The sequence below is a fragment of the Aquabacterium sp. T101 genome (assembly GCF_057219775.1).
Window position 1 is genome coordinate 54,426 of the sequence record NZ_JBXVVZ010000005.1, and the last position, 112,144, is coordinate 166,569.

101 protein-coding genes and 1 other RNA gene (2 of these 102 only partly in view) are annotated in these 112,144 nt (G+C 72.2%); 64 read left to right on the forward strand and 38 right to left on the reverse strand.

The genetic code is table 11. From position 1 onward, the window contains the following. The 5 genes from AC2EAQ_RS13790 to htpX form a co-directional block, all read left to right on the forward strand. Window positions 1-252, forward strand: partial view of a malonate--CoA ligase gene (locus tag AC2EAQ_RS13790; protein ID WP_484644907.1) — the final stretch only. The gene continues 1,323 nt to the left of window position 1, outside the view; 252 of the gene's 1,575 nt are visible here — the last part of the coding sequence; its start codon lies off the left edge, out of view; the stop codon is at window positions 250-252. Further along, on the forward strand, window positions 245-493 hold the full coding sequence (locus AC2EAQ_RS13795) for a cysteine-rich CWC family protein (RefSeq protein WP_484644908.1): 249 nt from the start codon (window positions 245-247) through the stop codon (window positions 491-493). Before AC2EAQ_RS13790 ends, AC2EAQ_RS13795 begins: the two co-directional genes overlap by 8 nt. After that, window positions 472-1,503, forward strand: a complete 1,032-nt coding sequence (gene pyrC, locus AC2EAQ_RS13800) for a dihydroorotase (protein WP_484644909.1) — start codon at window positions 472-474, stop codon at window positions 1,501-1,503. The genes AC2EAQ_RS13795 and pyrC overlap by 22 nt, the downstream gene beginning before the upstream one ends. Next, entirely contained in the window at window positions 1,500-2,330 is an 831-nt protein-coding gene (locus AC2EAQ_RS13805; RefSeq protein WP_484644910.1) for an NYN domain-containing protein, read from the forward strand. Before pyrC ends, AC2EAQ_RS13805 begins: the two co-directional genes overlap by 4 nt. Window positions 2,331-2,394: 64 nt before the next feature. Beyond that, entirely contained in the window at window positions 2,395-3,267 is an 873-nt protein-coding gene (htpX, locus tag AC2EAQ_RS13810; RefSeq protein WP_484644911.1) for a protease HtpX, read from the forward strand. A gap of 104 nt (window positions 3,268-3,371) precedes the next feature. On the opposite strand, the gene AC2EAQ_RS13815 is transcribed toward htpX, so the two are convergent. Further along, a complete protein-coding gene (locus AC2EAQ_RS13815; protein WP_484644912.1) occupies window positions 3,372-4,859 on the reverse strand; it encodes a sensor histidine kinase in 1,488 nt (495 codons plus the stop codon). 56 nt (window positions 4,860-4,915) lie between these two features. Between AC2EAQ_RS13815 and rnpB the strand changes: the two genes are divergently transcribed. Together rnpB and AC2EAQ_RS13825 are read left to right on the forward strand one after the other, a co-directional pair. Further along, window positions 4,916-5,243, forward strand: an RNA gene (rnpB, locus tag AC2EAQ_RS13820) — RNase P RNA component class A. Window positions 5,244-5,260: 17 nt separating this feature from the next. Next, complete coding sequence (locus AC2EAQ_RS13825; protein ID WP_484644913.1) at window positions 5,261-6,469, forward strand: multidrug effflux MFS transporter; 1,209 nt, start codon at window positions 5,261-5,263, stop codon at window positions 6,467-6,469. Between the two features lie 135 nt (window positions 6,470-6,604). Here AC2EAQ_RS13825 and AC2EAQ_RS13830 read toward each other — a convergent pair whose 3' ends face one another. From AC2EAQ_RS13830 to AC2EAQ_RS13840, 3 genes are all read right to left on the reverse strand, one after another. Next, window positions 6,605-8,545: a glucokinase gene (locus AC2EAQ_RS13830; RefSeq protein WP_484644914.1), complete on the reverse strand. Its 1,941-nt coding sequence runs from the start codon at window positions 8,543-8,545 to the stop codon at window positions 6,605-6,607. Continuing rightward, entirely contained in the window at window positions 8,542-9,483 is a 942-nt protein-coding gene (glk, locus tag AC2EAQ_RS13835) for a glucokinase (RefSeq protein WP_484644915.1), read from the reverse strand. The genes AC2EAQ_RS13830 and glk overlap by 4 nt, the downstream gene beginning before the upstream one ends. Before the next feature lie 173 nt (window positions 9,484-9,656). Continuing rightward, window positions 9,657-10,988: an MATE family efflux transporter gene (locus tag AC2EAQ_RS13840; RefSeq protein WP_484644916.1), complete on the reverse strand. Its 1,332-nt coding sequence runs from the start codon at window positions 10,986-10,988 to the stop codon at window positions 9,657-9,659. 289 nt (window positions 10,989-11,277) lie between these two features. On the opposite strand from AC2EAQ_RS13840, the gene AC2EAQ_RS13845 reads away from it, so the two are divergent. Continuing rightward, window positions 11,278-14,133, forward strand: coding sequence for a TonB-dependent receptor (locus AC2EAQ_RS13845; protein WP_484644917.1), 2,856 nt, complete (start codon window positions 11,278-11,280; stop codon window positions 14,131-14,133). A 70-nt stretch (window positions 14,134-14,203) separates the two neighbouring features. Continuing rightward, the gene (locus AC2EAQ_RS13850; RefSeq protein ID WP_484644918.1) at window positions 14,204-15,712 is read left to right on the forward strand and encodes a tryptophan halogenase family protein; all 1,509 of its coding nucleotides are present in this window, start codon (window positions 14,204-14,206) and stop codon (window positions 15,710-15,712) included. Between the two features lie 29 nt (window positions 15,713-15,741). Here the strand turns inward: AC2EAQ_RS13850 and AC2EAQ_RS13855 are convergent, their stop codons facing one another. The 6 genes from AC2EAQ_RS13855 to AC2EAQ_RS13880 are packed head-to-tail and all read right to left on the reverse strand — an operon-like array spanning window position 15,742 to window position 24,760. After that, window positions 15,742-18,516, reverse strand: a complete 2,775-nt coding sequence (locus tag AC2EAQ_RS13855; RefSeq protein ID WP_484644919.1) for a glycoside hydrolase family 13 protein — start codon at window positions 18,514-18,516, stop codon at window positions 15,742-15,744. Then, a complete protein-coding gene (locus AC2EAQ_RS13860) occupies window positions 18,516-20,039 on the reverse strand; it encodes an alpha-amylase family glycosyl hydrolase (RefSeq protein WP_484644920.1) in 1,524 nt (507 codons plus the stop codon). The genes AC2EAQ_RS13855 and AC2EAQ_RS13860 overlap by 1 nt, the downstream gene beginning before the upstream one ends. Continuing rightward, window positions 20,036-20,926 (reverse strand): maltose ABC transporter permease MalG, encoded by an 891-nt coding sequence (gene malG, locus AC2EAQ_RS13865; RefSeq protein ID WP_484644921.1) that lies wholly within the window; start codon window positions 20,924-20,926, stop codon window positions 20,036-20,038. The genes AC2EAQ_RS13860 and malG overlap by 4 nt, the downstream gene beginning before the upstream one ends. After that, on the reverse strand, window positions 20,926-22,437 hold the full coding sequence (malF, locus tag AC2EAQ_RS13870) for a maltose ABC transporter permease MalF (RefSeq protein WP_484644922.1): 1,512 nt from the start codon (window positions 22,435-22,437) through the stop codon (window positions 20,926-20,928). The genes malG and malF overlap by 1 nt, the downstream gene beginning before the upstream one ends. After that, complete coding sequence (malE, locus tag AC2EAQ_RS13875) at window positions 22,434-23,633, reverse strand: maltose/maltodextrin ABC transporter substrate-binding protein MalE (protein WP_484644923.1); 1,200 nt, start codon at window positions 23,631-23,633, stop codon at window positions 22,434-22,436. The genes malF and malE overlap by 4 nt, the downstream gene beginning before the upstream one ends. After that, the gene (locus AC2EAQ_RS13880) at window positions 23,630-24,760 is read right to left on the reverse strand and encodes an ABC transporter ATP-binding protein (protein WP_484644924.1); all 1,131 of its coding nucleotides are present in this window, start codon (window positions 24,758-24,760) and stop codon (window positions 23,630-23,632) included. Before AC2EAQ_RS13880 ends, malE begins: the two co-directional genes overlap by 4 nt. A 245-nt stretch (window positions 24,761-25,005) precedes the next feature. On the opposite strand from AC2EAQ_RS13880, the gene AC2EAQ_RS13885 reads away from it, so the two are divergent. The 6 genes from AC2EAQ_RS13885 to AC2EAQ_RS13910 all read left to right on the forward strand — a co-directional run bounded on the left by AC2EAQ_RS13885 (window position 25,006) and on the right by AC2EAQ_RS13910 (window position 37,937). Beyond that, complete coding sequence (locus AC2EAQ_RS13885) at window positions 25,006-27,468, forward strand: glycogen/starch/alpha-glucan phosphorylase (RefSeq protein WP_484644925.1); 2,463 nt, start codon at window positions 25,006-25,008, stop codon at window positions 27,466-27,468. A gap of 23 nt (window positions 27,469-27,491) precedes the next feature. Further along, on the forward strand, window positions 27,492-29,672 hold the full coding sequence (glgB, locus tag AC2EAQ_RS13890; protein ID WP_484644926.1) for a 1,4-alpha-glucan branching protein GlgB: 2,181 nt from the start codon (window positions 27,492-27,494) through the stop codon (window positions 29,670-29,672). A gap of 6 nt (window positions 29,673-29,678) precedes the next feature. Then, window positions 29,679-31,808 carry a glycogen debranching protein GlgX gene (glgX, locus tag AC2EAQ_RS13895; protein ID WP_484644927.1) on the forward strand — a complete coding sequence of 710 codons (2,130 nt, stop codon included), beginning with the start codon at window positions 29,679-29,681 and terminating at the stop codon, window positions 31,806-31,808. Then, window positions 31,805-33,325: a 4-alpha-glucanotransferase gene (malQ, locus tag AC2EAQ_RS13900; protein WP_484644928.1), complete on the forward strand. Its 1,521-nt coding sequence runs from the start codon at window positions 31,805-31,807 to the stop codon at window positions 33,323-33,325. Before glgX ends, malQ begins: the two co-directional genes overlap by 4 nt. Window positions 33,326-33,524: 199 nt before the next feature. Next, on the forward strand, window positions 33,525-34,712 hold the full coding sequence (locus AC2EAQ_RS13905) for an efflux RND transporter periplasmic adaptor subunit (protein WP_484644929.1): 1,188 nt from the start codon (window positions 33,525-33,527) through the stop codon (window positions 34,710-34,712). 18 nt (window positions 34,713-34,730) lie between these two features. After that, the gene (locus AC2EAQ_RS13910) at window positions 34,731-37,937 is read left to right on the forward strand and encodes an efflux RND transporter permease subunit (protein WP_484644930.1); all 3,207 of its coding nucleotides are present in this window, start codon (window positions 34,731-34,733) and stop codon (window positions 37,935-37,937) included. A gap of 42 nt (window positions 37,938-37,979) precedes the next feature. Here the strand turns inward: AC2EAQ_RS13910 and AC2EAQ_RS13915 are convergent, their stop codons facing one another. Continuing rightward, entirely contained in the window at window positions 37,980-39,611 is a 1,632-nt protein-coding gene (locus AC2EAQ_RS13915) for an alpha-amylase family glycosyl hydrolase (RefSeq protein ID WP_484644931.1), read from the reverse strand. A gap of 100 nt (window positions 39,612-39,711) precedes the next feature. Between AC2EAQ_RS13915 and AC2EAQ_RS13920 the strand changes: the two genes are divergently transcribed. Together AC2EAQ_RS13920 and AC2EAQ_RS13925 are read left to right on the forward strand one after the other, a co-directional pair. Continuing rightward, entirely contained in the window at window positions 39,712-42,459 is a 2,748-nt protein-coding gene (locus tag AC2EAQ_RS13920; RefSeq protein ID WP_484644932.1) for an alpha-1,6-glucosidase domain-containing protein, read from the forward strand. Window positions 42,460-42,505: 46 nt separating this feature from the next. Continuing rightward, complete coding sequence (locus tag AC2EAQ_RS13925) at window positions 42,506-43,483, forward strand: DMT family transporter (RefSeq protein ID WP_484644933.1); 978 nt, start codon at window positions 42,506-42,508, stop codon at window positions 43,481-43,483. A gap of 21 nt (window positions 43,484-43,504) precedes the next feature. Here AC2EAQ_RS13925 and AC2EAQ_RS13930 read toward each other — a convergent pair whose 3' ends face one another. The 4 genes from AC2EAQ_RS13930 to AC2EAQ_RS13945 form a co-directional block, all read right to left on the reverse strand. Continuing rightward, window positions 43,505-45,571, reverse strand: coding sequence for a S41 family peptidase (locus AC2EAQ_RS13930; RefSeq protein ID WP_484644934.1), 2,067 nt, complete (start codon window positions 45,569-45,571; stop codon window positions 43,505-43,507). Window positions 45,572-45,674: 103 nt separating this feature from the next. Next, window positions 45,675-46,505 (reverse strand): DUF2145 domain-containing protein, encoded by an 831-nt coding sequence (locus AC2EAQ_RS13935; protein ID WP_484644935.1) that lies wholly within the window; start codon window positions 46,503-46,505, stop codon window positions 45,675-45,677. 65 nt (window positions 46,506-46,570) lie between these two features. Further along, window positions 46,571-47,032, reverse strand: coding sequence for a hypothetical protein (locus tag AC2EAQ_RS13940; RefSeq protein WP_484644936.1), 462 nt, complete (start codon window positions 47,030-47,032; stop codon window positions 46,571-46,573). Window positions 47,033-47,127: 95 nt separating this feature from the next. Beyond that, a complete protein-coding gene (locus AC2EAQ_RS13945; protein WP_484644937.1) occupies window positions 47,128-47,706 on the reverse strand; it encodes an NnrU family protein in 579 nt (192 codons plus the stop codon). A gap of 216 nt (window positions 47,707-47,922) precedes the next feature. Here AC2EAQ_RS13945 and AC2EAQ_RS13950 point away from each other — a divergent pair, with 216 nt between their 5' ends. Next, complete coding sequence (locus AC2EAQ_RS13950; protein ID WP_484644938.1) at window positions 47,923-49,287, forward strand: DEAD/DEAH box helicase; 1,365 nt, start codon at window positions 47,923-47,925, stop codon at window positions 49,285-49,287. On the opposite strand, the gene AC2EAQ_RS13955 is transcribed toward AC2EAQ_RS13950, so the two are convergent. Next, window positions 49,259-50,530: a 3-isopropylmalate dehydratase large subunit gene (locus AC2EAQ_RS13955; protein WP_484644939.1), complete on the reverse strand. Its 1,272-nt coding sequence runs from the start codon at window positions 50,528-50,530 to the stop codon at window positions 49,259-49,261. The two genes, AC2EAQ_RS13950 and AC2EAQ_RS13955, sit on opposite strands and share 29 nt — an antisense overlap. Window positions 50,531-50,777: 247 nt before the next feature. Here AC2EAQ_RS13955 and AC2EAQ_RS13960 point away from each other — a divergent pair, with 247 nt between their 5' ends. The 18 genes from AC2EAQ_RS13960 (at window position 50,778) to AC2EAQ_RS14045 (ending at window position 69,644) form a co-directional block, all read left to right on the forward strand. Beyond that, window positions 50,778-51,206 (forward strand): division/cell wall cluster transcriptional repressor MraZ, encoded by a 429-nt coding sequence (locus AC2EAQ_RS13960; protein WP_484645072.1) that lies wholly within the window; start codon window positions 50,778-50,780, stop codon window positions 51,204-51,206. Window positions 51,207-51,213: 7 nt separating this feature from the next. Beyond that, window positions 51,214-52,155 (forward strand): 16S rRNA (cytosine(1402)-N(4))-methyltransferase RsmH, encoded by a 942-nt coding sequence (rsmH, locus tag AC2EAQ_RS13965; protein ID WP_484644940.1) that lies wholly within the window; start codon window positions 51,214-51,216, stop codon window positions 52,153-52,155. 10 nt (window positions 52,156-52,165) lie between these two features. Beyond that, window positions 52,166-52,447 carry a cell division protein FtsL gene (ftsL, locus tag AC2EAQ_RS13970; protein WP_484644941.1) on the forward strand — a complete coding sequence of 94 codons (282 nt, stop codon included), beginning with the start codon at window positions 52,166-52,168 and terminating at the stop codon, window positions 52,445-52,447. Beyond that, window positions 52,444-54,228: a peptidoglycan D,D-transpeptidase FtsI family protein gene (locus AC2EAQ_RS13975; protein ID WP_484644942.1), complete on the forward strand. Its 1,785-nt coding sequence runs from the start codon at window positions 52,444-52,446 to the stop codon at window positions 54,226-54,228. The genes ftsL and AC2EAQ_RS13975 overlap by 4 nt, the downstream gene beginning before the upstream one ends. Window positions 54,229-54,230: 2 nt before the next feature. Next, window positions 54,231-55,748 carry a UDP-N-acetylmuramoyl-L-alanyl-D-glutamate--2,6-diaminopimelate ligase gene (locus AC2EAQ_RS13980; RefSeq protein WP_484644943.1) on the forward strand — a complete coding sequence of 506 codons (1,518 nt, stop codon included), beginning with the start codon at window positions 54,231-54,233 and terminating at the stop codon, window positions 55,746-55,748. Continuing rightward, complete coding sequence (locus tag AC2EAQ_RS13985; protein WP_484644944.1) at window positions 55,745-57,118, forward strand: UDP-N-acetylmuramoyl-tripeptide--D-alanyl-D-alanine ligase; 1,374 nt, start codon at window positions 55,745-55,747, stop codon at window positions 57,116-57,118. Before AC2EAQ_RS13980 ends, AC2EAQ_RS13985 begins: the two co-directional genes overlap by 4 nt. A gap of 5 nt (window positions 57,119-57,123) precedes the next feature. Continuing rightward, window positions 57,124-58,305, forward strand: a complete 1,182-nt coding sequence (mraY, locus tag AC2EAQ_RS13990) for a phospho-N-acetylmuramoyl-pentapeptide-transferase (RefSeq protein ID WP_484644945.1) — start codon at window positions 57,124-57,126, stop codon at window positions 58,303-58,305. 97 nt (window positions 58,306-58,402) lie between these two features. Next, complete coding sequence (murD, locus tag AC2EAQ_RS13995; RefSeq protein WP_484644946.1) at window positions 58,403-59,959, forward strand: UDP-N-acetylmuramoyl-L-alanine--D-glutamate ligase; 1,557 nt, start codon at window positions 58,403-58,405, stop codon at window positions 59,957-59,959. Then, on the forward strand, window positions 59,956-61,206 hold the full coding sequence (ftsW, locus tag AC2EAQ_RS14000) for a putative lipid II flippase FtsW (RefSeq protein WP_484644947.1): 1,251 nt from the start codon (window positions 59,956-59,958) through the stop codon (window positions 61,204-61,206). Before murD ends, ftsW begins: the two co-directional genes overlap by 4 nt. After that, window positions 61,206-62,297, forward strand: a complete 1,092-nt coding sequence (gene murG, locus AC2EAQ_RS14005; protein WP_484644948.1) for an undecaprenyldiphospho-muramoylpentapeptide beta-N-acetylglucosaminyltransferase — start codon at window positions 61,206-61,208, stop codon at window positions 62,295-62,297. Before ftsW ends, murG begins: the two co-directional genes overlap by 1 nt. Further along, on the forward strand, window positions 62,294-63,706 hold the full coding sequence (gene murC / locus AC2EAQ_RS14010) for a UDP-N-acetylmuramate--L-alanine ligase (protein WP_484644949.1): 1,413 nt from the start codon (window positions 62,294-62,296) through the stop codon (window positions 63,704-63,706). Before murG ends, murC begins: the two co-directional genes overlap by 4 nt. After that, window positions 63,703-64,668: a D-alanine--D-alanine ligase gene (locus AC2EAQ_RS14015; RefSeq protein ID WP_484644950.1), complete on the forward strand. Its 966-nt coding sequence runs from the start codon at window positions 63,703-63,705 to the stop codon at window positions 64,666-64,668. Before murC ends, AC2EAQ_RS14015 begins: the two co-directional genes overlap by 4 nt. A 17-nt stretch (window positions 64,669-64,685) precedes the next feature. Continuing rightward, window positions 64,686-65,519: a cell division protein FtsQ/DivIB gene (locus tag AC2EAQ_RS14020; protein WP_484644951.1), complete on the forward strand. Its 834-nt coding sequence runs from the start codon at window positions 64,686-64,688 to the stop codon at window positions 65,517-65,519. A gap of 25 nt (window positions 65,520-65,544) precedes the next feature. Continuing rightward, entirely contained in the window at window positions 65,545-66,786 is a 1,242-nt protein-coding gene (ftsA, locus tag AC2EAQ_RS14025; RefSeq protein ID WP_484644952.1) for a cell division protein FtsA, read from the forward strand. A gap of 70 nt (window positions 66,787-66,856) precedes the next feature. Next, window positions 66,857-68,086: a cell division protein FtsZ gene (ftsZ, locus tag AC2EAQ_RS14030; RefSeq protein WP_484644953.1), complete on the forward strand. Its 1,230-nt coding sequence runs from the start codon at window positions 66,857-66,859 to the stop codon at window positions 68,084-68,086. A 207-nt stretch (window positions 68,087-68,293) separates the two neighbouring features. Then, window positions 68,294-69,229, forward strand: a complete 936-nt coding sequence (gene lpxC / locus AC2EAQ_RS14035) for a UDP-3-O-acyl-N-acetylglucosamine deacetylase (protein WP_484644954.1) — start codon at window positions 68,294-68,296, stop codon at window positions 69,227-69,229. Between the two features lie 6 nt (window positions 69,230-69,235). Continuing rightward, window positions 69,236-69,421, forward strand: a complete 186-nt coding sequence (locus AC2EAQ_RS14040; protein ID WP_484644955.1) for a hypothetical protein — start codon at window positions 69,236-69,238, stop codon at window positions 69,419-69,421. 10 nt (window positions 69,422-69,431) lie between these two features. After that, window positions 69,432-69,644, forward strand: coding sequence for a hypothetical protein (locus tag AC2EAQ_RS14045; RefSeq protein ID WP_484644956.1), 213 nt, complete (start codon window positions 69,432-69,434; stop codon window positions 69,642-69,644). A gap of 31 nt (window positions 69,645-69,675) precedes the next feature. Here AC2EAQ_RS14045 and ruvC read toward each other — a convergent pair whose 3' ends face one another. The 4 genes from ruvC to AC2EAQ_RS14065 all read right to left on the reverse strand — a co-directional run bounded on the left by ruvC (window position 69,676) and on the right by AC2EAQ_RS14065 (window position 72,464). Beyond that, on the reverse strand, window positions 69,676-70,224 hold the full coding sequence (ruvC, locus tag AC2EAQ_RS14050; protein ID WP_484644957.1) for a crossover junction endodeoxyribonuclease RuvC: 549 nt from the start codon (window positions 70,222-70,224) through the stop codon (window positions 69,676-69,678). Between the two features lie 127 nt (window positions 70,225-70,351). Continuing rightward, on the reverse strand, window positions 70,352-71,320 hold the full coding sequence (locus AC2EAQ_RS14055) for a phosphatidate cytidylyltransferase (protein WP_484644958.1): 969 nt from the start codon (window positions 71,318-71,320) through the stop codon (window positions 70,352-70,354). A 1-nt stretch (window position 71,321) separates the two neighbouring features. After that, window positions 71,322-71,942: a lysophospholipid acyltransferase family protein gene (locus AC2EAQ_RS14060; RefSeq protein WP_484644959.1), complete on the reverse strand. Its 621-nt coding sequence runs from the start codon at window positions 71,940-71,942 to the stop codon at window positions 71,322-71,324. Window positions 71,943-72,026: 84 nt separating this feature from the next. Then, window positions 72,027-72,464, reverse strand: coding sequence for a hypothetical protein (locus AC2EAQ_RS14065; RefSeq protein ID WP_484644960.1), 438 nt, complete (start codon window positions 72,462-72,464; stop codon window positions 72,027-72,029). Window positions 72,465-72,625: 161 nt separating this feature from the next. Here AC2EAQ_RS14065 and lplT point away from each other — a divergent pair, with 161 nt between their 5' ends. Beyond that, window positions 72,626-73,906: a lysophospholipid transporter LplT gene (gene lplT, locus AC2EAQ_RS14070; RefSeq protein ID WP_484644961.1), complete on the forward strand. Its 1,281-nt coding sequence runs from the start codon at window positions 72,626-72,628 to the stop codon at window positions 73,904-73,906. Here the strand turns inward: lplT and AC2EAQ_RS14075 are convergent. After that, window positions 73,886-75,142, reverse strand: a complete 1,257-nt coding sequence (locus AC2EAQ_RS14075; RefSeq protein ID WP_484644962.1) for a glycosyltransferase family 4 protein — start codon at window positions 75,140-75,142, stop codon at window positions 73,886-73,888. The genes lplT and AC2EAQ_RS14075 overlap by 21 nt on opposite strands. A gap of 151 nt (window positions 75,143-75,293) precedes the next feature. Here AC2EAQ_RS14075 and AC2EAQ_RS14080 point away from each other — a divergent pair, with 151 nt between their 5' ends. Beyond that, on the forward strand, window positions 75,294-75,902 hold the full coding sequence (locus tag AC2EAQ_RS14080; protein ID WP_484644963.1) for a hypothetical protein: 609 nt from the start codon (window positions 75,294-75,296) through the stop codon (window positions 75,900-75,902). A 10-nt stretch (window positions 75,903-75,912) separates the two neighbouring features. On the opposite strand, the gene AC2EAQ_RS14085 is transcribed toward AC2EAQ_RS14080, so the two are convergent. Next, window positions 75,913-77,568, reverse strand: coding sequence for an aminotransferase class III-fold pyridoxal phosphate-dependent enzyme (locus AC2EAQ_RS14085; protein WP_484644964.1), 1,656 nt, complete (start codon window positions 77,566-77,568; stop codon window positions 75,913-75,915). Window positions 77,569-77,621: 53 nt separating this feature from the next. On the opposite strand from AC2EAQ_RS14085, the gene asd reads away from it, so the two are divergent. Both asd and AC2EAQ_RS14095 read left to right on the forward strand, forming a co-directional pair. Then, window positions 77,622-78,494: an archaetidylserine decarboxylase gene (asd, locus tag AC2EAQ_RS14090; protein WP_484644965.1), complete on the forward strand. Its 873-nt coding sequence runs from the start codon at window positions 77,622-77,624 to the stop codon at window positions 78,492-78,494. Window positions 78,495-78,563: 69 nt separating this feature from the next. Then, window positions 78,564-79,748: a glycosyltransferase family protein gene (locus AC2EAQ_RS14095; protein WP_484644966.1), complete on the forward strand. Its 1,185-nt coding sequence runs from the start codon at window positions 78,564-78,566 to the stop codon at window positions 79,746-79,748. Here AC2EAQ_RS14095 and AC2EAQ_RS14100 read toward each other — a convergent pair. The 4 genes from AC2EAQ_RS14100 to dusB all read right to left on the reverse strand — a co-directional run bounded on the left by AC2EAQ_RS14100 (window position 79,745) and on the right by dusB (window position 83,598). Next, entirely contained in the window at window positions 79,745-80,629 is an 885-nt protein-coding gene (locus AC2EAQ_RS14100) for a UDP-2,3-diacylglucosamine diphosphatase (protein ID WP_484644967.1), read from the reverse strand. The two genes, AC2EAQ_RS14095 and AC2EAQ_RS14100, sit on opposite strands and share 4 nt — an antisense overlap. A gap of 69 nt (window positions 80,630-80,698) precedes the next feature. Next, window positions 80,699-82,282, reverse strand: a complete 1,584-nt coding sequence (purH, locus tag AC2EAQ_RS14105) for a bifunctional phosphoribosylaminoimidazolecarboxamide formyltransferase/IMP cyclohydrolase (protein ID WP_484644968.1) — start codon at window positions 82,280-82,282, stop codon at window positions 80,699-80,701. 36 nt (window positions 82,283-82,318) lie between these two features. Continuing rightward, the gene (locus AC2EAQ_RS14110; RefSeq protein ID WP_484644969.1) at window positions 82,319-82,555 is read right to left on the reverse strand and encodes a helix-turn-helix domain-containing protein; all 237 of its coding nucleotides are present in this window, start codon (window positions 82,553-82,555) and stop codon (window positions 82,319-82,321) included. After that, entirely contained in the window at window positions 82,552-83,598 is a 1,047-nt protein-coding gene (dusB, locus tag AC2EAQ_RS14115; protein ID WP_484644970.1) for a tRNA dihydrouridine synthase DusB, read from the reverse strand. The genes AC2EAQ_RS14110 and dusB overlap by 4 nt, the downstream gene beginning before the upstream one ends. 75 nt (window positions 83,599-83,673) lie before the next feature. Between dusB and AC2EAQ_RS14120 the strand changes: the two genes are divergently transcribed. Next, window positions 83,674-84,162 (forward strand): YqaA family protein, encoded by a 489-nt coding sequence (locus tag AC2EAQ_RS14120; protein ID WP_484644971.1) that lies wholly within the window; start codon window positions 83,674-83,676, stop codon window positions 84,160-84,162. A gap of 43 nt (window positions 84,163-84,205) precedes the next feature. After that, window positions 84,206-85,708 (forward strand): carboxypeptidase M32, encoded by a 1,503-nt coding sequence (locus tag AC2EAQ_RS14125; protein WP_484644972.1) that lies wholly within the window; start codon window positions 84,206-84,208, stop codon window positions 85,706-85,708. A gap of 15 nt (window positions 85,709-85,723) precedes the next feature. Here the strand turns inward: AC2EAQ_RS14125 and AC2EAQ_RS14130 are convergent, their stop codons facing one another. Both AC2EAQ_RS14130 and AC2EAQ_RS14135 read right to left on the reverse strand, forming a co-directional pair. Then, the gene (locus AC2EAQ_RS14130) at window positions 85,724-86,965 is read right to left on the reverse strand and encodes a patatin-like phospholipase family protein (RefSeq protein WP_484644973.1); all 1,242 of its coding nucleotides are present in this window, start codon (window positions 86,963-86,965) and stop codon (window positions 85,724-85,726) included. Beyond that, entirely contained in the window at window positions 86,962-87,480 is a 519-nt protein-coding gene (locus AC2EAQ_RS14135; RefSeq protein WP_484644974.1) for a phasin family protein, read from the reverse strand. Before AC2EAQ_RS14135 ends, AC2EAQ_RS14130 begins: the two co-directional genes overlap by 4 nt. 235 nt (window positions 87,481-87,715) lie before the next feature. On the opposite strand from AC2EAQ_RS14135, the gene AC2EAQ_RS14140 reads away from it, so the two are divergent. After that, complete coding sequence (locus tag AC2EAQ_RS14140; RefSeq protein WP_484644975.1) at window positions 87,716-89,713, forward strand: SDR family oxidoreductase; 1,998 nt, start codon at window positions 87,716-87,718, stop codon at window positions 89,711-89,713. A gap of 49 nt (window positions 89,714-89,762) precedes the next feature. Here the strand turns inward: AC2EAQ_RS14140 and dmeF are convergent, their stop codons facing one another. The 8 genes from dmeF to AC2EAQ_RS14180 form a co-directional block, all read right to left on the reverse strand. Beyond that, window positions 89,763-90,800: a CDF family Co(II)/Ni(II) efflux transporter DmeF gene (dmeF, locus tag AC2EAQ_RS14145; protein WP_484644976.1), complete on the reverse strand. Its 1,038-nt coding sequence runs from the start codon at window positions 90,798-90,800 to the stop codon at window positions 89,763-89,765. Window positions 90,801-90,832: 32 nt separating this feature from the next. Further along, the gene (locus AC2EAQ_RS14150) at window positions 90,833-91,159 is read right to left on the reverse strand and encodes a copper-binding protein (RefSeq protein WP_484644977.1); all 327 of its coding nucleotides are present in this window, start codon (window positions 91,157-91,159) and stop codon (window positions 90,833-90,835) included. 17 nt (window positions 91,160-91,176) lie between these two features. Next, window positions 91,177-91,632, reverse strand: coding sequence for a DUF411 domain-containing protein (locus AC2EAQ_RS14155; protein ID WP_484644978.1), 456 nt, complete (start codon window positions 91,630-91,632; stop codon window positions 91,177-91,179). Continuing rightward, window positions 91,629-92,129: a cupredoxin domain-containing protein gene (locus AC2EAQ_RS14160; RefSeq protein WP_484644979.1), complete on the reverse strand. Its 501-nt coding sequence runs from the start codon at window positions 92,127-92,129 to the stop codon at window positions 91,629-91,631. Before AC2EAQ_RS14160 ends, AC2EAQ_RS14155 begins: the two co-directional genes overlap by 4 nt. After that, on the reverse strand, window positions 92,119-93,531 hold the full coding sequence (locus AC2EAQ_RS14165; protein WP_484644980.1) for a multicopper oxidase family protein: 1,413 nt from the start codon (window positions 93,529-93,531) through the stop codon (window positions 92,119-92,121). Before AC2EAQ_RS14165 ends, AC2EAQ_RS14160 begins: the two co-directional genes overlap by 11 nt. A gap of 12 nt (window positions 93,532-93,543) precedes the next feature. Further along, window positions 93,544-94,950 carry a TolC family protein gene (locus AC2EAQ_RS14170; RefSeq protein WP_484644981.1) on the reverse strand — a complete coding sequence of 469 codons (1,407 nt, stop codon included), beginning with the start codon at window positions 94,948-94,950 and terminating at the stop codon, window positions 93,544-93,546. Window positions 94,951-94,961: 11 nt separating this feature from the next. Next, window positions 94,962-95,384, reverse strand: a complete 423-nt coding sequence (locus tag AC2EAQ_RS14175; protein WP_484644982.1) for a hypothetical protein — start codon at window positions 95,382-95,384, stop codon at window positions 94,962-94,964. Window positions 95,385-95,476: 92 nt separating this feature from the next. Further along, on the reverse strand, window positions 95,477-95,941 hold the full coding sequence (locus AC2EAQ_RS14180; RefSeq protein WP_484644983.1) for a hypothetical protein: 465 nt from the start codon (window positions 95,939-95,941) through the stop codon (window positions 95,477-95,479). Window positions 95,942-96,081: 140 nt separating this feature from the next. On the opposite strand from AC2EAQ_RS14180, the gene argB reads away from it, so the two are divergent. The 13 genes from argB to tatC all read left to right on the forward strand — a co-directional run bounded on the left by argB (window position 96,082) and on the right by tatC (window position 103,600). After that, the gene (argB, locus tag AC2EAQ_RS14185) at window positions 96,082-96,990 is read left to right on the forward strand and encodes an acetylglutamate kinase (protein WP_484644984.1); all 909 of its coding nucleotides are present in this window, start codon (window positions 96,082-96,084) and stop codon (window positions 96,988-96,990) included. A gap of 159 nt (window positions 96,991-97,149) precedes the next feature. After that, window positions 97,150-97,857: a pyrimidine 5'-nucleotidase gene (locus tag AC2EAQ_RS14190; RefSeq protein ID WP_484644985.1), complete on the forward strand. Its 708-nt coding sequence runs from the start codon at window positions 97,150-97,152 to the stop codon at window positions 97,855-97,857. After that, window positions 97,857-98,531 carry a nucleoid occlusion factor SlmA gene (gene slmA, locus AC2EAQ_RS14195; protein WP_484644986.1) on the forward strand — a complete coding sequence of 225 codons (675 nt, stop codon included), beginning with the start codon at window positions 97,857-97,859 and terminating at the stop codon, window positions 98,529-98,531. Before AC2EAQ_RS14190 ends, slmA begins: the two co-directional genes overlap by 1 nt. 17 nt (window positions 98,532-98,548) lie before the next feature. Continuing rightward, window positions 98,549-99,211 (forward strand): ligase-associated DNA damage response endonuclease PdeM, encoded by a 663-nt coding sequence (pdeM, locus tag AC2EAQ_RS14200; protein ID WP_484644987.1) that lies wholly within the window; start codon window positions 98,549-98,551, stop codon window positions 99,209-99,211. Window positions 99,212-99,213: 2 nt separating this feature from the next. Continuing rightward, on the forward strand, window positions 99,214-100,089 hold the full coding sequence (locus AC2EAQ_RS14205; protein WP_484645073.1) for an ATP-binding protein: 876 nt from the start codon (window positions 99,214-99,216) through the stop codon (window positions 100,087-100,089). After that, window positions 100,086-100,505: an NUDIX domain-containing protein gene (locus tag AC2EAQ_RS14210; protein ID WP_484644988.1), complete on the forward strand. Its 420-nt coding sequence runs from the start codon at window positions 100,086-100,088 to the stop codon at window positions 100,503-100,505. Before AC2EAQ_RS14205 ends, AC2EAQ_RS14210 begins: the two co-directional genes overlap by 4 nt. Before the next feature lie 26 nt (window positions 100,506-100,531). Further along, complete coding sequence (hisI, locus tag AC2EAQ_RS14215; protein ID WP_484644989.1) at window positions 100,532-100,927, forward strand: phosphoribosyl-AMP cyclohydrolase; 396 nt, start codon at window positions 100,532-100,534, stop codon at window positions 100,925-100,927. Continuing rightward, complete coding sequence (locus AC2EAQ_RS14220) at window positions 100,924-101,277, forward strand: phosphoribosyl-ATP diphosphatase (RefSeq protein ID WP_484644990.1); 354 nt, start codon at window positions 100,924-100,926, stop codon at window positions 101,275-101,277. Before hisI ends, AC2EAQ_RS14220 begins: the two co-directional genes overlap by 4 nt. Then, a complete protein-coding gene (locus tag AC2EAQ_RS14225; protein WP_484644991.1) occupies window positions 101,277-101,624 on the forward strand; it encodes a DUF4870 family protein in 348 nt (115 codons plus the stop codon). The genes AC2EAQ_RS14220 and AC2EAQ_RS14225 overlap by 1 nt, the downstream gene beginning before the upstream one ends. 10 nt (window positions 101,625-101,634) lie before the next feature. Next, window positions 101,635-101,988, forward strand: coding sequence for a histidine triad nucleotide-binding protein (locus AC2EAQ_RS14230; protein WP_484644992.1), 354 nt, complete (start codon window positions 101,635-101,637; stop codon window positions 101,986-101,988). Between the two features lie 39 nt (window positions 101,989-102,027). Continuing rightward, window positions 102,028-102,267 (forward strand): Sec-independent protein translocase subunit TatA, encoded by a 240-nt coding sequence (gene tatA, locus AC2EAQ_RS14235; protein ID WP_484644993.1) that lies wholly within the window; start codon window positions 102,028-102,030, stop codon window positions 102,265-102,267. 58 nt (window positions 102,268-102,325) lie between these two features. After that, on the forward strand, window positions 102,326-102,805 hold the full coding sequence (gene tatB, locus AC2EAQ_RS14240; protein ID WP_484644994.1) for a Sec-independent protein translocase protein TatB: 480 nt from the start codon (window positions 102,326-102,328) through the stop codon (window positions 102,803-102,805). Beyond that, window positions 102,806-103,600: a twin-arginine translocase subunit TatC gene (tatC, locus tag AC2EAQ_RS14245; RefSeq protein ID WP_484644995.1), complete on the forward strand. Its 795-nt coding sequence runs from the start codon at window positions 102,806-102,808 to the stop codon at window positions 103,598-103,600. It begins immediately after the preceding gene. Window positions 103,601-103,613: 13 nt separating this feature from the next. On the opposite strand, the gene AC2EAQ_RS14250 is transcribed toward tatC, so the two are convergent. Further along, window positions 103,614-105,143, reverse strand: coding sequence for a cryptochrome/photolyase family protein (locus AC2EAQ_RS14250; protein WP_484644996.1), 1,530 nt, complete (start codon window positions 105,141-105,143; stop codon window positions 103,614-103,616). Window positions 105,144-105,233: 90 nt separating this feature from the next. Here AC2EAQ_RS14250 and AC2EAQ_RS14255 point away from each other — a divergent pair, with 90 nt between their 5' ends. The 7 genes from AC2EAQ_RS14255 to AC2EAQ_RS14285 are packed head-to-tail and all read left to right on the forward strand — an operon-like array spanning window position 105,234 to window position 110,945. Next, the gene (locus AC2EAQ_RS14255) at window positions 105,234-105,818 is read left to right on the forward strand and encodes a YqgE/AlgH family protein (protein WP_484644997.1); all 585 of its coding nucleotides are present in this window, start codon (window positions 105,234-105,236) and stop codon (window positions 105,816-105,818) included. Continuing rightward, window positions 105,815-106,234, forward strand: a complete 420-nt coding sequence (gene ruvX, locus AC2EAQ_RS14260) for a Holliday junction resolvase RuvX (protein ID WP_484644998.1) — start codon at window positions 105,815-105,817, stop codon at window positions 106,232-106,234. Before AC2EAQ_RS14255 ends, ruvX begins: the two co-directional genes overlap by 4 nt. Next, window positions 106,231-106,743: a bifunctional pyr operon transcriptional regulator/uracil phosphoribosyltransferase PyrR gene (pyrR, locus tag AC2EAQ_RS14265; RefSeq protein WP_484644999.1), complete on the forward strand. Its 513-nt coding sequence runs from the start codon at window positions 106,231-106,233 to the stop codon at window positions 106,741-106,743. The genes ruvX and pyrR overlap by 4 nt, the downstream gene beginning before the upstream one ends. Then, window positions 106,743-107,705, forward strand: a complete 963-nt coding sequence (locus tag AC2EAQ_RS14270) for an aspartate carbamoyltransferase catalytic subunit (protein WP_484645000.1) — start codon at window positions 106,743-106,745, stop codon at window positions 107,703-107,705. The genes pyrR and AC2EAQ_RS14270 overlap by 1 nt, the downstream gene beginning before the upstream one ends. Next, window positions 107,702-109,012, forward strand: a complete 1,311-nt coding sequence (locus AC2EAQ_RS14275) for a dihydroorotase (protein WP_484645001.1) — start codon at window positions 107,702-107,704, stop codon at window positions 109,010-109,012. Before AC2EAQ_RS14270 ends, AC2EAQ_RS14275 begins: the two co-directional genes overlap by 4 nt. Window positions 109,013-109,028: 16 nt before the next feature. Next, the gene (locus AC2EAQ_RS14280) at window positions 109,029-109,793 is read left to right on the forward strand and encodes a lysophospholipid acyltransferase family protein (protein WP_484645002.1); all 765 of its coding nucleotides are present in this window, start codon (window positions 109,029-109,031) and stop codon (window positions 109,791-109,793) included. Between the two features lie 9 nt (window positions 109,794-109,802). Continuing rightward, the gene (locus AC2EAQ_RS14285; protein WP_484645003.1) at window positions 109,803-110,945 is read left to right on the forward strand and encodes an HD-GYP domain-containing protein; all 1,143 of its coding nucleotides are present in this window, start codon (window positions 109,803-109,805) and stop codon (window positions 110,943-110,945) included. A 19-nt stretch (window positions 110,946-110,964) separates the two neighbouring features. On the opposite strand, the gene gpmA is transcribed toward AC2EAQ_RS14285, so the two are convergent. Then, entirely contained in the window at window positions 110,965-111,708 is a 744-nt protein-coding gene (gene gpmA, locus AC2EAQ_RS14290; protein WP_484645004.1) for a 2,3-diphosphoglycerate-dependent phosphoglycerate mutase, read from the reverse strand. Window positions 111,709-111,781: 73 nt separating this feature from the next. Here gpmA and AC2EAQ_RS14295 point away from each other — a divergent pair, with 73 nt between their 5' ends. Further along, window positions 111,782-112,144, forward strand: the 5' portion of a protein-coding gene (locus AC2EAQ_RS14295; protein ID WP_484645005.1) for a rhodanese-like domain-containing protein. It continues 54 nt past the right edge of the window; only the first 363 of its 417 coding nucleotides appear in the window; it begins with the start codon at window positions 111,782-111,784; its stop codon lies off the right edge, out of view.

Below are 112,144 nucleotides of genomic sequence, written 5' to 3' on the forward strand. Positions count from 1 at the left end.
GGCGTGGCCGAGAGCGCGGTGGTCGGCGTGCCGCACCCCGACTTCGGCGAGGGCGTGATCGCCGTCGTGGTGCCGCGCCCCGGCGCCACGGTGGACGGCGCGGCACTGATCGCGGCGATGAAGGGCCGCATCGCGGCGTTCAAGGTGCCCAAGCGCGTGTACGTCGAGGCCGAGCTGCCGCGCAACCAGATGGGCAAGGTGCAGAAGAACCTGCTGCGCGACCGCCACAAGGACCTCTTCGCCGGTGGCTGAGCCCGGCGCGCCGGCCGACCGCTGCCCCCGCTGCGGTGGTGGCTTCCACTGCGGTGCGGCCGGCGCCGGGCCCTGCGCCTGCACCACGGTGCGGCTGGAGCCCGGCGCGCTGGCCGCGCTGCGCGCCACGTTCAGCGGCTGCCTGTGCCTGGCCTGCCTGACGGAGATCGCCGCCGGCGCCGCCGTGGCGCCGGGCCCGCCGTGGCGGACAATGCCCGCATGTCCGACACGATCACCCTGACCCGGCCCGACGACTGGCACCTGCACCTGCGCGACGGCGCCGCGATGGCGTCGGTGCTGCCGGCCACCGCGGCCCAGTTCGCGCGCGCCATCGTCATGCCCAACCTGCGGCCGCCGGTCACCACCGCGGCCGCCGCCGCGGCCTACCGTGAGCGCATCCTGGCCGCGCTGCCGGCCGGCGCCGACTTCATGCCGCTGATGACGCTGTACCTCACCGACAACCTTGCCCCCGACGAGATCGCGCGCGCCAAGGCCGCCGGCGTGGTGGCACTGAAGCTCTATCCGGCCGGCGCCACCACCAACAGCGACGCCGGCGTGACCGACATCCGCCGCACCTACCCCACGCTGGAGGCGATGCAGCGCGAGGGCCTGCTGCTGCTGGTGCACGGCGAGGTCACCGACCCGGCGGTGGACCTGTTCGACCGCGAGGCGGTGTTCATCGACCGCGTGATGCAGCCGCTGCGGCGCGACTTCCCCGGGCTGAAGGTGGTGTTCGAGCACATCACCACGCGCGAGGCGGCGCAGTACGTGGCCGGGGCCGGCGCGCTCACCGCCGCCACCATCACCGCGCACCACCTGCTGTACAACCGCAACGCCATCTTCACCGGCGGCCTGCGGCCGCACTACTACTGCCTGCCGGTGCTCAAGCGCGAGGTGCACCGCCAGGCGCTGGTGGCCGCGGCCACCAGCGGCAGCGACCGCTTCTTCCTCGGCACCGACAGCGCGCCGCACGCCGCCGCGCTGAAGGAGGCGTCGGTGTGCGGTGCCGGCTGCTACACCGCGCCGGCCGCGCTGGAGCTGTACGCCGAGGCCTTCGAGGCCGCCGGTGCGCTGGACAGGCTCGAGGGCTTCGCCAGCTTCCACGGCCCCGACTTCTACGGCCTGCCGCGCAACACGGGGCGCGTCACGCTGCGCCGCATGCCGTGGCAACTGCCCGAGACCGTGCCCTTCGGCGACACCGTGCTCAAGCCGCTGCGCGGCGGCGACACCCTGAACTGGAAACTGCAATGAACCACGACCGGGTGATGCTGCTGATCGACGCCGACAACGTGTCGCTCGACGTGATGGAACAGGCCGTGCCCTGGGTGGCCAGGCACTACGGCGGCCCGCACGTGCGGCGCGCCTACTGCACCGCCGAATCGGCGGTGAAGCACCAGCAGGCCTTCAAGAAGCTGGGCATCCGCCCGATGGTGAACCTGGCCGCGGGCAAGAACTCGACCGACATCGCGCTGGCGGTGGACGCGATCGACCTGGCCACCGCCGAGCGGCCCGAGGTGGTGGTGATCGCGTCGTCGGACAGCGACTTCGCGCCGCTGGTGGCGCGCCTGCGCGAGAAGGGCTGCCGCGTCGTGGGCATCGGCCAGCAGGGCAAGACCGGCGACGAGACGGTGTCGGTCTACGACGACTACGAAGTGATGGCCCACCGCAAGGGCGAGGCCGCTGCGGCGCCCGCCGGCGGCGGTGCCGCCGCACCGGCAACCCGGTCCCGCGGCGGCGCGCGCAAGGCGGCGGCCCCCCGCAAGGCCGCGGCCAAGACGCCGGCCGGCACCGCCCGCAAGGCCGCGGCCAAGGCGCCCGCGCGGAAGGCGGCCCCGAAGGTGGTGGCCGAGGCCGCGCCGGCCCGTCCGGCCCGGCCGGCGGGCGCCCAGGCCCTGGTCGACGCGCTGCCCGACCTGGCGGGCGGCCAGCCGATGCCCCTGAATGGCGCGGCGGTGCTGCTGCGCGAGGCCGGGCTGCTGTCGCGCCGCGGCTCGTCGACCCGGCTGTTCGGCCAGTTTCCGGACGTCTTCGAGCTGTCGCCGGCCCAGCAGCCCAATTACGTGACCCTACGCGCTTGAAGGTGGGGCCGACGCCCCAAAATCCGCCCAGCCTGCGTCGTGCAGGCGCCGAGGTCGTCCTGCGATGAAACGCATCTTCCTGTTCGTTGTCACCAACCTGGCCGTGATGCTGGTGCTGGGGCTGGTGGTCAACCTGTTCGGTCTGAACCGGTTCCTCACCGCCAACGGGCTGCAGCTCGGGCAGCTGCTCGCCTTCGCCGCGGTGATGGGCTTCGGCGGCGCGTTCATCTCGCTGCTGATGAGCAAGCCGATGGCCAAGTGGAGCACGCGCGCCCAGGTCATCAACGACTCGCCCGACCCGACGCACCAGTGGATCGTGTCCACCGTGCGCCGCTTCGCCGACAAGGCCGGCATCCAGATGCCCGAGGTGGCCATCTACGAGGGCGAGCCCAATGCCTTCGCCACCGGCGCGTTCAAGAACTCGGCGCTGGTGGCGGTGTCCACCGGCCTGCTGCAGGGCATGAACCGCGAGGAGGTCGAGGCCGTGATCGGCCACGAGGTGGCGCACGTGGCCAACGGCGACATGGTCACCATGACGCTGATCCAGGGCGTGATGAACACTTTCGTCGTGTTCCTGTCGCGCGTGATCGGCTATCTGGTGGACAGCGCGCTGCGCCGCGGCGACACGCGCGGCGGCCCCGGCATCGGCTACTACGTCACCACCATCGTGCTCGACATCGTGCTGGGCGTCGTGGCCGCGATGATCGTGGCCTGGTTCTCGCGCCAGCGCGAGTTCCGTGCCGACCGCGGCGCGGCCGACATGATGGGCAGCGCGCGCCCGATGCAGGCCGCGCTGGCGCGCCTGGGCGGCCTGCCGCCCGGCGAGCTGCCCAAGACGGTGCAGGCCCTGGGCATCACCGGCGTGCCGAGCGGGCTGATGAAGCTGTTCTCCAGCCATCCGCCGATCGAGGAACGCATCCGGGCGCTGAATCAGTAACCCCCCCCGTTGCGCCTTCGGCGCTCCCCCCCCAGGGGGGGCACCGCCGGCGGACCGGCGGAGCCGGGTCCGCGGCGGTTGCTGGGTCGGCTGAGGGGGGCCGCCTAGTTTGAGTGCGCGGCGCGCAGCAGGACGGTGAAGGTGGTGCCGCGGCCGGGCTCGCTGTCCACCTCGATGCGGCCGCCCATGCGGTCGACGAGCTGCTGCGACAGGGACAGGCCCAGGCCGGTGCCGGGGATGCTGGTGCTTTCGGCGCCCAGGCGCTCGAAGGGGCGGAAGATGCGTTCGAGCTGCTGCGCGTCCATACCGGGGCCGGTGTCGGCGATGCACAGGGCCACCTGGGTGCCGCGGCGCTCGGTGGTCACCTTCACCTGGCCGCCGGGGCGGTTGTACTTGACCGCGTTGGACAGCAGGTTGGTCATCACCTGACGCAGGCGCAGCCGGTCGGCCATCACCGCGTGCTCGCGGCCGTCGTGCCAGCGCGCCACCAGCTGCACGCCGGCCTCGGCCGCGCGCTGCGCCAGCATGCTCCAGGTGTCCTGCAGCAGCGCGCCGGGGTCCACCGGCTGCAGCGTCAGGCGCAGGCCGCCGCCCTGCGCGCTGGACAGGTCGAGCAGGTCGTCGACCACGCCCACGAGGTGGCGCCCGCTGTCGAGGATGCGCCCCACCCAGGGCCGGAAGTGCGGCGGCAGGTCCGGCGCCTGCTCCAGCAGCTGGGCGAAGCCGAGCACGCCGTTGAGCGGCGTGCGCAGCTCATGGCTCACGTGCGACAGCAGCTCGGTCTTGGCGCGGTTGGCGCTCTCGGCCAGGTCGCGAGCGCGGCGCAGGGCCTCGGCGTCCTTGGCGCTGGTCATGTCGGTGTGCGTGACCACCATGCGCAGCGGCCGACCTTGCGCGTCGCGCTCGAGCACCATGCCGCGCACCTGCACCCACTTCCAGTGGCCGTCCTTGCAGCGGAACCGGTGCTCGCTCACGTAGCGCGGCGTGCGGCCGGCCAGGTGCTCGTCGAGCAGACGCCGGCGCCGCGCATCGTCGTCGGGATGCAGGCGGCTGACGAAGGGCTCCGGCAGCGACGCCAGCTCCTGAGGCGTGAAGCCGTAGAGCTGGGCGAAGCCGTCCGAGAAGGTCTCGGTGCCCTCGGCGATGTTCCACTCCCACACGCCGTCGCCCGAACTGTCGAGCGCCTGGCGCCAGCGCCGCTCGCTGTCGCGCAGCAGCGCTTCCTGCCGCACGCGGTCGGTCACGTCCTCGATGGTGCCCTCGTGATAGAGCACGCGGCCCTGAGCGTCGCGCACCACGTGCGCGTTCTCGCTCACCCAGAGGCGCTCGCGCGTGCGGCGCCGGTAGACCTCCGAGACGAAGCCGCGCACGAAGCCGTCGCGCTCGAGCAGGTGCATGAACTCGGCGCGGCGTTCCGGCTGCACGTACCAGCCGGCCGGGCCCGCGTTATAGGCGGCGAGCTGTTCGGCCTCGTTGGACAGGCCGTTCAAGGCCACCAGCGCCCGGTTGGCGCGCAGCTGCCGCCCCTGCGGCGACGCGCGGTAGGCGCCGATCGGCAGCAGGTCGAACAGGGTCGAGAAGTTCTCGTCCATCGGGCGCGCCCGTCCTTGACCGCCGTTATACCGGTGCGTGGGACAATCCGCCACGTGAAGCAAGCCAGACCGCCGCTGGCACGAGGCCCGAAAGGGCGTGCTGGAGGAAGGTCCGGACTGCACAGGGCAGCGCAGCGGCTAACGGCCGTCCACCGCGAGGTGAGGATCAGAGCAACAGAGACGAGTCGGTGCCGGTCCGCCGGCATCGGGTGAAACGGGCAATCTCTGCGCGCAGCAACACCAAATAGGCCGGCATCGAGGCGGCCCGCGGAGCCGGCGGGTAGGTGGCACCGAGCCGGGCAGCAATGCCCGGCCCAGATGAATGGCGGTCACGGCGGGGGCGACCCCGCCGCACAGAATCCGGCCTATCGGCTTGCTTCACACTTTTTCCGCGCAAGCCCTTGAATCCCGACGCTTCCTCCCTCTGGCGCGGCCCGCGCTGGGCCCTGGCCCTGATGCTGGCAGGCCTGGGCACGCTCGGGCCGTTCTCGATCGACACCTACCTGCCGGCGTTCGACGGCATCGCTCGCACGCTCGGGGCCACGCCGCTGCAGATGCAGCAGACGCTGTCGGCCTACCTGTTCGGCTTCGCGGCGATGAACCTGTTCCACGGCGCGCTGGCCGACAGCTTCGGCCGCCGTCCGGTCGTCCTCGGGGGGCTGATCGTGTTCACGCTCGCATCGGTGGGCTGCGCGCTCACGCCGACCATCGGCGGGCTGATCTTCTTCCGGGCCCTGCAGGGCATGAGCGCGGGCGCGGGCATGGTGGTGTCGCGCGCGATCATCCGCGACCTGTATCCGCCGGCCGACGCGCAGCGCGTGATGAGCCAGGTGACGATCTTCTTCGGCGTCGCGCCGGCGGTGGCGCCCATGGTGGGCGGCGTGCTGTTCGTGCATGCCGACTGGCACTCGATCTTCTGGCTGCTCGCGGCCGTGGGCGCGGTGCTGACGCTGCTGAACTGGCGCCGCCTGCCCGAGACGCTGCACCCGTCGCAGGCCCAGCCCTTCGAGGTGCGCCACCTGCTTCGCGGCTACTGGCAGCTCGGCGCCAATGCGCGGTTCTTCGCGCTGTGCCTGGCCAGCGGCGTGCCGTTCAACGGCATGTTCCTCTACGTGCTGAGCGCGCCGGCCTGGCTCGGCGGCCACCTGCGCCTGGCGCCGACGCAGTTCTTCTGGTTCTTCTGCCTGTCGGTGGCCGGCATCATGCTCGGGGCGTGGCTGTCGGGCCGCTTCGCCGGCCGCGTGTCGCCGCGCTCGCAGATCCGCCGCGGCCTGAACCTGATGGTGCTGGCGACCGTGGCCAACCTCGCGCTCAACGCCGCCATGCCCGAGCCGCACTGGGCCTGGGCGCTGCCGCCGGTGGCCCTGTTCTCGTTCGGCTGGGCCCTGATGGTGCCGGTGGTGACGATCAAGGTGCTCGACCTCGTCCCCGACCGCCGCGGCATGGCCTCGTCGCTGCAGTCCTTCGTCGGCAGCATCGCTAACGGCCTCGTCGCCGGCGTCATCGCACCCCTGGTGATGCACTCGACGATGGCCCTGGCCCTGACCTCCGCCGCCTTCCTGGCCATCGGCCTCGTCGCCTGGCAGTGGGTCAAGCACAAGGTGCCGTAGACACCGGCACGCGACAAGCCAATCGGCGAGCCGCGAAGCGGCAAGCCGCGCCCCAGCAGACGCGGCGGGTCCGGCTCCGCCGGCCCGCCCGCGTCGCCCCCCTGGGGGGGAGCCGCGAAGCGGCAACGGGGGGGATCAATGGCTATGCGAAGTCAGCTTCGACAGCGGTGCCGCCGCACTGACCCCCGGCGCCACCGTGCGCGCGCGCGGCTCGGGTGCCGGGTCGTCGAAGTCGCCCCCGGCCGGTGCCGAGATCGGCGCCTGGCGCTGCATCGCCACGCCCACCGACACGATGTCCACCATCAGCAGGTGCAGCACGCGGCTGACCATCGGCAGATGCAGGTCGACGTCCTCGACATGGTCCACGATCAGGGCCACGTCGGCCTTGCGCGCCAGCGGCGTCTGGCTGGCGGTGATGGCCACCACCGAGGCGCCGCGTTCGCGGGCCGCGTCGGCCACCGCCAGCAGCTCGTCGCGGCGGCCGCTGCTGCTGATGATGAAGGCCACGTCGCCCGGGCCCAGCACCTGCGCGGCCAGCGCCTGCACGCGCGGGTCGACGAACACGCCCGACGGCATGCCCAGGCGCAGGAACTTGTACTGCGCGTCCTGCGCGATGGCGCCGTAGTAGCCGACCGCGAAGCAGTCCACGCGCCGCGCCGCGCTGACCAGCGCGATGGCGCGGTCGATGCTGTCGCGGTTGAGGTGGTCGCGCACCTGCAGGATCGAACTGGCGGTGTTGCCCAGCACCTTGGTGCCGAGTTCCAGCACCGAGTCGTCGCGCGTGACCTGGGTGTGGGTCACCGGCACGGTGCCGGTCAGGCCCGAGGCCAGGCGCAGCTTGAAGTCCGACAGGCCCTCGCAGCCGAGGGAGCGGCAGAAGCGGATCACCGTGGGCTGGCTGACCTGCGACGCGCGCGCGATCTCGGCCACCGGGTCGTTGAGCACCGAGCGCGGGTGCGCCAGCACGTGGTCGGCCACGCGGCGCTCGGCCGGCGACAGGTTCGGCCGCACGCGCTGGATCTGCCCGAGGATCGCCGAGGCGGTGGCGCCCGTCAGGTTGCGCAGTTGCGCCGCCAGGATCGCGGACACGCCGTGGAAGGTGGCGTTCTCGGCCGTGATCACCCAGGTGGGGATCTGCGCCAGGTACTCCGAGAAGCGGCCCTTGTCCTCGAAGCGCTGGCGGAAGCTGGAACGCTCGAAGTAGCTGCCCAGGCGCGGCACGATGCCGCCGCCGATGTAGATGCCGCCCAGCGCGCCCAGCGTCACCGCGAGATTGCCCGCGGCGGTGCCGAGCATGGCGCAGAACGCGTCGAGCGTCTCCACGCACACCGGATCGCTGCCGGCCAGGGCGCGGCGCGTGATCTCCGGCGCCGACAGGCCCTCGGCCACGCGCGCGCCGGCCCGCTCGGCCAGCGCACGGTAGATCAGCTCCAGCCCCGGCCCCGACAGCAGGCGCTCGAAGCTGACGTGGCTGTGCGGGCCGGTGCCGGTGCCGGCGCTGCGCCGGGGCAGCACCTTCCAGGCGTGGTGCAGGATCGCCAGCTCGCGTTCGTCGCGCGGCGCGAAGCTGGTGTGGCCACCCTCGGTGCCCAGCGCGATGAAGCCGTCGTCGGCGGGGATCAGGCCCGACACGCCCAGGCCCGAGCCCGAGCCCAGGATGCCGATCACGCTGCGCTCGCGGGCCTGGCCGCCGCCGACCTGGCGCCGGTCGCCCGAGGCCAGCCGCGGCAGCGCCATTGCCAGCGCGGTGAAGTCGTTGACCACCACCAGCGTGTCGAAGGCCAGCTTCTCGCGCATGGCCTCGATCGAGAACTGCCAGTGGTAGTTGGTCATCCGGACGTCGTCGCCCTCGACCGGATTGGCGATCGCCACCGCCGCATGCTGGATGTGCCCGGGCGGCAGCGTGGCGAGATAGCTGCGCACGGCCGCGTGGAAGTCGGCATGGTCGGCACAGCGCAGGGTGGCCGCGAGCTCGAAGCGGCCGGGCGCGGTTTCCAGCGTGAAGCGGGCGTAGGTGCCGCCGATGTCCGCCAGCAGCCGCGGGCTGTCGAAGCGGTTGCCGGCGGCGAGGCTCACCGCGCGTCCAGGGCCCGCGCGGCGCCCAGCAGCGCCGGCGACTCGGCCGTGATGACCCAGGTCGGGATCGCCTCGAGATAGCTGCGGAAACGTCCCTTGTCCTCGAAGCGAGACCGGAAAGGCAACTGGGCGAACCGCTTGCCCAGGCGCGGCACGATGCCGCCGCCGATGTAGACGCCGCCGCGCGCGCCCAGGGTCAGCGCGAGGTTGCCCGCCACGTTGCCGAGCAGGGCGGCGAAGTGCGTCACCGCCTCGGTGCAGCGCGCGTCCTGCGGTGCGCCGTCGTCGCCGAAGGCGCGCGCCATCACCTGGGCCGGCTCCAACGGGTCGGCGGACTCGCCGTCGAGCACGCAGGCGGCCTCGTACAGGTTCACCAGGCCGGGCCCGGACAGCGCGCGCTCGGCCGAGACATGGCCGAAGCGCTCGCGCAGCACGGCCAGCAGCGAGGCCTCCCGCGCGGTGGCCGCCGGCAGCGTGACATGGCCGCCTTCGCCGACGATCACGCGCCAGCCGTCGCGGCCGTCGGACACCAGGCCGGACACGCCCAGCCCGGTGCCAGGGCCGATCACGGCCAGCCCCGCGCCGGGGGCCGCCTGGCCGCCGCCGATGGCGCAGCGCTCGCCGGCGCCGAGGCCGGGCACCGCGTGGGCCAGAGCCTCGAAGTCGTTCAGCACCCGCACCTGGGTCGCGCCGAGGGCGCGGCGCAGGCCGTCGATCGAGAACGACCAGTGGTGGTTGGTCATCCGCACCTCGTCGCCCGTCACCGCGGTGGCGATGCCGAACGCCACATGCTCGGGCCGGGGCAGGCCGTGCTGGCGCAGGTAGGCCTCGATGCAGTCCGCGATCGAGGCGAAGTCGGCGGCGGAGAGGCTGTTCACCTGGGTCAGGGCTGCGCCCGGCGCCGCCTGCCACGCCCAGCGCGCGTTGGTGCCCCCCACGTCGCCCAGGAGCCTGGGAAACCCTGTCTGATGCCCGCCCACCGATGTTCCGAACTGGTCGTGTAGTTTGATTACGAAGTCACTCTATCAGAGCCCCGGTTTGCGTGGCAACCGAGCATCCATGGGGCTCTGGACGGCGTGAGCATGGCCTGTAGCTGCGTTACGCCACGGTTTCAGGCGGCCAGCGCGCGCAGGCGACGGTGGGCGGCGCGGGCCTGCGGCACCCAGCGCAGGCTGCGCCAGCGCCACCACATCGCCAGGCCGCGCAGCCACTCGTCGGCGGCATAGGCGATCCACAGGCCGGCCAGGCCGAGCCCGAGGTGCGCCCCGAGCCACCAGCTGCCGCCGGCCAGCACGAGTGTCATCGATACCGCTCCGGCCCCGGCAGGAAAGCGCGCGTCGCCGGCGGCGCGCAGCGCGTTGACGAGCACGAGGTTGAAGGTGCGCCCGGGCTCGAGCACCACGCTCCACCACAGCAGTGCCGTGGCGGCCGACACGATCGCCCGGTCCTGCGTGAACAGGCCCAGCAGCGCCGGACCGGCGACGGCGGCGGCCAGCGCTGCCGCCAGCGACACCGCCAGCCCGACGGCCAGCGCGCGCCGCACCACGCGGTCGGCCTCGCGCAGCCGGCCGGCGCCGACGTGGTGGCCGAGCACGATCTCCACCGCCAGGCCGGTGGCCAGGCCGGCCAGCAGCACGAGGTGGTTCACCTGCGAGGCGTAGGCATGGGCGGCCAGCGACGGCGCGCCGAACCCGGCGGCCACGGCGATGCTGACGGTGAAGCAGACCCGGTAGAGGATGTTCTCGGCCGCGCCCGGGGCGCCGATGGCCAGCACGGCGCGCAGCTCCGGCCCGGGCAGGCGCCACCAGTAAGCGCCGCGCGGCGCGATGCCGAGACGCTCGCGCCACAGCCACAGGTGCAGCACAAGCCCCAGCGCCCGGCTCGCCAGCAGCGCCACCGCGTAGCCGCCCAGCCCCAGCCTCGGCATCAGCACCGCCGCCAGCACGAGCTGCAGCAGCTGCAACGCGACAATGACGCGCAGCACGTCGCGACCGCGCAGGTGCGCCCGCATCACGCTCGACTGGGTCGCGTTCCAGGCGTCCAGCAGCAGCGCGGGCGCCAGCCACTGCAGCAGTGCCGCGGCACCGGGCAGCAGCGCCTCCGGGGTATTCAGGGCGCGCAACAGCGGCGCGGCCAGCGCGAGGGCCGCCAGCGCAATGGCCAGGCCGAGCCAGGTGGACGCGCCCATGGCGGCCCGCGCGACCGCGTCGGCCGCGCCGCGGTCGCCGCGTCCCAACGCCTGGGCCACCACCACGCTGACCCCGGCGCCGACGATGCGCATCAGGATGAACAGCGTGCCCACGACGTGCTGGGCCAGCGCGAAGGTCGCCGCCTGCGCGTCGCCCAGCCGGGCCGCCAGCGCCGTGCCGACCATGCCCACGCCGATGCCCAGCGCCAGTTCGAGGAACAGCGGTGCGGCCACCGCGGGCAGGCGGGCCTTCATCGGGGTCGCCAGGCCCCCGCGGCCGCTGCGGCGCTGACGTCGGGCTGACGACGCGAAGTAGTTTGACTACAAAACCACGCCAAGGCCGAAAGACGATGGCGCCGGTAGCAGCCGTGCGAAAGGCCTGTTTTCATAGGAGGCGTGGCCCGTGAATGGGTGTGTCCGGCGCAACATCCAGGGTTTACCCAATGTAGCGCATAGAGCTAGTTTTGGTACAAAACCAGCAAATACCTTCTGTTTCGGGTTCCTGCGCCCGTGACCTGGTACGGACCACACAACGAGGAGAAGCATGGTGAAGCGATCAATCGACCTGGCGCGCCGAGAGCGTGCAACCCGTTCCCTGTTCCGCCTGAGCCCGGTGGCCGCCGGCGCGACGGCCATGCTGCTGGGCATGGGCACCGCTGCGGCCCAGACGACCGGACCGTCGACGCAGCCGGCAGCCACCGGCGCGTCCGAGACGATCGTCATCACCGGCATCCGCCGCGGCATCGAGAACGCGATCAACGTCAAGAAGAACAGCGACTCCATCGTCGAGGCGATCAGCGCCGAGGACATCGGCAAGCTGCCCGACACCAGCGTGGCCGAGTCGATCGCCCGCCTGCCGGGCCTGGCGGCGCAGCGCACCCGGGGCCGTGCCCAGGGCATCAACGCGCGCGGCTTCTCGTCCGACTTCGCCGGCACCACGCTCAATGGCCGCGAGCAGGTCACCACCGGTGACAGCCGCGGCGTCGAGTTCGACGCCTATCCGTCGGAACTGCTGTCCGGCGTGCTCGTCTACAAGACCCCCGACGCCAGCCTGATGGGCCAGGGCCTGTCGGCCACGATCGACCTGCAGACCATCCGTCCGCTCGACGTGAGCGGCCGCCAGGTGGCGGTCAACTACCGCAAGCAGCGCACCGGCGTGGGCCTGAACACCGAAGAGGGTGGTGGCTACCGCTTCAGCCTGTCCTACGTGGACCAGTTCATGGACCGCAAGCTCGGCGTGGCGCTGGGCTTTGCCCGCCTCGACGACAGCGGCGCGCAGACCTCGCGCTTCGAGGCCTGGGGCGTGGCCGACAGCCAGGTCAATGGCGCCGGCCCGACGGTGCGCACGCCGGGCGGCTTCAATGCCTTCATCGACCAGGAAAAGCCCAAGCGCGACGGCGCCATGGCCGTGCTGCAGTTCCGTCCCAACAAGGACTTCAACAGCACGCTGGACCTGTTCTGGGGCAAGTTCGAGAAGAGCAAGACCACGCAGGGCTTCCAGGCCCCGATCGGGTTCTCCAGCGCCGGTGGCTACGACCCGGGCGGCACGCTCACCACGGCCACCGTGGCCGGCGGCATTGCCACCAGCGGCACGTTCAACAACTTCAAGGGCGTGATCCGGATGGACGAGGAGTTCATCGAGGACAAGCTCACGTCGCTGGGCTGGAAGAACCAGCTCAAGTTCGGCAAGGACTGGACCGGCACGCTCGACCTGAACCATTCGAAGAACACCCGCACCGGCGGCATCGTCGAGTCCACGGCCGGCCTGCCGGGCAACGGCAATGCCGGCGGCCAGGTCGACACGATCAGCTGGACCGGCTTCGACGGCACCAATGTCGGCGGCGCCAACTACACCACCGGCCTGGACTACACCAACCGCAACCTGATGCGCCTGACCGACGTGCAGGGCTGGGGCGGTGGCGTGACGCTGCCGCAGGCGGGCTACTCCAAGCTGCCCTTCGTGGAGGACAAGCTCAACGGCCTGCGCCTGTCGGCCAAGAAGGACCTGGGCGACGGCGGCTTCTTCTCGGCGGCGGACTTCGGCATCAACCTGACCGACCGCAACAAGGAGCGCTCCTACACCGAAGGCCGCATCGTCATCGCCGGCAGCGTGAACCTGACCAACGGCGCCGTGATCGACCCGTTCGCGTCGGCGCCGATCCCGGGCTCGACCACCATCGTTGCCCAGGGCATCCCGGTGGCGTCGTGGAAGCCTGGCGCGCTGCTCGGCTCGGTGTACGACGTGGTGCCCAAGTTCGTGCGCGACATCGCCAACAAGGACTGGCGCGTCGCCGAGAAGGTGACCACGGCCTACACCAAGTGGGACATCGACTCCAAGATCGGTGCCCTGCCGGTGCGCGGCAACATCGGCGTGCAGCTGGTGCATACCGACCAGAGCTCGACGGCCTTCAACATCGACGGCGCCCCGTGCCCGGCCGATGTCTGCTCGGCCACCGAAGTCAAGGGCGGCACGACCTACTCCGACGTGCTGCCGAGCGCGAACTTCGCGTTCGACCTGGGCGGCGACCAGACGCTGCGTTTCGGCCTGGCCCGCGTGCTGGCGCGCGCCAAGCTCAACGACATGCGCGCGAGCTTCGGCTTCGGCGTCGACACCGCCTCGGGCATCGCGATCCTCAAGGGCGGCGCGGGCAATCCCGAACTCAAGCCCTATCGCGCCAACGCGGTGGACATCTCCTACGAGAAGTACTTCGGCTCCAAGGCCTACTTCAGCGCGGCGTTCTTCCACAAGCACCTGACCAGCTACATCGTCGAGGTGGAGCAGCCGTTCGACTTCGCTCCGCTGGTCACGCCCGGCGTGACGCCGCTGCCGGCCGCCGGCCCGTTCGCCGGCTCGACGCTGGGCCTGCTCAAGCAGCCGCTCAACGGTAAGGGCGGCTCGGTCACCGGCCTCGAGGTGGCGGCGTCGTTCCCGCTGAACATGCTGCACAAGTCGCTCGACGGCTTCGGCGTGTTCGGCAACTACGCCAACACCGACAGCTCGGTGTCTCTGCCCACCAGCGGCTTCAACAGCAACAACGAGATCACCACGCCCAACATCCCGCTGCCGGGCCTGTCGAAGGAGGTCTACTCGTTCGGCGCCTACTTCGAGAAGCGGGGCTTCTCGGCGCGGATCGCGCAGCGCTCGCGTTCGGACTTCATCGGAGACGTGACCAACATCTTCGGTGACCGCAGCGTGACCTACGTGAAGGCCGAGCGCGTGGTCGACTACCAGATCGGCTACGAGTTCCAGAGCGGCCCCGCGCGCGGCCTGTCGCTGCTGTTCCAGGTGAGCAACGCCAACGACGCGCCGTTCATCCGCTACCGCGACACGCCGAGCAACCAGATCGAGAACACCAAGTACGGCAGGACCTACCTGTTCGGTCTGAACTACAAGCTCTGAGTCCCGGGCTGGTAGCCTACGAGCCCTGCCGGCCTCTGGCCGCAGGGCTCTTTCACTTTTGAAGCGCAAGATGGACAACCGACTCATCGACAGCCTCGTCATCGCCGGCGGCGGCACGGCCGGCTGGATGGCTGCCGCCGCGCTGGCCAAGGTGCTGCGCGGCAAGGTGAAGATCCGGCTCGTCGAGTCCGACGAGATCGGCATCGTGGGCGTGGGCGAAGCCACGATCCCGATGATCCAGCGCTTCAACCAGGTGCTGGAGATCGACGAGAACGAGTTCCTGCGCGAGACCCAGGGCACGTTCAAGCTCGGCATCGAGTTCGTGAACTGGGGTCGGCCGGGCGACCGCTACATGCACGGCTTCGGCCGCTTCGGCCAGGACCTGTGGACGATCACCTTTGACCAGTACTGGCAGAAGATGTACCAGGCCGGCAAGGCGGCCGACCTGGGCGACTACGCGATCGCGCGCGTGGCGGCCTACCGCAACAAGTTCATGCGTCCGGCCACGGACATGCCGAACTCGCCGCTGTCGGAGATCGCCTATGCCTTCCACTTCGACGCCAGCCTCTACTCGAAGTACCTGAGCCGCTACGCCCAGGCGCGTGGCGTGGAACGCATCGAGGGCCGCATCGCGCGCGTCGAGCAGCGCGAGGGCGACGGCCACGTGCAGGCCCTGGTGATGGAGGACGGGCGCCGCGTCGAGGGCCAGCTGTTCATCGACTGCTCGGGCTTCCGCGGCCTGCTGATCGAGCAGACGCTGCGCACCGGCTACGAGGACTGGTCGCACTGGCTGCCCTGCGACCGCGCGGTCGCTGTGCCGTGCGAGAGCGCGCCGGTGCTGCTGCCCTACACCCGCTCGACCGCGCGCCAGGCGGGCTGGCAGTGGCGCATCCCGCTGCAGCACCGCATCGGCAACGGCCACGTCTACTGCAGCCGCTACCTCAGCGACGACGAGGCGACCGCGGTGCTGATGGCCAACCTCGACGGCCGGCCGCTGGCCGACCCGCGGCCGCTGCGGTTCACGACCGGCATGCGCAAGCTGGGCTGGAACCGCAACGTGGTGGCCATGGGCCTGGCCTCGGGCTTCATGGAGCCGCTCGAATCGACCAGCATCCACCTGATCCAGACCGCGATCTCGCGCCTGCTCGGCTTCTTCCCGAGCCAGGGCTTCAGCCAGACCGACATCGACGAGTACAACCGCCAGACGCGGTTCGAGTTCGAGCGCATCCGCGACTTCCTGATCCTGCACTACCACCTGAACCAGCGCACCGACTCGCCGTTCTGGGCCCATTGCCGCGAGATGGAGGTGCCCGAGGCGCTGACGCGCAAGATGGACCTGTACCGCACCCACGGCCGCATCTTCCGCGAGAACAACGAGCTGTTCTCCGAGGTGGCGTGGCTGCAGGTGATGCACGGGCAGGGGCTGCGCGCCCAGGGCTACCACCCGCTGGCCGACCTGATCGACGAGCGCGAGACGCACGAGTACCTGGAGAGCGTGCGCGGCGTGATCGCCAAGTGCGCCGACGTGATGCCCGGCCATGCCGAGTTCATCGCGCAGCATTGCGCGGCCCGCCGCTGACCTGACGCCGCGCGGGGCCGCGGCCGGCGTCAAGGGCTGAGCAGCACCCGCCCCGACACCGGCGCCAGCTCGAAGCCGACCCGGCCGCCGTCCACCGGCACCGCGCCGCCGGACAGCGCGTCGCGCAGCGCGGGGGCGGACCACCCGGCCGGCAGGTCCACGGTGATGCGCCGCGGCGTGTCGCCGCTGTGGTGGGCCACCAGCGCCCACTGCGTGCCCAGGCGGCGCGCGAACACCACGACCGTCCCGTCCACGAGCAGCGGCGCGAGCAGTTCGCCGCGCCGCAGCAGCGCGTGGTCGTGGCGCATCTTCACCAGGCGCTTGACCTGCGCCAGCAGCGCGAGGTCGGGTTGGCCGCCCTGGTCGGCCCACGGGTAGGGGGCGCGGTTGAACGGGTCGTCGCCGCCGGTCACGCCGACCTCGTCGCCGTAGTAGACGGTCGGCGCGCCGGGGTAGGTCATCTGGATGAACATCGCCAGCAGCAGGCGCTGCCGCGCGCGCGCGATCACGGCCGCGTCGCGCGTGTCGTCGTGCCAGCCGAACTGGTGCAGCGCGCGCGCCGCGTCGTGCGACGACAGCAGGTTCATCAATGCATGGAAGGCCTGCGGCGGATACGCCTCGCGCACCGCCTCCAGCTGCGACACGAGGTCGGCCGCGCTGCCGCCGCCCGCGTACTCGAGCACCGCGTTGCGGAAGATGTAGTTCATCGTCGAGTCGAACATGTCGCCGAGGAAGTACTTGCTCGAGTCGAACCAGGTCTCGGCCACGGTCAGCGCGTCCGGGCGGTGGCGCTTGACCTCGGCGCGCCACTCGCGCCAGAAGTCATCGGGTACCCAGGGCGCCACGTCCATGCGCCAGCCGGCGGCGCCGCGGTCGAGCCACTGCTTCATCACCGAGTCGCGGTCGCGGTAGGCGAAGCGGCGGAACTCGGGGCTGGACTTGTCCAGCTCGGGCAGGTCGTTCACGCCGACCCAGCCGCGGTACTGCCGGTCCGGGTCGCGCTGCGTGGCGTCGAAGCGGAACCAGCCGGCCCAGCGCGACGCCGCGTTGATACGCCCGCCCTCGAAGGCGCCGCCCGTGCGGTGGTTGCTGAAGCGGTCGAAGTAGATCGAGTCGCTGCCGACATGGTTCAGGCTGGTGTCGAGGATGACGCGGATGCCGCGCCGCGTGGCCTCGCGCGTGAGCCGCTCGAAGTCGGCGTTGCTGCCGAAGGCCGGGTCGATGCGGGTGTAGTCGGCGGTGTCGTACTTGTGGTTGCTGGGGGCCTGGAACACCGGCGTCATGTAGATCGTGTTGGCGCCGAGGTCGCGGATGTAGTCGAGCTTGTCGATCAGGCCGGCGAGGTCGCCGCCGAAGAAGTCGTTGTTGTGCACGCCGTCCGAGCCGTCGCCGCTGCCGGGGCGGAAGGGCCGCTCGGTCCACGTGGCATGGCGCTCGACGCCGTGGTTCTGGTAGCGATCGCGTCCGGGCTTCGGATCGTTGGACGGATCGCCGTTGCGGAAGCGCTCGGGAAAGACGTAGTAGTAGACGATGTCGGGCGCCCAGTCCGGCACCTTGAAGTCGGGCGCATGCACGGTCTGGCGGAAGCGCCGGATCGAGCCCATGGCCGCGGCGCTGGCCGGCAGGGGCTCCACCTCGCCGCGTCCGCCGGTGCCCTTCTCGCGCGTCCAGTGCAGCGGCTGGCGGTTGTTCTGGTAGGCGAAGCGGCGTCCGTCGGCCAGCTCGGCCTCGAACCAGTAGCCGTGCACCGCCACGTCGGCGAAGCGGTGCGACGCGGACCAGCGCTCGCGGCCCGGCGCCGCGCCCGGCACGGGCGCGCGCTGCATCGGCACGCGCGCCAGCTCGCGGTACTCCAGCACCTCCTGGTTGCCCTCGAGTCGGCGCCGCTCCACCACCAGCGTCATGCGCGCCACGCCCGGCGCGGCGTCCAGCGCGAAGTCGACCGTGGTGCCCGCCGGCACCGCGCCGAAGGGCCGCTTGTGCGAGGCCGAGCGCGAGTCGAACGCGAGGCTGCGCGCCACCGGGTCGGCCACCGCGCGCGGCGTCGGGTCGGCGAAGGTGCGCGGCCCGATCGACAGCTCCGGCCGGCCGCCGGCCCAGGCCAGGCGCAGCGTGTGCTCGCCGGCGAACACGTGCGCGATCGCGGGCCCGCCCTCGCGCAGGTAGGCGCCGCTGCCGGCGCCGAAGTTCGTGGCGTCCTTCCAGGCGCTGTCGGCGATCTTGAACTCGTGACGGCCGCTGAGCGTGACGTTCAGGTAGTAGGCGTCGCAGCTGAAGCGCAACGCGTAGTCGTCGAGTGCGCCCCAGTTGTTCATCGTGCCGCGCAGGTACAGCGTGGTGGCGCCCAGCGGTGCGGCGTCGGCGGGGCAGGCCTCGATGGCGAGCTGCGGCTGGCGGGGGTCGGTCATGGTCAGCGTGATGCGTTGCGTGCTGCCCGCGGCGAAGCGGTGGCGGATGTCGCGGCCGCGCAGCACCAGGCGCTGCGGCGCGGCCGTCGCCGGCGCGGACGTCGGCTGCGGGTCCAGGCCGAAGTCGGCGTCGGCGCTCCAGCCCTCGTCGCCGACCTTGAAGCTGTGCTCGCCCGCCAGCGCCGTGACCAGCACGAAGCGGTCGCAGGCCCAGCGCAGGCGCTGCGCGTCGGCCGCCGTCCAGCCGTTGAAGGTGCCGCGCAGGTACAGCGCGCGGCCGTCGAGCGGGTCCGGCCGGCACACCGGCGTGGAGGCTGGCGCCGGGGCCTGCGCGCGGGCGGCACCGGCCGCGGCCCAGGCCGCCGCCAGCAGCAGGAGGGCCGCTGCGCGCCGCATCACCGCACCCGCTTGTACGAGCTGTAGCCGCCCTCGGGCGCCGTATCCGGCGCCAGCAGCCGCACCGACCGCGCCGGCACCGTCACGTCGAGCAGGGCGCTGGCGATGGTCACCGGGGGCGCCTCGCAGGGCAGCAGGTCGACCATGCGGAAGGCGTTCATCAGCTTGGAATTGCCCACCAGCACGGTCTCGGTCACGGCCTCGTCCGACGGGTTGGCCAGCACCACCACGGTGTCGGCCACGCGGTCGGTATGGCGCTCGAAGGCGAACAGGCGGCTGGCGGTGACCGGGCGGAAGTCGCCCACGCGCAAGGCGCGGTGCGTGCGGCGCAGCGCCACCAGCCGGCGTGTCCAGTCCAGTGCGGGGTGGCCGGCGTCGACGAGGTCCCAGCGCATCGGCGCGCGCATCTCGGGGTCGTCGCCGCCGGGCATGTCCACCTCGCCGCCGTAGTACAGGTTGGGGCTGCCGGGCAGCGTGAACATCAGCACCTGCGCCAGGCGGCGCCGGCGCTCGTCGGGCAGCGCCGTGGCCAGCCGCGGCGTGTCGTGGTTCTCGAGGTAGACCCAGCTCTTGAGCAGGTGTTCGTAGCCGGCCTCGCCGACCAGCCGCTCCATCATGCGCTGCGCGGTGGCCACCGGCAGCTGCCCGTCGGCCAGCCGCAGCAGCACCTGGCGCCAGGTGAAGTGCATCACGCCGTCGACCGACGGGAACCACTCCCTGGCGTAGCTGGCGATCTCGCCGATCACCAGCGAGCCGGGCTTCTCCTCGTGGGCGTGGTGCGTCAGCTCGGCGAGGAAGTCGAAGCCGATGTCCACCGCGACGTCGAGGCGCCAGCCGTCCACGCCCTCGCGCAGCCAGCGCCGCACCACCGAGTCGCGACCGGCGTACACGTGCGCGCGCACCGCGGGGTTCTCCAGGTTCAGCTCGGGCAGGTTCTGCGCCTGCCACCAGGCGCGCGCACCGCCCGGGTACTGCGGGCCGAAGACGAACCAGTCGCGCCAGGGACTGTCCGGGTCGGACTCGGCGCTGCGAAAGCGCGGGCTGTTGCGCCCCATGTGATTGAACACGCCGTCGAGCACGAGCTTCATGCCGCGGCGGTGCAGGTCCGCGGCCAGCGCGGCGACGTCGTCGCGGCTGCCGAACTCGGGGCTCACGGCCTCGTAGTCGAGCGCGTCGTACTTGTGGTTGGTGTAGGCGCCGTGGATCGGGTTGAGGTACAGCACGTCCGCGCCGAGCTGCTGCACATGGTCGAGCCGTCCGCGGGTGCTGGCGAGGTCGCCGCCCCAGAACTCGATCTCGTGGCTCCAGACCCGGTGCGCGTCGAGGTACGCCCCTTGCCGCGGCAGCTCGTCCCAGCGCCGCAGCACCTTGGGCGCCGGGTACAGCGCGCGCTTGGCCTGCAGGTCGGCCGGCGGCGCGAAACGGTCCACCAGCACCTGGTAGACCACCGCGCCGTGGCGCCAGTCGGCCTCGCGCCGCTCGAAGATGCCCGCCAGGGCGTCGTCGAACGGGTTGCCGCTCATCCCTTGACGCCGCCGGCCGTGAGGCCGGAGACGATCCAGCGCTGCGCGGCCAGGAACACCAGCGTGATCGGCAGGCCGGACAGCACGGCGGCGGCGGCGAAGTCGCCCCACAGGTAGCGCTGGTCGTAGAGGAAGAACTTGCTGCCCACCGCGAGCGTGAGGTTGGGTTCCTCGCGCAGCAGCACCGACGCCACCGGGTACTCGATGATCACGCCGATGAAGGCCAGCACGAACACCACCACGAGGATCGGCACCGCCATCGGCAGCAGCACCAGCCGGAACGCCTGCCAGTGCGTGGCGCCGTCGACCTTGGCGTTCTCCTCGATCTCGGGCGGGATGGTGTCGAAGTAGCCCTTGATGGTCCACACGTGGGTGGCCACGCCGCCGAGGTAGGCCACGATCAGGCCGGCGTGCGTCTCGACGCCGAGCCAGGGCAGGTGGTTGCCGATGCCGTCGAAGATGGCGTAGATGGCCACCAGCGCCACCGCCACCGGGAACACCTGCAGCACCAGCATCGTGTTCAGGATCGCGCGCTTGCCGGTGAAGCGCAGCCGCGCGAACGCATAGGCCGCCGTGGTGGAGATGGCCACGATCAGGAAGGCCGAGATTGCCGCCACCTTGACCGAGTTCCACAGCCACAGCAGCACCGGGAAGGGCGGCGGCGTCACGCTGCCGTCCGGGTGGCGCACCGGGATCCCCAGCGCGAGCTGCCAGTGCTCGAAGCTGATCTCGCTGGGGATCAGCGAGCCGGTGGCGAAGTTGCCTGGCCGCAGCGAGATGCTGATGACGGCCAGCAGCGGAAACAGCGTGATCGCGATCAGCGCCCACAGGAAGACCTGCGCCGCAACCACGCGCCAGCGCTGGCGCTTGCCGGTGACCAGGGCCATCAGGCGTTCCCCTTCTGCGTGGCCTTGAGCTGCAGCAGCGCCATCAGCGCCACCATCGCGAAGATGATGGTGGAGATGGCGGCGGCCAGGCCGAAGTTCTGCCCCGCGTCGGTGAACGCGATGCGGTAGGTGTAGCTGACCAGGATGTCGGTGGTGCCGGCCGGCAGCTTGGTGTTCAGGAAGTCAGGCCGGCCGTCGGTCAGCAGCGCGATCAGCACGAAGTTGTTGAAGTTGAACGCGAACGCGCTGATCAGCAGCGGCGTCAGCGGCTTGAGGATCAGCGGCGCGGTGATCTTCAGGAAATTGTCGAGCGGCTTGGCGCCGGCCAGCGCCGAGGCCTCGTACAGGTCGGCCGGGATCGACTTGATCAGCCCCGCGCACAGGATCATGAAGTACGGGAAGCCGAGCCAGGTGTTGACGATCAGCAGCATCGCCTTGGCCAGCAGCGGGTCGGCGAACCACGCCGGCCGGATGCCGAACAGCCCGTGCAGGATGGCGTTGATCTCGCCGAAGTTCTGGTTGAACAGGCCCTTGAACACCAGGATCGAGATGAAGCCCGGCACCGCATAGGGCAGGAACAGCAGCGTGCGGTACAGCGTGCGGTGCGGCAGTGCCTCCCAGTTCAGCAGCACCGCCAGCGCCATGCCCAGGCCGCCGGCGAACAGCACGGTCAGGCCGGCGAAGGCCACGGTCCAGATGAAGATCGACACGAAGGGCCCGCGGAAGTCGGGGTCCAGCAGCATGCGGCTGTAGTTCGCCAGGCCGATGCTCACCTTGAAGCCCGGCGTGATGCGCTCGCCGGCGTCGGTCTGGAAGTAGCCCGCGCGCAGGTCGGGCCGGTACACCGCGCCGGTGGCCGTCTGGGTCAGCGAGCCGTCGGCGTTGGCACGCCACACCGGCGCCAGCGGCGCGAACTCGCGCAGCCCGGCATAGGACAGCAGCCGGCCGTCGGGCGCGGTCACCTGCAGCGCGCGCAGCGCGTCGCGGCGCGCGATCACCTCGCGCAGCGGCAGCGCCGGGCCGGCGTCGGCGTCCAGCGGCGCCAGCGTCAGTGGCGCGGTCGGCGCGCGCGTCAGGTCGAGCACCGGCGTGGCGTAGCGCTGCCCGCCGCTGCGCGACACCAGCACGAGACGGTGCCCGCTGCCCTGCGCATGCAGCGTGGTGTCGAAGGCGTGGTCCTCGTCCACCGTGGTCTGCGCCAGCAGGTAGTCGCGCGCGCGGTCCTGGTCCAGCAGGTGCGCCGACGAGTAGTTGGTGAAGCCGATCTGCACCGTGTACAGCAGCGGGAAGGCCACGAACAGCACCATGCCCGCCACGCCCGGGAACAGGTAGCGCCAGGCCAGCGAGCGCGCGCTGCCGTAGACCACCAGCGCGCAGCCGCCGAACACCAGCGCCCCCAGGCCCACCAGCGGCTGGCCGGCCGTGAACAGGCTGAACACCAGCCACAGCAGCGCCAGCGTGGCGGCCGCGGTCAGGCCCCAGGCCAGCGGGGATCGGGCAGGCGCGCTCATCGGGTCAGCACCCGCGCCGCAGCGCCGTCGAGCGCCGCCTTGGGCGACTGGCGGCCCTGGGTGATGGCCTCCAGCGCGGCGTCCAGCGCCGGCCACACGCGGCCCATCTCGGGGATGTTGGGGATCGGCTCGCCGGCACGCGCGTTGGCCATCGTCGCGGCGATCAGCGGGTCGCCGGCCAGCTCCTGGTAGTAGGCCTTGTTGGCCGGCGTGCCCAGCGCCACGTCGGCCGAGATGGTCTTGAGGCTTTCCACCTTGAGCAGGTGGTTCTCGATGAACTCGCGCGCGATGTCCTTCTGCTTGCTGGGCGCGGTGATCATGCAACCGAGCACGCCGACGAAGGGCTTGCTCGGCTTGCCCGGCACCACCGCCGGGATCGGCGCCACGCCGAAGTCAATCTTCGCCTTGCGTGCGTTGTCCCAGGCCCAGGGGCCGTTGATCATCATCGCGGTCTTGCCGGCGGCGAACTGCGACTCCATGTCCGGGTAGCGCGCGCCCGAGGGCATGTGGCCGTCCTTGACCAGGCGCTCGAGCATGCGTGCGCCAGCCAGCGCGCCCTCGTTGTTGACGCCGGTGACCTTCGGGTCGTGCCCGCCCTGCGCGTCGCGGCCGAACACCGTGCCCCCGGCGCCGGCCAGCATCGGCCAGGTGAAGAAAGTCTGGCTGTGCACCCACAGGATGGCGCGCTTGCCCTGCGGCGCGAGCGTCTTGTCGAGCGCGATCACCTCGTCGAAGGTGGCCGGCGGCGTTTTCACCAGCGCCTTGTTGTAGATCAGGCCGATGGCCTCGATCGACAGCGGGTAGCCCCAGATCTGGCCGTTCCAGGTGAACGCACGCCAGGTCGATTCCTCGATCTCGTCGCGCACGCGGCGCGGTGGGCGCACCGACACGATCAGGCCCGACTTGGCCCACTCGCCGACGCGGTCGTGCGGCCAGCAGAAGATGTCCGGGCCCTTGCCGGCGCCGGCCGCGGCCTGGAACTTGTCGGGCGCGCCCTCGGGGTGCTGCACCACCACCTTGACGCCGGTATCGCGCTCGAAGGCGTCGCCCACCTTCTGCAGCCCGTTGTAGCCCTTGTCGCCGTTGATCCACACCAGCAGTCGCGGCGGCGGCGCGCCCGCCGCCGGCAGCGCCAGGGCGCCCAGCATCAGCACGGCCACGGCGGCCGCCGCGCGTCTCAAGGTCGGGCGGGTCATGCCGCGCGCGGTTCGACCTGCCCGGGCGCGAGGCGGCGCAGCGCCCGGCCGCCGCTGTCGAACAGGTAGGTGCACTCCGCCGGCACGGACAGGGTGAGCGTGCTGCCGATGGCCGGGCGCACGCGGCCGTCCAGCTCGCAGGTCAGCGGCTCGGCCAGACCGGGCAGGTCGCAATAGGCCACGGTGGCCGAGCCGAGCGTCTCGACGAAGGTGACGCGGCCGGGCAGGGCGTTGTCGGCGGCGGCGCCGGGCGCCGGCACTTCCAGGTGCTCCGGCCGCACGCCGAAGGTGACCGCGTCGCCGACCTTCAGGCCCGCGCCGTCGACAAGGCAGCGCACGATCGCACCGCCTTCGAGCCGAACGGTGGCCTCGCTCTTGCTTGCGGCGGTGACCGTGGCCGGCATGAAATTCATCTTCGGGCTGCCGATGAAGCCGGCCACGAACAGGTTGGCCGGATGCTCGTACAGCTCCAGCGGCGAGCCCACCTGCTCGACGCGGCCGGCCGACAGCACCACGATCCGGTCGGCCAGCGTCATCGCCTCGACCTGGTCGTGGGTGACGTAGATCATTGTCGTCCGGAGTTCCTCGTGCAGCTTCGCGAACTCGTAGCGCATCTTCACGCGCAGCGCGGCGTCCAGGTTGGACAGCGGCTCGTCGAACAGGAACACCTCGGGCTTGCGCACGATGGCACGGCCGATGGCCACGCGCTGGCGCTGGCCGCCGGACAGGTCCTTCGGCTTGCGTTCGAGCAGGTGGTCGATGTGCAGGATCTTCGCGGCCTGCTGCACCGCCGCGTCGATCTCGGCCTTGGGCACCTTGGCGAGCTTCAGACCGAAGGCCATGTTCTCGTACAGGTCCATGTGGGGGTACAGCGCGTAGCTCTGGAACACCATCGCGATGCCGCGCTCGGCCGGCGGCACGTCGTTGACGACGCGCCCGCCGATCGTCAGCGTGCCGCCGGTGATGTCCTCCAGCCCCGCGATGGTGCGCAGCAGCGTGGACTTGCCGCAGCCCGACGGGCCCACGAACACCATGAACTCGCCGTCACGGACCTCGAGGTCGATGTCGCGCAGCACCGGCGTCTCGCCATAGGACTTCTGCACCCCGGTCAGCACCACGTCTGCCACTTCGACTTGCCTCCTGTTTGTAGAGAATATACAAACCGATCTGCGGTTTCACAACGCCCGCGACCCTCGGTTGCGGGGTATCAACTTCAATAAAATCAACTAGTTAGATCATTTCACGGGTTAACCCCGTGTAGGATTACTACATGGTTTCGAGGCCAAAATCCCCTTCCTCGCCAGCCTCGGCATCGCCCCCGGCGAAGCCGCGCGGCGGGTCCGCGCCACGCACCCATACTTCCACGGCCGACATGAAGACCGCATCCACCCCGACCCTGCCCGCCGCGCCCGCGCGCGTCGTCGCCGCCTTCCGCCAGGCCGTCCAGCGCGAACTGGCCCAACGCACCGACGGCACCGCCCCCGAGGCGCTGCTGTGGGCCGCCGCCCACGCCAGCCGCGGCCTGCTGGCCGAGCGCTGGGCGCGCACCCAGGCCGCCGACCGCGCCGACCACCGGTCGCGCCGCGTGCACTACCTGTCGATGGAGTTCCTGATGGGCCGCGCGCTGGGCAACGCGGTGTCCGCGCTCGGCCTGGACGACGCGCTGCGCCAGGCCTGCGCCGACGCCGGCACGCCGCTGCCCGACGTGCTGGAGCGCGAGGCCGACGCCGCGCTGGGCAATGGCGGCCTGGGCCGGCTGGCCGCCTGCTTCCTCGACTCCTTCGCCACGCTGGGCCTGCCGTCGTTCGGCTACGGCGTGCGCTACCAGTACGGCATGTTCGCGCAGCAGATCGCCGGCGGGCGCCAGGTCGAGGCGCCGGACGACTGGTTGAAGCGCGGCAACCCGTGGGAGATCCAGCGCCCCGAACTGCGCTGGATGGTCGGCTTCGGCGGCCGCGTGCAGGCCGACGGCACCGGCCGCGTCTGGCTGCCGGCCGAGCGCGTGGTGGCCACGGCGTTCGACTTCATCGTGCCCGGCCACGGCACCGAGCGCGTGGCCACGCTGCGCCAGTGGCATGCGTCGAGCGAGCATCCGATCGACTTCGCGGCCTTCTGCCGCGGCGAGCACCTCGCCTCGGGCCGCGAGCGCCTGGCCGCCGACATGCTGAACTGGGTGCTGTATCCGGACGACAGCACCCACGCCGGCCGCGAGATGCGGCTGAAGCAGGAGTTCCTGCTGGTGTCGGCGTCGCTGCAGGACATGCTGGCGCGCCACCTCGCCGAGGGCCGGGCGCTGCACGACTTCGGGCGCCAGAACAGCGTGCACCTGAACGACACGCATCCGGCCCTGGTGCCGGCCGAGCTGATGCGCCTGCTGGTCGACGAGCACGGGCTGGCCTGGGACGAGGCCTGGCGCATCACCCAGCAGGCGGTGAGCTACACCAACCACACGCTGATGCCCGAGGCGCTGGAGACCTGGGCCGTGCCGCTGTTCGAGGCGCTGCTGCCGCGCCACATGGAGATCGTCTACGAGATCAACCGGCGCTTCCTGGACGAGATCCGCGCCCGCTTCCCGGGCGACGAGGACATGGTGCGCCGCCTGTCGCTGATCGACGAAGGCGCCGACCACGGCCAGCGCCGCGTGCGCATGGCCAGCCTGTCGGTGCTGGCCTCGCACAAGGTCAACGGGGTGTCGGCGCTGCACTCTAGGCTGTGCGTGGAGACCATCTTCGCGGACTTCGCGCGCCTGTATCCCGAGCGCTTCACCAACATCACCAACGGCGTGACACCGCGGCGCTGGCTGATGCAGGCCAACCCCGCGCTGTCGGCGCTGGTGGACGCGCAGATCGGCCCGGCCTGGCGGCGCGACGCGGCCGAGCTGCAGGCGCTGGCCGGCGTGGCGCACAGGAAGCCGGTGCAGACCGCGTTCCTGAAGGCCAAGCGCGCCAACAAGGAGCGCCTCGCGGCGCTGGTGCGGCGCGAGCTGGGCGTGGTGATCGACCCGGACAGCCTGTTCGACGTGCACATCAAGCGCATCCACGAGTACAAGCGCCAGCTGCTGAACCTGCTGCACGTGGTGGCGCGCTACCAGGCCATCGTGGCCCAGCCGGACGGCCCGGACGGCCAGGGCTGGGTGCCGCGCACGGTGATCTTCGCCGGCAAGGCGGCCAGCGCCTACGTCACCGCCAAGGCGATCGTGAACCTGGTGCACGACGTGGCGCGCGTGGTCAACAGCGACCCGCGCGTGGGCGACCGGCTCAAGGTGGTGTTCCTGCCCAACTACAGCGTGTCGCTGGCCGAGGTGATCCTGCCGGCGGCCGACCTGTCGGAGCAGATCTCCACGGCCGGCACCGAGGCCTCGGGCACCGGCAACATGAAGTTCGCGCTCAACGGCGCGCTGACCATCGGCACCTGGGACGGCGCCAACATCGAGATGGCGCAGTCGATGGGCGAGGAGAACATGTTCGTGTTCGGCCTGCGCGCCGACGCGGTGGCGCGCATCAAACAGCTCGGCTACGACGCGCGGCTGTACGTGGAGGAGAACCGCACGCTCAAGGCGGTGCTCGACGCCATCGCCGGCGGCGCCTTCTCGCCCGGCGAGCCCGAGCGCTACCGCGGCATGATCGAGGCCCTGCTCAACCGCGACACCTACATGCTGATGGCCGACTTCGCCGACTACGTGGCCACGCAGGCGCGCGTGGACGCGCTGTGGCGCGACCCGCCGGCGTGGGCGCGGCGCGCGATCCTCAACGTGGCGGCGATGGGGCCGTTCTCGTCGGACCGCACCATCCGCGAGTACGTCGAGAAGGTCTGGACGGCGCCGGCGCGGCGCTGATCCGGGCCGACCGCCGCGCGCCCATGCTCGACGACGCCGACGTCGCGGCCCTGGCCGAAGCGCGCCACGCGGACCCGTTCGCGGTGCTCGGCCTGCACGCCGACGCCGACGGGCGCCTGTGGGTGCGCGCCATGCTGCCCGGCGCGGCCGAGGTGGCGGTGCATGACGCCGGCAGCGGCCGCCGCGTGGCGGTGCTGGCGCCGCGCGGCGACGGCGGGCTGTGGGAGGGCGTCGTGCCGCGGCGGCGCAAGCGCTTCGAGCACCGGCTGGCGGTGCGCTGGGCCGGTGGCGGCGAGGGCCTGTATGCCGACGCCTACGCCTTCGGTCCGCAGGTGGGCGACGCCGACCTGCACTTCTTCGGCGAGGGCACGCACCTGCGGCCCTACACCTTCCTTGGTGCGCATCCGGTGGCCGTGCAGGGCGTGGACGGCGTGCGCTTCGCGGTGTGGGCGCCGAACGCGGCGCGCGTGTCGGTGGTGGGCGACTTCAACGCCTGGGACGGCCGGCGCCACCCGATGCGCTCGCGCGGCGGTGGCGGCGTGTGGGAGCTGTTCGTGCCGCACATGGCCGCGGGCGACCGCTACAAGTTCGAGATCCGCACCCAGGCGGGCGAGGTGTTGCCGCACAAGGCGGACCCGTATGCGCGTGCGGCCGAGCTGCGGCCGGCCACCGCGAGCGTGGTGGCGCCGCCGCTGGTGGCGCCGCGGCCGCTGGACGCGCAGCGCGCGGCGGCCAACGGGCGCCACGCACCGATGTCGATCTACGAGCTGCATGCCGGCTCGTGGCGCCGCCATCCGGACGGTCGGCTCTACAGCTGGGACGAGCTGGCCGCGTCGCTGCCGGCCTATGCCGCCGCGCAGGGCTTCACGCACGTGGAGCTGCTGCCGGTGAGCGAGCACCCGTTCGACGGCTCGTGGGGCTACCAGACGTTGGGCCTATACGCGCCGAGCGCGCGCTTCGGTTCGGGCGACGGCCTGCGCCGCTTCGTGCAGGCCTGCCACGCGCAGGGGCTGGGCGTGCTGCTGGACTGGGTGCCGGCGCACTTCCCGTCCGACGCGCACGGCCTGGCGCGCTTCGACGGCAGCGCGCTGTACGAGTACGCGGACCCGCGCGAGGGCTTCCACCGCGACTGGAACACGCTGATCTACAACTTCGGCCGCCACGAGGTGCGCAACTTCCTCGTCGGCAGCGCGCTGTACTGGGTGGAGCAGTTCGGCCTGGACGGCCTGCGCGTGGACGCGGTGGCGTCGATGCTCTACCGCGACTACTCGCGCGAGCCCGGCCAGTGGATCCCCAATGCCCAGGGCGGGCGCGAGAACCTGGAGGCGATCGCGTTCCTGCGCCGCACGAACGAGGTGCTGGGGCAGGAGTGCCCGGGCGCGATCACGCTGGCCGAGGAGAGCACCGCGTTCCCGGGCGTCAGCGCGCCCACCTTCGCCGGCGGCCTGGGCTTCCACTACAAGTGGAACATGGGCTGGATGCACGACACGCTGGAGTACGTGCGGCAGGACCCGGTGCACCGGCGCTGGCACCACGACAAGATGAGCTTCGGCCTCGTCTACGCCTTCTCGGAGAACTTCGTGCTGCCGCTGTCGCACGACGAGGTGGTGCACGGCAAGGGCTCGATCCTCGGCCGCATGCCCGGCGACGAGTGGCAGCGCTTCGCCAACCTGCGCGCCTACTACGGCTTCATGTGGGGCCACCCGGGCAAGAAGCTGCTGTTCATGGGCCAGGAGTTCGCCCAGGGCACCGAGTGGAACCACGACGCCGAGCTGCCGTGGTGGCTGCTGCAGCACGAGCCGCATGCCGGCGTGCAGCGCCTCGTGCGCGACCTCAACGCGCTGATGCGCGAGCGGCCCGCGCTGCACCGGCTGGACACGCAGGCCGCCGGCTTCGACTGGATCGACGCGCACGACGCCGAACGTTCCGTCTACGCCTGGGTGCGCCGCGATGGCGCCGGCGACGAGGCGCTGGTGGTGTGCAACATGACGCCGGTGCCGCGGCCGGCGATGCGCCTGGGCGTGCCGCCCGGCCACGCCGCCTGGCGCGAGGCGCTCAACACCGACTCGGTCTTCTATGGCGGCAGCAACCTCGGCAACGGAGCGCACCCGCTGCCCGTGCAGGCGGTAGGGAGCCACGGCCGCGACCAGTCCATCGAACTCATGCTGCCGCCGCTGGCGGCGCTCTATCTCGTGCCCGCGTAGACGACCATGCCGATGAAACTCCCCGACCGGCTGCAGGAAGGCCGGGCCGAACCCTTCGGATCGCTGGCGCGCGACGGCGGCGTCAACTTCGCAGTCTTTTCCGACCACGCCACCCAGGTGGAGCTGTGCGTGTTCGACGCCGACGGCGCGCGCGAGCTGCGCCGCTACCCGCTGCATGCGGGCGCCGACGGCGTGTTCCACGGTTTCCTGCCCGGCGTCGGGCCGGGTCTCGTGTACGGCCTGCGCGCCCACGGCCCCTACGAGCCCGAGCGCGGCCACCGCTTCAACCCGCACAAGCTGCTGCTCGACCCCTGGGCGCGCGAGATCGTCGGCCGCTTCGGCTGGCATGCCGAGCACCACGGCTACGAACTCGGCCACCCCGACGGCACGCGCTCGTTCGACACGCGCGACAACGCGCTGCGGGCGCTGAAGGCCCGCGTGGCGCCGCCGCCCGCAGTGGCGGCCGGGGCGCTGAACGCGCCGCGCATCCCGCCGCGCGAGCAGGTGATCTACGAGATGCACGTCAAGGGCTTCGGCAAGACCCTGCCCGGCCTGCCGCCGGCGCTGGCCGGCACCTACGCCGGGCTCGCGCATCCGGCGGCGATCGCGCACTTCAAGGCGCTGGGCGTGACGACGATCGAGCTGCTGCCGGTGCACTACCACCTCGACGAACCGGCGCTGGTGGACCAGGGCCTCGTCAACTACTGGGGTTACAACACGCTGGGCTTCTTCTGCCCGGACCCGCGCCACGCCGCCTGCGACCGCAGCGACCCCACCGCGGTGGCGGCCGAGTTCCGGGCCATGGTCGCCGCGCTGCACGACGCCGGGCTGGAAGTGGTGCTCGACGTGGTCTACAACCACACGCCCGAAGGCAGCGAGATGGGCCCGACGCTGTCGATGCGCGGCCTGGACAACGCGGCGTGGTACCGGCTGGCCGCGGACGACCGCAGCCGCGCCGAGAACTGGACCGGCTGCGGCAACACGCTCAACGTGGCGCACCCGCGCGTGACGCAGTTCGTGCTCGACTCGCTGCGCTACTGGGTGCAGGAGATGGGCGTGGACGGCTTCCGCTTCGACCTCGCGCCGGTGCTCGGCCGCACGCGCCACCACTTCGATGCGCATGCGCCGTTCTTCGCCGCGCTGGCGCAGGACCCGGTGCTCGCCCGCGCGCACCTGATCGCCGAGGCCTGGGACACCGGCCCCGAGGGCTACCAGGTCGGCCGCTTCCCCGGCCGCTGGATGGAGTGGAACGATAAGTTCCGCGACACCGTGCGGCGCTACTGGCTGCAGCGCGGCGTGGGGCGCGGCGAGTTCGCGCGCCGCTTCACCGCGTCGAGCGACCTGTTCCACCACGGCCGGCGCTCGCCGCTGGCCAGCGTCAACTACATCAGCGCGCACGACGGCTTCACGCTGGCGGACTTCACCAGCTACGCGCGCAAGCACAACCACGCCAACGGCGAGGACAACCGCGACGGCCGCGACGACGAGCCGGCCAACCCGTTCGGCCCCGAGGGCCCGAGCGACGACGCGGCCGTGCGCGCGCAGCGCGACCGCGTGCGCCGCGCGCTGCTGGCCACGCTGCTGCTGGCCCAGGGCACGCCGATGCTGCTGGCCGGCGACGAGTTCGCCAACAGCCAGCAGGGCAACAACAACGCCTATGCCCAGGACAACGCGGTGGGCTGGCTCGACTGGGCGCAGGCCGACCGCGAGCTGATCGCCTTCGTGCAGCGCGTGCTCGCGCTGCGCCGCGCCGAGCCGGCCCTGCACCACGACCGCTGGTTCCAGCACGTGCCCGCCGCGCCCGGCGAGCGCAGCGTGGTGTGGCTCGCGCCGACGGGCCACGACATGCAGGTGCACGACTGGCACGACGGCGCGCAGCATGCGTTCGCCTGCCGCATCGACGCGTCGCCGCGGCGGCTGCACGAGCCCGCCGCGCGCACCGAAGGCTGCCGCCACCTGCTGATCGCCTTCAACCCCGAACCGCAGCCCGTGCCCTTCGTGCTGCCGCCCGGCCGCTGGGAGCCCGCGCTGGACACGTCCGGCGTGCTGGCGGCCCCGGTGCCGCACAAGCCGCTGACGGTGCCCGCGCATGCGCTGGTGGTGCTGCGCGGCCACGACCCTGCCGACACGCCATGAACGACCAGCCCTTCGCCGCCCGCGCCGCGGGCATCCTGCTGCACGTGACCTCGCTGCCCGGGCCGCATGGCGTGGGCGACTTCGGTCCCGACGCCTACCGCTTCGTGGACTGGCTGGCGCGTGCCGGCCAGACCCTGTGGCAGTGGCTGCCGACCACGCCGGTGGGCCCGGGCGACTCGCCCTACCAGAGCCCGTCGGCCTTTGCCGGCAGCCCGTTGATGGTGGCGCTGGAGCCGCTGGTCGAGCGCGGCTGGCTCGACGCGGTGACGCCGCCCCACGCGCCGTTCCCCGCCACGCGGGTGGACTTCCCGCGCGTGATCCCCTGGCGCGACGCGCAGCTGCGCCGCGCCTCGGCCGGCTTCTTCGCCCGCGCCACGGCGCCCGAGCGCGCCGCCTTCGCCGCCTGGTGCGAGCGCGAGGCCGGCTGGCTCGACGAGTACGCGCTGTTCATGGCGCTGTTCAACGCGCACGGCATGAAGCCCTGGTGGGACTGGGCGCTGCCGCTGCGCCGCCGCGACGCCGCGGCGCTGGCGCAGGCGCGCACGCAGCATGCCACCGAGATCGACCACTGGCGCTTCGTGCAGTGGTGCTGGGACGAGCAGTGCCGCGCCCTCAAGGCCTACGCCAACGAGCGAGGCATCTCGCTCATCGGCGACATCCCGATCTACGTCGCCGACAACAGCGCCGACGTCTGGTCGCGGCCGGACCTGTACGAGCTGGGCGACGACGGCCTGCCCACGGTGATCGCCGGCGTGCCGCCCGACCCGCTCGGCCCCGAAGGCCAGCGCTGGGGCAACCCGATCTACCGCTGGGACCGCATGGCCGCCGAGGACTACGCCTGGTGGACGGCGCGCGTGAAGCGCGTGCTGGCGCAGGCCGACATCGTGCGCATCGACCACTTCCGCGGCTTCGCGGGCTACTGGGAGATCCCGGCGTCGTCGCCCACGGCAAAGGTGGGGCGCTGGGTCACCGGGCCGGGCCTGCCGCTGTTCCGCGCCATCGAGAAGCAGCTCGGCCGGCTGCCGATCATCGCGGAGGACCTGGGCCTGATCACGCCCGACGTGGTCGAGCTGATCGAGGGCTGCGGCTTCCCGCGCATGAAGGTGCTGATCTTCGGCTTCGGCGGCGACGGCACGCACGAGTTCCTGCCGCACAACTACGCGCCCGACACCATCGTCTACACCAGCACCCACGACACCGACACCGCCTGCGGCTGGTGGCACGGCGCCACGGAGCGCGAGCGCCACTTCGCCGGCAGCTACCTGGCCTGCGGCGGGCACGACTTCCACTGGGCGGCGATCCGCGCCTGCATGAATTCGGTGTCGAAGCTGGCGGTGTTCCCGCTGCAGGACGTGCTGGGCCTGCCCACCGAGCACCGAATGAACCTGCCGGGCACGCTGACGCCGGCCAACTGGAGCTGGCGCTTCGAGCCGTCGATGCTGGGCGACGAGCCGGCGCGCGTGCTGGCCCTGATGGCGCACGTGAGCGGGCGCACGCGGCCGGCGGACGCGCCCTGAGCGGGCCCTGCTGCCGCGCCCGGCGGCACGGCGCGGGCGCGCCGACCTTCCGCGCGGGCCGGCTGCCGTCCGCGGCGTGCGGCCGTCGATTCATCGCATGAGGGGGGTGGCCGTGGCAGGACCGCGGGTAAGCTTGCGCGCCCATCCCCGAACCCCAGACGCGCCCACCCGGCGCTCCACGATCTCCGGAGACCCCGAGATGCTTTCGTTCCGTACCGCCGCCCTCGGCTGCCTGGCCGCCACCCTGCTTGCCGCCTGCGGCAAGGGCGCACCGGCCCCGGACGCGGCCAAGCCCGCCGCCGCCGCGTCGGCCCCCGCCGCCAGCGCCAGGGCCGCGTCGGCCCCGGTGCTGCTGCTGGCCCCCGAGGACCTGCGCACCATCTCGCTCGGCGGCGTCGGCAACGGGCCGGTGATCACCGGGTCGGTGCAGCCCGAGAAGCGCGCCGACCTGCGCGCCGAGGTGGCCGCCGTCGTCACGCAGCTGCTCAAGGGCAACGGCGAGGCGGTGAAGAAGGGCGAGCTGCTGATGCGACTGGACGACACCTCGATCCGCGAGTCGCTGCAGTCGGCCGAGGCGGGCCTGCGCGCCGCGCAGCAGGCCTTCGAGCAGGCACAGCGCCAGGTCGAGCGCCTGAAGACGCTGCAGGCCCAGGGCATGACCTCGGTCCAGGCACTGGACGACGCCGAGGGCCGTCGCAACGCCGCCCAGAGCGAGCTGGTGTCGGCGCGCTCGCGCGTGGTGAGCGCACAGCAGCAGCTGCGGCGCACCGAGGTGCGCGCGCCGTTCGACGGCGTCGTCAGCGAGCGCAAGGCCTCGGTGGGCGACACCGCCCAGGTCGGCAAGGAACTGCTCAAGGTGATCGACCCGCGCTCGATGCGCTTCGAGGGCCTGGTGTCGGCCGACCGCATGAGCGAGATCCGGCCCGGCCAGCGCGTCACCTTCCGCGTCAACGGCGTCGCGGACGTGGTCTTCGCCGGCAAGGTGCAGCGCGTCGACGCCTCGGCCAACAACGTGACGCGCCAGGTGGAAGTGCTGGTGAGCTTCGACGACCCGGCACGCGCGCCGCGTGTGGCGGGCTTGTATGCCGAGGGCCGCATCGAGGGCAGCGCCGCCGCGGTGCCGATGGTGGCCGAAGGCTCGATCGTGCGCCGCGACGGCCAGACGCGGGTGTGGCGCGTGGGCGCCGACGGGGTGCTGGCGCTGGTGCCGGTGCAGCTCGGCGAGCGCGACGCGCGCAGTGGCGAGTGGCCCTTGCGCGGCGGCCTGGCCGAGGGCGACGTGATCCTGCGCAACCCCGGCAGCACGCTGGTGCCGGGCCAGCGCTCCGAACGCACCCGGCCGACTGCGGCGCCCGCCGCAGCGTCCGCCGCGTCGGCCGCCCGCTAGCGTCAGGGGAGCCGCACCATGTTCCTGTCCGACTTCAGCGTCAAGCGCCCGGTGTCGATGATCGTGATCATCATCGCGCTGATGGGCCTGGGCCTGCTGGCCCTGACCAAGCTGCGCGTCAACCAGATCCCCGACGTCGAGCAGCCGATCCTCGTCGTCACCATCGTCTATCCCGGCGCGTCGCCGGAGACGGCCGAGCGCGAGGTGATCAACCGGATCGAGAAGTCGATCCAGACCATCTCCGGCGTGGACCGCGTGGCGGCCACCGCGCGCGAAGGCAGCGCGCAGTTCGTCATGTTCTTCAACTTCGACAAGAACATGATCGAGGCCGCTGACGAGGTGCGCAACGCCATCGGCACCGTGCGGCACAAGCTGCCCACGGAGATCCGCGAGCCGGTGATCACGCGGCTGGACCCGAGTGCGCAGCCGATCATGCAGCTGGCGCTGTCGTCGACGGTGCTGTCGCATGCCGAGATCTCGCGCCTGGCCGAGGACGACCTGGCCGACCGCTTCCGCGGCATTGCCGGCGTGGCCACGGTCAACGTCAACGGCGCGCTGCGGCGCGAGTTGTCGGTGCTGCTGCATGCCGAGAAGCTGCGCGAGTTCGAGATCTCGGTCACCGAGGTGGTCAACGCGCTGCGCGCGCAGAACACCACCGCGCCGGTGGGCAAGGTGCGCGGCTCGCTGGAAGACCAGAGCATCCGCCTGGTCGGCCGCATCGAGTCGCCGGCGCAGTTCGAGCAGATGGTGGTGCGGCGGCGCGGCGAGCAGATCGTGCGCCTGGGCCAGGTGGCCACCGTGGCCGACGGCTTCGCCGAGGTCACCGGCCACTCGGTGCGCAACGGCAACCCCAACGTGGGCCTGTCGGTCACGCGGTCGCGCGACGCCAGCACCGTGGGCGTGGCCGACGAGGTGCGAAAGCTGGTGGCCGACATCGGCAAGACGCTGCCTGCGGGCACCACGCTGGAAGTGACGCAGGACGGCGGCAAGGACGCGCAGAACAGCCTGAACAACGTGGTGCATGCGCTGGTGTTCGGCGCCGGCCTGACGGTGTTCGTGGTCTACATGTTCCTGAACTCGTGGCGCTCGACGCTGATCACCGCGCTGTCGCTGCCCACGTCGGTGATCGCGGCCTTCATCGCGGTATGGCTGTGCGGCTTCTCGCTCAACTTCATGAGCCTGCTGGGCCTGTCGCTGGCCATCGGCGTGCTGATCGACGACGCGATCGTGGTGCGGGAGAACATCGTGCGCCACATGGAGCGCGGCGCCGACCGGCGCACCGCGGCGCTCAAGGGCACGGCCGAGATCGGGCTGGCGGTGGCCGCCACCACCTTCGCCATCGTCGCGGTGTTCGTGCCGGTGGCCTTCATCCCCGGCGTCACCGGCGAATGGTTCCGCCCCTTCGGCCTGACGGTCGTGGCCTCGGTGCTGGTGAGCCTGTTCATCAGCTTCACGCTCGACCCGATGCTGTCGGCCTACTGGGGCGACCCGCCGGGGCACCACGAGGCGCCCAAGACGGGCATCAGCCTGCTGCTGCAGCGGTTCAACCAGTGGTTCGACCGCCAGGCCGACCGCTACGGCCATGTCATCGCCTGGGCGCTGCACCATCGCACCTGGATGTTCCTGCTGGCCTTCGCGAGTTTCGTGCTGGCCATCGTGCTGGCCGCCACCAAGGTCGGTTCGAGCTTCCTGCCCACGTCCGACTACGGCGTGATCGCGATCGACGTGCGCACGCCGGCCTCGTCGAGCCTGGCCTACAACAAGCTCAAGGTCGAGGCCGCCGCCACGCTGGCGCGCACGCTGCCCGAGACCAAGGCGACCAACAGCAACGTCAACGCCGCCGGTGGCCGCATCTACGTGGACATCGGCAAGGTGTGGGAACGCAAGCGCAAGCTCACCGAGGTGGCGCAGGACCTGCGTGCCCAGACCGCGCGCCTGGTGGGCGCCGAGTACGTGGTGCTCGAGGACCTGAACATGGGCGCGCAGAAGCCGGTGCAGATCCGCTTCACCGGCACCGACTCGCGCAAGCTGCTGGAGATCACCAACGAGTTCATGGCCAAGCTGCGCCAGGTGCCCGGCGCGGTGGACGTGGGCCTGTCCGAGCAGGACCCGCAGGACGAGCTCAAGATCGAGCTCGACCGCGGCCTGGCGAATTCGCTGGGCATCTCGGTGGCCGACGCGGCGCAGGCGCTGCGCGTGGCCTTCGCGGGCGTCGAGGTGGGCGACTGGGTCGACCCCAATGGCGAGACGCGCGACGTGTCGGTGCGCCTGGCCCCCGAGGACCGGGTCGATGCCAGCAACATCGAGCGCCTGCCCATCGCCATCAGCGGCACCAACCGCATCGTGCCGCTGGACCAGATCGCCACCGTCACCATCGGCAAGGCGCCGAGCCAGATCCAGCATTCCGACGGCAAGCGCACGATCTCGGTCAGTGCCAATGCGCAGGGCCGCTCTCCCGGCGAGGTGACCGCCGACGCGCTGAAGATCGCGCGCGAGATCCCGTTCCCGCAGGGCTACGGGCTCGAGCTGGCCGGCGCCTCGCGCGACCAGCAGGAGGTGTTCCGCAACCTCGGCGTGGCGCTGGTCTCGGGCGTGGCGCTGATGTACCTCGTGCTGGTGATGCAGTTCGGCTCGTTCACCGCGCCGCTGCCGGTGATGGTGTCGCTGCCGCTGTCGTTCATCGGCGTCGTGATCGCGCTGCTGGCCACGAAGAACACGCTCAACCTGATGAGCTTCATCGGCGTGATCATGCTGGTGGGTCTTGTGGCCAAGAACGCGATCCTGCTGCTGGACGCCGCGCGCGCCGAGGAACGTGCCGGCGTGCCGCGCGAGGAGGCGCTGATGCATGCGGGCCGCAAGCGCTTCCGTCCGATCCTGATGACCACCTTCGCGCTGATCGCCGGCATGCTGCCGGTGGCCATCGGCGTGGGCGAGGGCGGCGAGTTCTACCGCCCGATGGCGGTGGCCATCATCGGCGGCACGATCACCTCCACGCTGCTGACGCTGCTGGTGATCCCGAGCTTCTACGATTCCATCGAGATCAAGCGCGACTCGGCGATCGCCAAGTTCCACGCCCGGGCCGAGCGCTGGAACCCGTTCGTCGCATTCGCGCTGACGCTCGGCGAGGCGCTGGCCACGCTGGTGTTCCTGCGACTCGTGTGGCGCCTGCTGCGCCGCGGCGTCGCGCTGGCCACCGGGGGCCGGCGCGCGGCCAACCCGGCGTGAAGCGATGACACGGCCCTGCGCCCGCGGGACCGTGGCACCGCGCTAGCGTACGTCGAACACGCGCACCGACAGCGGCGGCAGCGTCAGCGGCGCGCCGCGCGGCCCGTGCAGGCGGCGCAGGCCGGCGCCGGCGCGCAGGCCCGGCACCTGCACGCGCCGTGCCTCAGTGCCGAAGTTGATCAGCACCAGCGTGCGCTCGCGGCCGAGTGCACGCTGGAAGCCCAGCACCGTGCCGTCGGCGAACGACCGCTCGAAGCTGCCGCGGGCGATCGACGGCCGCGTGTTGCGCAGCGCCAGCATCGCGCGATAGAAGTTGAGGATCGAGCCGGGGTCGGCGCGCTGCGCCTGTACGTTGTGCGTCGCGAGGTTCGGCGCCAGCGGCCGGAACGGCGTGCCGCGCGTGAAGCCGCCCGTGCGCGGGTCGGGCGCCCAGCTCATCGGCGAGCGGATCGGATGGTCCGCCGCCATGCCGGGGGCTTCGGCATTGGCCTGGCCGATCTCCTCGCCGTAGTAGATGTACGGCGTGCCCGGCTGCAGCAGGTAGGCCGCGGCCGCCAGCTTGTAGCGCGCCTCGTCGCCGCGCAGCTGGTTCCACAGCCGCGGCCCGGCGAAGCTGTCGTGGTTGGAGACGAAGGTGGCCATCGTCGGCCGCGCCGTGCGGTAGTAGTCGGCCAGCTTTGCCACCGATTCCGCCTTGCCGCGCGCCGCGTCGACGAAGTGGTGCACGTAGCCGAAGGCGAATGCGCCGCCGCACACGGCCGGGTCGCCCCAGTCCTGCGGGGCGGCGGTGGCCTCGCACACCACGTAGCGGTTCGGGTAGGCGCGGATCATCTGCGCGATGCGGTGGGTGAGGGCGCGGCTCTCGGGCTGGTCGTTCCAGTCCTTCGCGTTGTTCTCCACCAGGTGCGGCACCGCGTCGAGGCGGTAGCCGGCCAGGCCGCGGTTGAGCCAGAAGCGCAGGCTGTCGAGGTGGTAGTCCACCACCTCGGGCTTGCGCAGGTTGAAGTCCGGCATGTGCGGCCCGAAGGTGCCGAAGTAGAAGTCGCGCGCGCCGGGCGGCCCCGGCGGCGTGTCGCGCGCCTCGCCGCGGAAGCTCCAGCTCGTCGGGCCGTTCCAGTACCAGGGGTTCTTGCCCCAGATGTCCCAGCCCTGCGGCGCCTCGTCGGCGAACACGAACCAGTCGCGCCACGGGCTCTTCGCGTCGGCGCGGGCGGCGACGAACAGCGGGTGCTCGGCGGCGGCGTGGTTGACCGCGTAGTCGATGATCACGCCGATGCCGCGCCGCCCGGCCTCGCGGACCAGCCGGTCGAAGTCGGCCAGCGTGCCGTACTCCGGCGCCACGCTGCGGAAGTCGCGCGTGGCGTAGCCGTGGTCGCCGTCGGCGTTGGCCTGGATCGGCATCAGCCACAGGCCGCGCACGCCCAGGTCCTTCAGGTAGTCCAGGCGCGAGATCAGGCCGGGCAGGTCGCCCACGCCGTCGCCGTCGCTGTCCTGGTAGGCACGGACGAACACCTCCATGAAGGCGCCGTGGTGCCAGCCGGGCGGCAGGGTCACCGGCGTGGCCGTGGCCGGCACCGGCGACAGGTCGGCCGGCGCCGGCGCCGCGAGGCAGGCGCCTACCGCGGCAGCCAGCACCGTGAGGGCGGTCGCCCGCCGAAGGGTCGTTGTCAGCATCGGCGCCGATCCTGCATGTAGCTTGGCTACAGGTCCACTATGGATCACCCGCAATGAACCCCGATTGGCGATGTAGTTTTGCTTCGTTAAGCTGGCGGGCATGAACCCGAACGTCCGTGCCGCCTTCGCCGCCTTGATGGTGCTGGCCGCGCTGCCGAGCCCGGCCGCCGGGCCGGCGGCCCACCCGCATCCCGCCGCGGGCCTGTCGGCCTGCGACGCCGGCCACGAGACCGTGCTTCACGCCGCCCTCCCGATGCCGCCGGCCTGGGCCGAGGCGCGCGCGGCCTGGCTCGACGGCACCCGGCTGCGCTGGGCCGGCGCCGCCGCCGATGCCACGCAGCGCTTTCGCCTGCTGCAGTCGCGCACCGGCCAGCTGCGCCTGACCGAGGGCGCGCCAGCCGACGGCGTGGACGCTGCGCTCGTGCTGGACGCTGCGGCCGCCGCCGCGCCGGTGGACTCGGCGCGGCGCTTCTCGCACATCGGGCCGGGGGCGGTGCTGACGGTGCGCCCGGCCGACCGTGCCCGCGTCGCCGATCTGCTGCGCGGGCAGGTGATGCTGGTGCGCGAGGACGCGCAGGGCCGCGTGCAGGCCGCCACCGCGCTGCAGGGTGCCGGCGCGCTGGACGCGCTGTACGCCGCCGCGGCGCAGGCGCCGGCGCTCGGTGCGCAGCTGCAGCGCGGCGGCACGCGCTTTTCGGTCTGGGCGCCCACGGCGCAGCGCGTGGCGCTGTGCGTGTACGCGGGCGCCGACGCGCCGGCCGCGTCGGTGCGGCCGATGGCCCGCGACGCTCGCACCGGCGTCTGGTCGGCGCGCCCGGCCGGGGTCGGCGCGGGCCGCCACTACGCCTTCCTGGTGGACGTGTTCGTGCCGGGTCGCGGCCTGGTGCGCAACCTCGTCACCGATCCGTACTCGGTGTCGCTCGGCGCCGACTCCCTGCGCTCCTACGTGGCCGACCTCGACGCGCCGGCGCTGGCACCGCCGGGCTGGCACGGGCCGCGCCCGCGGCTGCCGGCGGTGAACGCCGCCACCGACCTGGTGATCTACGAGCTGTCGGTGCGCGACTTCTCGGCCGGCGACGCGGGCGTGCCGCCGCCGCACCGCGGCAAGTACCTCGCCTTCACCCATGCCGCGTCGCCGGGCATGCGCCACCTCGCGCGGCTGGCGGCGGCCGGCGTCACCGACGTGCATCTGCTGCCGGTGTTCGACCTGGCCACCGTGCCCGAGCGCAGCTGCACCTCGCCGGACGTGCCGGCGGCCGCGCCCGACAGCCCGGCGCAGCAGGCGGCCGTGATGGCCGGCGCGGGCACCGACTGCTTCAACTGGGGCTACGACCCGTGGCACTTCAACGCGCCCGAAGGCAGCTTCGCCACCGACGCCGCCGACGGCGCCGTGCGCGTGCGCGAGTTCCGCGCCATGGTGCTGGCGCTGCACCGGCTCGGGCTGCGCGTGGGCATGGACATGGTCTACAACCACACCACGGCGTCGGGCCAGCATCCGCGCTCGGTGCTCGACCGCATCGTGCCCGGCTACTACCACCGCCTCGACGCCAAGGGGGCGGTCGAGCGCAGCACCTGCTGCGACAACACCGCCACCGAGCACCGCATGATGGAGCGGCTGATGATCGACTCGGCCGTGGTCTGGGTGCGCCACTACCGCATCGACTCGATGCGCTTCGACCTGATGGGCCACCAGCCGCGCGACGCGATGCTGCGCCTGCAGCGCGCGGTGGACCGTGCCGCCGGCCGGCGCGTGCACCTGATCGGCGAGGGCTGGAACTTCGGCGAGGTGAAGGACGGCGCGCGCTTCGTGCAGGCCGCGCAGCGCAGCCTCAACGGCAGCGGCATCGCCACCTTCAGCGACCGCGGCCGCGACGCCGCGCGCGGCAGCGCCTGGGGCAGCCCCGAGGACACCGTGCGCAACCTCGGCTGGATCCACGGCGGCGTCGACCTCGACCGGCTGGCGCGCCAGGCCGACCTGCTGCGCGTGGGCCTGGCCGGCACGCTCGAGGGCTTCGAGTTCACCGACCGCAGCGGCGCGCGCGTGGCCGCGTCGCGCGTGGATTACGGCGGCCAGGGCGCGGGCTACGCCAGCCAGCCCACCGAGGTGGTGAACTACGTCGAGAACCACGACAACCAGACCCTGTTCGACAACAACGTCACCAAGCTGCCGCGCGACACGGGCCGCGAGGACCGGGCCCGCGTGCAGGTGCTGGGCGCCGCGCTGGTGGCCTTCAGCCAGGGCGTGGCCTACCTGCATGCCGGCCAGGAGATCCTGCGCAGCAAGAGCCTGGACCGCAACAGCTACGACTCGGGCGACTGGTTCAACCGCCTCGACTGGACGCTGCAGGACAACGGCTTCGGCGCCGGCCTGCCGCCCGAGCGCGACAACCGCGAGCACTGGCCGGTGATGCAGCCGCTGCTGGCGGCGGCGGCGTCGATCCGGCCGGCGCCGGAGCACATCGCGTGGACGCGCGACGCGGTGGCCGACCTGCTGCGCATCCGCTCGGGCTCGACGCTGTTTCGCCTGCGCACCGCCGCCCAGGTGCAGCAGCGGCTGAGCTTCCCGAACAGCGGGCCGGCACAGGAGCCGCGCGTGGTGGTGGGCCACCTCGACGGCCAGGGCCTGCCCGGCGCGCAGTGGCGCGAACTGGTGTACGCCATCAATGCCGACACGCAGGCCCGCACGGTGGACGTGCCGGCGGCGCGCGGCAAGGCCTTCGTGCTGCACCCGGTGCACCGCGATGCCGCGGCGGCGGACCCGCGGCCGGCGCGCGAGTCGGCCTTCGACGCCGCCAGCGGGCGCCTGACCGTGCCGCCGCGCACCGCGCTGGTCTACGTGCGGCCCTGAGCCCGCGGCGGCCGGCCGAGGCCGCGGCGGCACAATGGGTCGCTCCATGCCCGCGCCCGACCGCATCGACACCGTGCCCGCTGCGAGCGCGACCGACCTTCCGGCCGCCCGTCTGGCGCTGTTCGCGGGCATCGCAGTGGTGGCGGTGTGGGGCGCCAACTTCACGGTGCAGAAGACGCTGTTCGGCGTGCTGCCGCCGGCCGCGTTCCTCTTCGCGCGCTACCTGATGATGCCGGCCTGTGCCGCGCTGCTGCTGCTGTACGTCAACGGCGGGCGCTGGCCGCGGCTGCCGCGCGCGGACGTGCTGCGCCTGGCGTGGCTGGGGGTGCTGGCGCATTCGCTGCACGTGGGCATGGTCACCTTCGGCATCCACTGGTCCACCGCGTTCTCCAGCGCGCTGATCATGGCCTGCGGCCCGGTGTTCACGCTGCTGATCCTGCATGGGGCCGGGCTCGAGCGGCTGACGCGCGGACAGGTGGGCGGCGTGGCACTGGCCGCGGTCGGCGTGCTGGCCTTCCTGTCCGACAAGCTGATCGGCCGCCAGTGGGCGGCCACCGGCGGCGACCTGATGCTGCTGGTCGCGGCGTCGCTGTTCTCCTACTACACGGTGATGAGCAAGCCGCTGATCCAGCGCCACGGCGGCGTGGCGGTGATGGCCTACGCCACGCTGGCCGGCAGCCCGCTGCTGGTGCTGGGCGGCCTGCCCGCGGCGCTGCACGCGCCCTGGGCCACGATGGGCGCGCTGCACTGGGCGCTGCTGCTGTGGGCCAGCCTCGTGTCGGCCTTCCTCGGCTGGATCGTCTGGGGCTGGGTCAACGAGCAGCGCGGCGTGGGCCGCACCGCGCCGCTGCAGTACCTGATGCCGCTGGTGGCCGGCGCCGTGGCCTGGTGGGCCACTGGCGAACGCTTCACGGCCGTCAAGGTCGGCGGCGCGCTGCTCACGCTGGCCGGCGTGGCGCTGGCGCAGTTCGCCACCCGCGACCGCGACGACCCGGTGCGCGAGGCGCCGCCGCGGGTGGACTGAGCCGGCGCGCGACGGCCCGGCTCAGTCGCGCAGGTCGATGCGGCGCCGCTGCACCACGGCGCCCGCCTTCACGCCGGCCAGGTCGAGTCGGCGCGCCGTCGCCGCCAGCGCCACCTCGAGCACGCGGCCGTTGGCAGCGGTCAGCGACGCCTGCGGCACGCCGTCGATCGTCAGGTCCACGCGGTCCAGGCCCTGCGTCGTGATGGCGGCGCGGCGCGGCCGGCTGCGCAGTTCCGCCGTCAGGCCGGTGAGCGGCAGCGCGCGCAGCCGCTTCAGGCAGTGCGCGATCAGGTCGCGGTTGTCGTGCAGCAGGTCGTCGCGCGTCATCGCGTAGCGGTCGGCCGGGTCGGGTGGCGACACGCCCACGTCCTCGATCTGCAGGCCCTCGCTTGGGCCGCTGCGCGTGGCGCGCCGCATCGACAGCGACAGGCCGATGCCGTCGGGCAGCAGCGGCAGCGCCAGGTCGGTGCCGGCGAAGGCGCTGCGCAGGTCGGTGTAGTTCCACACGTTGGCGCCGCCGGCACCGGTGGCCTCGCCGACGCAGACGAAGGGGCCGATGCGGTTGTCCACGAAGCCGGCGGAGAACAGGTCGCCCGACGAGTAGGTGGACGCGTCGGCCACCAGCACCACCGGGCCGCCGTAGAGCTGGCCGATGTCGTTGCAGTCGTCCTGCGCGGTCATCGGCAGCGGCTGCGAGTACGGCTCGCCGTTGCGCACCGCGGCGTCGAGCGAGTCGCGCCACGGGGCCAGCTCGTCGGTCGGCCAGCCCTTGATGCGCGACAGCGCCCGCGTCATCGGCGTGGCCAGCACCGAGAAGCGCGTGGGCACGATGGGGCGCGGCGTGAAGAACTGCAGCGAGCGCTCGGCGGCCTCGATGTAGCCGCCGGGGTTGCCGCGCACGTCGATGATCAGGCCCTGCTGCGGCAGCAGCGGCAGCAGGCGCTGGAGCTCCTTGAGATAGGGCCCGGGCTCCTGGTCGAAGGCCCAGATGCGCAGCATGGCCACCGGCCCGCCCGGCGTGGCGAGCACCTGCACGCGCAGCGTGGTCGGCAGCAGCGATTCGAGCGGGTCGGCGGCGCGCCGGGCCTGCGCGGCGCGCGGCGCGGCGGCCAGCACCTGGGGCGCGAACATCAGCATCTTGGCCTGCCGCACCGCGGCCGCGGCCGGGTTCACCGACACGCGCAGCGCCTGCGTGCGGCGCTCCGCCGTCAGCCGCATGCCGGTGCGGGCGCCGGTACCACCGTCGGGCTGCGAAGCGCGCGCCGGGATCACGATGCGCCAGGGCACGCGCACCTCCTGCAGCGCGCCGCTGGCGCGGCCGGCCGCGTCGACGGCCTGGTAGCCGACGATGACCCAGTGCTCGTCGGGCGGCGTGCCGTACTGCAGCGAGCGCATCGTCAGGCTCAGCACGGCGGCGGCGCGCTGGCTGTCGGGACGGCCGCCGACCTCGTGCTCGCTCCAGCGCAGCACCGCCAGGTCGATCGGCACGCCGTTCCAGGACTTCACCACCACGCCGGCCTTGAAGGTGGGGCCCAGGTTCTCGGTCACGCGGCTGACCACATAGGTCGGGTCCTGGGTGCTGCCGATCATCTCGACGAAGAAGGGCAGCACCGCGGACACGTCCTTCAGCGCCACCGGGCCGCTGTAGCGCGTGTGCGCGTCGCGCAGCCGCGTCAGGATGTCGGCCAGCTCGTGGTGGAAGGCCTGTTCGTCGAGCGTGGTGTCGGCCAGCACGCGCGCGCGCAGCAGGCGCAGGCGCTGCACCGGGTCGATCGCGTAGCGCGCGCGCTTGAGCGGCAGGTGGGTGTAGGCGCCCTCGATCACGCGCTCCAGGCCGTCGAGCGTGCGCAGCCGCTCGGCCGGGGTCAGCGAGCCGGGCGCCAGCAGCGGCCCGCGCAGCACGTCGGCGGCCAGGGCACCGCGCGGCGACGTGCCGCGCGCCAGCGCGGAGGGGGCGCCCGCCCCGCGCGCGGCACCGGCGCGCCCGGCGCGTCCGGCGCGCACGGCCTCGCGCAGCTTCTGCGCGGCGGCGTAGCAGTCGGCGTAGTTCAGGCCGCGCTGCGCGGCGGCGATGCGGTTCTTGCCCATGGGGTGCTCCCGGCCGGCGTGGCCCGCGCGCATTGTGCGCGGGGCGAGTAGAACGGCGCGACCCCTATGCCGCCTGGCCAGTGGCCTTCCGAGGGCGCCGGACTCAGTCCAGCGCGACCACGCGGTCTCCTGGGGCCGGCCTGCATCCGTCGCCCAGCGGTTCCCAGCCGCGGCGCAGCACCACGTGCCGGCGGTCGTGGCAGACCTCGATGCGCTCGGCGCCGGAGTGCTGCGCGCGCACGAAGGCCTCGATCGACACCGGCAGGCTGACCCGGTAGCGCAGCGCGAACAGGTCGTCCTGCGGATGGTCGTTCGCGTGCAGCCACGGGATGAAGTGCGACGCCAGCATCCACAGGTGCGAGCCCACGTCCACCGCGGCCGGCGCGTAGCCTTGCGCGGCCAGCCACCGCTGCGCGCGCGCACGGGTGGGGGCGGCGTCGTCGCCCCAGGCGCTGGCCAGCAGTTCGGCCAGCCACTGGTTGCAGTTCTGGTACCGCGTGCCCCACGCGTAGGCATTGGCGCTGTAGGTGCCGCCCAGCAGCGCCAGTGCGCGTGCGTCGTCCAGTGCGGTGCGCTCCAGCGCCGCCTGCGCCGGCTCCGGCAGCAGCACGATCGACAGGTAGCCGAGCGACGGGTCGTCGGTGCCGAACAGGAAGCCCGGCAGGCCCTGGTCGAACAGGCGCGACCGGCCCTCGTCGCAGGCGAAGTAGAGCTGCCGCACAGACCACGGCGCGTTGGCGCTGGCCTTGAGGCTGACGCCGGCGTGCGAGTAGCGGATGCCCAGGCGCGCGAGGTTCAGCCCCGAGCGCGCCACCAGGGCCACGCGCGCGCCCGACGCGTCGAGCTCGCGTTTGACGATGTCGGCCACGCGCAGCAGCCGGTCCTGCTGCTCGGCGTCGAGCGGCACGCTGCGGCCGCACACCAGGCCCGCCACGCTGCCGGCCCAGGCCGGCAGCGCCGCGCCCGCGAGCAGCAGCGCGGCAGCGGCGCGGCGCGCGTTCAGAGGCCGACCGCGCGCGGCGCGATCTCGCGCTGCCAGTCGTCCGCCAGCACCAGGAAGAAGGCTTCGCGCGGGCGCGGCGCCTGTGCCGCATGCGCGAACTCGATGCCGTAAGGGCGGTTGCGCGCCTGCACGATGTCGCCGGCGGCGAGGCCGCGCGCGGCCAGCGCCTGCGCTGGCAGTTCGAGCGCGAACTCGTCGGCGCCGGCCGTCGCGCGCAGCGTCACGCGCAGCAGGCCGGGGCGGCCGGCGGCGTCGGCGACCTGGATCACGCGGTAGTCGCCGTCGGCCACCTGGCGGCGGCCCGACGAACTGTCGCTCGACCCGCGAAGCGAGTCGGACACGCTGGCGCTGGACGCCGAGCCGGCGCTCGAGGCCGACGAGGTGATGGTGTCGGCCTGGGCTGGTGTCGCGACGAGCGCCGCGAGGGCCAGAGCGGAACGGACAACGGGCTGGAACATGGTGCGACCTGGTTCAGGAATGGCGACGGCTGCGGAGCTTAGCTCCGCAGCGCCCGGTCAGGCATTTCTGGTTGTGTTTGCGGAGCCGCCGCCCGTCAGCCGAACGGCCGCACGCCGATCAGCCAGCCGTGCGCCCACATCGCGAACACGAGCCAGACCGCGGTGCCCGCGGCCACGGCCATCAGCGTGCGCGACAGCCGCCCCGGCGCGTAGACGGTGCCGGCGGCCCGGTCACGGCGGCGCGCTGCGATGAAGACCGCCACCGACCAGGCCAGGAAGCTGCCGAACAACACCACGTCGGCCAGCGTGTTGTTGGCCAGCAGGTGGGCGAAGGCCCAGACCTTGACGCCCAGCGTCATCGGATGGTGCACGCGCGCCTTGATGCCGTTGCCCGGCACCTCCTTGGCGGCCAGGAGCACGAAGGACACCAGCGTCAGCAGCGAGGCCAGGTGCGCCGCGCCCTTGGGCACGGCCCACAGCACCACCGGCTGCTGGCGCGCCTGGCCGTAGCCCCAGACCAGCAGCACGAAGCCCACCAGCGACAGCACGCTGTACAGGCCTTTCCAGGCCAACGGGCCGCGTCGGGCGATGAAGCCGGTGCGCCAGTCGTCGGCGACAAGGCGTGTGGAATGCACGCCGAGGAAGATCACGAGGCCGAGGATCAGCGCGGTCATGGCGGGCTCTGGAGTGGCGACCCCAGCATTGTGCGGGCCGCGTCGCGTACAATGCGGCGCACGGCCTTGGGAGAAGTCCCGAGGCCGTCTTCGTTCATCCCCTCTGACCTTCTCCCGCGCCGCGTTCCCTTTCCGGCGCTTCTCGAATCTCGGTTGGCGGCGATGCCTGTGCAGGGCCACGTCGGCCTTGCCGAACCCGAGAAGAGAAAGTCATCGATGAGCTTCGATACCCTGGGCCTGCCCGAGGCCCTGACCCGTGCCGTGCGCGACGCCGGCTACGAGCAACCCACCGACGTGCAATCGCGCGCCATTCCGCCGGCCCTGGCCGGTGCCGACCTGCGCGTGTCGTCCTCCACCGGCAGCGGCAAGACCGCGTCCTTCGTGCTGCCCGCGCTGCAGCGCGTGCTGGCCGCCCGCGGCGACGCCTCCAAGCGCCGCGAGCGCGGCGTGGTGCACGGCCCGCGCGTGCTGGTGCTGGCGCCCACGCGCGAGCTGGTGATGCAGGTGGCCAAGGCGGCGGACGCCTACGGCCGCCACATCCCCGGCCTGCGCGTGGCCACCGTCGTCGGCGGCGTGCCCTACGGCGCGCAGCTCAAGGCGCTGCGCGGCCCGCTGGACCTGCTGATCGCTACCCCCGGTCGCCTGATGGACCACATGGCCAACGGCAAGGCCGTGCTGGCCAACGTGGAGATGCTGGTGCTCGACGAGGCCGACCGCATGCTCGACATGGGCTTCATCGACGACATCCGCCACATCGCGTCGCATCTGCCCGAGCAGCGCCAGACCGTGATGTTCAGCGCCACCTTCGCCGGCGCCGTGGGCCAGCTGGCGCGCCAGATGCTCAAGCCCGAAGCGCAGACGATCGCCGTGGCCACCCACACCGACACGCACGTCAACATCGAGCAGCGCCTGCACTGGGCCGACGACACGCGCCACAAGCACGCGCTGCTGGAGCAGCTGCTGGCCGACCGCGAGCTCGACCAGGCGCTGGTGTTCACCAGCACGCAGCGCGACGCCGACTGGCTGGCCGACCGGCTGGCCGAGATCGGGCACCAGGTCGCGTCGCTGCACGGCGGCATGCCGCAGGGCCGGCGCAACCGGGTGCTGCAGGGCCTGCGCACGCGCCAGCTGCGCGTGCTGGTGGCCACCGACGTCGCCGCGCGCGGCATCGACGTGCCCACCATCAGCCACGTCATCAACTGGGGCCTGCCGATGAAGGCCGAGGACTACGTGCACCGCATCGGCCGCACCGGCCGCGCCGGTCGCCAGGGCCTGGCGGTGACGCTGGCCGAGGCGATGGACGCCGGCATGATCCGCCGCATCCAGCAGTTCACGACGCAGCCGATCGCGGTGGCGACGATGGACGGCCTGGAGCCGAGGAAGCCCGCGCCGCGCACCACCGGCGCGCGCGCCGGCGACACGCGCGGCAACGGTCCGCGCGACCGTCGCGACGGCCCGCCGCGCGGCGGCTTCCGTGCCGGCCCGCCGGCGGGCGGCAAGCCCTTCGGCGCCAAGCCTTTCGGCGGCCCGCGCCGCGCCGGCCCGGCGCGCGCTACGCGAGGATCGGACGCGCGTCGCTGATGCGCCCGTTAAGCGCCGACGCGGCCACCGTGTAGGGCGAGGCCAGGTACACCTGCGCCGTGGCCGCTCCCATGCGGCCCGGCAGGTTGCAGGCCGTCGACGAGATCACGGTGGCGCCCTCGGCGATCGCGCTGCCCAGCCCCGCGCAGGCGCCGCACGACGTGCCCAGCACCGTGGCGCCGGCCTCGACGAGGCGGCGCAGGATGCCGTCGCGCTCGGCGGCGTCGCGATCGGCTGTGCTGGCCGGTGCCACCAGCAGGCGCACGCCCGGCGCGATGCGAAAGCCCGCCAGCACGCGCGCCGCGGCGCGCAGGTCGTCGAGCTTGGCGCCGGTGCAGGCGCCGAGGTAGGCGATGTCCACCCTCACGGGTTCCATGTCGTCGATCGCACGCACCTGACTCGGGTTCGGCGGCAGCGCCACGTGGGGTGCCAGGCTCGACGCGTCCCAGCTGTGCCGCGTGCCCGGCGCGTCCTCGTCGGACGCCCAGCGCGAGAAGCCGAATTCCTCCAGGTCCGCCCCGGCGGCCTCCAGCCATGAGCGGGTCAGGTCGTCGGGCGCCACCAGCGCGGTGCTGGCGCCGAGCTCGCTGCTCATGTTGGTGAGCGTCATGCGCTCGGCCATCGACAGCGCGCTGACGGCCTCGCCGCAGAACTCGATCACCTGACCGGCGGCCCCGTCGGGCCCCAGGCGCTCGATCATCGCGAGCACCATGTCCTTCGCGCTCACGCCCTCGGCCAGGCGCCCGCTCCAGCGCGCGAACAGCGTCGGCGGCACGTCCACGCTGAGCGTGCCGCGCGCCAGCGCCGAGCACAGGCGCCGGGGTTCCATCGCCAGCGCCAGCGTGCCGAACGCGCCGGCCGTGGTGGTGCGCGCGTCGCCGCCGATGCACAGCATGCCCGGGCGCACGAGGCCGGTGCGGGGCACGACCACGTGGCCGATGCCGCGGCCCTCGAACACATGCTGCAGCTCGTGCGTGGCGGCCCAGTCGCGCGCGGCCTGGGCGCGGCCGCGCGAGGTGGCGTCGGGCTCCGGCGCGTGATGGTCCAGCGTCAGCACCACGCGCTCCTGCGACCACACCGGCAGGCCGCGCCCGCGCGCCAGCGGCAGCAGGTGGCGCGACAGCGCCGCGTCGTCCAGCAGCGCCAGGTCGGCGCGGCAGTGCAGCGTTTCCCCCACGTCGGCGAAGAGCCGGCCCGCCGCGCGGGCGGCGAGCTTCTGGGCCAGGGAGCTGCCTCGGTTCATGCGCGGCGCATTGTCCCGACTTGAGGCTCTACTTTCAATGCCGCGCACATGTCTTTGTTTTTGCTCGATTTTGTGTGCCGAAGTGCCTCAAATTTCAGCTCTAAGTGCTTGATTTGATTGATTTTTCGTTCTGTTTCGATTGACGCCCGACGGACCCGCGATTACAGTGGGATTTAGTGCAGGTTTGTGGGTTTTCGGCGTTCTCGGCGCTTCGCGGGCGCCTTTTGGGGTCATCGTGACAGGGATCGTGTTCCAGGGTGGGGCGGGCATGCTGCTCGACGGCAAGGGTCGGATGACCGTGCCTGCGCGCCACCGCGAGGGCCTCAAGGCCGTCTGCGAGGACCGACTCACGATCACCAAGAACCCCAAGCGCTGCCTGACGATCTTTCCGCGCCCGGCCTGGGAGGCCTTCCGCGCCAAGCTGCTGGCGCTGCCGATGTCGGTGGACGACTGGCGCCGCGTGTACCTCGGCAGCGCGATGGACGTCGAGATCGACGGCTCGTCGCGCGTGCTGATCGCGCCCGAACTGCGCGAATGGGCCGGCCTCGAGCGCGACGTGCTGCTGATCGGCATGGGTTCGAGGTTCGAGCTCTGGGACAAGACCCGTCACGATGCGCACGAAGCCACCGTGCTGGCCGCCGGCCTGCCCGACGTGCTGCGCGACACCGTGATGTGAGGGCGGGGTGAACGAGACGACATGGTCGCACACCACCGTCCTGCTGCACGAAGCGATCGACGCGCTGGTGACGTCGCCCGACGGCATCTACGTGGACGGCACCTTCGGGCGTGGCGGGCACTCGCGGCTGCTGCTGTCGCGCCTGTCGCCGGCGGGGCGGCTGATCGCCTTCGACCGCGATCCGGAGGCGGTGGCCGCGGCGACACAGGGTGCCACGCGGGTCGAGGACCCGCGTTTTTCCATCCATCACGCCAACTTCGCGCAGATGGCCGACGTGCTGGCCGGCCTGGGCATCGCGCAGGTGCAGGGCGTGCTGCTGGACCTGGGCGTGAGCTCGCCGCAGATCGACAACCCCGCGCGCGGGTTCAGCTTCCGCTTCGACGCGCCGCTGGACATGCGCATGGACCCCACCCGCGGCGAGAGCGCCGCGGACTTCCTGGCCCGCGCCGATGAGCGCCTTCTGACCGAGGTGATACGCGACTATGGCGAAGAACGGTTTGCTCGACAGATTGCAAAGGCGCTTGTGGCTCGGCGCGAGGGCGGGCATGCCGTTCGCACAACCGGCGAGCTTTCCCAGCTCGTGGCTCGTGCGGTCCGCACCCGCGAAGCGGGCCAGGACCCTGCAACGCGCACGTTTCAGGCTCTTCGGATTTTCGTCAACGCCGAGCTTGAGGCCCTCGAGCAAGGCCTGAGCGCCTGCCTCGGACTGCTGGCCCCAGGAGCCCGTCTCGCCGTGATCTCGTTCCACTCGCTCGAAGACCGCCGCGTCAAGGAGTTCATCGCGCGCGAAAGCCGCGACGTGGTGGACCGCCGCGCGCCCTTCGCGCCGCCGCGTCCGATGCGGCTGCGCGCGCTCGGGCGCGTCCGCGCCGGCGAGGGCGAACTGCGCGCCAACCCGCGCGCGCGCTCCGCGATCCTGCGCGTGGCCGAACGCACCGACGTGGCCTGAGCCCGACGCCATGACGCGCATCAACCTCCTGCTCATCGTGGCGCTGCTGGCCAGCGCCCTGTACCTGGTGCGCACCGCCTACGAGTCGCGCCGGCTGTTCGCCGAGCTCGACCGCTCGCGCAACGAGGCGGCGCGCCTGGACACCGAGTACAAGCGCCTCGAAGCCGAGCGTCAGGCCGCCGCCACGCACCTGCGAGTCGAGCGCACCGCGCGCGAGAAGCTGGCCATGCGCACCGCCACCCCGGCTGTCACGGTGTACGTGAACGAGCCTGCCTCCGGAGCCGCGCGATGAAGTGGTTCAAGTCGGTCGCCTCGCGCGGCACGGCCGGCGCCACGCGCCGCGGCGTGGCCTATGCCACCAGTCCGCTGCTGGCGTCCAAGACGCCGCCATGGCGCAGCAAGTTCGTCGTGGCCCTGGTCGGCCTGGGCTCATGCGTGCTGGTCGGTCGCGCGGTGATGATCCAGATCGTCGACAACCAGTTCTACCTCGACCAGGGCGAGAAGCGCTATGCGCACGAGCTGGAGCTGCCCGCCAGCCGCGGCCGCATCACCGACCGCCACGGCAGCCTGCTGGCCACCAGCGTGTCGGTGCCGTCGGTGTGGGCGATCCCGAAGGACGTGCAGGCCACGCGCGAGCAGAAGCGCGAGCTGGCGCGCCTGCTCGGCCTGCCGCTGGCCGAGGTGGAGCGCAAGCTCGGCGACCGCGAGGCCCGCTTCGCCTGGATCAAGCGCCAGGTCGACGAGCCGGTGTGGCAGCAGGTCAAGGCACTGGGCATCAAGGGCCTCTACGACGCGCGCGAGTACCGCCGCAAGTACCCCGAGGGCGAGGCGGCGGCGCACCTCGTGGGCTTCACCGACGCCGACGACCGCGGCCAGGAAGGCATCGAGCTGGCGTTCCAGCGCGAGCTGCAGGGCCGCGACGGCTCGCGCATGGTGGTCAAGGACCGCCTGGGCCGCGTGGTCGAGGACATCGGCGACCAGGTCGCCGCCACCGACGGCCGCGACATCGAGCTGGCCGCCGACGCCAAGGTGCAGTTCTTCGCCTACCAGCGCCTGCGCGACGCGGTGCTCGAGCACAAGGCCAAGGCCGGCAGCGCGGTGGTGATCGACGTCACCACCGGCGAGGTGCTCGCGCTGGCCAACTACCCGAGCTTCAATCCCGGCGACCGGCGCAACCTCACCGGCGCGCAGCTGCGCAACCGGGCGCTCACCGACACCTTCGAGCCCGGCTCGACGATGAAGCCCTTCATCGCCGCCTGGGCGATGGAAAGCGGGCGCGTCAGCGCGTCCACGCCGATCCAGACCGCGCCGGGCAGCATCACCATCACCGGCAGCACGATCCGCGACGCGCATCCGCACGGCGTGCTGACGGTGGCCGAGGTGATCCAGAAGTCCAGCAACGTCGGCACCGTGAAGATGGCGATGCAGATGGACCGGCGCGAGATGTGGGAGCTGTACTCGCAGGTAGGCTTCGGGCAGAAGCCGCAGCTGCAGTTCCCCGGCGCGGTCACCGGCCGGCTGCGGCCCTACAAGACCTGGCGCCCGATCGAGCAGGCCACGATGAGCTACGGCTACGGTCTGTCCGCCAGCCTGTTCCAGCTCGCGCGCGCCTACACCGTGTTCGCGCGCGACGGCGAGGTGATCCCGGTGTCGATGCTGCGCCAGGACGCGCCCGAGCCGGGCCTGCGCGTGCTCAAGCCCGAGACCGCGCGCGCCGTGCGCGAGATGCTGCGCCTGGCCGCGGGCCCTGGCGGCACCGCGCCCAAGGCGCAGACCATCGGCTACTCCGTCGGCGGCAAGACCGGCACCGCCCACAAGCAGGAGGGCAAGGACTACGCCACCGACAAGTACCGCTCGTGGTTCGTCGGCATGGCGCCGATCGACAAGCCGCGCATCGTGGTGGCGGTGATGATCGACGAGCCGAGCAACGGCGTGCACTACGGCGGCGACGTGGCCGCGCCGGTGTTCAGCCAGGTCGTGCAGCAGACGCTGCGCACGCTCGGCGTGCCGCCGGACCTGCAGGTGCGGCCGCAGATCGTCGCCACCTCGCCCGCGGTGGCGGAGAGCTTCTAGCCATGACGGTCACCGCGCTCAAGTCGCCCGACGCCGCCGCGCGCTGGCTGCGCTCGTGGGTGACCGGCACGCTGGTCACCGACAGCCGCAAGGTGCGGCCGGGCGACGCGTTCATCGCCTGGCCCGGCCTGGCGGTGGACGGGCGCCGCTTCGTGCCGGCGGCGCTCGCCGCCGGTGCCACCACCTGCGTCGTCGAGCGCGAGGGCCTGGAGGCGCTCGGCTTCGACGACGCGCGCATCGCCTCGCTGCCCGGCCTGAAGGGCGCCGCCGGTGCGGTGGCCGACGCGTTCTTCGACCATCCGAGCGCGGCGCTCGACGTGCTGGCCGTCACCGGCACCAACGGCAAGAGCTCCACCGCATGGTGGTGCGCGCAGGCCCTGAGCGCGCTGGGACGGCGCGCCGGCGTGGTCGGCACGCTGGGCATCGGCGAGCCGCCGCGCGCGTCGGGCGACGGCGCCGGCCCGGCGCAGATCGACTTCACCGGCCTGACCACGCCCGACCCGGTGCTGCTGCATGCGGCGCTGCGCCGCTTCGTCGACCAGGGCTTCGCCGCCTGCGCGATCGAGGCCTCGTCGATCGGCATCGAGCAGCAGCGCCTGGCGGGCCTGCGCATCGGCGTGGCGATGTTCACCAACTTCACGCGCGACCACCTCGACTACCACGGCACGATGGACGCCTACTGGGCGGCCAAGCGGCGCCTGTTCGACTGGCCGGGCCTGCGCGCCGCGGTGGTCAATGTGGACGATGCCCAGGGCGCGGCGCTGGCGGCGGAACTGGCGCGCCAGCCGATCGACCTGTGGACCGTCTCGACGCAGGACCGCTCGGCCCGCCTCGTGGCCGACGGCCTGGGCTATGCCGACGGCGGGCTGGCCTTCACGGTGCGCGAGGCGGACCGTGCCGCGGCCGTGCGCAGCACCCTCATCGGCGACTACAACGCCCACAACCTGCTGGGCGTGCTGGCCGGCCTGCGCGCGCTCGGCGTGCCGCTGGACGCCGCGGCCGGCGTGGTGCCGCGCCTGTCGGCCGTGCCGGGCCGCATGCAGCGCGTCGGCGACGGCCTCGGCGCGCCGCAGGTGGTGGTGGACTACGCCCACACGCCCGACGCGCTCGAGAAGGTGCTGGCCGCGCTGCGGCCGCTGGCCGCGGCGCGCGGCGGCCGCCTGGTGTGCGTGTTCGGCTGCGGCGGCAACCGCGACGCGACCAAGCGCCCGCTGATGGGCGGCATCGCCGCGCGCGGTGCCGACCGCGTGGTGGTCACGAGCGACAACCCGCGCGGCGAGAACCCGGCCGCGATCCTGGCCGACATCGTCGCCGGCATCGACGACCGCTCGCACACCGACGTCGTCGAGGACCGCCGCCTGGCCATCGCCCAGGCCGTGGCCGGCGCGTCGCCGCGCGACGTGGTGCTGCTGGCCGGCAAGGGCCACGAGGACTACCAGGAAGTCGCCGGCGTGCGGCATCCGTTCTCCGACGTGGCCGAGGCCACCCAGTCGCTGATGCAGCGGGGAGCGGCGCGATGATGACGCTGGCGCAGGCGCACACGCTGCTGCCGGACTCGGTGCTGGTGGGCGACGGCGCGGTCGAACTGGCGCGCGTGCACAGCGACACCCGCACGCTGCAGCCGGGCGACCTGTTCGTCGCGCTCAAGGGCGAGCGCTTCGACGGCCACGACCTGCTGCCCGACGCGCGGGCCCGTGGCGCGGCGGCCGCGCTGGCGCAGCGGGGCCTCGCCGAGGCCGGCCTGCCCGGCCTGCAGGTGGCCGACACCCAGGCCGCGCTCGAGGCCCTGGCGCGCGCGTGGCGAGCCCACCACCACCTGCCGCTGATCGCGGTGACCGGCAGCAACGGCAAGACCACGGTGACGCAGATGATCGCGTCGGTGCTGCGTGCGTGGCACGGCGCCGGCGCCTTCGCCACCGAGGGCAACCTCAACAACCACATCGGCGTGCCGCTGACGCTGCTGCGCCTGCGCCAGGACGACACCTGCTGGCACCGTGCCGGCGTGGTCGAACTGGGCATGAACCACCCCGGCGAGATCGCGCGGCTGTCGCGCATCGCCCAGCCGACCATCGCGCTGGTGAACAACGCGCAGCGCGAGCACCAGGAATTCATGGCCAGTGTCGAGGCGGTGGCACGCGAGAACGGCGCAGCCATCGAGGCGCTGGGCGCCGCGGGCGTGGCGGTGTTCCCGGCCGACGACGCGTACACGCCGCTGTGGCGCGGCCTGGCCGGCGCCCGGCCGCAGATCACGTTCGCGCTCGGTGGCCCGGCCGATGTGCGGGCCGACGCGGCCTGGCATGACGACCACTGGGCGCTGGACCTGCACACCCCGGCCGGCCGCGTGGCGGTGGCGCTGCGCATGGCCGGCGCGCACAACGCGAAGAACGCGCTGGCCGCGGCCGCCTGCGCACTGGCCGCCGGCGCCCCGCTGGACGCGATCCGGCGCGGCCTGGAGGCCTTCGAGCCGGTGAAGGGCCGCTCGCAGCTCAAGCGCCTGCAGCGCGGTGGCCGCGTGGTGGCGCTGGTCGACGACAGCTACAACGCCAACCCCGACTCGGTGCGCGCCGCCATCGACGTGCTGGCTTCGATGCCGGCGCCGCGCGTGCTGATGCTGGGCGACATGGGCGAGGTGGGCGAGCGCGGGCCGGAGTTCCATGACGAGGTGGGCGCCTATGCGCGCGAGCGCGGCATCGACCACCTGTGGTGCGCCGGCGCGCTGTGCGCCCATGCCGCCGCGGCCTGGGGCGAAGGCGCCCGTCACTTCGCCGACGCACCGGCGATGGTGTCGGCGCTGGGCACGCTGCCGCCCGCGGCGTCGCTGCTGGTTAAGGGGTCGCGCTTCATGCGGATGGAGCGCGTCGTGCAGGCGCTGATGGAAGCGAAGGACTGACGCCGATGCTGCTCGCACTCTCCCAATGGCTGCAGTCGCTCTATCCGGAGCAGCTCGGCTTCCTGCGCGTGTTCCAGTTCCTCACCTTCCGCGCGGTGCTGGCGGCGATGACCGCGCTGCTGATCGGCCTGGCCTTCGGGCCGTGGGTGATCCGCAAGCTCGCCGAACTGAAGATCGGCCAGCCGATCCGCGAGTACGGCGTGCAGGCGCACCTGGCCAAGCGCGGCACGCCCACGATGGGCGGCGTGCTGGTGCTGATCGGCATCGGCGTGTCCACCGTGCTGTGGTTCGACTGGACCAATCGCTTCGTCTGGGTGGTGATGCTGGTGACCTTCGGCTTCGGCGCCATCGGCTGGGTCGACGACTGGCGCAAGGTGGTCGACAAGAACCCCGAGGGCATGCGCTCGCGCGAGAAGTACTTCTGGCAGTCGCTGATCGGCCTGGTGGCGGCGTTCTACCTCACCTTCGCGGTCAGCGAGAACACCAACCTGCGCGTGCTGGAGCTGTTCCTGCGCTGGGTGGAAAGCGGCTTCTCCACCGACCTGCCGCCCAAGGCCGACCTGTTCGTGCCCTTCTTCAAGACCGTGAGCTACCCGCTGGGTGTGTGGGGCTTCATCGTCTTCACCTACCTCGTCATCGTGGGCGCCAGCAATGCGGTGAACCTGACCGACGGCCTGGACGGCCTGGCGATCATGCCGGTGGTGATGGTGGGCTCGGCGCTGGGCGTGTTCGCCTACGTGGTGGGCAACTCGGTGTACTCCAAGTACCTGCTGTTCCCGTACATCCCGGGCGCCGGCGAGCTGCTGATCTTCTGCGCCGCGATGGCCGGTGCCGGGCTGGCCTTCCTGTGGTTCAACGCGCACCCGGCCCATGTGTTCATGGGCGACGTCGGCGCGCTCGCGCTCGGCGGCGCGCTCGGCACCATCGCGGTGATCACGCGCCAGGAGATCGTGCTGGCCATCATGGGCGGCATCTTCGTCGTCGAGGCGCTGTCGGTGATGCTGCAGGTGGCCTGGTTCAAGTACACCAAGCGGCGCTACGGCGAGGGCCGGCGCATCCTGCTGATGGCGCCGCTGCACCACCATTTCGAGAAGAAGGGCTGGGCCGAGACGCAGGTGGTGATCCGCTTCTGGATCATCACGATGCTGCTGTGCCTGGTCGGCCTGGCCAGCCTGAAGCTGCGGTGATGAAGGCCCCCACGCTCACTTCGTTCTCTGCCCCCCGAGGGGGCGCGCGGGCCGCTTGGGGCGGCCCGGCGCGGCCCGCCCTCGTCGAGGAGGCCCGGTGATCCATCTGCAGGGCTTGACCATCCTCGTGCTCGGCCTGGGCGACTCGGGCCTGGCGATGGCCGCCTGGTGCGCGCGCCACGGTGCCACCGTGCGCGTGTGGGACTCGCGCGAGCAGCCGCCGCAGGCGCAGGCGCTCGCGCTGGCGGTGCCCGGCGCCACGCTGTCCACCGGCGCGATCGACGCGCAGGCGCTGGCGGGCGTGCAGATGGTGCTCAAGAGCCCCGGCCTGGCGCCGCGCGACGCGCGCATCGCGCCGCTGCTCGACGCCGCGCGGGCCCAGGGCCTGGCGGTGCAGGGCGAACTGGACCTGTTCGCCCGCGCCCTGGCCGACCTGAAGGCCGAGCGCGGCTATGCGCCGCAGGTGATCGCCATCACCGGCACCAACGGCAAGACCACCACCACCGCCCTGACCGCGCTGCTGGTGGAGCGCTGCGGGCGCACCGTGGCCACCGCCGGCAACATCGGCCCGACGATGCTCGACACGCTGGCCGGGGCGCTCGACGCGCGCGACGAGCAGGACCAGCCGCTGCCGCTGCCGCAGGTGTGGGTGCTGGAACTGTCGAGCTTCCAGCTCGACGGCGTGACCGGCTTCGACCCCGACGCCGCGACCGTGCTCAACCTCACCCAGGACCACCTCGACTGGCACGGCACGATGGAGGCCTATGCGCAGGCCAAGGCGCGCGTGTTCGGCAGCCGCACGGTGCGCGTGCTCAACCGCGACGACGCGCTCGTGCTGGCGATGGAGCCGTCGCCGGTGCTGGTCAAGGGCAAGGCGCGCCCGCCCGAGGTGGCCGTGGTGCGCTTCGGTCTCGACGCGCCGCAGCGTGCGGGCGACTTCGGCCTCGTGGTGGAACACGGCATGGCGTGGCTGGTGCGGGCGGTGGGCGACGACGACGCCGCGCCGGCGCGGCGTCGTGCCGGTGCGGACGTACTGCCCGACGAGCTTCACCTGCAGCGGCTGATGCCGGCCGACGCGCTGCGCATCCGCGGCCGCCACAACGCCGCCAACGCGCTGGCCGCGCTGGCGCTGGCCAGCGCCATCGGCTGCCCGCTGGCGCCGATGCTGCACGGCCTGCGCGAGTACCGCGGCGAGCCGCACCGGGTGGAGTTCGTCGCCAGCGTCGGCGGCGTCGAGGCCTTCGACGACAGCAAGGGCACCAATGTCGGCGCCACGGTGGCCGCGCTGCAGGGCCTGGGCGCGGACAAGTCGCCGGGCCGCCTCGTGGTGATCCTGGGCGGCGACGGCAAGGGGCAGGACTTCGCGCCGCTGGCCGCGCCGGTGGCGCAGCATGCCCGCGCCGTGGCGCTAATCGGCCGCGACGCCGCCACCATCGAAGCCGCGCTCGGCGCCACCGGCGTCGCGCTGCAGCGCCACGACACGCTGGAGGCGGCCGTGGCCTGGTGCTTCGCCGTCGCGCGCGAGGGCGACGCGGTGCTGCTGAGCCCCGCCTGCGCCAGCCTCGACATGTTCCGCAACTATGGCCACCGCGCCGAGGTGTTCGTCGCCGCGGTGCAGCAGCAGGCCGCCGAACGCGGGGAGGCCGTCGCATGATCGGCCTGCTGCGCGAGCGCATGGCGCTGTGGCGCGCCCGCCTCGGCGGCGGCGGCGAGGCCGCGCTGCCGATCCGCGACTGGAACGGCACGCGCCCGGCGCAGGCCCAGCGCATCACCGGCATCGACCAGGCGATGGTGTGGGTGGTGCTGGCGCTGCTCGCGCTCGGCCTGGTCATGGTGTATTCGGCGTCGGTCGCATTGCCCGACAACCCGAAGTTCGCGCGCTACTCGCCGACGCACTTCCTGTCGCGCCATGCCTTCGCGCTGGCGGTGGCCTTCGTGGCCTCGCTGGCCGCGCTGCAGGTGCCGGTCCGCGTCTGGGAGCGCTGGGCGCCGTGGATCTTCGTCGTCTCGCTGGCGCTGCTGGTGATCGTGCTGGTGCCCTTCATCGGCAAGGGCGTCAACGGCGCGCGGCGCTGGATCCCGCTGGGCGTGATGAACTTCCAGCCCAGCGAGCTGGCCAAGCTGGGCATGGCGCTGTACGCCGCCAGCTACATGGTGCGCAAGATGGACACGCGCGAGAACTTCTTCCAGGCGGTCACGCCGATCGCCATCGCGCTGGGCTTCATCGGCGTGCTGCTGCTGGCCGAGCCGGACATGGGCGCGTTCATGGTCATCGCGGCCATCGCGCTGGGCATCCTGTTCCTGGGCGGCGTCAACGGCCGCATGTTCGCGCTGGCGACCCTGGTGCTGCTGGGCGCCTTCGTGCTGATGATCGTCATGAGCCCGTGGCGCGCCGAGCGCATCTTCGCCTACCTCGACCCCTGGAACCCGCAGTACGCGCAGGGGCGCGCCTACCAGCTGACGCATTCGCTGATCGCCTTCGGCCGCGGCGAGATCTTCGGCCAGGGACTGGGCGGCAGCGTCGAGAAGCTGCACTACCTGCCCGAGGCGCACACCGACTTCCTGCTCGCGGTGATCGGCGAGGAGCTCGGCTTCGTCGGCGTGCTGGCCGTCATCGGCGCGTTCTTCTGGCTCACGCGGCGCATCTTCCTGATCGGCCGCCAGGCGGTGGCGCTCGACCGCGTCTTCGCCGGCCTGCTGGCACAGGGCATCGGCATCTGGATGGGCGGCCAGGCCTTCATCAACATGGGCGTCAACCTCGGCGTACTGCCCACCAAGGGCCTGACGCTGCCGCTGATGTCCTACGGCGGCTCGGCGATCCTGATGAACCTCGTGGCGCTGGCCATCGTGCTGCGCATCGACATGGAAAACCGCCAGCTCATGCGGGGAGGGCGCGCTTGATGCCGCACCTCGTCGTCATGGCCGCCGGCACCGGCGGGCACGTGATCCCCGGCCTCGCGGTGGCGCGCGAGATGCAGCACCGCGGCTGGACCGTGTCGTGGCTGGGCACGCGCGAGGGCATGGAGAACCGCCTCGTGCCGTCCACCGGCATCGCGCTCGACGCGATCGGCTTTTCCGGGCTGCGCGGCAAGGGCGCGCTGGGCATGGTCACCGGGGCGCTGCGACTGCTGCGCGCGTTCGGCGAGTGCCTGGGCGTGCTGCGCCGGCGCGGCGCCGACGCCGTGCTCGGCATGGGCGGCTATGTCTGCTTCCCCGGCGGCCTGATGGCCGCGCTGCTGCGCAAGCCGCTGGTGCTGGTCAATGCCGACGCTTCGATGCTGCTGTCCAACCGGGCGCTGCTGCCGGTGGCCGACCGCGTGGCCTTCGGCTTCGACGGTGCCGCCGCCGCACGCACGCGCCGGGCGGTGGTCACCGGCAACCCGGTGCGCGCCGAGATCGAGGCCCTGCCCGGGCCGGCCGAGCGCTTTGCCGGCCGCAGCGGCCCGCTGCAGCTGCTGGTCGTCGGCGGCAGCCTGGGTTCGCGCGTGCTCAACGAGACGCTGCCGCGCGCGCTGGCGCTGGTCGACCCGGCGCGCCGCCCGCAGGTGGTGCACCAGACCGGCGCGCTCAACCGCGACGGCGTGCGCGACGCCTACCGGGCCGCGGGGCTGGAGCCCGACGCGGCCCACGGCATCGAGGTGCTGCCCTTTATCGACGACATGGCCGCCCGGCTGGCGGGCTGCGACCTGATGCTGTGCCGCGCCGGAGCCGTCACCGTGAGCGAGCTGTGTGCCGCCGGCGTGCCGGCGGTGCTGGTGCCGCTGATCGTCAGCACCACGGCGCACCAGCGCGACAACGCGCAGTTCATGGCCCAGCACGGTGCGGCGCTGCACCTGCCGCAGGCCGAGATGACGCCCGAGTCGCTGGCACGCCTGCTGCAGGGGCTCGAGCGCCCGGCGCTGCAGGCCATGGCCGAGAAGGCGCACGCGCTGGGCCGGCCGCGTGCCGCCGCGCGCGTGGCCGACGAGATCGAGAGGCTGCTCAAGGCATGAAACACGCGGTCAAGCACCTGCACTTCGTGGGCCTCGGCGGCGCCGGCATGTCCGGCATCGCCGAGATCCTGCACAACCTGGGCTACCGCGTCAGCGGCAGCGACCAGAGCGACAGCGCGACGCTGCGGCGCCTGGCCTCGCTGGGCATCGCCACGCACGTGGGCCACGACGCGCGCCACATCGCGGGCGCCGACGCGGTGGTCACGTCCACCGCCGTCGGCGGCAGCAACCCGGAAGTGATCGCCGCGCGCGCCGCGCGCGTGCCGGTGGTGCCGCGCGCGGTGATGCTGGCCGAGCTGATGCGCCTGAAGCGCGGCATCGCCATCGCCGGCACCCACGGCAAGACCACGACCACCTCGCTGGTGGCCAGCGTGCTGGCCGAGGCCGGCCTCGACCCCACCTTCGTCATCGGCGGGCGACTGAACAGCGCCGGCGCCAACTCGCGCCTGGGTTCGGGCGAGTACATCGTGGTCGAGGCTGACGAGAGCGACGCCTCGTTCCTGAACCTGCTGCCGGTGCTGGCCGTGGTGACCAACATCGACGCCGACCACATGGAAACCTACGGGCACGACTTCGCGCGCCTGAAGGCGGCCTTCGTCGACTTCCTGCACCGCATGCCGTTCTACGGCGCGGCCATCGTCTGCGGCGACGACCCGGGCGTGCAGTCGATCGTGCCGATGGTGTCGCGCCGCGTCATCCGCTACGGCTTCGGCGCCGGCAACGAGGTGCGTGCCACGCAGGTGCAGGCCCTGGCCGGCGGCCAGATGCGCTTCGTGGTGGAGCGCCGCAACGGCACCACGATGCCGCCGTTGCCGGTGACGCTGAACCTGCCCGGCGAGCACAACGTGCTCAACGCGCTGGCCGCGGTGGCGGTGGCCACCGAGCTGGAGATCCCCGACGCGCCGATCGCCGCCGCGCTGGCGCAGTTCGCCGGCGTCGGTCGCCGCTTCCAGCGCTACGGCGACGTGGCCGCGCGCGACGGCGCCGGCCGCTTCACCGTGATCGACGACTACGGCCACCACCCCGCCGAGATGGCCGCGGTGATCGCGGCGGCCCGCGGCGCGTTCCCGGGCCGGCGCCTGGTGCTGGCCTTCCAGCCGCACCGCTACACCCGCACGCGCGACTGCTTCGAGGACTTCGTCAAGGTGCTCGGCGGCGCCGACGCGGTGCTGCTGACCGAGGTGTACTCGGCCGGCGAGCCGCCGATCGTGGCCGCGGACGGCCGCACGCTGGCGCGCGCGCTGCGCGTGGCCGGCAAGGTGGACCCGGTGTTCGTCGACGCGGTGGACGCGCTGCCGGCGGCGGTGCTGGAACACGCACGCGCCGGCGACGTGGTGATCGTGATGGGCGCAGGCTCGATCGGCCAGGTGGCCGGCCGTGTCGTCGAGCTGGGCGGGGGGGCCGCATGAACGCCGCCGGCATGGGCAAGGTCGCGGTGCTGATGGGCGGCACCAGCGCCGAGCGCGAGATCTCGCTGATGAGCGGCAGCGGCGTGCTGGCCGCGCTGCGCAGCCAGGGCGTGGACGCGCACCCGTTCGACCCCGCCGAGCGCGAGCTGTCCAAGCTCAAGCGCGACGGCTTCCAGCGCTGCTTCATCGCGCTGCACGGCCGCCACGGCGAGGACGGCACCGTGCAGGGCGCGCTCGAGCTGCTGGGCATTCCCTACACCGGCTCGGGCGTGATGGCCAGCGCGGTGGCGATGGACAAGGTGATGACCAAGCGCGTGTGGCTGCAGGAAGGCCTGCCGACGCCGGGCCACGTGGTGCTGGGCGCCGACGCGCAGCACGCCGCGGCCGTGCGTCAGGTGCCCGACCGGCTCGGCCTGCCGCTGATCGTCAAGCCGCCGCATGAGGGCTCGTCGATCGGTGTCACCAAGGTCGCGGGCTACTCGCAGATGCTTGCCGCGGTGGAGCTGGCCTCGCGCTACGACGCCGAGGTGCTGTGCGAGGAGTTCATCGAGGGCGACGAGGTGACCTGCCCGGTGCTGGGCGAGGGCGCGTCGGCGCGGGCGCTGCCGGTGGTGCGCATCGTCGCGCCCGAGGCGGGCTACGACTACCAGAACAAGTACTTCACCGACGACGTGAAGTACCTCGTGCCCAGCGGCCTGCCCGCCGCGGAGGAGGCCGAGATCCAGCGCCTGGTGCTGGCGGCCTTCCGCTCGCTCGGCTGCCGCGGCTGGGGCCGCGCCGACCTGATGATCCGCGCCAGCGACCGCAAGCCGTTCCTGCTGGAGATGAACACGTCGCCGGGCATGACCAGCCACTCGCTGGTGCCCAAGTCCGCCGCCGCCGCCGGCATCCCCTACGAGGCGCTGTGCCTGCAGATCCTGGCGCTGGCGCGCCTGGACAGCACGCGCGCCCCCGGCGTCTGAGGCCGCAGCCGCACCCCATGGCCACCCGCAACACCCATCGCAGCAAGCCCGGCCGTCCGCAGCCGCTGCCGCTGGACGTGCGCGTGATGAACGCGGCGGCCGCGCTGGTGTTCGCGGCGGCCGCGCTGACGCTGCTGGCCGCGGCGGTGAAGTGGGCCACGCGCTCGCCGGTGTTCACGGTGCGCGCGATCACGCTCGACGCGACGCTGCAGCGCGCCAACCTGGCCACGGTGCGCGCCAATGCGCTGCCGCGCCTGTCGGGCAACTTCTTCAGCATCGACCTCGACGCCAGCCGCCGCGCGTTCGAGTCGGTGCCCTGGGTGCGGCGCGCCGTGGTGCGCCGCGTCTGGCCCGACCGGCTGGCGGTGACGCTGGAGGAGCACCAGGCCGCCGCGCTGTGGCAGGGCGAGGACCGGCGCGGCGACCGCCTCGTCAACACCCATGGCGAGGTGTTCGAGGCCAACGTCGGCGACGTCGAGGACGACGCGCTGCCCACGCTGGCCGGGCCCGACGCCCGCTCGGCGCAGATGCTGTGGATGCTGCGCCGCGTCGCGTCGGCGATGGGGCCGCTGGAGCGCGAGGTGGTGATGCTGCGGCTGAGCAGCCGCGGCTCCTGGCGCGCCGAACTGGACACCGGCGCCACGCTCGAGCTGGGCCGCGGCAGCGACGACGACGTCGCCGCGCGCGTGGACCGCTTCGCCCGCACCGTGGCGCAGGCCGCGGGCCGCTTCGGCGGCGGCGGTGCGCCGCGCGCGCTGCTGTCGGCCGACCTGCGCCACCCGGACGGCTACGCGCTGCGCCTGGCCGGCATCTCCACCACCGCGGCCGTGCCGGCCGCCGGCGCCCGCTGAGGACACATTCAAAGGACCGCACCCGATGGCCGCCAAGGAATACAAGGATCTCGTCGTGGGCCTGGACATCGGCACCGCCAAGGTGATGGCGGTGGTGGCCGAGGTGCTGCCCGACGCGGAAGGCGGGGGCCTGCGCGTGGCCGGCCTGGGCACGGCGCCCGCGCACGGCCTCAAGCGCGGCGTGGTGGTCAACATCGACGCCACGGTGCAGTCCATCCAGCAGGCCTTGAAGGAGGCCGAGATGATGGCCGACTGCAAGATCACCCGCGTCTACACCGGCATCACCGGCAGCCACATCCGCGGCCAGAACTCCACCGGCATGGCCATCGTGCGCGACAAGGAGGTCACGCCCGCCGACGTGGCGCGCGTGGTGGACACCGCGCGCGCGATCAACATCCCCAACGACCAGCGCCTGCTGCTGGTGGAGCCGCAGGAATTCGTGATCGACGGCCACGAGGTCAAGGAGCCGATCGGCATGAGCGGCGGCCGCCTCGAGGCCAAGGTGCACCTCGTGACGGGCGCGCAGAGCGCGGCCGAGAACATCGTCAAGTGCGTGCGCCGCTGCGGCCTGGAGGTCGACCAGCTGGTGCTCAACCCGAGCGCGTCCAGCGCCTCGGTGCTCACCGCCGACGAGAAGGAGCTCGGCGTGGCGCTGGTGGACATCGGCGCCGGCACCACCGACGTGCAGATCTACACCGGCGGCTCGGTGCGGCACACGGCCGTGATCCCGATTGCCGGCGACCTGATCACCAGCGACATCGCGATGGCGCTGCGCACGCCGACCAAGGACGCGGAGGAGATCAAGGTCGGCCATGGCGTGGCCAAGCAGCTGCTCGCCGACCCGGCGGACAACCTCGAGGTGCCGGGCCTGGGCGACCGCTCGCCGCGCATGCTGTCGCGCCAGGCGCTGGCCGGCGTGATCGAGCCGCGCGTCGAGGAGATCTTCTCCCTCGTGCACCAGGTCATCCGCGAGTCCGGCTACGAGGAACTGCTGTCGTCGGGCATCGTGATCACCGGCGGCTCGGCGGTGATGCCGGGCATGGTGGAGCTCGGCGAGGACATCTTTCTGAAGCCCGTTCGGCGCGGCAACCCCACCTATTCGGGGGCGCTGTTCGACATGGTGGCCAACCCGCGGTCGGCCACCGTGATGGGCTTGCTCGAGGAGGCGCGCCTGGCGCGTGCTCGCGGGCACAAGGCCGCGGTGCAGGCAGGGTCGGTCAAGACCCTCGTCTCGCGCGCGCGGGATTGGTTCCTGAGGAGTTTCTGAGCGAGGGCCCGGCGAGGCTCGATTTACCTACTTTGGACGGCAACTGCTTCATTCAGCAAGGAGAGACACCATGGCGATCGAGATGATCGAGGAATTCGACCAAGGCACCCGCATCAAGGTGATGGGCGTGGGGGGCGGCGGCGGCAATGCGGTCGAGCACATGATCGCGAAGAACGTGCAGGGGGTGGAGTTCATCTGCGCCAACACCGACGCGCAGGCGCTCAACCGCAGCAGCGCGCACACCGTGCTGCAGCTGGGCAGCACCGGCCTGGGCGCCGGCGCCAAGCCCGAGGCGGGCAAGAACGCCGCCCAGGAGGCCGAGCAGCGCATCCGCGAGGCCATCGAGGGCGCGCACATGCTGTTCCTCACCGCCGGCATGGGCGGCGGCACCGGCACCGGCGCCGCGCCGGTGATCGCGCGCGTGGCCAAGGAGATGGGCATCCTGACCGTCGGCGTGGTGACCAAGCCGTTCGACTTCGAGGGCACGCGCCGCATGAAGGCCGCCGAGGTCGGCGTGGCCGAGCTGGAAGCCAACGTCGACTCGCTGATCGTGGTGCTCAACGAGAAGCTGCTCGAGGTGCTGGGCGACGACGTGACGCAGGAAGACGCCTTCGCCCATGCCAACGACGTGCTGCGCAATGCGGTGGGCGGCATCAGCGACGTGATCCACGTGCCGGGCCTCGTGAACGTGGACTTCGAGGACGTCAAGACCGTGATGAGCGAGCCCGGCAAGGCCATGATGGGCACGGCCCAGGCCAGCGGCCCGGACCGCGCCACCAAGGCCGCCGAGATGGCCGTCGCCTGCCCGCTGCTGGAGGGCATCGACCTGTCCGGCGCGCGTGGCGTGCTGGTGCTGATCGCCGCGGCCAAGGGCAACTTCAAGCTGAGCGAGAGCCGCAACGCGATGAACACGATCCGCCGCTACGCGGCCGACGATGCGCACGTGATCTACGGCACCGCCTACGACGAGACGCTGGGCGACCAGCTGCGCGTGACCGTGATCGCCACCGGCCTGTCGCCGGCCAAGCGCCAGCAGTCCACGCCGATCTCGGTGGTGCACAGCACCACGGCGCTGCGCACCGGCACCGACAACCTGCCGATCCTCAACGCGGTGTCCGGCACGCAGGCCGGCGCGTCGGCGGCCCCGGCGATGGGCGCGCCGCAGGACTACAGCCAGCTCAGCACGCCCAGCGTGTGGCGCAACGCCCGCACCCAGGCCGCCGCCAAGGTCGACGCGCTGGTCAGCAACGGCATGGACGAGATCGAGATCCCGGCGTTCCTGCGCAAGCAGGCGGATTGAGGTCCCCCCCCGTTGCGGCTTCGCCGCTCCCCCCCCAGGGGGGCGGCGCCGGAGGGCCGGCGGAGCCGGACCCTCGGCGCCTGCTGGGGCGCGCTGGTGGTGGGCGAGCGGTGGGGTGCTTGGCGAGCGCCTTGGTAGTTCGGCGCGTCTAGGGGTTCGCAGGCCATCGCGCCTGCAGCACCGTTGAAACTTCGGGACAATCGCGGCATGTTGCAGCAGAGGACCTTGAAGTCGATCACCCGGGCGGTGGGCCTGGGGGTGCATGGCGGGCAGAAGGTGGAACTCACCTTCCGGCCGGCGCCGGCGGACTCGGGCATCAGCTTCCGGCGGGTGGACCTGCCGGTGCCGGTGACGATTCCGGTCACGGCCGAGACGGTGTGCGACACGCGCATGGCCACGACCATCAGCCCCGGCGGAGACCCCGGGGCGCCCAAGGTGCAGACCATCGAGCACCTGCTGTCGGCCTGCGCCGGCCTCGGGCTGGACAACCTGGCCATCGACATCTCGGGCGAGGAGGTGCCGGTGCTCGACGGCTCGGCCGCGAGCTTCGTGTACCTGCTGCAGAGCGCGGGCATCGAGCTGCAGGCCGCGCCCAAGCGCTTCATCCGAGTGAAGAAGGCGGTGGAGGTGCGCGAGGGCGAGGGCGCCTCGCTGAAGTGGGCGCGCCTTGCGCCGCACCACGGCTACGTGCTCACCTTCGAGATCGAGTTCGACCACCCGGCGGTCAATGCCACCGGGCAGCGCGTGAGCTTCGACATGGGGTCGGGCCGCTACAAGCGCGACATCGCACGCGCCCGCACCTTCGGCTTCTCGCGCGACGTGGAGCAGATGCGCGCGCGCGGCCTGGGCCTGGGCGGCAGCATGGACAACGTGATCGTGCTGGGCGACACCAAGGTGCTCAATGCCGACGGGCTGCGCTACGACGACGAGTTCGTCAAGCACAAGATCCTCGACGCCATCGGCGACCTGCACGTGGCGGGGCGGCCGATGCTGGCCCACTACACCGCCTACAAGAGCGGCCATGCGCTCAACAACCGGCTGCTGCGCGCCCTGCTGGCCGACCGCGAGGCCTGGGAAACGGTCACATTCGACGGTGCGGCCGACGCACCGGCCGGTTTCGCCGAGCTGGCGCCGGCCTGGTAGGGCATCATGCTCGCCCTGCGCCTCGTCTTCGGCCTGCTGCTGGTGGCGGGGCTGGTCAGCTTTGCCGTCTACATGGCAACCGGCGACCCGGCCTGGCGAAGGAGGGGCATCGTGATCATCAAGTGGACCGTCATCGCAGGCCTGGGCGCCGCCGCGGTGATCGTGCTCGAGCGGCTCGCCCTGTGGCTTTGAACGAGACTCGATGAAGATCTTCTACTGGGTGATGGCCGGGCTGACGGTGGCGAGCTTCCTGCCCTGTCTGCTCTACATCGTGCTCTACGCCGTCACCGGCGAGGAAGCCTGCGCCCGTCGAGCCAAGCTGTTCTGGAACTCGGCCAAGGTGTTCGGCCTGCTGGGCTTCAACGTCGGCATCTGGGGCCACGTCGTCGTGGCGCTCTGGCAGATCTGGTTCTAGCGCCGACGCCCCCGCGGCGCCTGCACGGGCGCTAGTACGCCCGCCCCTTGCCGAACTGCGCATGCTGGCGCCGCGCCAGCGGCGTGGCCTTGCCCAGCGCCGCCAGCGACACGCCGGCATGGGCGTGGGTGATGGCGATGCCCAGTGCGTCGGCCGCGTCGGTGCCCGGCGCCGCGCGCAGGGACAGCAGCCGCGTCACCATCGCCTGCACCGCGTCCTTGCGCGCCTGGCCGTGGCCGGCCACCGCCTTCTTCATCTGCAGCGCCGTGTACTCGGCCACCGGCAGCCCGCACGACACCAGCGCGGCCAGCGCCGCACCGCGCGCCTGCCCGAGCAGCAGCGTGCTCTGCGGGTTGACGTTGACGAACACGATCTCCACCGCCGCGCACTGCGCCTCGTAGCGCCTGGCCACCTCGCACACGCCCTCGAAGATGACCTTGAGCCGTCCCGGCAGGTCGCCGCGCGCCACCGCCGCGGTGCGGACCGTGCCGCTGGCCACGTAGGCCAGCCGCGGCCCGTCGGCGTCGATCACGCCGAAGCCGGTGGTCTGCAGCCCGGGGTCTATGCCCAGGATCCGCATGGCGATCGTCCCGAACAGTAGCGATGCGGCATGTCCGCCCAGCGGACGCCGTGGGTCCGGCTCGGCCGGCCCACGGGCGTCGCCCCCCTGGGGGGGAGCGGCGAAGCCGCAACGGGGGGGGGCGTGTTCACAACTTGAAGTACCAGCGAACGGAGTGGAAGAACACCGGCGCGGCGAAGCACAGCGGCGCCACCCGGTCGAGCAGGCCGACGGCGCCGGTGACGCTGCTGCGGTTGCCCCAGTGGTGCACGCCGGCGTCGCGCTTGAGCGCCTTCATCACGAACTCGCCCATGGTGCCGGCGCCCGCGGCAATGAAGGCCATCACCAGCGCCTGCCCTGCCTTGAACGGCGTGATCCAGTACAGCGCCGCGCCGACCCAGGCCGCCACGAAGGCGCCGATGAACCAGGCGCGCCACGAGAAGCTGCGGCTGATCTGGCGCGCCAGCGGCCGGCGCCGCAGCCAGCGGCTGGCCAGTTCCTGCACCACCTGCGCCACGGCGGCCACCACCACCAGGAAGAAGAGCAGGAACGCGCCGCGCCCGGCGTACTTGGGGAACTCCAGCAGCAGCAGCGCCGGCGCGTGCGACAGGCCGTACACGCACACCACGATGCCCCACTGGATCTTGGCGTTGCGCTCGAGGAAGCGCTCGGGGTCGCCCGCCAGCGCGCTGACCACCGGCACGGCGAAGAACACGTAGACCGGGATGAACACGGTGAAGAGGTCGAAGTGGCGCGTGGCCACGATCGCGTACTGCAGCGGCAGCACCACGAAGAACGCCAGGATCAGCGTGCGGTGGTCGCTGCGCCGCGTGTACATCAGCGTGATGAACTCGCGCAGCGCCAGGAACGAGAACAGGCCGAAGAACACGGTGGACCCCACCGGACCCGAGACCCACGCCAGCCAGAACAGCGTGGTGCCGATCCACACCGCGCGCAGGTCGCGCAGGTAGGCCTGCCAGGTGTCGTCGGCCTTGCCCTCGCGGTCGCGCAGCGACCACAGCGCCGTGACCACCGACACCAGCGCCAGCGCCCCGAACAGGATCAGGAACAGCAGGCTGACCTGCTCGTCGGGCGAAAGGCGGCGCAGGGCTCCCATGTCAGGCTCCGCGCGGCCGCTGCGCGATCACCGCGTCGCGCGCGCGCTCGAGGAAGGCGCGCTTGTCCTCGCCGGGGCCGAGCCGGATCGGCGCGCCGAAGGTCACCGTGCACAGGATCGGCACCGGCACCACCTCGCCCTTGGGCATCACGCGCTGCACGTTGTCGATCCAGGCCGGCACCAGCTCCACGTCGGGGAACTGCTCGGCCAGGTGGAACAGCCCGCTCTTGAACGGCTGCGGCTCGCCCTTGTTGCTGCGCGTGCCCTCGGGAAAGATCACCAGCGAGTCGCCCTGGCGCAGCGCCTCGACCAGCGGCTCCAGCGGGTCCTGGTCGTCGGTGCGCTGGCGCGCCACGTAGACCGCGTTGAACACCTCGCGCGTGATCCAGTGCTTGAACGGCGTGGCGGTCCAGTAGTCCCTGGCGGCGATCGGGCGCGTGGTGGCGCGCAGGTCCTTCGGCAGCGCGGCCCAGATCAGCACCCAGTCGAGGTGGCTCTGGTGGTTGGCGAAGTAGATGCGCTGGCGCGCGGTGGGCGGGCAGCCCTTCCAATGGCCCTGCGCGCCCGTGATCAAGCGGGCGATGAAACTCAGCAGCAGGCCCATCAGGTCGGCGCGGGACATCGGGCGGCATCCTAGCCGCTGCGCACCCCGGGCCCCATCGGGGCGACTACGCCTTCGGCCGGGCGGGCCGGCCGGCGCTGACGGTCAGCGCGCGACGGCGGTGCCGCTGAGCAGCGCGACCAGGCGCTGCAGCTCGAGCTGCACGGCGCCCGGGAAGCCGATGCCGCCCCAGCGCGGGTCCTCGGCCAGCTCGCGCACGGCGGCCAGCGAGCGCGCCGACTGCGACCAGCCCTGGGCCAGGCGGTTGGCCACGTGGGGGTAGCGCTCGCACAGGGTCTTGGGGCGCGCGTCGGCCGGGAAGGCGACCAGCCAGTCGATCGTCGGCCCGGCCAGCATGCGCTCGGCCGCGGTCGGCTTGTGGTCCTTCTTGCGCCCGAAGTTGATCGACAGCGGATCGTTGTCCATGGTCTCGTCCACCGGCTTGGACGCCTGCGCCTCGGCCTTGGGCTTGGGCGGTGCGAGCTCGACGTACTCGAACTCGATGCGTCCGGAAGGGCTGAACTCCATGGGCTGTGTGGACATGCTTGGGCAGTTGTCGGCAGGGCGTGCGTGCCCCTGAAAAATTCTAGGCAGGGCGACGCTGCGCGGCTCACCTGTAACCGTGAGCGTCTGCACGGGAATGGCATCTGCGTGCGGTGTCATGCGCGCTTAACGCCGGGGCGCGATGCTGCGCCGATGCGACCGTGCCCCACCGCGCGATGCCGGCCGGCTTCGCGATCCTGATCGCGGCGCAGTTCGCGTCGGCCCTGGCCGACAACGCGCTGCTCATCGTGTCGATCGCGCTGCTGTCGCAGCAGGGGCTGCCGGTCTGGTGGGCGCCGCTGCTGAAGGTGGGCTTCACGGTGTCATACGTCGTGCTCGCGCCCTTCGTCGGGCCGCTGGCCGACACCTGGCCCAAGGGCCGGGTCATGGCCGCGATGAACCTGGTCAAGGTGGCGGGCGTGCTGTGGCTGCTCACGGGGGCGCATCCCGTGGCCGCGCTGACCGTGGTCGGCTTCGGTGCGGCGGCCTATGCGCCGGCCAAGTACGGGCTGGTGACGGAGCTGGTGTCGCCTTCGCAGCTGGTGGCGGCCAACGGCTGGATCGAGGTCACGGTGGTGTGCGCCGCGCTGCTGGGCGCCGTGCTCGGCGGCCTGCTGGTCAGCCCCTGGGTGCTGGACTCCGGTCTCGCCGCCTGGGCCGCGGGGGCCCTGGCGGGGGTCGACGGCGGCCGAGTGGGCGCGCTCGCTGCGTCGGTCGGCCTGCTGCTGGGCGTGTACGCGCTGGCCAGCCTGCTCAACCTCGGCGTGCCCGACAGCGGTGCGCGCTATCGCCGGGAGGCCTGGCATCCGTGGCGGCTGCTGCGCCGATTCGGCCGTGCCAATGCCGTGCTGTGGCGCGATGCCGAAGGCGGCGTCTCGCTGGCGGCCACGACGATCTTCTGGGGCGTCGGCGCGACGCTGCAGTTCGCGGTGCTGCGCTGGGCGGTGGACGTCCTGGCCCTGCCGCTGGACCAGGCGGCCTACCTGCAGGCCGCCGTGGCCGTGGGCGTGGTGGCCGGTGCCGGGGCGGCGGGGCGCTGGGTGGCGCTGCGCCACGCCGTCCGCCTGCTCGCCGCCGGCGTCGTGCTGGGCCTGCTGATGCCCGTGGTGGCCAGTGTCGATCGGGTGGTGCTGGCGGTACCGCTGCTGATGCTGGTGGGTGCGGTGGGCGGCTTCATGGTCGTGCCGCTGAACGCGCTGCTGCAGCATCGCGGCTTCGTGCTGCTGACGGCCGGGCGGTCCATCGCCGTCCAGGGTTTCAACGAGAACCTGAGCGTGCTGGCGATGCTCGGCACCTATGCGCTGCTGCAGGCCGCGGGCGTGTCGATCGTCGCCACGCTGTGGGGCCTGGGCCTGGGCGTGGCGGCGGCGCTGGCCGCCCTGATGCGGGCTGCGCGGCGCCGACCGGCCCGGCGCACGCCGTCAGAGCGCGCGGTGCCTTAGCGGCATGGCCATCGGTCGGGCGATTGCGGGCCCGTGGCTGTCGATCGCCTCGCACAGCACCGACTCGAAGCGCGCGACCACGCTGTCCCAGCCGAAGCTCTCGGCCGACGCCCGCGCCTCGCGGCCCTGTCGGGCCCGGTCCTGAGCGTCCCGCGCCAGCGTCACGGCCGCGGTCACGAACGACGCCGTGCGCAGGTCCGCCGCGAGCATGCCGTTGTGCCCGCTGCGGATCAGCTGGCCGGCGGCGGCGGCATCGAACGCCACGACCGGCAGCCCGCTGGCCATGGCCTCGGTGGTGACGTTGCCGAAGGTCTCGGTCTGGCTCGGAAAGAGGAACAGGTCCGCCGACGCGTAGTGTGCGGCCAGGTCCTCGCCCGAGCGCAGGCCGGCGAACACCGCGCCGGGACAGCGCGCCTGCAGGTCGGCCCGCAGCGGCCCGTCGCCGACGAACACCAGCCTGACGGCATCGCCCATGGCGGCCCGCACGGCGGCATGCGCCTCGAGCACCGCGTCGAGGTTCTTCTCGGGCGCGAGGCGCCCCACGTAGGCCAGCACCAGGTCGCCGGCCGCGGCGCCCCACGTGCGGCGCAAGGCGTCGCTGCGCCGCATCGGGTCGAACAGGCGGGTGTCCACGCCGCGCCCCACGACATGCAGGCGCTGGAAACCGGCGGCATCGAGCTGGGCGCGCAGCGCATCGGTGGGCACCATGGTCGCGTGTGCGCGGTTGTGGAACTTGCGCAGATAGGCCGAGATCGGCCGCGCCAGCCAGCCGATGCGGTAGTGCCGGCCGTAGGTGTGGAAGTTGGTGCGGAAGTCCGAGGTCACCGGCAGCTTGAGGTGCAGCGCGGCCTGCAGTGCCGACCAGCCCAGTGGCCCCTCGGTGGCGATATGGACCACGTCCGGCCGCTGCACCGACCACAGGCGCACCAGCGCCCGCTTCGAGGGTGCACCCATGCGCAGCTGCGGGTAGGCCGGGATGGGCCAGCCGGCCGTGAGCACCTCCTCGAAGCGGCCCGGGTCGGCAGGGAGCGGCTGCGGCGTCGGTGCCGCCTGGCGCGGGCGCACGAGCTGCAGTTCGTGCTGGCGACGGTGCAGGCCGTCGACGATGCGGGCCACCGACATCGCCACGCCGTTCACCTCGGGCGGATAGGTCTCCGTGACGATCGCGATGCGCCGCGAGCGGCGCTGCGGCGGCAGGCTGTCGACGACGATCGGGCTGGCCAGGGTGTCGATCATGACGCCATGCTCGCTTCGACCCGCGGCAGTTCGATGACAGTCGCGCAGCAGGCCGCCGCAGGCGGATCGTCACGCGGATTTCATGCGCGGTCGTCACCATGCCGTCACGCCGTGTCGCAGGGACGCGGCCTGCCGACAGCACAGGAGCGCCATGAGCACCTTCCTCGAGATCGTCAACACCCAGCGCTGGGACGACCATCGCTACTACCACCAGAGCCGCATCAACCAGAGCCTGCATCTCGTCAGCGCGATCAGCTTCCTCGTGGCCTACGCGCTGCTCTTCGTCGACCCCGCCACGGCCGCCCTGGTGGCCTGGGGCATCTCGATGACGACGCGGCAGTCGGGCCACTTCTTCTTCGAGCCGCGCGGCTTCGACCACGTCAACGGCGTCACCGACGAGTACAAGGAAGAGGTCAAGGTGGGCTACAACCTGCACCGCAAGAAGGTGCTGCACGCGGTGTGGATCGCGATCCCGCTGGTGCTGTGGTTCGAGCCGTCGGTGTTCGGCCTGATCGAGCCGGCCGCCACCTTCGGCGACTTCCTGCACGACCTGGGCATGGCGTGGCTGGCGCTCGGCGTGGCCGGCCTGATGTTCCGCGTCGGCCAGCTCTGGACGACGCAGGGGCTGGTGGTGGGCCTGGCCTGGCTGACCAAGATCCTGACCGACCCGTTCCACGACATCTCGCTGTACCACAAGGCCCCGCTGCACCTGCTGCGCGGCGAACTGCTGGACCCGATGCCGCACGTGCGGCATCGCTGAGCCGGCGCGGCTAGAGCACCCGGCCGAGCATCTCGCGCAGGATGCTGCGCCGGATGCCGCGGTCGGTGAGGGCCGCGTCGTGCCACCACCAGCCGTCGTTCTTCATCTCCACGCAGGCCGCGACGAAGCGGTCTGCCACCGCGTCGAACGCGGCCTCGTCGTAGTTCAGGCTGAACACGATGCGGCCGCTGCCCACCCAGCTCAGGGCCAGCCCGTGCAGCCTCAGATAGAACTGCAGCATCCAGTTGTAGCGCCCGGGCTCGGTGTAGAGCACGGTCCAGATCGTCGACAGGTGGGCCACGCGCACCGGCACCCCGGCGGCGTCGAGGCGGCCGTTCAGGCGCGCCGCGCGTTCGTTCCAGCGTTCGTCGAGTCCCTCGTACAGGCGGCGCACCTCGGGCGAGTCGAGGCGGTCGAGGAAGGCCGACATCGCGGTCATCACGTAGGGGTGCGAGTTGAAGGTGCCGCGGGCGAAGCAGATGTCGGCCGGCCGCTCCTCCCGGAAGCGCTTCATCAGGTCGCGCCGGCCGCACACCACGCCCACCGGCAGGCCGCCGCCGAGCGTCTTGCCGTAGGTGACCATGTCGGCGCGCACGCCGAAGTACTCCTGAGCGCCGCCGGGGGCGAGGCGAAAGCCGACGAACACCTCGTCGAAGATCAGCACGATGCCGCGTTCGGTGCACACCTGCCGCAGCGCCTGCAGCCATCGGGCGTAGGCCTCGCGGTCGAAGTGCGCGCGGCGCGAGCTGTCCACCAGCGACGAGTCGCCGGGGGCGCCGGCGTTCGGGTGCAGGGCCTGCAGCGGGTTGACCAGCACGCAGGCGATGTCGCGCCGGGTGCGCAGCACGTGCAGCGAGCGCGGGTCCATGTCGCGCAGGGTGTAGGTCTCGCGCGGCGGCAGCGGGTTGCCCGGGCCGGGCTGCACGTCCTCCCACCAGCCGTGGTAGGCGCCGCAGAAGCGCACCAGGTGGCGCCGCCGCGTGTGGTATCGCGCCAGGCGCACGGCCTGCATCACCGCCTCGGTGCCGGACATGTGGAACGACACTTCGTCCAGGCCCGACAGCGCGGCCAGGCGCTCGGCGTTGCGCAGCACGGCCGGGTGGTAGGCGCCCAGCACCGGGCCCAGCGCGCCCGCCTCGCGCACGGCTTCCTCGATGCAGGCCTTGTAGGTGTCGTTGCCCAGCAGGTTGACGCCGTAGGAGCCGGTGAGGTCGAAGAACAGGTTGCCGTCCAGGTCCTCGACCATCACGCCGTCGGTGCGCTGCACGAAGCTGCCCATGCGCAGGTGCTTCTTCACGACCGGCGCGTACTGGAAGGGCACGCGGTAGCTGCCGGTGAACTGCAGGTCGGAGATCGTGCCGCGGGCCCGCTCGGTCATCGCGGCGCTGCGCGCATAGCGCTGCTCGAACATGCGCGACAGGCGGCGCAACCCGGCCTCGCGCTGCTGCGCCACGCCGGCCGGGGCGCCGTCGCTCGTGAAGAACTCGTCCTCCTCGTAGGCATAGCCGGGGATCAGCGAAGCGACGCGCTTGGCCATGCGCGAGTGGCCGGCCAGCGAACGGTGCTTGGCGCGCGACAGGTCGATGCGGCGCTTGGCCGCGGGCAGCAGGGCGAGCACGCCCAGCGTCAGGGCCGACAAGGCCGGCAGGTTCCAGGCTTCTTCCATGGAGTGTGACCGTGATGAGACAAGACGGTGTAGCCGCGTCCGTTGACAGCGTCGTGAAAAAGCGGCCGGTATCGGTGCTGGGACGCGTGTTCCAGCAGGAGGACATCAACTTCCTGGTCACCAACCGCATACCGCGAATCGCGCTGACGCGGCTGATGGGGCGCTTCAGCCGCATCCGCAGCCCGCTGCTGGCGCGGCTGTCGATCGCGGTGTGGCGGCTCTTCACCGACCTCGACCTGAGCGACGCGAAGCGGCACCGCTTCGGCTCGCTGCACGAGTGCTTCACACGCGAGCTGGTGCCCGGCGCCCGGCCGGTGGACGGCCGCGCGGGCATCCTGGCCAGCCCCAGCGACGCCATCGTCGGCGCCTGCGGGCGCGTGGCGCAGGGCCAGGTGCTGCAGGCCAAGGGCATGCCCTACACGCTGGCCGAACTGTTCGGGCCGTCCCGCGACCCGGCGTCCTTCGAGGGCGGCTGCTACGTCACGCTGCGCCTGACGTCGGCGATGTACCACCGCTTCCACGCGCCGCACGACCTGACGGTGGACCATGTCACCTACCTCAGCGGCGACACCTGGAACGTCAACCCGATCGCGCTGGCGCGGGTGGAGCGGCTGTTCTGCCGCAACGAGCGGGCGGTGATCGATGCGCGCCTGGCGCACGGCGGCCATCGCATCGCCCTGGTGCCGGTGGCGGCGGTGCTGGTGGCCAGCATCCGACTGCACTTCCTCGACGTGCTGCTGCACCTGCGCTGGCGCGGCCCGAACGAGATGCCGTGCGAGGCCCGCCTCGCCAAGGGCCAGGAGATGGGCTGGTTCGAGCACGGCTCCACCATCATCGTCTTCGCGCCGCCGGGCTTCGCGCTGGCCGAGGGCATCGCCCCGGGCGCCCGGTTGCGCGCCGGGCAGGCGCTGATGCAGCTGCCCTGACCGGGGCGGGTCACGCCGCGGTCATCGGCCGATCACGGTCGTGTCATGACCTCCGGCAAGGATGGTCACATGCAAGGCGTCACCGTCGACCTGGTCTACTTCGATGCGGGCGGGGGGCACCGCTCGGCGGCTCTCGCGCTGCAGGCGGCCATCGCCCGCCAGCGCCGCCCCTGGACCGTGCGCCTGGTGAACCTGACCGAGGTGCTGGACGCCGGCGGTCAGTGGCGCCGCAAGCTCGGCTTCGACCCGGAGGCGTTCTACAACCGGCGCCTGCAACGGGGCTGGACGATCGGGCTGGCCCATGAACTGAAGCTGCTGCAGGCGCTGATCCGCATGGCCCACGCGCCGATGCTGCGCCTGCTGCAGCATCACTGGGCACGCACCGAGCCCGACGTCGTGGTGTCGCTGGTGCCGAACTTCAACCGCGTGCTGCACGAATCGGTGGCGGGCACGCTGCCCGGCGTGCCGTTCGCCACCGTGCTGACGGACATGGCCGACCTGCCGCCGCACTTCTGGATCGAGCCGGGCCAGCAGCAGACGGTCGTCTGCGGCACCGAGCGTGCCGTGCAGCAGGCCCGCCGCGCGGGCTATCCGCCCGAGCGCATCGCGCTGACCAGCGGCATGATGATCCGTCCTTCGTTCTACGGTCCGGCGCCGGCGCTGTCGCGCGCCGAGGCCCGGCGCGAGCACGGTCTGGACCCGGACCGCCCCACCGGCGTGGTGATGTTCGGCGGCCAGGGCTCGCGCCAGATGCTGACCATCGCCCGGCAACTGGGCGACGTGCAGCTCGTGCTGATGTGCGGCCGCAACGAGGCGCTGGCCCGCCGCCTGCGCGCGACGCGACGCGCGGCGCCGCAGGCCGTCCTCGGGTTCACCGAAGACGTGGCGGCGGCGATGCGGCTGGGCGACTTCCTCGTCGGGAAGCCCGGCCCGGGCTGCCTGAGCGAGGCGGTGCACCTGGGCCTGCCGGTGATCACCTTCCGCAACGCCTGGACCATGCCGCAGGAACGCTACAACACCGACTGGGTGCGGGAGCGGGGCGTCGGCCTCGTGGTGCGGTCGCTGCGCGAGCTGCCGCAGGCGGTGGACACCTTGTGGCGCGACCTCGACCGCTACCGTGCGGCCACCGCCGCCGTCGACAACCGGGCCGTGTTCGAGGTGCCACAGATCATCGAGGAAATGCTGCTGGCTTCGCGCGCAGGCCGGCCGATGCAGCCGCTGGCGCTGCGCGCCACGGCGCTGGCCCGGGCCTAGGGGCCGAGCAGGGGCTGCGTCTCGCGCAGCACCGGTTCCGGCACGGCGGGCGGCGCGATGACGGGCTGGCGGGCCGGCGCTGCCACCGTCTGCGGCACCCAGGCGTCGGCGCTGCGGTCGACGATCTCGAGCCGGCCGTCGTGGTGCTCCACCAGGGCGGTGAGACTCTCCACCCAGTCGCCGTCGTTGCAGTACAGCACGCCGTCGATCTCGCGCATCTCGGCATGGTGGATGTGCCCGCACACCACGCCATGCGCCCCGCGCCTGCGCGCCTCCCGCGCCACGGCCACCTCGAACTGGTCGATGTAGCTCACGGCGCGCTTGACGCGGTGCTTCAGGTAGCGCGACAGGCTCCAGTACGGCAGCCCCAGCTTGGCACGCGCGTGGTTGAACCAGCGGTTGACCTTGAGCGTGAACTCGTAGGCCGCGTCGCCGGCATAGGCCAGCCACTTGGCGCACTGGATCACGCCGTCGAACAGGTCGCCGTGGGTCACCCACAGGCGCCGGCCGTCGGCGGTGACGTGGATGCAGTCCTCCACCACGTCGACGCCGCCGAAGTTGTGCGACACGTAGCGGCGCGCGAACTCGTCGTGGTTGCCGGGCACGAAGATCACCCGCGTGCCCTTGCGCGCCTTGCGCAGCAGCTTCTGCACCACGTCGTTGTGGGCCTGGGGCCAGTACCACGACCGCCGCAGCTGCCAGCCGTCGATGATGTCGCCCACGAGGTACAGGGTCTGGCAGTCCACGCTGCGCAGGAAGTTCAGCAGCGCCCGCGCCTGGCAGCCGGGCGTGCCGAGGTGCAGGTCGGAGATCCACACCGCACGCACGCGCAGCGTCGCTTCGCCGTCCTGAACGTCCTGGAGATCGGCCTGCGGGGACATGCCGCCATGGTGACGGCGGCCGATGACGGCCTTGTGACCCTGTGGCCTGCCGGCCGCGCAGGCCGGGGCTCAGTGGCGGAAGTGCCGCACCCCGGTGAACACCATCGCGATGCCGCGCTCGTCGGCGGCGGCGATCACCTCGGCGTCGCGCATCGAGCCGCCGGGCTGCACGACGCAGGCCGCGCCGGCGTCCACCACCACGTCCAGCCCGTCGCGGAACGGGAAGAACGCGTCGCTGGCCACGGCCGAGCCCTGCATCGACAGGCCGGCGTTGGCGGCCTTGATCGACGCGATGCGGGCACTGTCGATGCGGCTCATCTGGCCCGCACCCACGCCCAGCGTCATGCCGCCGGCGCAGAACACGATGGCATTGCTCTTGACGTACTTGGCCACCTTCCAGGCGAACAGCAGGTCGTCCAGCTGCTGCGGCGTCGGCGCCTTCTTCGTCACCACGCGCAGCTCGGCGGCCTGCACGTTGCGCGCGTCAGCCGACTGCACCAGCAGCCCGCCGCCCACGCGCTTGAAGTCCAGCGCATTGGTGGCGCTGGACAGCGGCACCTCGAGCAGGCGCACGTTGGGCTTGCCGGCGAACACCGCCCGCGCCTCGGGCGTGATGTCGGGCGCGATCAGCACCTCGACGAACTGGCGCGCCACCTGCTCGGCGGCCGCGCCGTCCAGCGGCGCGTTGAAGGCGATGATGCCGCCGAAGGCCGAGGTCGGGTCGGTCTGGAACGCCTTGGCATAGGCCTCGCCGACGCTGGCGCCGACGGCCACGCCGCAGGGGTTGGCGTGCTTGACGATGACGCAGGCGGGCGTGTCGGTGAAGCTCTTGACGCACTCCCAGGCCGCGTCGGCGTCGGCGATGTTGTTGTAGGACAGCTCCTTGCCCTGCAGCTGCGTCCAGCCGGCCAGCAGGCCGCGCGGCGCCGCGGCGTCGCGGTAGAACGCGGCGCTCTGGTGCGGGTTCTCGCCGTAGCGCATGTCCTGCGTCTTCACCAGCTGCAGGTTCAGCACTGCGGGGTACTCGGCGCGCGCGGGCACGGCCGCGCCGGTGTCCTCGGCACCGGGCGCCAGCGCGCTCAGGTAGCTGGAGATCATGCCGTCGTAGGCGGCGGTGTGGGCGAACACCTTGCGCGCCAGCGCGAAGCGCGTGGCGCGCTGCACGCCGCCCGCGCCCAGCTCGGCCAGCACCTGCGCGTAGTCCTGCGGGTCGATCACCACCGCCACGTCCTGCCAGTTCTTGGCCGCGGCGCGCAGCATGGCCGGGCCGCCGATGTCGATGTTCTCGATCGCGTCGTCCAGCGTGCAGTCGGCGCGGGCGGTGGCCTGCGCGAACGGGTACAGGTTGATCACCAGCAGGTCGATCGTGCCGATGCCGTGTGCGGCCAGCGCCGCCATGTGCTCGGGCACGTCGCGCCGCGCCAGCAGGCCGCCGTGGATGCGCGGGTGCAGCGTCTTGACGCGGCCGTCGAGCATCTCCGGGAACCCGGTCACCTCGGCCACCTCGGTGACGGGCAGGCCGCTGGCGGCCAGCAGCTTGGCGGTGCCGCCGGTGGACAGCAGCTTCACGCCCTGCGCGTGCAGCGCGCGGGCGAAGTCGACGATGCCGGTCTTGTCGGACACGGACAGCAATGCGGTGGGATGGGTGCTCAAGATCTGCGGACACGGTCGCTGAGCGACCGTGTTTCCCTATTTGATCAACTTGTGGTCGACGAGCTTGCGTCGCAGCGTGTTGCGGTTGACGCCGAGCCACTCGGCGGCCTTGCTCTGGTTGCCCTCGGCGTGCTTCATCACCACCTCGAGCAGCGGCTTCTCCGCGGCGGTGAGGATCATGTCGTGCAGCGAATGCGGCTCGGCGCCGCGCAGGTCCTTGAAGTACTGCTCGAGGCTGTCGCGCACGCAGGCGTCGATCTGTTTCTTGGTCATGCCGTCAACTCGATCCGATCGTCGTTGGCCGCCGCGGCACGCTCGACGCGCGGCAGCCGTTCATGGGCCTCGCCCAGGCGGGCGAACCAGTCGCCGAGGGCGCGCAGCTGCGCCGCGCAGTCCTCGATGCGGTTCATCTCGGCCCGGAACGCCTCGCCGCCCGGAAGCTCGCGCAGCGCCCAGCCGATGTGCTTGCGTGCGCTGCGCACGCCGATGAACTCGCCGTACAGCGCGTAGTGGTCCTGCAGATGCTCGGCCAGCCATCGCGCCGCCTCGGCCACGGTGGGCGGCGCGAGATGGCCACCCGTGGCCAGATGATGCGCCACCTCGCGGAAGATCCACGGACGCCCCTGCGCGGCGCGGCCGATCATCAGCGCGTCGGCCCGCGTGTGGGCGAGCACCGCGCGCGCCGCCTCGGGCGAGTCGATGTCGCCGTTGGCCACCACCGGGATCGACAGCGCGGCCTTCACCGCGGCGGTGGTGTCGTGCTCGGCCAGGCCCTTGAAGCCCTGCAGCCGGGTGCGGCCGTGCACGGTGATGAGCGCGACGCCGGCGTCCTGGGCGCGGCGCGCCAGCGCCACGGCGTTGCGCTCGGCGTCGCTGCGCCCGGTGCGCATCTTCAGCGTCACCGGCACGCCGCGCGGCGCGCAGGCGGCGACCACCGCCTCGACGATCGCCAGCGCGAGGGGCTCGTTGCTCATCAGCGCCGAGCCGGCGAACACGTTGCACACCTTCTTGGCCGGGCAGCCCATGTTGATGTCGATGATCTGCGCGCCGCGATCGATGTTGTAGCGCGCCGCGTCCGCCATCTCGGCCGGGTCCACGCCGGCGATCTGCACCGCGATCGGGCCGGGCTCGCCGGCGTGGTCGGCGCGGCGCGAGGTCTTGAGTGACTGCCACAGGTCGCGCCGGCTGGTCACCATCTCGCTGACCGCATGGCCGGCGCCGAGGCGGCGGCACAGCATGCGGAACGGCCGGTCCGTCACGCCCGCCATCGGCGCGACGAACAGGTTGTTCGGCAGTTCGAACGAACCGATGCGCATGGGGGTGGGCGGGGGGAGGGTGCTGAAAAAAGAGGCGCAAGTATAGCGATGCGCCTCCCCCGATAATCCGGGTCGATGGAAGCCTGGCTGCATGCACTTCTCGAGGCCCTGGCGCTGCCGAAGTTCGGGTTGTCGACGGTGTTCGTGGTAGCGCTGCTGTCGGCCACGCTGCTGCCGATGGGCAGCGAGCCCGCCGTGTTCGGCCTCGTCAAGCTCAACCCCGACCTGTTCTGGCCCGCGGTGCTGGTGGCCACGGCCGGCAACACGGTGGGCGGCGCCATCAGCTGGTGGATGGGCTACGGCGCCGAGCGCGCCTACGAGAAGGTCAAGCAGCGGCCGCCGGCGGAGCTGCGCGCGATCGCGTGGCTGCAGAAGTTCGGCCCCAAGGCCTGCCTCGTGTCGTGGCTGCCCGTGGTGGGCGACCCGCTGTGCGCGGTGGCGGGCTGGCTGCGGCTGCCGTTCTGGCCCTGCGTGGCCTACATGGCGGTGGGCAAGTTCGCGCGCTACGTCACGATGACGGCGCTGCTGCTGTGGGTGTTCCCGGGCCAGTTCGATCCGGGTTGATCCGGACGCCGGCACCGGCCGCGTGCCTTGCCACAATGCGGCCATGAGCACCACCACCGCCCCCACACCCGTCTACGACGAGCTTGCCGCGCACTTCACGCGCATGCACCACTTCCAGCATCTCGGCTCGATCGTCGGCTGGGATCGCGCGGCGAACATGCCGCCCAAGGGCAACGAGGCGCGCTCGGCCGCGATGGGCGAGCTGGCGGCGCTGCTGCACCGCATGCGCACCGACGCCTCGCTGGGCGAGCGCATCGCCCGCGCCCAGGACGAGCCGCTCGACGACATGCAGCGGGCCAACCTGCGCGAGATCCGGCGCGACTGGTTCCTCGCCACCGCGCTGCCCGAGGCAATGGTGCGGCGGCGCCAGGAAGTCACCGCGCGCTGCGAGCACGCCTGGCGCAGCCAGCGCCCGGCCAACGACTGGGCCGGCTTCCTGGAGAACTGGAAGCCGGTGGTGGCGATGGCGCGCGAGGAGGCCGTGCTGCTGTCCGACAAGACCGGGCTGTCGCGCTACGACGCGCTGATGGACCGCTTCGAGCCCGGCATGACCGGCGCCCAGGTCGACCGCGTGTTCGGCGCCGTACGGCAGTGGCTGCCGGGCCTGATCGACCGCGTCGTCGAGCGCCAGTCGCGCGACACCGTGATCGAGCCGGTGGGCCCGTTCCCCGTGGAGCGCCAGCAGGCGCTGTGCCGCCGGGTGGTGTCGCTGCTGGGCTTCGACTTCGACGCCGGCCGGCTCGACACCAGCACGCATCCGTTCTCCGGCGGCGTGCCGGAGGACGTGCGCATGACCACGCGCTACCGCGAAGACGAGTTCCTGCCCGCGCTGATGGGCACCGTGCACGAGACGGGCCATGGCCGCTACGAGCAGAACCGGCCGCGCGACTGGCTCGGCCAGCCGGTGAGCGAGGCGCGCTCGATGGCCATCCACGAGAGCCAGTCGCTGAGCTTCGAGATGCAGCTGGGCAGCCACCCCGGCTTCGCGCGCGTGATCGCGCCGATGCTGGTGGCCACCTTCGGCGACCAGCCGGCCTTCGAGCCCGGCAACCTGTGGAAGCTGATGACGCGCGTCAAGCGCGGCCTGATCCGCGTCGACGCCGACGAGGTCACCTACCCGGCGCACGTGATCCTGCGCTACGAGATCGAGCGCGCCCTGGTCGAGGGCGAGGTGCAGCCCGAGGACGTGCCCGCGCTGTGGGACGCGAAGATGGCCGAGCTGATGCACCTGGACACGCGCGGCAACTACAAGGACGGCCCGCTGCAGGACGTGCACTGGCCGGAGGGCCTGTTCGGCTACTTCCCGTGCTACTCGCTGGGCGCGATGTACGCGGCGCAGTGGGCGGCCGCGATGCGGCGCAGCGTGCCGGACCTGGACGCGCGCATCGGCCGCGGCGACTTCGCACCGATGTTCGACTGGCTGCGCGAGCACATCTGGCTGCAGGCGTCGCGCTGGAGCACCGACGAGCTGGCGCTGCGCGCCAGCGGCGAGGTGCTGAACCCGGCCCACTTCAGGGCCCACCTCGAGTCGCGCTACCTCGGCTGAGGCGCGCCGTGCGGCTCAGGCCGCGGCGTGCTCCAGGTCGAGCAGGGTCTCGTCCAGGCGCTTGAGCGCACCGGCCAGGCGCGTGGTGCGCGGCACGCGCCGGCCCACGAGGCGGCGCTTGTCGTCGTCCAGCACGGCGTGGTCGATCGTGACGCCGTGGCGCGCGAGCTGTGCGCCGAGTGCCGAGCGGCGCGAGCGCAGCATCTCGCGCGTGCGCTGGTAGGCGTGCTCGGCCAGCGCGCGGCGCTGCGACACGCTGAACGTGTTGGCCAGGAACAGCTCGGCGTCGCGGTGGTCGGGCTCGAACAGCACGATGTCGGTGTCCGGGTGGGTCTCGGCGTAGCCGCGCAGGCCGAGCTCCAGCCGCGAGTGGATCAGCGAGCGGAAGGTCTGCGACATCACCGTGGGCAGGCCGCCGTCCACCATGTGCGGGATGCGCGCCTCGCCGCTGCCCAGCACCTTGTGGCGCGGCGCGTGCGTGGCGTCGAAGGGCACCAGCGGGTTCAGGCAGATGAGCAGGTCCAGGCCCTCGTCGAGCAGCACGCTGGCGTGCAGCGTCTTCTTCAGCGCGCCGTCGACGCAGGTGCGGCCCTGCACCTGCACCGGCGCGTAGACGCCCGGCAGCGCCGCGCTGGCCTGCACCGCCAGCGAGATCGGCACCGTGTCGTGGCCCGGCTGGCCGAAGGGCAGGGCCTCGCCGCTGTCCAGGTCGGTGGCCACCAGCACCAGCTTGCGCTGGAGCCGGCGGAAGTCGTTGGTGCGGCCGGGGCGGTCGAACAGCCGGGCGAGTTGGCGCTCCATGGCGTGACCGCTGAACAGCCCCGCCGGCAGGGCACGGCCCAGGCGCTCGAAGGCGGCCATGCGCGAGCGCCGGCGCAGGGCCAGCTCGAACAGGGCATGGGCCACCAACCCGGGCACCGACGCGGCGCGGCGGGCGAACTCGCCCCACGCCGGACGCATCAGCACCGACGGGTCGAACAGGTCGGCGCCTTCGCTGCCGTCGCTGTCGATGAAGGCCGCGCACTGCTCGCGCGGCGAGATGCCGTTGGCCAGGCCCGCGGCGATGAAGCTGCCTGCCGAGACGCCGACATAGCCGCTGAGCTGGGTCAGCTCCAGGCCGTCGAGCGCCTCGTCGAGCGCGCACAGCGCGCCGATCTCGTAGATCGCGCCCAGCGGCCCGCCGCCGGCCAGCGCCAGGCCGATGCGCGGGGCCGCCGCCCGGCGCGGGCCGGGGCGGCGCGCGGTGCGCGGTGTCACGCCGTCTTGCGCGCGGCCCGCTTGGCCGCGGGCTTGGCGGCCGCGGACTTCGCGGCCCGGGCCGGGGCCTTGCGGGCCGGCGCGGCGCGGGTGGCGCCGCCGCTGCGGGCCTGCAGTTCGTCGATGCGCTTGATCAGCGCCTCGATGTCCTGGCGCGACGGCACGCCCAGGCGGTTCAGCGCCTTGGCCACGCGGGCCTCGAAGATCGACTCGAGCTTGTCCCACTGGGCGCCGGCCTTGTCGGTGACGCCACCGGCCACCGAAGTCATCTTGGTGGTGACGGCGCTGATACGTTCCTCGGCCAGGCCCTGCGTCTTCTTCTGCAGTGCCATGCCTTCCTTCATCAGGGCCTCGAAGACCTTGCCGCCCTCGGCCTGGGCCTTGGAGAAGGCGCCCATGCCGGCCAGCCAGATCTGCTGGGCCGAGTCCTTCACCATCGCCGCGACCTGGTTGTCGAGCAGGCCGGTGGGGTTGCTGGCCTTCTTGTCGGCCATCTTCTGGAGCTTCTTGACCATCTTGGTGTCCTCGCGAATGGAAGTCGTGAACGGGAGTCGTGAACGGAGTCGGAAAAAGGGGGGGTCGATACGCCTGTGGTCACTATAGGAGCCGCCACCGCGCCGCGGGGCGCTTTCTCTAGTGAGTGGCCTCTATGGCCGCGACGGGCCACCCTCGGGTAAGCGCTCAGCGTGACCGGCCGGCTTTGGCGGAAGAATCGCCGCAGACCGCACGACAGGACACAAGGAGAGCCCCATGCAGTACTTCGTCACCGGTGCCACCGGTTTCATCGGCCGCCGCCTCGTCAAGGCCCTGCTGGCCCGCAAGGGGGCCGTGGTGCACTTCCTGCTGCGCCCGGAAAGCGAGGGCAAGGTGCCCGAGCTGCTGGAGTACTGGGGCACCACCCGCGCCCGTGCCGTGCCGGTGTTCGGCGACCTCACCGGCAAGAAGCTCGGCGTCTCGGCCGACGCGATCAAGGCCCTGAAGGGCCAGATCGACATGGTGTTCCACCTGGCGGCCGTGTACGACCTGAAGGCCGACGAGGAAACCCAGGTGCGCGCCAACATCGAGGGCACGCGCAACGTGGTCGAGTTCGCCAAGGCGGTCGACGCGGGCCACCTGCACCACGTCAGCAGCATCGCCGCCGCCGGCCTGTACGAGGGCGTGTTCCGCGAGGACATGTTCGACGAGGCCGAGAACCTCGACCACCCGTACTTCATGACCAAGCACGAGTCCGAGAAGATCGTGCGCAAGGAGTCCAAGGTGCCGTGGACGGTGTACCGCCCGGCCTTCGTCGTGGGCGACAGCACCACCGGCGAGATGGACAAGATCGACGGCCCCTACTACTTCTTCAAGCTGATCCAGCGCATGCGCCAGCTGCTGCCGCCGTGGATGCCCTCGGTGGGCCTGGAGGGCGGGCGCATCAACATCGTGCCGGTGGACTTCGTCGTCAAGGCGATCGACCACCTCGCCCACGGCAAGACCGACGTCAAGGGCAAGTGCTTCCATCTGGTGGACCCGATAGGCTACCGCATCGGCGACGTGCTGGACATCTTCAGCAAGGCCGCGCACGCGCCCAAGATGAACCTGTTCATCAACGCGGCGCTGCTGGGCTTCATCCCCAAGAGCGTCAAGAAGGGGATGATGGCGCTGGCCCCGGTGCGGCGCATCCGCCATGCCGTGATGAAGGACCTGGGCCTGCCCGACGACATCTTCACCTTCGTCAACTGGCCCACGCGCTACGACCGGCGCGACCTCGACGCCGCGCTCAAGGGCAGCGGCATCGAGTGCCCCAACCTGCACGACTACGCCTGGCGCCTGTGGGACTACTGGGAGCGCCACCTCGACCCGGACCTCTTCATCGACCGCTCGCTCAAGGGCACGGTGGGCGGCAAGGTGGTGCTGGTCACCGGCGGCAGCTCGGGCATCGGCCTGGCCGCGGCGCACAAGTTCGCCGAGGCCGGCGCGGTGACCATCATCTGCGGCCGCGACCAGGACAAGCTCGACGAGGCCTGCAAGGAGGCCAAGGCGCGCGGCTACGAGTTCGTGGCCTACCCGGCCGACATCGCCGACATGGCCGACTGCGACCGCTTCGTGCAGCTGCTGATCGCCAACCACGGCGGCGTGGACTTCCTCATCAACAACGCCGGCCGCTCGATCCGCCGCGCCATCGAGTCGAGCTACGACCGCTTCCACGACTTCGAGCGCACGATGCAGCTGAACTACTTCGGCTGCCTGCGCGTCACCATGGGCCTGCTGCCGGGCATGGTGGCCAAGCGCAAGGGCCACGTAGTCAACATCAGCTCGATCGGCGTGCTGACCAATGCGCCGCGCTTCTCGGCCTACGTGGCGAGCAAGGCGGCGCTGGACGCGTGGACGCGCTGCGCCTCCAGCGAGTTCGCCGACCAGGGCATCACCTTCACCACGATCAACATGCCGCTGGTGCGCACGCCGATGATCGCGCCCACCAAGATCTACAACAACGTGCCGACGCTGGCGCCCGAGGAGGCCGCTGACATGATCGCGCAGGCCTGCATCAACAAGCCGGTGCGCATCGCCACCCGCCTGGGCATCTTCGGCGAGCTGCTGCATGCGCTGGTGCCGCGCATCGCGCAGATCACGATGAACACCACCTTCCGCATGTTCCCGGACTCGTCGGCCGCCAAGGGCGACAAGGGTGCGGTCGGCGCCAAGCCGCAGCTCAGCCCCGAGGCCATCGCGATGCAGCAGCTGATGCGCGGCATCCACTTCTGAGTTCCAGGCCGCCCGTGCCGCGGCGCGCGGCAGGGCGGCGCGGTGCGGGTCAGCCGGCGGCCGGCGGTGCCGGCGCCGCAGCCCCCCGGCAGGGGTGCACCTCGATGGTGGCGTGGCGCAGCGTCGGCAGCGCCTTCAGCCGCTCGGCATAGTCGGCGCAGGGCAGCGGCCGGTCGGCGACGATGCACAGCGCCGCGGCGTAGGCCTCGGGCCCCACCTGCCACAGGTGCAGGTCCGCCACGCGCGCGTCGCCGTCGGCTTCCACCAGCGTGCGCACGCGGCCGGCCAGGTGCGGCGGCACACTGGCGTCCACCAGGGCGCGCGCGCTGTGGCGCAGCACCCCGACGGCCCAGCGGCCGATCACCAGCGCGCCCACCAGCGCCACCGCCGGGTCGAGCCAGCCCAGGCCCCACCACAGGCCGCCGGCCAGGGCGGCGATGGCCAGCACCGAGGTCAGCGCGTCGGCCAGCACGTGCACGTAGGCCGCGGCGAAGTTGGCGTCGCGATGGCCATGGGGGTGCGCCGGGGCGTGATCGTGCGCCAGGGCCGCAGCGTGGTCGTCGTGACCATGATCGTGGCCATGGTCAGGCTCATGGTCGTGATGCACATGGCCGTGCCCGCCCGCGCGCGCCAGGATCGCGGCGCAGGCCAGGTTCACCGCCAGGCCGAGCGTGGCCACGACCATCGCCTCGCCCCAGGCCACGTCGCGCGGCCGGCCCAGCGCCGCGATCGCGTCGACGGCGATCCACACGCCCACCGCCAGCAGCAGCAGGCCGCTGGTGTAGGCCGCCAGCACCTCCACCTTCCAGCCACCGAAGGCGAACCGGGTGGAGCGGTGCGCCCGGCGCGCCACCTGCGCCGCGAACGCGGCGCCGCCCAGCGCCAGCGCATGGGTGCCCATGTGCCAGCCGTCGGCCACCAGCGCGAGCGAGCCGCTCCACCAGCCCGCCGCCAGTTCGAGCGCCATCGTGGCCAGCGTGATCCAGGTCACCTGCCACAGCGCGCGCTCGCGGCGCGGCGCGGTGGCGTCGCCGAACGCATGCGAATGGACGAAGGGGCCCAGGTCGTGCACGTGCGGAGGGCTCATGCGGCCATCCTCCCGCGCCGCGGGCGCCCGCGTCAAGGCTTGGCCGGCGCGGCCTTGGTGATGGCGGTGACGAAGTAGGTGCCTTCGGCGGCCACCGCCTCGAAGCGGACCTTGTCGCCGACGGCCAGGCCGTCGAGCAGCTTGGGGTCGCGCACGCGGAACACCATCGTCATCGGCGGCATGTCCAGCGAGCGGATCTCTCCGTGGCGCAGCGTCACGCGGGCCTGCGCCTTGTCGATGCGGCGCACCTCGCCCTCGGCGCCGGGCGCGGGCTCCGAGGCCGCAGCAGGCAGCGCCAGGGCGAAGCTGGCGAGCAGGGCGCCGACGCCGGCGGTCACGCGGGTGGTGATGGGCTTCATGGTCATGAGTCTCCGGGTCAGGCGTTGTAGGTGGCGAACACGCGGGTGCTGCCGTCGCGCGCCACCAGCAGCACGTCGTAGCGGTCGCGCTGCCCGCCATAGACGGGGCCGTCCATGCCGGGCGAGCCGATCGGCATGCCCGGCACCGCCAGGCCCACCGCCTGCGGCCGCTGCTGCAGCAGGCGCCGGATGTCGGCGGCCGGCACATGGCCCTCGATCGCGTAGCCGGCCACCAGCGCGGTGTGGCACGACCCCAGCGCCAGCGGGATGCCCAGGCGCTGGCGCATCGCGGTGTTGCCGGTGTCGTGGGTGCGCGTGGCGAAGCCGTTGGCTTCCAGGTAGGTGATCCAGTCCTTGCAGCAGCCGCAGCTCGGGCTCTTCCACACTTCCACCAGCGGGCGCGGCGCCTGCGCCCAGGCGGCGGTCACGGGCAGCAGGCCCGCGGCGGCGATCAATCGGCGTCGTGTCGTCATGTCGTGCTCCTCACGAGGATGCGGCCGCGCATCCCGGCCTCGTAGTGCCCGGCGATCAGGCAGGCGAACTCGAACTCGCCGGGGCGGTTGAAGGTCCAGACGATGCGGCCGCGCCGTCCGGGCTCGACGTGCGCCATCCAGGGCTCGTCGTGTTCCATGTTGGGAAACTTCCTCATCAGTTCGGCATGCTCGCGCAGCTCCTGCGCGGTGCCGATCACCAGCTCGTGCAGCATGCGGCCGTCGTTGCGCAGGTCCAGGCGCAGCGTCTGCCCCAGGCGCACCTCGATGAAGTCCGGCGTGAAGCGCATGTTGTCGGTCATGCGCACGACCACGGTGCGGCTCGCGGCCCGCGCGTCGCCGACGATGCCCCAGGGCTTCTGCTCGCGCACCACGGGCTTGCGGCTGCCGCCGTGCGGCGCGCTCTCGTGCGCGCCGGCGGCGGCGCCGGCGAGTGCGGTGGCGCCGGCGATGAACCAGCGTCGACGGTCAATGGCCATGGTGCGAACCTCCCTGCGGCTTGCGGATGCGGACTTCGGTGGTGGCGGGCGCGCCGCGCGCGGCACCCTGGGGTCGCTGCGCGGGACGCGCCGCGGGCGGGGCGGCCTCGGCGCCGCCGGTCCATTCGCGCGCCACGGTGCCCGGCGGATGCTCGAACCAGCCGGGATCGGTGTAGTCGCCGGCCTTCTGGCCGCGCCGCACCTTGAGCACGCTGAACATGCCGCCCATGCCGATGGCACCCATCGGGCCCTGGCCCGCCATCATCGGCGCCGTGTTCTGCGGCAGGGGCATCTCCATCTCGGTCATGTCGTGCATGCCGCGCTCGCTCATCGCCATGTAGTCGGGCACCAGGTCGGTGATCTGGCGCGCCACGCCGCGATGGTCCACGCCGATCATCGTCGGCACGCCGTGGCCCATGGCGTTCATCGTGTGGTGGCTCTTGTGGCAGTGCAGCGCCCAGTCGCCCTCCTCGTCGGCGACGAAATCGAGCTGGCGCATCTGGCCGACCGCGATGTCGGCGGTGACCTCCGGCCAGCGCGAGCCGCGCGGCGTGGGGCCGCCGTCGGTGCCGCTGACCACGAACTCGTGGCCGTGCACATGGATCGGGTGGTTGGTCATCGTCAGGTTGCCGACGCGCAGGCGCACCTTGTCGCCCAGCCGCACGACGAACGGATCGATGCCCGGGAAGATGCGGCTGTTCCAGCTCCACAGGTTGAAGTCGAGCATGGTCATGATCTTCGGCGTGGCGCTGCCGGGCTCGATGTCGTAGGCATTGAGCAGGAAGCAGAAGTCGCGCTGCACCTCGTCGATCAGCGGATGCTTCGTCCTGGGGTGGGTGACCCAGAAGCCCATCATGCCCATGGCCATCTGCACCATCTCGTCGGCGTGCGGGTGGTACATGAAGGTGCCGGGCCGGCGCGCGACGAACTCGTAGACGAAGGTCTTGCCCGGCTCGATCGGCGGCTGGTTCAGGCCGGTCACGCCGTCCATGCCGTTGGGCAGGCGCTGGCCGTGCCAGTGCACGCTGGTCACCTCGGGCAGGCGGTTGGTGACGAACAGCCGCACCCGGTCGCCCTCGACCACCTCGATGGTCGGGCCGGGGCTCTGGCCGTTGTAGCCCCACAGGTGTGCCTTGAAGCCGGGCGCCATCTCGCGCACCACCGGCTCGGCGACGAGGTGGAACTCCTTGACGCCGTTGTTCATGCGCCAGGGGCAGGTCCAGCCGTTGAGCGTGACCACGGGGTTGTAGGGGCGGCCGTTGGGCGGCACCAGCGGCGGCATGGTGTCGGGCTTGTCCTGCATCGGCGGCTCGGGCAGGGCCGCCATCGCGGCGCGCGACACGGCCGTGGCCGAGGCGGCCACGGCGCTGCCGGCAAGGAAGTGGCGTCGGGAAAAGCTCATGGGGCCTCGCGTTCAGTGCGGGTCGCCGCCGGCGGGCGCCGACGGTGTGGCGGTGGTTCGGGTGCCGGCGTCGAGCAGCGGACGGCCGATCAGGGCGGCCTGGAGGTCGGTCTCGGCGAGCCAGAAGTCGCGCAGCGCGTCGATCGACGCCTGCACGCTGGCGATCTGCACGCGGGCGTCGGCCAGCAGCTCGAACACGCCGATCAGCATGCCGTTGTAGCGCAGCACGTTCTCGTCGAGGATGCGCTGGCGCAGCGGCACGATCTCCTCGCGATGGTGGCGCGCCGTGTCCCAGGCATGGCGGTAGCCATGCCAGGCCTCGCGCACCTCGGAGCGCGCGTCGATGGCCACCTGCTCGGCACGCAGGGCCGCCTGCCTCGCGGCGTGTTCGGCGAGCGAGCGGCGGGCCGCACCGCCGTCGAACAGCGGCAGCTCGAAGCCGATCTCCCAGCCGCGCGAGCCGGCGCCGCCCTGTTCGCTGTTGCGTTCGAGGCCGAGTTCCAGCCCGTCGGTCCACGGCGACAGCGCGGACGCGCGCTGCACCACGCCCGCCTGACGCGCCTGATGCCGCGCGGCCTGCAGGTCCAGCCGCTGGCTCACCGCGATGCGTTCCGCGTCCGGCCAGTCGCGCGGCTGGCCCGGTAGGTCCGGCAGACGCTCGGGCAGCGTGTAGGCCTCGGCCGCGGGGCCCCACAGGCCCATCAGCCGCGTCAGCCGCTCGCGCGCGGAGCGCTCGGCCTGCTCGGCGCGCGCCACGCCGAGCGCGGCGTCGGCATGGAAGGCCTGCTCGCGGGCGCGCTGCAGCGGGCTGAAGTTGCCCACCTGCTGCATGCGCCGCGCCAGTTCCGCGCCGGCCTCGGCCGCCCGCATCACCTGCTGCGCATAGCGCAGGTTCTCGCGCGCGGCCACGGCGCGCACCCAGGCGCGGCGCGTGTCCATGCCGTGCTGCACCACCTGCTGCGCCACGGCCGACTGCGTGGCACGCAGGTGCTGCTGCGCCGCGTCGCGCATCCAGGGCAGGGCGATCACGCGGGCCAGCGAGAAGTGCAGGCTGCGCTCGATCTCGCGCTCGTCGCCGGACTTGAAGCGGCCGAACGACAGCCCCGGATTGGGCAGGTTGGACGCCTGCACCCGCAGCGCGTCGGCCAGGCCGATGTCGTGCAGGCTGGCACGCAGGCCGCGGTGGTTCAGCAGGGCCACCTGCACCGCCGCGTCGGCGTCGAGCGGGGACCGCAGCAACTCGGCCACGCGGGCGTCGAGCGCGGCCTGGTCCTGCTCGCTGGCGGGCTGCGCCACCGTCTTGCCGCCGAGATGGTCGCGGGCGGCCTGCTGCACCGGGCCGAGGCCGCCGTCGGGGCTGAAGCCGGCACAGCCGGCCAGCCCGAGGGCCGTCCCCAGCAGCAGTGCCGGCGTTCGCATGGCAGCGGCCCTCATCGCCGGGGCGCCGATGCCGGCGTGGCCGGGGCGGCGTGGTGGTGGGCATGGCCGGCGGGGCGCGCCGGTGCCGCGGCGGGCGACGGTGCGGCGGGCGCAGGCGCCGCGGCGTCGGCCGGCGTGCGGGTGGACGCGGCGGGCGCCGCGCCGGCGCCGGCCTGGGCCTCGCGGGCATAGGCGCGCCAGCCGCCGATGCGGCCGACCGTGTCGTTGGCTTCGCGCCAGGCCGTGGCGGGCGGGTCCTCGCCGCCGCTGCGCCGGTAGCTCGACAGCGCCGATCGGTGCACCAGCGGTGCGGTGGCGGCTCCGGGGTCGGTCGCCGGGCGGGCCTCGGCGCGCGCGGCAGGGCGGTCCTGCGCCGCCGCAGCGGCGGGCATCAGCAGCACGGCCAGCACGGCCGGCCAGGTCAGGGCATTCATCTTCGGTCCTCGCGACAGGCAACGGCGACAGCCGCGGCGGGGCCGCGGGCGTCGGGGTCAGGCCGGCAAGCGCACGGGGCGCCTGCCGCTGCTCAGGCCTGCAGCGGGCGAGGAGGTCGGAACAGGCCGTCCGGCGCACGCGGCGCCCGGGCGGTCCAGGGGTGGGCGGCGGGCGGTTCGCCCTGCGGCGAGGTCAGCGCCAGCAGCACCTGCGGCGCCTGCGCCAGCCCGCCGTGGCACAGGGCGCACAGCGAGCACGAGGGGCAGTCGCCCCATTCGGCGGCGTCCGTGGCCGCCGCATGGTGGGCATCGTGGACGGCGTCGGGGTGCGAATCGCCTTGCGCAACGTGCGAAGCATCGTGCGCCGCGTGATGCGATGCGTCGCCGTGGCAGGGCATGGCATCGGCCGCGGGCATCGATGCCACGGCGATGGCCGGTGCGCCGCCGGTGGCCGGCATCAGCGCGGGCATGGCCGCGGCCGCGAGTCCGCGCAGCGGCAGCAGCGCGACGGCGGCCCACAGCAGCACGGCGGCATGACGGCGCAGGGGGCGGAACATGGCGCGCAGGATAGCCCAGGCGCCGCCGGCCGACCATGACGGAGTGCAACATCCCTGCCGCCGCGTCGGCCGGCGCCGGCGCCTTCCTACAATGGCCCGCGTCCTCAACCGTCCGCCGGATCCGCCGGCCCGCCACCGCCATGACCAGCCCGCACCCCTCCGTCGACGTCAGCCAGGTGGCCCCGCGCGAGAAGGCCGAGATCCTGGCCCAGGCGCTGCCGTACATCCGCCGCTATCACGGTAAGACGCTGGTCATCAAGTACGGCGGCAACGCGATGACCGACCCGGCGCTGCAGCAGGACTTCGCCGAGGACGTGGTGCTGCTCAAGCTGGTGGGCATGAACCCGATCGTGGTCCACGGCGGCGGGCCGCAGATCGATTCCGCGCTGGCCAAGATCGGCAAGAAGGGCACCTTCATCCAGGGCATGCGCGTCACCGACGAGGAAACGATGGACGTCGTCGAGTGGGTGCTGGCCGGCGAGGTGCAGCAGGACATCGTCGGGCTGATCAACTCGGTGGGCGGCAAGGCGGTGGGCCTGACCGGCCGCGATGGCGGACTGATCCGCGCCCACAAGCTGAAGATGGTCGACAAGGACGATCCGAACAAGGAGCACGACGTCGGCCAGGTCGGCGAGATCACGTCGATCGACCCGTCGGTGGTCAAGGCGCTGCAGGACGACCAGTTCATCCCCGTCATCAGCCCGATCGGCTTCGGCGAGAACAACGAGAGCTACAACATCAACGCCGACCTGGTGGCCAGCAAGCTGGCCACGGTGCTCAAGGCCGAGAAGCTGATGCTGCTGACCAACACGCCGGGCGTGCTGGACAAGGCCGGCAACCTGCTGACCGACCTGACCGCGCGCCGCATCGACGAGCTGTTCGCCGACGGCACCATCAGCGGCGGCATGCTGCCCAAGATCGCCGGCGCGCTGGACGCGGCCAAGAGCGGCGTCAACGCGGTGCACATCATCGACGGCCGCGTGCCGCATGCCATGCTGCTGGAGATCCTCACCGATCAGGCCTACGGCACGATGATCCGGAGTCATTGATCACGACCCCCCCCGTTGCCGCTTCGCGGCTCCCCCCCGGGGGGGCGACGCCGAAGGCCCGGCGGAGCCGGGCCTTGGCGTCTGCTGGGGTGGGTGGTGGTTTTCGTTGGGCGGTTGCTGCGGAGGCCGCGTTGTCTTCTATGTGCGCTGGGGGGATCCGTGGCTGCTGGTGACCGGGTGTGGCTGTTCGACCTGGACAACACGCTGCACAACGCGTCGGTGGCGTCGTTTCCGGGCATCGACCGGGGAATGACCGACTACATCGAGCGCGAGCTGGCGCTGCCGCGGGAGCAGGCCAATGCGCTGCGGGCGCACTACCTGCGGCGCTACGGGGCCACGCTGCTCGGGCTGGTGCGGCACCATGGGGTGCGCGCCGCGCACTTCCTGCACGAGACGCACCGGCTGCCCGACCTGGAGCGGCAGGCGCACGGGCATCCGCACGACTTCGACGCGCTGGACCGGCTGCCGGGGCGCAAGTACATCCTGACCAACGCGCCGCGGGCGTATGCCGAGCGGGTGCTGCTGGCGCTGGGCGCGGCGCACCATTTCGACGGCCTGCTGTGCATCGAGGACATGGCGATGTTCGGCGACCTGCGGCCCAAGCCCGACGCGCGCATGCTGCGCTGGGTGGCGGCGCGGCTGAGGGTCCATCCCGCACGCTGCGTGCTGGTGGAGGACACCCTGCAGCACCAGAAGGCGGCGCGTCGGGTCGGCATGGCCACGGTCTGGATGCAGCGCTGGCTGCGCCGCGCCGCGAAACACGTCACGCCGCCACGGAAAGTTGGTGTTTACCTGCACCGGAAGCCCGCCTATGTGTGTGCAAGAATCATTTCGCTGAGGGAACTGAGAGCGAAAAGCCTGCCGTGATGTCCGACCTGCCGGAAGAGTCCAACGAGCCCCTGGCACCTGCCGGGCCCGACGCGTCGGATGCCGAGACCGGCGCACCGAAGGCGGAGAAGGTGCGCAAGCGCCCCAAGCCGGGCGAGCGCCGCGTGCAGATCCTGCAGACGCTGGCCCAGATGCTGGAACAGCCCGGCGCCGAGCGCATCACCACTGCGGCCCTGGCCGCGCGGCTGTCCGTCAGCGAGGCGGCGCTGTACCGCCACTTTGCGAGCAAGGCCCAGATGTTCGAGGGCCTGATCGAGTTCATCGAGTCCAGCGTGTTCACGCTGATCAACCAGATCGTCGAGCGCGAGCCTTCGGGCGCGCAGCAGGCCGGGCGCATCGTCACGGTGCTGCTGGGCTTCGGCGAGAAGAACCCCGGCATGGTGCGGGTGATGGTGGGCGACGCCCTGGTGCTCGAGCACGAGCGCCTGACGGCGCGCATGAACCAGTTCTTCGACCGCGTGGAATCGCAGCTGCGCCAGAGCCTGCGCGCGGCGGCCGACGCCGACGGGTCGCAGCAGCCCACGGTGCAGAGCAACGCCCAGGCCTCCGCGCTGACCGCGTTCGCCATCGGGCGCCTGCAGCGCTATGCCCGCTCGGGCTTCAAGCGCAGCCCCACCGAACACCTCGACGCGGGCCTGCGCCTGTTCGTCTAGCCCCGGCCCGCGCCGCCGTGAGCCGCGTCGACGTCGGCGGCATCGAGCTGCAATTGCTGGCCGGCAAGGCCGCATGGTGGGCGGCCGGCCGCACGCTGATGGTGGCCGACGCGCACCTGGGCAAGGCGGTGAGCTTCCGGCGCCTGGGCGTGCCCGTGCCCGAGGCCACCACCGGCGGCACGCTCGACGCGCTGGACGCCCTGCTGGCGCGCCACGACGCGCAGCGCATCGTGTTCCTGGGCGACCTGCTGCACTCGCGCCATGCCCATGCGCGCGAGACGCTCGCCGCCGTGGCCGACTGGCGCAGCCGGCGCACCGAACTGGAGCTGGTGCTCGTGCGCGGCAACCACGACGACCGGGCCGGCGACCCGCCGCCGGACTGGGGCGTGCAGTGCGTCGACGAGCCCTGGCTGATGCCCGGGGCCCCCGGCCTGGCGCTGTGCCACCACCCGGACGCGACGCGGGCGCCCGCCGGCGCCTACGTGCTGGCGGGCCACCTGCACCCGTGCACCACGGTCGGGCAGGGCATCGACCGGCTGCGCCTGCCGTGCTTCCACTTCGGCGCCCGGGTCGGCGTGCTGCCGGCCTTCGGCACCTTCACCGGCATGCACCCGATCGACCGGGCCCCGGGCGACCGGGTGTTCGTGGTCGCGGACAATGCGGTGCTGGAACTGCCATGACCATGAACCCCGTCACCCTCGACACCGTGCTGGCGCGCGCCGACGCGCTGCTGGCCCGCTTGGAAACCGTGCTGCCGCACCCGCCGGCGGCCACCGACTGGGCGGCGTCCACCGCGTTTCGCTACCGCCGCCGCGGCCAGGCGCTGGGTGCGATCGAGCCGGTGCGCCACGTGGCCACGATCCGCCTGCCCGAACTGAAGGAAGTGGAGCCGCAGAAGCAGCGCCTGGTGGCCAACACGCGGCAGTTCGTCGAGGGCCGCCCCGCCAACAACGTGCTGCTCACCGGGGCCCGCGGCACCGGCAAGAGCTCGCTGATCAAGGCCTGCCTCAACGAGTTCGCGCCGCAGGGCCTGCGCCTGATCGAGGTGGACAAGGCCGACCTGGTGGACCTGACCGACATCGTCGACCGCATCGCCGAGCGCCCCGAGCGCTTCGTGATCTTCTGCGACGACCTGTCCTTCGACGAGGGCGAGCCGGGCTACAAGGCGCTGAAGTCGGTGCTCGACGGGTCGGTGGCGCAGGCCAGCGACAACGTGCTGATCTACGCCACCAGCAACCGCCGCCACCTGCTGCCCGAGTACATGAAGGAGAACCTCACCTACACCCACACCGAGGACGGCGAGGTGCATCCCGGCGAGGTGGTGGAGGAGAAGATCTCCCTGTCCGAGCGCTTCGGCCTGTGGCTGTCGTTCTACCCCTTCACCCAGGCCGAGTACCTGGCGATCGTGGCGCAGTGGCTGGCGCACTTCGGCGTGGCCGACCCGGCGCGGGTGGACGCGGCGCGGCCCGAGGCCCTAGTCTGGGCCCTGGAGCGCGGCTCGCGCTCGGGCCGCGTGGCCTACCAGTTCGCGCGCGACTACTGCGGACGCGCGGCGTGACCGCCCGCACGCCGGTGGACGTGGCCGTGGGCGTGCTGATCGCGCCGGACGGCCGCTTCCTGCTCACCTCGCGCCCCGAGGGCAAGGTCTACGCCGGCCACTGGGAGTTCCCGGGCGGCAAGGTCGAGCCGGGCGAGACGGTCGAGCAGGCCCTGCGGCGCGAGCTGCAGGAGGAGCTGGGCATCACCATCGGCGCCGCCGAGCCGTGGCGCACCACGCTGCACGACTATCCGCACGCGCTGGTGCGGCTGCACTTCTGCCGCGTGCACCACTGGCGCGGCGACTTCGAGATGCGCGAGCGCCAGCAGATGGCCTGGCAGGACCTGCCCGCCACGGTGACGCCGCTGCTGCCCGGCACCCTGCCGGTGCTGGCCTGGTTCGCCGAGGAGCGCGGCTTCACCGGCCCGACCCACTGAAGCCCCCGTCCCACTAAACTGCCCCGATGGACACCGCCTGGATCGACGCCGTGAAGTGGGACCGCGACGGTCTCGTGCCGGTGATCGCCCAGGAACTGGGCAGCAACGACGTGCTGATGTTCGCCTTCATGAACCGCGAGGCGCTGGCCCGCACGGCCGAACTGGGCCGCGCGGTCTACTGGAGCCGCTCGCGCGGGCGGCTGTGGTTCAAGGGCGAGGAATCGGGCCACGTGCAGCAGGTGCACGAGATCCGCCTGGACTGCGACAACGACGTCGTGCTGCTCAAGGTGACCCAACTCGGCCACGAGCCCGGCATCGCCTGCCACACCGGGCGTCATTCCTGCTTCTACCAGCGCCTGGACGGCGACCGCTGGCAGGCGGTCGAGCCGGTGCTGAAGGATCCGGAGCACATCTACCGATGAGCGCGAGCGGCAACGACACCCTGGCCCGGTTGGCGGCCGTGATCGAGTCGCGCCGCGGCGGCGACCCGACCCAGAGCTACGTGGCCCGTCTGTCGGCCAAGGGGCTGGACGCGGTGCTCAAGAAGGTGGGCGAGGAAGCCACCGAGGTGGTGATGGCGGCCAAGGACGGCGAGGCCGCGCGGGTCACGGCCGAGGTGGCCGACCTGTGGTTCCACACCATGATCGCGCTGGCGCACTTCGGGCTGCGGCCCGCGGACGTGCTGGCGGAACTGGAGCGGCGCGAGGGCCAGTCCGGCCTGGAGGAGTTCGCGCTGCGCAAGGCCAAGCAACGCGACGAGGAGGGTGGGTGATGAACGGCGAGAAGACGGCGGAACAACTGGCCAGCCTGCGCCAGATCACGCTGGTGGTCTACATCCTGCAGGCATTGAGCTTCTTCTTCGGTCTGACGGCCATCATCGGCGTCATCATCAACTACATCAAGAAGGAAGAGGCCGCCGGCACCCTGTACGAGAGCCACTTCGACTGGCAGATCCGCACCTTCTGGTGGGGGCTCGTCTGGGGCGTGATCGGGTTCATCCTGATCTTCGCCCTGGGCCTGGGCCTGCTGGTGCTGTTCGTGGCCTGGATCTGGGCCATCTACCGGGTCGTCAAGGGCTGGCTGAAGTGGAACGACCACCAGCCGGTGTTTTCCGCCTGAGGGGTTGCCGATGTCCGCCGCGCACGACCCGAACTGCATCTTCTGCCGCATCGTGGCCGGGCAGATTCCCGCCCGCAAGGTGCACGAAGACGACGAGATCGTCGTCTTTCACGACATCAACCCCTGGGCGCCGGTGCACCTGCTGATGGTGCCCAAGGCCCACATCGTGTCGATGGCCGAGGTCGGCCCGGAGCACGCCGGGCTGCTCGGGCGCATGATGGCCCTGTCGCCGCGCCTGATGCGCGAGCAGGGCGTGACCAACGGTTTCCGGCATGTCATCAACACCGGACCCGACGGACACCAGGAAGTCCTGCACCTCCATGTCCACCTCATGGGCGGGCCGCGCCCGTGGGCGAAGGGGTGACCCTAGAATCCACGCTATTCATTCCCCCGGGAGAACGTCATGGGATCGTTCAGCATCTGGCATTGGCTGATCGTGCTGCTGGTCGTGGTGCTGATCTTCGGCACCAAGAAGCTCAAGAACATCGGCTCCGACCTCGGCGGCGCGGTGAAGGGCTTCAAGGACGGCATGAAGTCCGGCGGCGAGTCCGCCGACGCGGCCACGCCGCCGTCGCAGCAGGTCACGTCGCAGAAGGCGGCGGACGCGAACACGGTCGACGTCGAGGCCAAGCACAAGAGCTGAGGCTGCGCGCGCCGCCCGGGCCGCCCCGCGGCGGGCCGGCTGTGCGCGGGCTCGACCCATGATCGACTTCGGCTTCGACAAGATCGCGCTCATCGGCGCCGTGGCACTCATCGTCATCGGCCCCGAGAAGCTGCCGCGCGTGGCGCGCACCGTGGGCCACATGATCGGCAAGGCGCAGCGCTACGTGGCCGACGTCAAGGCGGAGGTCAACCGCTCGATCGAGCTCGAGGAACTGCAGAAGATGAAGTCGCAGTTCGAAACCGCGGCCCGCGACGTGGAGCAGTCGGTGCAGACCGAGGTGCGCTCGGCCACCGGCGAACTCGAGACGCAGTGGAAGAGCGGCGACGTGGACAGCGCCGCCACCGCGCTGCAGGACCTGAGCACGCCCGTGCCCGAGTACAAGCACCCGGGCAAGAAGTGGCGCCTCAAGCGCGGCGCCACGCCCACCTGGTACAAGCAGCGCAACGGCGTGCGCACCCGGGCGCTGTCCGGCGCAGCGCGGGTGGCCCGCTACCGGCCGCGGCCGTCGGGCAAGTAGATGAGCACCGGCACCGACAAGGACGACGAGCTCGCCGGCACCGAGCAGCCCTTCGTCTCGCACCTCATCGAGCTGCGCGATCGCATGCTGCATGCGATCTACGGCCTGGTGATCGCGATGATCCTGCTGGCCCTGTGGCCCGGGCCGAGCGGCCTGCTCGACCTGCTGGCCGTGCCGATCCGCGCCCACATGCCCCCCGACGCCAAGCTGATCGCGGTGGGCGTGTTCTCGCCGTTCTTCATCCCGCTGAAGGTGCTGTTCATGGCCAGCGTGCTGCTGGCGCTGCCCTGGCTCATCTACCAGGCGTGGATGTTCATCGCGCCGGGCCTGTACAAGCACGAGAAGCGCTTCGCGCTGCCGCTGATCGTCTTCGGCAGCCTGCTGGCCTACGGCGGCATCGCGTTCGTCCAGCTGTTCGTGCTGGACAAGATGTTCCTGTTCCTGCAGAAGTTCGCGCCGGCGTCGGTGGCGGCCACGCCGGACATCGCGTCCTACGTGGAGGCGGTGCTCGGGCTGTACATCGCCTTCGCGGCGGCGTTCCAGGTGCCCATCGTCGTGGTCCTGCTGGTGAAGGTGGGGATGGTGTCGATCAAGCAGCTGACCGACTTCCGCGGCTACTTCATCGTGGTGGCCTTCATCATCGCCGCGGTGATCACGCCGCCGGACGTGGTGTCGCAGCTGGCGCTGGCGGTGCCGATGTGCCTGCTCTACGAGGTGGGCATCTGGGCCGCGCGCTGGTTCGTCAAGAAGAAGCCAGACGAGGAACCGGCCGCCGAGCCCGGCAAGGCCGGCTAGGTCGCCTCTCCGTCTAGGCGCCCCGCACCGCCGCGTAGCGCGCCAGCGTGCTTTCGCGCGCCACGTCGTGCTGCACCACCGGCAGCGGGTAGTCGCGGCCCAGTTCCACGCCGGCGCCGGCCAGGTCCAGCGGGCGGGCCAGCCAGGGCGCGTGGATCAGCTTGTCGGGCAGGGCGGCCAGCTGCGGCAGGTAGCGCCGGATGAAGCGGCCCTGCGGGTCGAACTTCTGGCTCTGGCTCACCGGATTGAAGATGCGGAAGTAGGGCTGGGCATCGCAGCCGGTGGAGGCCGCCCACTGCCAGCCGCCGTTGTTGGCCGCGAGGTCGAAGTCATTCAGGTGCAGGGCGAACCAGGCCTCGCCGCGGCGCCAGTCGATGCCCAGGTCCTTGGTCAGGAAGCTGGCCACCACCATGCGCAGCCGGTTGTGCATGTAGCCCGTGTGCAGCAGCTGCAGCATCGCCGCGTCCACCAGCGGGTAGCCGGTGCGTCCGTGGCACCAGGCCTCGAAGTGCTCGTCGGCCTGACGGCCATGCTCCCAGCGCAGGCGGTCGTACTCGGGCCGGAAGGCGTGGCCCGCCACATGGGGGTGATGGTGCAGCACCTGGTGGTAGAAGTCGCGCCAGATCAGCTCCGACAGCCACACCTCGGCGCCGCGCGAGCCGGCCTGGGCGCGCTGCCAGGCCTCGCGCGCGAGGCGGCGCACCGACACCGTGCCGAAGCGCAGGTGCACCGACAGGTAGCTCGGCCCCTTCACCGCCGGGAAGTCGCGCGCGCGGTCGTAGTCGTCGATGCGCTGCAGGAAGTCGTCCAGCAGCGCCGTGGCGCCGTCGGGCCCGGGAGGCAGGCGCAGCGTGGCGAAGTTGGTGGCTTCGAAGCCGATGTCGGCCAGCGTGGGCACGCCGGTGCGCAGCGCGGCCGGTGGCGGGGCCAGCGCCGCGGCGTGGCGCTGCACCGGGTAGGCGCGCAGGTAGTAGGGCTCGAGCCTGCGCAGCCAGGCGTTCTTGTAGGGCGTGAACACCGAGAACGGCCCACCCGACTGCGTCAGCACCTCGCTGCGCTCGAACACGACATGGTCCTTGCTGGTGTGCAGCGCGATGCCGAGGTCGGCCAGATGGCCGCGCACGGCCGCGTCGCGCGCCAGCGCGGCCGGCTCGTCGTCGTGGTTGCAGTACACGGCCTGCACGCCCAGTTCCGCGGCCAGCCGGGGCAACTCGTCGCGCGCGGGGCCATGACGCACCAGCAGCGCGACGCCCTCCACCCCGTGGCCCCGCCCCAGCGCGGCCAGGGCGGCGTCGACGCCGACCAGGCTTTCGCGGATGAACTCCACGCGGCGGTCGGCCCGCGGCAGCGCGTCGAGGATCTCGCGGTCGAAGACGAAGGCGCACCACACGCGGCGCGCCGAGCGCAGTGCGTGGTACAGCGCGGCATGATCGTCCACGCGCAGGTCGCGCCGCAGCCAGACCAGGGCGCGGTCGAGCAGCGGCGCGGCGGGGCTGCCGGCGTGCTGAGGGCCGGCAGGCGGAGGTGGGCGGGCACCGGGCATGGCGCCAGCTTATCGGCTCGGGCGCCGCGTTGCAGGGTCCGGCCCTTCGGCGCCGGTGGCGCCGCACGGCCGCCGACTAGAATCGGCGCCATGGCGGAACCCGGTCGCATCAACCTGACCAATCAGTTCCTGATCGCCATGCCGGGCATGGGGGACCCCACCTTTGCCGGCTCCGTGATCTACCTGTGCGAGCACACCGAGAAGGGCGCGCTCGGCCTGGTGATCAACAAGCCCGTCGACATCAAGCTGCGCAACCTGTTCGAGAAGGTCGAGCTGAACCTGACGCGCGAGGACCTCGCCGAGGCGCCGGTGTTCTTCGGCGGCCCGGTGCAGACCGAGCGCGGCTTCGTGCTGCACGAGCGCCTGTCGGCCGACGGCAGCCCCTACAGCTCCACGCTGGCGATCGCCGGCGGCGCGCTCGACATGACCACCAGCAAGGACGTGCTCGAGGCCCTGGCCGAGGGCGCCGGCCCGCGCAAGCTGCTGGTCACGCTCGGCTACAGCGGCTGGGGCGCGGGCCAGCTCGAAGACGAGATCGCGCGCAACGGCTGGCTCACCGTGGACGCCGACCCGCAGATCATCTTCGATACGCCGGTCGAGCAGCGCTACGACCGCGCCGTGTCGCTGCTGGGCTTCGACCCGCACATGCTCAGCCAGGAGGCGGGGCACGCATGAGGGCTGCGCCGCGCGCCGCTGTGTCGCCCCGCATCCTGCTTTCCTTCGATTTCGGCACCCGCCGCGTCGGCGTGGCCAGCGGCAACACCGTCACGCGCACCGCCACACCGCTGGCGACGCTGGCCGTCGAAGGCGACGCCCGCTTCGACGCCATCGGCCGGCTGCTGCGCGAATGGGCCCCCGACGCCCTGGTGGTGGGGGTGCCGCGGCACCCCGACGGCGCGCCGCACGACAATACCCGCCGCGCGCAGCGATTCGCCCGCCAGCTCGCCGGCCGCTTCGGGCTGCCGGTGCACGAGGTGGACGAGCGCTACACCACCACCGAGGCCCATTCGATGGGCGCGGCCGACGCCGACGCGGCGGCGGCCGCGCTGATCCTCGAGCAGTACCTGCGAAACGAGACGCCGACGCCATGACCCAGACCCTCAATCTCGACGCCGAAGCGCTCTACGCCGCGCTGCGCGACGGCGTGCGCCGGCTGCTGGCCGAGCGCCCCGATGCCGCGCTGGTGGGCATCTGGTCCGGCGGCGCCTGGCTGGCCGCCCGGCTGCAGGCCGACCTCGGCCTGCCGGGCGAGGCCGGCACCATCACCAGCGCGCTGCACCGCGACGACTTCGGCGAACGCGGCATGGCCACCGGCACCGGCACCACGAAGCTGCCGTTCGCGATCGATGGCCGTCACATCGTGCTGGTGGACGACGTGCTCTACACCGGGCGCACGATCCGCGCCGTGATCAACGAGCTGTACGACTTCGGCCGCCCGGCCAGCGTGTCGCTGGCGGTGCTGGTGGACCGGGGCGGGCGCCAGCTGCCGATCGAGCCCGCCTTCGCCGCCGCGCGCCTGACGCTCGCGCACGGGCAGCGCCTGCGCCTGGTGCAGGCCGAGGGCGGACGCCTGAGCTTCGACGTGAAGGAGCGCCACTGATGCTCTCGCGCCGCAATCCGCAGCTCAATGCCAACGGCGAGCTGATCCACCTGCTGTCCATCGAGGGCCTGCCGCGCGCGGTGATCACGCAGATCCTCGACACCGCCGGCACCTTCCTGTCCGTCAGCGAGCGCGACGTGAAGAAGGTGCCGCTGCTGCGCGGCAAGAGCGTGTTCAACCTGTTCTTCGAGAACAGCACGCGCACGCGCACCACCTTCGAGATCGCGGCCAAGCGACTGTCCGCCGACGTGATCAACCTCGACATCGCGCGCAGCAGCACGGCCAAGGGCGAGAGCCTGCTCGACACGATCGCCAACCTGAGCGCGATGCACGCCGACATGTTCGTGGTGCGCCATGCCGAGAGCGGCGCGCCGTACCTGATCGCCCAGCATGTCGCGCCGCACGTGCACGTGATCAACGCCGGCGACGGGCGCCATGCGCACCCGACGCAGGGCCTGCTGGACATGTACACGATCCGCCACTTCAAGGGCGACTTCACGCAGCTGTCGGTGGCCATCGTCGGCGACATCGTCCACTCGCGCGTGGCGCGCTCGGACATCCATGCGCTGACCACGCTGGGCGTGCCCGACATACGGGCCGTCGGCCCCAAGACCCTGGTGCCGGGCGACCTCGCCGGCATGGGCGTGCGGGTGTGCCACGACATGGCCGAGGGCATCCGCGACGCCGACGTGATCATCATGCTGCGGCTGCAGAACGAGCGCATGAGCGGCGCGATGCTGCCGTCCGCGGGCGAGTACTTCAAGCGCTTCGGGCTGACGGCCGACAAGCTCGCGCTGGCCAAGCCCGACGCCATCGTCATGCACCCCGGGCCGATCAACCGCGGCGTCGAGATCGACTCGTCGGTGGCCGACGGCCGCGCCAGCGTGATCCTGCCGCAGGTCACGTTCGGCATCGCGGTGCGCATGGCGGTCATGTCCACGATCGCAGGCAACGAAGCATGAAGCTCCTGATCAAGAACGGCCGCCTGATCGACCCGGCGCGCGGCCTGGACCGGGTGGGCGACCTCGCCACCGCGGGCGACCGCATCGTGGCCCTGGGCGAGGTGCCGCGCGACTTCGTACCCGAGCGCACCCTCGACGCGACCGGCCTCGTGGTGGCACCCGGCCTGGTGGACCTGGCCGCCCGCCTGCGCGAGCCCGGCCACGAGCACGAGGGCATGCTCGAAAGCGAGCTGGCCGCCGCCGCGGCCGGCGGCGTGACCAGCCTCGTGTGCCCGCCCGACACCGACCCGCCGCTGGACGAGCCCGGCCTGGTGGAGATGCTCAAGTTCCGCGCGCGCAAGCTGTCGCGCTGCCGCGTGTTCCCGCTCGGCGCCCTGACGCGCGGCCTGGCCGGCGAGGCCCTCACCGAGATGGCCGAGCTCACCGAGTCGGGCTGCGTCGGCTTCTCGCAGGCCGACTCGCCGGTGCTCAACACGCAGACGCTGCAGCGCGCGCTGCAGTACGCGTCGACGTTCGGCTACACCGTGTGGCTGCGCCCGCAGGACCCGTGGCTGGGCAAGGGCGTGGCCGCCAGCGGCGCCGTGGCCACGCGGCTCGGCCTGGCCGGCGTGCCGACGGCGGCCGAGACGGTGGCACTGTTCACCCTCTTCGAGCTGATGCGCACCACCGGCGCGCGGGTGCACCTGGAGCGCCTGTCCAGTGCCGCGGGCGTGGAGCTGCTGCGCCGCGCCAAGGCCGAGGGCCTGCCGGTCACGGCCGACGTCAGCATCAATTCGCTGCACCTCACCGACGTGGACATCGGCTTCTTCGACCCGGCGCTGCGCCTGGCCCCGCCGGTGCGCCAGCAGCGCGACCGCGACGCGCTGCGCGCGGCGCTGGCCGACGGCACGATCGACGTGCTGGTGTCCGACCACACGCCGGTGGACGCCGACGAAAAGACCCTGCCGTTCGCCGAGGCCACGCCCGGCGCCAGCGGCCTGGAGCTGCTGCTCGGCCTGGCGCTGCACTGGGGCGAGCAGGCCGGCCTGCCGCTGGGCACCACGCTGTCGCGCATCACCTGCGACCCGGTGCGGGTGCTGGGCCCGGCCATCGGCACGCTGGCCGCGAGCGCCGGCCGCCTGGTCGAGGGCGGCGTGGCCGACGTCTGCGTGTTCGATCCGGCGGCGCGCTGGCGCGTCGGCGACGACACGCTGGTGAGCCAGGGCAAGCACACGCCGTTCGCCTTCGCCACCAGCGGCTTCGAGCTGCCCGGGCGCGTGCGGGCCACGCTGGTGGCCGGCACCGTGGCCTACGAAGCCGCGTCCTGATGCAGGCGCGAGGGTGATGCGGGCGCTGGTGGCCAGCTGGCGGCTGTTGCGCGTGCTGGTGCACGGGCTGCACGGCCTGGCCATCGTGCTGTCGCGCTTCCCGTCGCTGCCGGCCGCCCGCCGCCATGCACTGGTGGGCTGGTGGTCGGCCAAGCTGCTGCGCGTGATGGGGCTGCGCCTGCAGGCCAGCGGCACGCCCCGGCCCGGCGCCAAGCTGGTGGTGGCCAACCATGTGTCGTGGCTCGACATCGCCGCCCTGCATGCCGTGCTGCCCGAGGCGCGCTTCGTGTCCAAGAGCGACGTGAAGCACTGGCCGCTGGTGGGACGCCTGGTGGCCGGTGCCGGCACGCTGTTCATCGAGCGCGAGAGCAAGCGCGACGCGCTGCGCGTGGTGCACCAGAGCGCCGACGCGCTGCGCGCCGGCGACACCGTGGCGGTGTTTCCCGAAGGCACCACCGGGCCCGGCCCCGAGCTGCTGCCCTTCCATGCCAACCTGCTGCAGGCCGCCATCGCCACCGGCGTGCCGGTGCAGCCGGTGGTGCTGCGCTTCGCCGACGCGGCCCATGCCTTCAGCCCCGCGGTCGAGTTCGTCGGCGACACCACGCTGGCGCAGAGCCTGTGGCGCATCCTGGGCGCCCGCGGGCTGCAGGTGCACGTGACCGTGCTGTCCGCCGAGGGCAGCCGCCACGCTGACCGGCGCGCGCTGGCCGAGCACCTGCGCGACCAGATCGGCCAGTGCCTCGCGTCGGTGTCCATTGCGCCGCCCCCGTCGCCGCCCTAGAGTCGGCCCATGAACGCGCCGGGGCTTCGACTCCTTCGTCTGGTGCAGCGCCAGGTGGTCGTGGGCCAGCCCTTGCCCTTCGGCGTGCGCGACGAAAACGGCAAGCTGCTGCTCGCGCGCGGGCAGGTGGTCGAGGACGACGCCCAGTTGGCCGCGCTGCTCGAGCGCGGCGCCTATGTCGACGCCGAGGAGGCACGCGCCGTGGCCCAGGCCGGTGCCGCGGCCGCCGGTGCCGCCTCGCGCAAGCTCACGCTGTTCGACCTGTGGGAACAGCTGATCTGGCACCTGGAGCGCGTGCTGCGCAGCACCGACGAGCCGGGGCTGCCGGCGCGGCTGGACGAACTGGCCGACATGCTGATGTCGCTCGTGCGGCGCGAGCCCGACATCGGCATCTACCTGGCGATGCGGCAGGACCCGAAACGCCTGTCGGTGTATGGCATGACGCATTCGCTCTACACCGCGATGGCCTGCGCGCTGGCGTCGTGGCGCCTGGCCTGGCCCGACGCCGACACGCGGCGCCTGGTGAAGGCCGCGCTGACGATGAACATGACCATCATCGAGCTGCAGGGCCGGCTGGCCACCCAGGGCAACAAGCCGACCGAGGCGCAGTTCGAGCGCCTGCGGGCCCATCCCGACGCGGCGGCCGACCTGCTGGCCGCCGCCGGCGTGGACGACGCGCTGTGGCTCGACGCCGTGCGCCAGCATCACGAGCGGCGCGACGGCGCGGGTTATCCGCGCGGCCTGTCCGAGGTGGCGCCGCTGGCGGTGGCGCTGCGCCAGGCCGACGTGCTGCTGGCCAAGGTGAGCCCGCGCACGGGGCGCAAGCCGCTGCCGATCCAGCAGGCCCATCGCGAGATGTTCGCCGAGTGTGGTGGCGACCCGTTCGCGTCGGCGCTGATCAAGGAGTTCGGGATCTATCCGCCCGGCGACTTCGTGCAGTTGCGCAGCGGCGAGCAGGCCGTGGTCGTGCGCCGCGGTGCCAGCGCCAACACGCCCGAGGTGGCGGCCATCACCGACCGCAAGGGCATGCCGGTGACCAGCTCGGTGCGGCGCGACACCGCGCGCGCCGAATTCGCGATCACCGGGCCGGCGCCGGACGGCTCGATCGTGCTGCGCGTGCCGCCCGAGCGGCTGTTCGGCCTGGTGGCCTGACGGCCCCCCGGCTGCGCCCTCAGGCCTTGCCCTGCGCGGCCACCGCCGCCGCGGCACGGGCCGCGGCCTCGGCATCGCCGAGGTAGTAGTGGCGCAGCGGCTTGAGGTCGTCGTCGAGCTCGTAGACGAGCGGGATGCCGTTGGGAATGTTCAGGCCCACGATCTCGGCGTCGCCGATGCCGTCGAGGGACTTGACCAGGGCGCGGATGGAGTTGCCGTGGGCGGCGACCACGAGCCGCTTGCCCGAGCGGATGGCCGGCGCGAGGGTGTCGTTCCAGCACGGCATCACGCGTGCGACCGTGTCCTTCAGGCATTCGGTCAGCGGCACCTGGCCCGGCTGCAGGTTCGCATAGCGCCGGTCGGATCGCTCGCAGCGCGGGTCGGCCGCGTCGAGCGCCGGCGGCGGCACGTCGTAGCTGCGGCGCCAGGTGAGCACCTGCGCGTCGCCGTACTGTCGCGCCATGTCGGCCTTGTTCAGGCCCTGCAGCGCACCGTAGTGGCGTTCGTTCAGGCGCCAGTCGTTCACCACCGGCAGCCAGGTCCGGTCCATCGTGTCCATCGCGTGCCACAGCGTCCAGATCGCCCGCTTGAGCACCGAGGTCACCGCGAGATCGAACTCGTAGCCCGCCTCGCGCAGCAGGCGCCCGCTCTCGCGCGCCTGCGCCACGCCGGTGTCGGTGAGCGGCACGTCGGTCCAGCCGGTGAACCGGTTCTCCAGGTTCCAGGTCGATTCGCCGTGGCGGATGAGGACGAGCTTGTGCATGAACAGGGGCGCGAAAGGCAGGGGGAGGGCGCGAATTGTATGATTCGCGCCCCTCGCACCCACCCTGCCTGCCGTGCTCGAGTTCCTCCTCCAGAACTGGTATCTCGTCGTCATCGCCCTCGTGTCCGGCGCCCTGCTGCTGTGGCCGCAGATCAAGGGCGGTGCCGGCGGTGGCTCGGTCGACACCAACGAGGCGATCCGCCTCGTCAACCGCGAGAAGGCGGTGCTGGTGGACGTGTGCGAGCCGGCCGAGTACGCCGCGGGGCATGCCATCGGCGCGCGCAATGTGCCGGTGAGCCAGCTCGCCGGGTCGAAGGACCTGCCGACCAACAAGGCCCTGCCGATCGTGCTGATGTGCGCCACCGGCGCGCGCTCGTCGCGGGCCGCGGCCACGCTGCGCAAGGCCGGCCACGAGAAGGTGGTGTCGCTGGCGGGC

Coding starts and splice junctions, on each gene's coding strand:
- tatC (WP_484644995.1), top strand. CDS start 102,806: ATGAGCACCGGCACCGACAAGGACGACGAGCTCGCCGGCACCGAGCAG.
- AC2EAQ_RS14180 (WP_484644983.1), bottom strand. CDS start 95,941: ATGTTCCGCCCCCTGCGCCGTCATGCCGCCGTGCTGCTGTGGGCCGCC.
- ftsW (WP_484644947.1), top strand. CDS start 59,956: ATGATCGGCCTGCTGCGCGAGCGCATGGCGCTGTGGCGCGCCCGCCTC.
- ruvC (WP_484644957.1), bottom strand. CDS start 70,224: ATGCGGATCCTGGGCATAGACCCCGGGCTGCAGACCACCGGCTTCGGC.
- AC2EAQ_RS13925 (WP_484644933.1), top strand. CDS start 42,506: ATGCCCGCGCCCGACCGCATCGACACCGTGCCCGCTGCGAGCGCGACC.
- pyrR (WP_484644999.1), top strand. CDS start 106,231: ATGACCCAGACCCTCAATCTCGACGCCGAAGCGCTCTACGCCGCGCTG.
- AC2EAQ_RS13955 (WP_484644939.1), bottom strand. CDS start 50,530: ATGAACCGAGGCAGCTCCCTGGCCCAGAAGCTCGCCGCCCGCGCGGCG.
- AC2EAQ_RS14110 (WP_484644969.1), bottom strand. CDS start 82,555: ATGACCAAGAAACAGATCGACGCCTGCGTGCGCGACAGCCTCGAGCAG.
- tatB (WP_484644994.1), top strand. CDS start 102,326: ATGATCGACTTCGGCTTCGACAAGATCGCGCTCATCGGCGCCGTGGCA.
- AC2EAQ_RS13920 (WP_484644932.1), top strand. CDS start 39,712: ATGAACCCGAACGTCCGTGCCGCCTTCGCCGCCTTGATGGTGCTGGCC.
- slmA (WP_484644986.1), top strand. CDS start 97,857: ATGTCCGACCTGCCGGAAGAGTCCAACGAGCCCCTGGCACCTGCCGGG.
- AC2EAQ_RS14225 (WP_484644991.1), top strand. CDS start 101,277: ATGAACGGCGAGAAGACGGCGGAACAACTGGCCAGCCTGCGCCAGATC.
- AC2EAQ_RS14280 (WP_484645002.1), top strand. CDS start 109,029: ATGCGGGCGCTGGTGGCCAGCTGGCGGCTGTTGCGCGTGCTGGTGCAC.
- tatA (WP_484644993.1), top strand. CDS start 102,028: ATGGGATCGTTCAGCATCTGGCATTGGCTGATCGTGCTGCTGGTCGTG.
- AC2EAQ_RS14160 (WP_484644979.1), bottom strand. CDS start 92,129: ATGGCCATTGACCGTCGACGCTGGTTCATCGCCGGCGCCACCGCACTC.
- AC2EAQ_RS14100 (WP_484644967.1), bottom strand. CDS start 80,629: ATGTCCCCGCAGGCCGATCTCCAGGACGTTCAGGACGGCGAAGCGACG.
- AC2EAQ_RS14165 (WP_484644980.1), bottom strand. CDS start 93,531: ATGAGCTTTTCCCGACGCCACTTCCTTGCCGGCAGCGCCGTGGCCGCC.
- AC2EAQ_RS13910 (WP_484644930.1), top strand. CDS start 34,731: ATGTTCCTGTCCGACTTCAGCGTCAAGCGCCCGGTGTCGATGATCGTG.
- glgX (WP_484644927.1), top strand. CDS start 29,679: ATGCCGATGAAACTCCCCGACCGGCTGCAGGAAGGCCGGGCCGAACCC.
- malE (WP_484644923.1), bottom strand. CDS start 23,633: ATGACCCGCCCGACCTTGAGACGCGCGGCGGCCGCCGTGGCCGTGCTG.
- AC2EAQ_RS14285 (WP_484645003.1), top strand. CDS start 109,803: ATGAACGCGCCGGGGCTTCGACTCCTTCGTCTGGTGCAGCGCCAGGTG.
- dmeF (WP_484644976.1), bottom strand. CDS start 90,800: ATGAGCCCTCCGCACGTGCACGACCTGGGCCCCTTCGTCCATTCGCAT.
- ftsZ (WP_484644953.1), top strand. CDS start 66,857: ATGGCGATCGAGATGATCGAGGAATTCGACCAAGGCACCCGCATCAAG.
- AC2EAQ_RS14015 (WP_484644950.1), top strand. CDS start 63,703: ATGAACGCCGCCGGCATGGGCAAGGTCGCGGTGCTGATGGGCGGCACC.
- AC2EAQ_RS14140 (WP_484644975.1), top strand. CDS start 87,716: ATGCAGTACTTCGTCACCGGTGCCACCGGTTTCATCGGCCGCCGCCTC.
- ftsL (WP_484644941.1), top strand. CDS start 52,166: ATGACGCGCATCAACCTCCTGCTCATCGTGGCGCTGCTGGCCAGCGCC.
- AC2EAQ_RS14175 (WP_484644982.1), bottom strand. CDS start 95,384: ATGAATGCCCTGACCTGGCCGGCCGTGCTGGCCGTGCTGCTGATGCCC.
- AC2EAQ_RS13855 (WP_484644919.1), bottom strand. CDS start 18,516: ATGCGGCGCGCAGCGGCCCTCCTGCTGCTGGCGGCGGCCTGGGCCGCG.
- AC2EAQ_RS13980 (WP_484644943.1), top strand. CDS start 54,231: ATGACGGTCACCGCGCTCAAGTCGCCCGACGCCGCCGCGCGCTGGCTG.
- AC2EAQ_RS13815 (WP_484644912.1), bottom strand. CDS start 4,859: ATGGACGAGAACTTCTCGACCCTGTTCGACCTGCTGCCGATCGGCGCC.
- AC2EAQ_RS14055 (WP_484644958.1), bottom strand. CDS start 71,320: ATGGGAGCCCTGCGCCGCCTTTCGCCCGACGAGCAGGTCAGCCTGCTG.
- AC2EAQ_RS13985 (WP_484644944.1), top strand. CDS start 55,745: ATGATGACGCTGGCGCAGGCGCACACGCTGCTGCCGGACTCGGTGCTG.
- malF (WP_484644922.1), bottom strand. CDS start 22,437: ATGAGCGCGCCTGCCCGATCCCCGCTGGCCTGGGGCCTGACCGCGGCC.
- AC2EAQ_RS14155 (WP_484644978.1), bottom strand. CDS start 91,632: ATGACGACACGACGCCGATTGATCGCCGCCGCGGGCCTGCTGCCCGTG.
- AC2EAQ_RS14065 (WP_484644960.1), bottom strand. CDS start 72,464: ATGTCCACACAGCCCATGGAGTTCAGCCCTTCCGGACGCATCGAGTTC.
- AC2EAQ_RS13950 (WP_484644938.1), top strand. CDS start 47,923: ATGAGCTTCGATACCCTGGGCCTGCCCGAGGCCCTGACCCGTGCCGTG.
- AC2EAQ_RS13840 (WP_484644916.1), bottom strand. CDS start 10,988: ATGAAGGCCCGCCTGCCCGCGGTGGCCGCACCGCTGTTCCTCGAACTG.
- AC2EAQ_RS13885 (WP_484644925.1), top strand. CDS start 25,006: ATGAAGACCGCATCCACCCCGACCCTGCCCGCCGCGCCCGCGCGCGTC.
- AC2EAQ_RS14230 (WP_484644992.1), top strand. CDS start 101,635: ATGTCCGCCGCGCACGACCCGAACTGCATCTTCTGCCGCATCGTGGCC.
- AC2EAQ_RS14205 (WP_484645073.1), top strand. CDS start 99,214: ATGAACCCCGTCACCCTCGACACCGTGCTGGCGCGCGCCGACGCGCTG.
- AC2EAQ_RS14170 (WP_484644981.1), bottom strand. CDS start 94,950: ATGCGAACGCCGGCACTGCTGCTGGGGACGGCCCTCGGGCTGGCCGGC.
- AC2EAQ_RS13860 (WP_484644920.1), bottom strand. CDS start 20,039: ATGAGCGGCAACCCGTTCGACGACGCCCTGGCGGGCATCTTCGAGCGG.
- htpX (WP_484644911.1), top strand. CDS start 2,395: ATGAAACGCATCTTCCTGTTCGTTGTCACCAACCTGGCCGTGATGCTG.
- AC2EAQ_RS14255 (WP_484644997.1), top strand. CDS start 105,234: ATGGCGGAACCCGGTCGCATCAACCTGACCAATCAGTTCCTGATCGCC.
- AC2EAQ_RS13845 (WP_484644917.1), top strand. CDS start 11,278: ATGGTGAAGCGATCAATCGACCTGGCGCGCCGAGAGCGTGCAACCCGT.
- AC2EAQ_RS13905 (WP_484644929.1), top strand. CDS start 33,525: ATGCTTTCGTTCCGTACCGCCGCCCTCGGCTGCCTGGCCGCCACCCTG.
- ftsA (WP_484644952.1), top strand. CDS start 65,545: ATGGCCGCCAAGGAATACAAGGATCTCGTCGTGGGCCTGGACATCGGC.
- AC2EAQ_RS13945 (WP_484644937.1), bottom strand. CDS start 47,706: ATGACCGCGCTGATCCTCGGCCTCGTGATCTTCCTCGGCGTGCATTCC.
- gpmA (WP_484645004.1), bottom strand. CDS start 111,708: ATGCACAAGCTCGTCCTCATCCGCCACGGCGAATCGACCTGGAACCTG.
- hisI (WP_484644989.1), top strand. CDS start 100,532: ATGGACACCGCCTGGATCGACGCCGTGAAGTGGGACCGCGACGGTCTC.
- argB (WP_484644984.1), top strand. CDS start 96,082: ATGACCAGCCCGCACCCCTCCGTCGACGTCAGCCAGGTGGCCCCGCGC.
- AC2EAQ_RS14220 (WP_484644990.1), top strand. CDS start 100,924: ATGAGCGCGAGCGGCAACGACACCCTGGCCCGGTTGGCGGCCGTGATC.
- AC2EAQ_RS14045 (WP_484644956.1), top strand. CDS start 69,432: ATGAAGATCTTCTACTGGGTGATGGCCGGGCTGACGGTGGCGAGCTTC.
- murG (WP_484644948.1), top strand. CDS start 61,206: ATGCCGCACCTCGTCGTCATGGCCGCCGGCACCGGCGGGCACGTGATC.
- AC2EAQ_RS14120 (WP_484644971.1), top strand. CDS start 83,674: ATGGAAGCCTGGCTGCATGCACTTCTCGAGGCCCTGGCGCTGCCGAAG.
- AC2EAQ_RS13975 (WP_484644942.1), top strand. CDS start 52,444: ATGAAGTGGTTCAAGTCGGTCGCCTCGCGCGGCACGGCCGGCGCCACG.
- AC2EAQ_RS14275 (WP_484645001.1), top strand. CDS start 107,702: ATGAAGCTCCTGATCAAGAACGGCCGCCTGATCGACCCGGCGCGCGGC.
- AC2EAQ_RS14040 (WP_484644955.1), top strand. CDS start 69,236: ATGCTCGCCCTGCGCCTCGTCTTCGGCCTGCTGCTGGTGGCGGGGCTG.
- glgB (WP_484644926.1), top strand. CDS start 27,492: ATGCTCGACGACGCCGACGTCGCGGCCCTGGCCGAAGCGCGCCACGCG.
- AC2EAQ_RS14150 (WP_484644977.1), bottom strand. CDS start 91,159: ATGAAGCCCATCACCACCCGCGTGACCGCCGGCGTCGGCGCCCTGCTC.
- pyrC (WP_484644909.1), top strand. CDS start 472: ATGTCCGACACGATCACCCTGACCCGGCCCGACGACTGGCACCTGCAC.
- AC2EAQ_RS13930 (WP_484644934.1), bottom strand. CDS start 45,571: ATGGGCAAGAACCGCATCGCCGCCGCGCAGCGCGGCCTGAACTACGCC.
- lpxC (WP_484644954.1), top strand. CDS start 68,294: ATGTTGCAGCAGAGGACCTTGAAGTCGATCACCCGGGCGGTGGGCCTG.
- AC2EAQ_RS14125 (WP_484644972.1), top strand. CDS start 84,206: ATGAGCACCACCACCGCCCCCACACCCGTCTACGACGAGCTTGCCGCG.
- AC2EAQ_RS14270 (WP_484645000.1), top strand. CDS start 106,743: ATGCTCTCGCGCCGCAATCCGCAGCTCAATGCCAACGGCGAGCTGATC.
- AC2EAQ_RS14080 (WP_484644963.1), top strand. CDS start 75,294: ATGAGCACCTTCCTCGAGATCGTCAACACCCAGCGCTGGGACGACCAT.
- AC2EAQ_RS13805 (WP_484644910.1), top strand. CDS start 1,500: ATGAACCACGACCGGGTGATGCTGCTGATCGACGCCGACAACGTGTCG.
- murC (WP_484644949.1), top strand. CDS start 62,294: ATGAAACACGCGGTCAAGCACCTGCACTTCGTGGGCCTCGGCGGCGCC.
- AC2EAQ_RS13850 (WP_484644918.1), top strand. CDS start 14,204: ATGGACAACCGACTCATCGACAGCCTCGTCATCGCCGGCGGCGGCACG.
- AC2EAQ_RS13915 (WP_484644931.1), bottom strand. CDS start 39,611: ATGCTGACAACGACCCTTCGGCGGGCGACCGCCCTCACGGTGCTGGCT.
- AC2EAQ_RS14075 (WP_484644962.1), bottom strand. CDS start 75,142: ATGATCGACACCCTGGCCAGCCCGATCGTCGTCGACAGCCTGCCGCCG.
- AC2EAQ_RS14085 (WP_484644964.1), bottom strand. CDS start 77,568: ATGGAAGAAGCCTGGAACCTGCCGGCCTTGTCGGCCCTGACGCTGGGC.
- AC2EAQ_RS14060 (WP_484644959.1), bottom strand. CDS start 71,942: ATGTCCCGCGCCGACCTGATGGGCCTGCTGCTGAGTTTCATCGCCCGC.
- malQ (WP_484644928.1), top strand. CDS start 31,805: ATGAACGACCAGCCCTTCGCCGCCCGCGCCGCGGGCATCCTGCTGCAC.
- mraY (WP_484644945.1), top strand. CDS start 57,124: ATGCTGCTCGCACTCTCCCAATGGCTGCAGTCGCTCTATCCGGAGCAG.
- AC2EAQ_RS14095 (WP_484644966.1), top strand. CDS start 78,564: ATGCAAGGCGTCACCGTCGACCTGGTCTACTTCGATGCGGGCGGGGGG.
- AC2EAQ_RS13940 (WP_484644936.1), bottom strand. CDS start 47,032: ATGTTCCAGCCCGTTGTCCGTTCCGCTCTGGCCCTCGCGGCGCTCGTC.
- dusB (WP_484644970.1), bottom strand. CDS start 83,598: ATGCGCATCGGTTCGTTCGAACTGCCGAACAACCTGTTCGTCGCGCCG.
- ruvX (WP_484644998.1), top strand. CDS start 105,815: ATGAGGGCTGCGCCGCGCGCCGCTGTGTCGCCCCGCATCCTGCTTTCC.
- AC2EAQ_RS14135 (WP_484644974.1), bottom strand. CDS start 87,480: ATGGTCAAGAAGCTCCAGAAGATGGCCGACAAGAAGGCCAGCAACCCC.
- AC2EAQ_RS14250 (WP_484644996.1), bottom strand. CDS start 105,143: ATGCCCGGTGCCCGCCCACCTCCGCCTGCCGGCCCTCAGCACGCCGGC.
- AC2EAQ_RS14020 (WP_484644951.1), top strand. CDS start 64,686: ATGGCCACCCGCAACACCCATCGCAGCAAGCCCGGCCGTCCGCAGCCG.
- malG (WP_484644921.1), bottom strand. CDS start 20,926: ATGGCCCTGGTCACCGGCAAGCGCCAGCGCTGGCGCGTGGTTGCGGCG.